General features: G+C 55.7%; 85 protein-coding genes. 40 read left to right on the forward strand and 45 right to left on the reverse strand.

The features are described from left to right. The first annotated feature begins 48 nt into the window (after positions 1-48). From G6R38_RS17850 to G6R38_RS17880, 7 genes are all read left to right on the forward strand, one after another. The gene (locus G6R38_RS17850; protein WP_390881431.1) at positions 49-7071 is read left to right on the forward strand and encodes a Calx-beta domain-containing protein; all 7023 of its coding nucleotides are present in this window, start codon (positions 49-51) and stop codon (positions 7069-7071) included. Positions 7072-7543: 472 nt separating this feature from the next. Continuing rightward, a complete protein-coding gene (locus G6R38_RS17855) occupies positions 7544-7879 on the forward strand; it encodes a hypothetical protein (RefSeq protein WP_240928261.1) in 336 nt (111 codons plus the stop codon). A gap of 261 nt (positions 7880-8140) precedes the next feature. Beyond that, positions 8141-8512, forward strand: a complete 372-nt coding sequence (locus G6R38_RS17860) for a hypothetical protein (protein WP_166829181.1) — start codon at positions 8141-8143, stop codon at positions 8510-8512. Between the two features lie 147 nt (positions 8513-8659). After that, complete coding sequence (cpaB, locus tag G6R38_RS17865; protein ID WP_166829184.1) at positions 8660-9802, forward strand: Flp pilus assembly protein CpaB; 1143 nt, start codon at positions 8660-8662, stop codon at positions 9800-9802. A gap of 122 nt (positions 9803-9924) precedes the next feature. Then, positions 9925-11265 (forward strand): CpaF family protein, encoded by a 1341-nt coding sequence (locus G6R38_RS17870; RefSeq protein WP_240928262.1) that lies wholly within the window; start codon positions 9925-9927, stop codon positions 11263-11265. 74 nt (positions 11266-11339) lie between these two features. Next, positions 11340-12278 carry a type II secretion system F family protein gene (locus tag G6R38_RS17875; protein WP_166829187.1) on the forward strand — a complete coding sequence of 313 codons (939 nt, stop codon included), beginning with the start codon at positions 11340-11342 and terminating at the stop codon, positions 12276-12278. A 33-nt stretch (positions 12279-12311) separates the two neighbouring features. Further along, positions 12312-13283, forward strand: a complete 972-nt coding sequence (locus G6R38_RS17880) for a type II secretion system F family protein (protein ID WP_166829190.1) — start codon at positions 12312-12314, stop codon at positions 13281-13283. 43 nt (positions 13284-13326) lie between these two features. On the opposite strand, the gene G6R38_RS17885 is transcribed toward G6R38_RS17880, so the two are convergent. The 4 genes from G6R38_RS17885 to G6R38_RS17900 form a co-directional block, all read right to left on the reverse strand. Continuing rightward, positions 13327-14292: a tetratricopeptide repeat protein gene (locus tag G6R38_RS17885; protein ID WP_166829193.1), complete on the reverse strand. Its 966-nt coding sequence runs from the start codon at positions 14290-14292 to the stop codon at positions 13327-13329. A 177-nt stretch (positions 14293-14469) separates the two neighbouring features. Then, on the reverse strand, positions 14470-15072 hold the full coding sequence (locus tag G6R38_RS27875) for a hypothetical protein (protein ID WP_206028627.1): 603 nt from the start codon (positions 15070-15072) through the stop codon (positions 14470-14472). 163 nt (positions 15073-15235) lie between these two features. Next, positions 15236-16816, reverse strand: coding sequence for a type II and III secretion system protein family protein (locus G6R38_RS17895; protein ID WP_166829196.1), 1581 nt, complete (start codon positions 16814-16816; stop codon positions 15236-15238). A gap of 245 nt (positions 16817-17061) precedes the next feature. Further along, positions 17062-17538, reverse strand: a complete 477-nt coding sequence (locus G6R38_RS17900; RefSeq protein WP_166829199.1) for a hypothetical protein — start codon at positions 17536-17538, stop codon at positions 17062-17064. 359 nt (positions 17539-17897) lie between these two features. Here G6R38_RS17900 and G6R38_RS17905 point away from each other — a divergent pair, with 359 nt between their 5' ends. After that, positions 17898-18077, forward strand: a complete 180-nt coding sequence (locus tag G6R38_RS17905; protein ID WP_166829202.1) for a hypothetical protein — start codon at positions 17898-17900, stop codon at positions 18075-18077. Positions 18078-18147: 70 nt separating this feature from the next. On the opposite strand, the gene G6R38_RS17910 is transcribed toward G6R38_RS17905, so the two are convergent. The 6 genes from G6R38_RS17910 to G6R38_RS17935 form a co-directional block, all read right to left on the reverse strand. Next, positions 18148-18729 (reverse strand): helix-turn-helix domain-containing protein, encoded by a 582-nt coding sequence (locus G6R38_RS17910; protein WP_166829205.1) that lies wholly within the window; start codon positions 18727-18729, stop codon positions 18148-18150. Positions 18730-18737: 8 nt separating this feature from the next. Beyond that, positions 18738-19934 (reverse strand): TlpA family protein disulfide reductase, encoded by a 1197-nt coding sequence (locus G6R38_RS17915; RefSeq protein WP_166829209.1) that lies wholly within the window; start codon positions 19932-19934, stop codon positions 18738-18740. A gap of 163 nt (positions 19935-20097) precedes the next feature. Further along, positions 20098-21144, reverse strand: coding sequence for a rhomboid family protein (locus G6R38_RS17920; protein ID WP_166829213.1), 1047 nt, complete (start codon positions 21142-21144; stop codon positions 20098-20100). A 96-nt stretch (positions 21145-21240) separates the two neighbouring features. After that, complete coding sequence (locus G6R38_RS17925) at positions 21241-22164, reverse strand: alpha/beta hydrolase (RefSeq protein ID WP_166829217.1); 924 nt, start codon at positions 22162-22164, stop codon at positions 21241-21243. A 120-nt stretch (positions 22165-22284) separates the two neighbouring features. Further along, positions 22285-24057 (reverse strand): FAD-dependent oxidoreductase, encoded by a 1773-nt coding sequence (locus G6R38_RS17930; protein ID WP_166829220.1) that lies wholly within the window; start codon positions 24055-24057, stop codon positions 22285-22287. A gap of 117 nt (positions 24058-24174) precedes the next feature. Then, complete coding sequence (locus G6R38_RS17935; protein WP_166829223.1) at positions 24175-24918, reverse strand: hypothetical protein; 744 nt, start codon at positions 24916-24918, stop codon at positions 24175-24177. Positions 24919-25225: 307 nt separating this feature from the next. Between G6R38_RS17935 and G6R38_RS17940 the strand changes: the two genes are divergently transcribed. The 3 genes from G6R38_RS17940 (at position 25226) to G6R38_RS17950 (ending at position 28629) form a co-directional block, all read left to right on the forward strand. Beyond that, positions 25226-26251: a DUF1559 domain-containing protein gene (locus tag G6R38_RS17940; RefSeq protein ID WP_166830635.1), complete on the forward strand. Its 1026-nt coding sequence runs from the start codon at positions 25226-25228 to the stop codon at positions 26249-26251. Between the two features lie 82 nt (positions 26252-26333). After that, positions 26334-26732, forward strand: coding sequence for a DUF3823 domain-containing protein (locus G6R38_RS17945; RefSeq protein WP_166829226.1), 399 nt, complete (start codon positions 26334-26336; stop codon positions 26730-26732). After that, positions 26719-28629: a TolB family protein gene (locus G6R38_RS17950; RefSeq protein ID WP_166829229.1), complete on the forward strand. Its 1911-nt coding sequence runs from the start codon at positions 26719-26721 to the stop codon at positions 28627-28629. The genes G6R38_RS17945 and G6R38_RS17950 overlap by 14 nt, the downstream gene beginning before the upstream one ends. Positions 28630-28712: 83 nt before the next feature. Here the strand turns inward: G6R38_RS17950 and G6R38_RS17955 are convergent, their stop codons facing one another. From G6R38_RS17955 to G6R38_RS17965, 3 genes are all read right to left on the reverse strand, one after another. Next, the gene (locus G6R38_RS17955; protein ID WP_166829232.1) at positions 28713-29732 is read right to left on the reverse strand and encodes a Kelch repeat-containing protein; all 1020 of its coding nucleotides are present in this window, start codon (positions 29730-29732) and stop codon (positions 28713-28715) included. A 221-nt stretch (positions 29733-29953) separates the two neighbouring features. Further along, positions 29954-30538, reverse strand: coding sequence for a glutathione peroxidase (locus tag G6R38_RS17960; protein WP_166829235.1), 585 nt, complete (start codon positions 30536-30538; stop codon positions 29954-29956). Positions 30539-30621: 83 nt separating this feature from the next. Then, entirely contained in the window at positions 30622-31167 is a 546-nt protein-coding gene (locus G6R38_RS17965; RefSeq protein ID WP_166829238.1) for a hypothetical protein, read from the reverse strand. Between the two features lie 217 nt (positions 31168-31384). Between G6R38_RS17965 and G6R38_RS17970 the strand changes: the two genes are divergently transcribed. Further along, positions 31385-32263 (forward strand): efflux RND transporter periplasmic adaptor subunit, encoded by an 879-nt coding sequence (locus G6R38_RS17970; RefSeq protein WP_166829241.1) that lies wholly within the window; start codon positions 31385-31387, stop codon positions 32261-32263. Positions 32264-32353: 90 nt separating this feature from the next. Here G6R38_RS17970 and G6R38_RS17975 read toward each other — a convergent pair whose 3' ends face one another. Together G6R38_RS17975 and G6R38_RS17980 are read right to left on the reverse strand one after the other, a co-directional pair. Continuing rightward, the gene (locus G6R38_RS17975) at positions 32354-32809 is read right to left on the reverse strand and encodes a hypothetical protein (protein WP_166829244.1); all 456 of its coding nucleotides are present in this window, start codon (positions 32807-32809) and stop codon (positions 32354-32356) included. Next, positions 32809-33744, reverse strand: a complete 936-nt coding sequence (locus tag G6R38_RS17980; protein ID WP_206028628.1) for a DUF1559 domain-containing protein — start codon at positions 33742-33744, stop codon at positions 32809-32811. Before G6R38_RS17980 ends, G6R38_RS17975 begins: the two co-directional genes overlap by 1 nt. A gap of 220 nt (positions 33745-33964) precedes the next feature. Here G6R38_RS17980 and G6R38_RS17985 point away from each other — a divergent pair, with 220 nt between their 5' ends. The 10 genes from G6R38_RS17985 (at position 33965) to G6R38_RS18030 (ending at position 44632) form a co-directional block, all read left to right on the forward strand. Beyond that, positions 33965-34246: a DUF427 domain-containing protein gene (locus G6R38_RS17985; protein WP_166829250.1), complete on the forward strand. Its 282-nt coding sequence runs from the start codon at positions 33965-33967 to the stop codon at positions 34244-34246. A 37-nt stretch (positions 34247-34283) separates the two neighbouring features. Beyond that, positions 34284-35204, forward strand: coding sequence for a sugar phosphate isomerase/epimerase family protein (locus tag G6R38_RS17990; RefSeq protein ID WP_166829253.1), 921 nt, complete (start codon positions 34284-34286; stop codon positions 35202-35204). Positions 35205-35377: 173 nt separating this feature from the next. Next, positions 35378-36016 (forward strand): 50S ribosomal protein L25, encoded by a 639-nt coding sequence (locus tag G6R38_RS17995; protein ID WP_166829256.1) that lies wholly within the window; start codon positions 35378-35380, stop codon positions 36014-36016. 25 nt (positions 36017-36041) lie between these two features. Beyond that, positions 36042-36608, forward strand: a complete 567-nt coding sequence (gene pth / locus G6R38_RS18000) for an aminoacyl-tRNA hydrolase (protein WP_166829260.1) — start codon at positions 36042-36044, stop codon at positions 36606-36608. 92 nt (positions 36609-36700) lie between these two features. After that, complete coding sequence (rpsF, locus tag G6R38_RS18005) at positions 36701-37153, forward strand: 30S ribosomal protein S6 (RefSeq protein ID WP_240928263.1); 453 nt, start codon at positions 36701-36703, stop codon at positions 37151-37153. Between the two features lie 49 nt (positions 37154-37202). Further along, positions 37203-37715 carry a single-stranded DNA-binding protein gene (locus G6R38_RS18010; protein WP_166829264.1) on the forward strand — a complete coding sequence of 171 codons (513 nt, stop codon included), beginning with the start codon at positions 37203-37205 and terminating at the stop codon, positions 37713-37715. A gap of 189 nt (positions 37716-37904) precedes the next feature. Next, the gene (gene rplI, locus G6R38_RS18015) at positions 37905-38408 is read left to right on the forward strand and encodes a 50S ribosomal protein L9 (protein WP_166829267.1); all 504 of its coding nucleotides are present in this window, start codon (positions 37905-37907) and stop codon (positions 38406-38408) included. A 200-nt stretch (positions 38409-38608) separates the two neighbouring features. Then, the gene (gene dnaB, locus G6R38_RS18020) at positions 38609-40054 is read left to right on the forward strand and encodes a replicative DNA helicase (protein WP_166829270.1); all 1446 of its coding nucleotides are present in this window, start codon (positions 38609-38611) and stop codon (positions 40052-40054) included. Positions 40055-40143: 89 nt separating this feature from the next. After that, entirely contained in the window at positions 40144-42171 is a 2028-nt protein-coding gene (locus G6R38_RS18025; RefSeq protein WP_206028629.1) for a COG1470 family protein, read from the forward strand. 19 nt (positions 42172-42190) lie between these two features. After that, positions 42191-44632 carry a DUF1549 domain-containing protein gene (locus G6R38_RS18030; protein ID WP_166829276.1) on the forward strand — a complete coding sequence of 814 codons (2442 nt, stop codon included), beginning with the start codon at positions 42191-42193 and terminating at the stop codon, positions 44630-44632. Between the two features lie 57 nt (positions 44633-44689). On the opposite strand, the gene G6R38_RS18035 is transcribed toward G6R38_RS18030, so the two are convergent. From G6R38_RS18035 to G6R38_RS18055, 5 genes are all read right to left on the reverse strand, one after another. Next, complete coding sequence (locus tag G6R38_RS18035) at positions 44690-47149, reverse strand: helicase HerA domain-containing protein (protein WP_240928264.1); 2460 nt, start codon at positions 47147-47149, stop codon at positions 44690-44692. Positions 47150-47287: 138 nt separating this feature from the next. Then, positions 47288-47704: a cyclic-phosphate processing receiver domain-containing protein gene (locus tag G6R38_RS18040; protein ID WP_166829279.1), complete on the reverse strand. Its 417-nt coding sequence runs from the start codon at positions 47702-47704 to the stop codon at positions 47288-47290. A gap of 67 nt (positions 47705-47771) precedes the next feature. Next, on the reverse strand, positions 47772-48698 hold the full coding sequence (argF, locus tag G6R38_RS18045; RefSeq protein ID WP_166829282.1) for an ornithine carbamoyltransferase: 927 nt from the start codon (positions 48696-48698) through the stop codon (positions 47772-47774). A gap of 134 nt (positions 48699-48832) precedes the next feature. Beyond that, positions 48833-50044 carry an aminotransferase class I/II-fold pyridoxal phosphate-dependent enzyme gene (locus tag G6R38_RS18050; protein WP_166829285.1) on the reverse strand — a complete coding sequence of 404 codons (1212 nt, stop codon included), beginning with the start codon at positions 50042-50044 and terminating at the stop codon, positions 48833-48835. A 63-nt stretch (positions 50045-50107) separates the two neighbouring features. Further along, positions 50108-51040, reverse strand: coding sequence for a carbohydrate kinase family protein (locus G6R38_RS18055; protein WP_166829294.1), 933 nt, complete (start codon positions 51038-51040; stop codon positions 50108-50110). A gap of 110 nt (positions 51041-51150) precedes the next feature. Between G6R38_RS18055 and G6R38_RS18060 the strand changes: the two genes are divergently transcribed. The 6 genes from G6R38_RS18060 to G6R38_RS18085 all read left to right on the forward strand — a co-directional run bounded on the left by G6R38_RS18060 (position 51151) and on the right by G6R38_RS18085 (position 59662). Beyond that, the gene (locus tag G6R38_RS18060; RefSeq protein WP_206028630.1) at positions 51151-52524 is read left to right on the forward strand and encodes a hypothetical protein; all 1374 of its coding nucleotides are present in this window, start codon (positions 51151-51153) and stop codon (positions 52522-52524) included. A gap of 225 nt (positions 52525-52749) precedes the next feature. Next, entirely contained in the window at positions 52750-54060 is a 1311-nt protein-coding gene (locus G6R38_RS18065) for an efflux RND transporter periplasmic adaptor subunit (RefSeq protein ID WP_206028631.1), read from the forward strand. Between the two features lie 75 nt (positions 54061-54135). Further along, positions 54136-57267, forward strand: a complete 3132-nt coding sequence (locus tag G6R38_RS18070; protein ID WP_166829299.1) for an efflux RND transporter permease subunit — start codon at positions 54136-54138, stop codon at positions 57265-57267. Positions 57268-57510: 243 nt separating this feature from the next. Then, positions 57511-57963: a four-helix bundle copper-binding protein gene (locus G6R38_RS18075; protein WP_166829305.1), complete on the forward strand. Its 453-nt coding sequence runs from the start codon at positions 57511-57513 to the stop codon at positions 57961-57963. Positions 57964-58055: 92 nt separating this feature from the next. Continuing rightward, entirely contained in the window at positions 58056-58571 is a 516-nt protein-coding gene (locus G6R38_RS18080; protein ID WP_166829314.1) for a carboxymuconolactone decarboxylase family protein, read from the forward strand. 254 nt (positions 58572-58825) lie between these two features. Further along, positions 58826-59662, forward strand: coding sequence for a phytanoyl-CoA dioxygenase family protein (locus G6R38_RS18085; RefSeq protein ID WP_166829319.1), 837 nt, complete (start codon positions 58826-58828; stop codon positions 59660-59662). Position 59663: 1 nt separating this feature from the next. On the opposite strand, the gene G6R38_RS18090 is transcribed toward G6R38_RS18085, so the two are convergent. The 3 genes from G6R38_RS18090 to G6R38_RS18100 form a co-directional block, all read right to left on the reverse strand. After that, positions 59664-60536 carry a homocysteine S-methyltransferase family protein gene (locus G6R38_RS18090; protein WP_166829324.1) on the reverse strand — a complete coding sequence of 291 codons (873 nt, stop codon included), beginning with the start codon at positions 60534-60536 and terminating at the stop codon, positions 59664-59666. A 37-nt stretch (positions 60537-60573) separates the two neighbouring features. After that, positions 60574-62298 carry a DNA polymerase/3'-5' exonuclease PolX gene (polX, locus tag G6R38_RS18095; protein WP_166829328.1) on the reverse strand — a complete coding sequence of 575 codons (1725 nt, stop codon included), beginning with the start codon at positions 62296-62298 and terminating at the stop codon, positions 60574-60576. An 86-nt stretch (positions 62299-62384) separates the two neighbouring features. Next, positions 62385-63302 (reverse strand): hypothetical protein, encoded by a 918-nt coding sequence (locus G6R38_RS18100; RefSeq protein ID WP_166829331.1) that lies wholly within the window; start codon positions 63300-63302, stop codon positions 62385-62387. 446 nt (positions 63303-63748) lie between these two features. Here G6R38_RS18100 and trxA point away from each other — a divergent pair, with 446 nt between their 5' ends. From trxA to murJ, 4 genes are all read left to right on the forward strand, one after another. Then, a complete protein-coding gene (trxA, locus tag G6R38_RS18105) occupies positions 63749-64084 on the forward strand; it encodes a thioredoxin (RefSeq protein WP_166829334.1) in 336 nt (111 codons plus the stop codon). Positions 64085-64169: 85 nt separating this feature from the next. Further along, on the forward strand, positions 64170-66002 hold the full coding sequence (locus tag G6R38_RS18110) for a coiled-coil domain-containing protein (protein WP_166829339.1): 1833 nt from the start codon (positions 64170-64172) through the stop codon (positions 66000-66002). A gap of 168 nt (positions 66003-66170) precedes the next feature. Then, on the forward strand, positions 66171-67415 hold the full coding sequence (locus tag G6R38_RS18115) for a hypothetical protein (protein WP_166829345.1): 1245 nt from the start codon (positions 66171-66173) through the stop codon (positions 67413-67415). 56 nt (positions 67416-67471) lie between these two features. Continuing rightward, positions 67472-69064 carry a murein biosynthesis integral membrane protein MurJ gene (gene murJ / locus G6R38_RS18120; protein WP_166829350.1) on the forward strand — a complete coding sequence of 531 codons (1593 nt, stop codon included), beginning with the start codon at positions 67472-67474 and terminating at the stop codon, positions 69062-69064. A gap of 96 nt (positions 69065-69160) precedes the next feature. Here the strand turns inward: murJ and G6R38_RS18125 are convergent, their stop codons facing one another. Both G6R38_RS18125 and G6R38_RS18130 read right to left on the reverse strand, forming a co-directional pair. Further along, entirely contained in the window at positions 69161-71266 is a 2106-nt protein-coding gene (locus tag G6R38_RS18125; protein WP_166829357.1) for an elongation factor G, read from the reverse strand. Positions 71267-71563: 297 nt separating this feature from the next. Next, the gene (locus G6R38_RS18130; protein WP_166829361.1) at positions 71564-72799 is read right to left on the reverse strand and encodes a DUF4013 domain-containing protein; all 1236 of its coding nucleotides are present in this window, start codon (positions 72797-72799) and stop codon (positions 71564-71566) included. Positions 72800-72971: 172 nt separating this feature from the next. On the opposite strand from G6R38_RS18130, the gene G6R38_RS18135 reads away from it, so the two are divergent. The 3 genes from G6R38_RS18135 to G6R38_RS18145 all read left to right on the forward strand — a co-directional run bounded on the left by G6R38_RS18135 (position 72972) and on the right by G6R38_RS18145 (position 78446). Then, positions 72972-74594 carry a DUF1549 domain-containing protein gene (locus G6R38_RS18135; RefSeq protein ID WP_240928265.1) on the forward strand — a complete coding sequence of 541 codons (1623 nt, stop codon included), beginning with the start codon at positions 72972-72974 and terminating at the stop codon, positions 74592-74594. Positions 74595-74613: 19 nt separating this feature from the next. Next, the gene (locus G6R38_RS18140; protein ID WP_166829365.1) at positions 74614-75876 is read left to right on the forward strand and encodes a DUF1501 domain-containing protein; all 1263 of its coding nucleotides are present in this window, start codon (positions 74614-74616) and stop codon (positions 75874-75876) included. Positions 75877-75971: 95 nt separating this feature from the next. Continuing rightward, complete coding sequence (locus G6R38_RS18145) at positions 75972-78446, forward strand: DNA internalization-related competence protein ComEC/Rec2 (RefSeq protein ID WP_166829368.1); 2475 nt, start codon at positions 75972-75974, stop codon at positions 78444-78446. 15 nt (positions 78447-78461) lie between these two features. On the opposite strand, the gene G6R38_RS18150 is transcribed toward G6R38_RS18145, so the two are convergent. Both G6R38_RS18150 and G6R38_RS18155 read right to left on the reverse strand, forming a co-directional pair. After that, entirely contained in the window at positions 78462-79400 is a 939-nt protein-coding gene (locus G6R38_RS18150) for a ribonuclease H family protein (RefSeq protein ID WP_166829371.1), read from the reverse strand. A 61-nt stretch (positions 79401-79461) separates the two neighbouring features. Then, positions 79462-82608 carry a PQQ-dependent sugar dehydrogenase gene (locus tag G6R38_RS18155; RefSeq protein ID WP_166829374.1) on the reverse strand — a complete coding sequence of 1049 codons (3147 nt, stop codon included), beginning with the start codon at positions 82606-82608 and terminating at the stop codon, positions 79462-79464. Between the two features lie 328 nt (positions 82609-82936). On the opposite strand from G6R38_RS18155, the gene G6R38_RS18160 reads away from it, so the two are divergent. After that, positions 82937-83692, forward strand: a complete 756-nt coding sequence (locus G6R38_RS18160; protein WP_166829377.1) for a hypothetical protein — start codon at positions 82937-82939, stop codon at positions 83690-83692. Positions 83693-83857: 165 nt separating this feature from the next. Next, entirely contained in the window at positions 83858-88636 is a 4779-nt protein-coding gene (locus tag G6R38_RS18165; protein WP_166829380.1) for a PVC-type heme-binding CxxCH protein, read from the forward strand. Positions 88637-88804: 168 nt separating this feature from the next. On the opposite strand, the gene G6R38_RS18170 is transcribed toward G6R38_RS18165, so the two are convergent. Together G6R38_RS18170 and G6R38_RS18175 are read right to left on the reverse strand one after the other, a co-directional pair. Continuing rightward, positions 88805-91282, reverse strand: coding sequence for a glycosyltransferase (locus tag G6R38_RS18170; protein WP_166829383.1), 2478 nt, complete (start codon positions 91280-91282; stop codon positions 88805-88807). 71 nt (positions 91283-91353) lie between these two features. Next, positions 91354-92715 (reverse strand): radical SAM protein, encoded by a 1362-nt coding sequence (locus G6R38_RS18175; RefSeq protein ID WP_166829387.1) that lies wholly within the window; start codon positions 92713-92715, stop codon positions 91354-91356. Positions 92716-92987: 272 nt separating this feature from the next. On the opposite strand from G6R38_RS18175, the gene G6R38_RS18180 reads away from it, so the two are divergent. From G6R38_RS18180 to G6R38_RS18190, 3 genes are read left to right on the forward strand one after another with little or no spacing between them, the layout of a single operon-like run. Further along, positions 92988-93941: an EboA domain-containing protein gene (locus G6R38_RS18180; protein ID WP_206028632.1), complete on the forward strand. Its 954-nt coding sequence runs from the start codon at positions 92988-92990 to the stop codon at positions 93939-93941. A 5-nt stretch (positions 93942-93946) separates the two neighbouring features. Next, positions 93947-94573 (forward strand): hypothetical protein, encoded by a 627-nt coding sequence (locus G6R38_RS18185; protein WP_166829390.1) that lies wholly within the window; start codon positions 93947-93949, stop codon positions 94571-94573. 50 nt (positions 94574-94623) lie between these two features. Then, entirely contained in the window at positions 94624-95538 is a 915-nt protein-coding gene (locus G6R38_RS18190) for a TatD family hydrolase (protein WP_166829393.1), read from the forward strand. 22 nt (positions 95539-95560) lie between these two features. On the opposite strand, the gene G6R38_RS18195 is transcribed toward G6R38_RS18190, so the two are convergent. The 16 genes from G6R38_RS18195 to G6R38_RS18270 form a co-directional block, all read right to left on the reverse strand. Next, positions 95561-96814 carry a beta-ketoacyl-[acyl-carrier-protein] synthase family protein gene (locus tag G6R38_RS18195; RefSeq protein WP_166829396.1) on the reverse strand — a complete coding sequence of 418 codons (1254 nt, stop codon included), beginning with the start codon at positions 96812-96814 and terminating at the stop codon, positions 95561-95563. Further along, positions 96807-97034, reverse strand: coding sequence for a hypothetical protein (locus G6R38_RS18200; protein ID WP_166829399.1), 228 nt, complete (start codon positions 97032-97034; stop codon positions 96807-96809). The genes G6R38_RS18195 and G6R38_RS18200 overlap by 8 nt, the downstream gene beginning before the upstream one ends. 26 nt (positions 97035-97060) lie before the next feature. Then, positions 97061-97567 (reverse strand): HYExAFE family protein, encoded by a 507-nt coding sequence (locus tag G6R38_RS18205; protein WP_166829402.1) that lies wholly within the window; start codon positions 97565-97567, stop codon positions 97061-97063. An 84-nt stretch (positions 97568-97651) separates the two neighbouring features. Next, positions 97652-99292: an arylsulfatase gene (locus G6R38_RS18210; protein ID WP_166829405.1), complete on the reverse strand. Its 1641-nt coding sequence runs from the start codon at positions 99290-99292 to the stop codon at positions 97652-97654. 125 nt (positions 99293-99417) lie between these two features. Continuing rightward, entirely contained in the window at positions 99418-99819 is a 402-nt protein-coding gene (locus tag G6R38_RS18215; protein ID WP_166829408.1) for a hypothetical protein, read from the reverse strand. Beyond that, positions 99812-100366, reverse strand: coding sequence for an RNA polymerase sigma factor (locus G6R38_RS18220; RefSeq protein ID WP_166829411.1), 555 nt, complete (start codon positions 100364-100366; stop codon positions 99812-99814). The genes G6R38_RS18215 and G6R38_RS18220 overlap by 8 nt, the downstream gene beginning before the upstream one ends. A 90-nt stretch (positions 100367-100456) precedes the next feature. Further along, a complete protein-coding gene (locus G6R38_RS18225) occupies positions 100457-101833 on the reverse strand; it encodes a 6-phosphofructokinase (RefSeq protein WP_166829414.1) in 1377 nt (458 codons plus the stop codon). 142 nt (positions 101834-101975) lie between these two features. Then, a complete protein-coding gene (locus G6R38_RS18230) occupies positions 101976-102848 on the reverse strand; it encodes a fumarylacetoacetate hydrolase family protein (RefSeq protein WP_166829417.1) in 873 nt (290 codons plus the stop codon). 132 nt (positions 102849-102980) lie between these two features. Next, a complete protein-coding gene (locus tag G6R38_RS18235) occupies positions 102981-103841 on the reverse strand; it encodes a pirin family protein (RefSeq protein WP_166829420.1) in 861 nt (286 codons plus the stop codon). A 160-nt stretch (positions 103842-104001) separates the two neighbouring features. Next, positions 104002-104559, reverse strand: coding sequence for a thioredoxin family protein (locus G6R38_RS18240; RefSeq protein WP_166829423.1), 558 nt, complete (start codon positions 104557-104559; stop codon positions 104002-104004). Between the two features lie 182 nt (positions 104560-104741). Next, positions 104742-106448, reverse strand: a complete 1707-nt coding sequence (locus G6R38_RS18245) for a DUF4340 domain-containing protein (RefSeq protein ID WP_166830642.1) — start codon at positions 106446-106448, stop codon at positions 104742-104744. Between the two features lie 129 nt (positions 106449-106577). After that, positions 106578-109790, reverse strand: coding sequence for a Gldg family protein (locus G6R38_RS18250; protein ID WP_166829426.1), 3213 nt, complete (start codon positions 109788-109790; stop codon positions 106578-106580). 85 nt (positions 109791-109875) lie between these two features. After that, complete coding sequence (locus G6R38_RS18255; RefSeq protein ID WP_166829429.1) at positions 109876-110604, reverse strand: ABC transporter ATP-binding protein; 729 nt, start codon at positions 110602-110604, stop codon at positions 109876-109878. A gap of 330 nt (positions 110605-110934) precedes the next feature. Continuing rightward, complete coding sequence (locus G6R38_RS18260; RefSeq protein WP_166829433.1) at positions 110935-113301, reverse strand: ZIP family metal transporter; 2367 nt, start codon at positions 113299-113301, stop codon at positions 110935-110937. A 194-nt stretch (positions 113302-113495) separates the two neighbouring features. Next, the gene (locus G6R38_RS18265; protein ID WP_166829437.1) at positions 113496-114362 is read right to left on the reverse strand and encodes an ABC transporter permease; all 867 of its coding nucleotides are present in this window, start codon (positions 114360-114362) and stop codon (positions 113496-113498) included. A 104-nt stretch (positions 114363-114466) separates the two neighbouring features. Continuing rightward, on the reverse strand, positions 114467-115183 hold the full coding sequence (locus tag G6R38_RS18270) for a hypothetical protein (protein WP_166829440.1): 717 nt from the start codon (positions 115181-115183) through the stop codon (positions 114467-114469). Positions 115184-115343: the final 160 nt, after the last annotated feature.

Consider the following 115343-nt stretch of genomic DNA (forward strand, 5'->3'; position numbering starts at 1 on the left):
GTTGCCGACGATACCGGAGAGGGCACAGTTGAAAACGATGACGCGGCCATAATCAGCATCGGCGATGCAACAATCACAGAAGGAGGAATCTTGTCCTTCGATGTGACGATCACCAATCCCGTCGATGTCGCCGTCACCCTTGACGCCGACACGCAAGACGGAGCCGCCACCCTCGCTGACTCCGACTACACGGCGTTAGTGGCTGACCCTGTCAATTTCGCGCCCGAGAGCACGACGACATTCACCGTCATGGTCCAATCCACCGCTGACGCCAAAGTTGAATTGGATGAAACCCTGTCCGTCATGCTCAGCAATTTAAATGCTGGTGGTAGGGACGTGTCGATCTCCGGAGATACCGGACAGGGCACAATTGAAAATGACGATTCTGCAACCATCAGCATCAATGATATCATGATGGCCGAAGGCGATGGCGGCGGGACAACGCCATTCGTCTTCACCGTCACCTTGGATGCCGCAGTTGATGCCAATGTTTCCGTCGACTTCAATACAACCAGCGGTTCCGCAGTGACTCCCGACGATTATGCGACCAATGCTGGCACGCTGACATTCCCCGCAAACAGTCCGCCCAACAGCACAATGATGATCACCGTGGACGTGGTCGCTGATGAACTGCTCGAACTGGATGAAACATTCCAGGTTGCCTTGAGCGGTTTGATCGCGAACGGTCGCACTGTGTCGATCGCCGATGGCATTGGCGTAGCCACCATCCAAAACGATGACAACGACATCATCCTTACCGGCACCGGCATGGATGATATTTTGGAAATCATCGCCACCGGACGCGATTCGGGGACGTACCAGCTCTTCACTGGCGGCACACCGAACCCGCAAACACCGAATCCCGTACCCTTCACCGGGATCGATTCAGTCGACTTCGACGGTTTGGGCGGCAGCGATATTCTACGCATCACCAACCCAGCGGGTGATTACTTCCACCCGACCGGCGGTATCATTTATGAAGGCGGCACTGGTGGAACGGCCGAGAACGACACGCTCGAAATCCTCGGCGGAACCGTTACCAGTTTGCAGTTCGATTACACCAACGACAATGACGGCTTCGTCTCCTACGACGGCACGCAGAGCATCACCTACACGGGGTTGGAGCCGATTACGTCGACGATTAATGCGACGAATGTCATTCTGAACTACAACAATGCGGCGGCGGAGAACATTACTGTCGTTGATAACGGCAACGGTACGCTCACGGTTGATTCAGGGGCGGCGGAAGTCACTACGTTCGATAAACCAAGCGGTTTATTGGACATCAACGCTGGCACGAACGACACCGTGACCTTCCAAGGTGGAAACACGATTGGTCTGGGTGCCGCCAATCTCAACGTGGATGCCGGGACCGTTGTCGTGACACAAAATGTCACGACCACCGGGAACGCCACACTCACAGCCCGTACTGGTGGCATCACCGACAATACCGACGATGGCAATGCCAACTTGACGGCCACGAATATCACGTTGGAAGTCTTGACGGCGGGGAGTGATATCGGCGGAAGTATGGGGGGGGATCGCTTTGAACTTGATGCCGACGTATTGGAGATCAACAGTGTCGGTAGTCAGGATTACTTCATCCTGGATACAGCGGGGGGCCTACAAGTCGTCGATAGCTCCGCCGGTGGCACCGGTGTGTTTGACCTACGTGTTGTAGACGGTGACCTGACCGGCGTTACCGGTGGCCCTGGCGATGTGCGAGGCAATGTCGTCATCGTTGAAGTCACCGGCGCTGGCCAGATCGGAACCAACTCCAGCAACGCATTGGAAATCAACGCCTTGACTCGCTTCGATGCCACCAGTGCTGGCGGCGATATCTACGCGCGAGACATCAATACGGACTTGCCAGTTGGCGTGGTCAATGCTGGAGCCGGACACGTTGAGCTCACGGTGCCTGGCGGCTCAATTACAGATGCTGATACAGACGCCAACGACATCACCGCAGCGTCCGCCATTCTGCTCGCCTCCAATAATGTCGGTAGTGGTAGCAACTTCTTGGACACCACCGTTGGCCAACTCGAAGGCCGCGCTGGCGGAGCCGGCGGGTTCTGGGTTGAGAACACTGGAGACCTGGAAGTTGGTGGCATTCTCAGCGGGCAGGGAACCACAACAAACGGCGTGACAACCGAAGGTGGAAACATCTCCATCTACGTGGAATCGGGCAATCTGACGATCAGCGAAATTGTCGATTCCAACCGCAACGGAACGATGAACGGTGGCAACATCGCCCTGGAAACCGGCGTGGCTCCGCCTATGGGTGGTGACATCACGATTGCGGCTCCGGTGCTGAGCGGTGGCGGCACGGTCACTGCGGAAGCCGAAGGGAACATCATCTTCACTGCGGTCGGCCTGATCGATGTCGAAACCGGCGGAGCAACAGTGACTCTGCTCGCCGACGCCGACACCACGGGCGGTGGTGGAATCACAATGGCCGATGGTTCTGTCGTGAACGCTCGCGGTGGGGATATCGATCTCGATGCGACTGACGATATTCTGCTCGCCAGTTTGATCAGCATTGGTGGGAACGTCACACTCGATTCGACGGGTGGTTCGATTCTGGACAATGGCGACGGCGTGGCACAAATCGCACCGATCGACGATGGCGACGCCGGTTACAGTGCACCAGGGTTTGCTTCGTCGACGGTCCCTGGCTTCAACGGTGATACGGAATTCAGCTTCGCCGGTTCCGGGAACACAGCGACATGGACCTTCAGCGGCCTCACTCCGGGACTGTACCAGGTCGCTGCGAGTTGGGGAGACAATGCGAATCGCGCATCCAACGCCCCGTATTCCATTTCGAGTGGTGGGGCCCCCATCAATGTGACCGCTAACCAGAAAGTTCCTGCGCAAGGCGATGTGGTTGTCTCAGGCACGAACTTCGAATTCCTCGGTGGCCCCATCAACGTGGGACCGGCGGGAACCTTGACGGTGCAACTCACCGATGTTGGGGCGAACGGAGTTGTCAGTGCTGATGCCGTGCTCCTCCAACAGTTCTTGGCAGACGTTACCGCCGACACGCTCATCGCCAGAGCAAACGGATCGGTTGGAACCAGCGGCAACGCCATCGACAGCGACGTCGGCAACTTGGAAGGCTCGGCTGCTGTCGACGGATTCTTCCTTGAGAACACCGGCAATCTCACGATTGGTGGTATCAACGGAGTCACCGGTGTCTCATCGGGCGGCTCATCCGTGGTGATCCAGAATGCAGGGTCAGTGGATGTCACGGAGAACGTGTCCGCGGACGCCGACATTGAAATTGTCTCGCTTGCACTCGCTGGGTCTCAGACAATCACAGTGATCCCAGGTGTCACAGTAGGTGCAGGAAACAATGTCACGCTGCAATCGAGTGACGATCTTGACCTGCAAGACTCCTCAACCGTGCAAGCCGGTGGCCAAATCTTCCTCTTCGGTGATTTTGGCGATGGCGATGCATCGGGAGCGAACATCAACCTCTTCGGCACGTTGGCTTCCGATGACAGTGTCGGTGGGGTGATGGTCACGGGTGGAGGTGACGATGACACCATCACACTGAACCCCAGTGTCATGCACTCCGCGGATTCCGCTTTGCTTGACGGCCAAGGCGGCGACGACACCTATCACATCTTCTTCGGCCGACTCAATGGCGTAGATAACGCCGTCAGCGTCGTCGAGGCCGGCCCCGCAATGGCCAACAACGATCAAGTCATTCTCGAAGGTCGCGATGTCGATGAAGTATTCGATGTCCTCGGGCAAAACGGCGGCACGGTGCGAGCGGTCGGTGAAACGCCAATGACCAATGAGACCGTAACGTACTCGCTCGGCGTCGAACAACTTTCGATCTTCGCCAATGGCGGCGAGGACGGGGACACGCTGAATGTCGAGCCTTCGCAGACGGCGACGATTTTCGTCGATGGCGGTTCGCCCGGGTTTGGTCCCGGTCCGGACGATGTGCCGGCTCGCAGCGGCGACACGCTCAACTTCGATTCGTTGGGCAACACGTTTGCGATTCAGGGCAAGACGATTCTGACCGATGGCGGCACGCCGATGCCGTTCAAAGGCGTGACGTTCTTCGGCATCGAGAATTTGCCGCTCGATCCGCTCGGCTCGGACGTCGGCAAGTTCGACTTCGACAAAACTAGCAACGGCGATGTCGCGATTACCCAGGCCGGTTACACCTCGGTGCCGCAGAACCAGATCTACGTCGAGACCGACCCGGTGGGCACCCGCTTCGGTTGGCTGGACATGCCGGGCGAGTTGAACGATTTCGATTTGGGAGCCGGGACCACGGCCAACTTCGACGACGTCTTCCGCGACGGTCACGGCGGCAACGGCCCGAACACCTTCCGAGCGGACGTGGCGACCAACGGTTGGTATCTCGTCTCCGCAAAGCTCGGTGACGGAACGGCTTTGGACGACATTCAAATTCGCAACGGCGACACCGGTCAAATTCTGATCGAGGAGATCGACAGCTTGGCCGGCGAGAGCGTGGCCGTCACGTTCGCCGTCCTCGTCGAAGACAACACGCTGGATATCACCTTCGACGACCTGGGCGGTTTGGCCTTCTTCTCGGTCAACGGGTTGGAGTTCCGGCCCGGTAACTTGCTGACGTTCGGCAGCCCCGATCCGGCGATTCAAGTCGTGCCGAATAGCCCGACCGATCCGATCGACGCGGTGGATGTCGGCGATGGCGACGAACCGTTCCTGTCCGACGGTCGTACCGTGCGGTACTTCAACGGCTACAACGCCACCGCCAATTCGGTCGTGACCGTCACGGCGATGCTCGATTCCGACGCCGACGGTTTGGACGGCCTGCCGGATCTGGATGTCACCGTGTTGGCGTCGCTGGATATCGATCCCGATGTCGCCGGTGTGCAGGTGCAAGCCGACGCCAACGGAGAGTTCCAATACGCAATCGTCAGCCCGTCCGGTCGCGGCACGGTGTTCATCAAGATGGAGGAACTCAGCGGCGACCAAACCGGTTGCATCGCGTTGGACTTCGTCTCACCGACCGATCGGCTATTCGACTTCAACGCCACGCTTGCCAGCCCGACGCAAATTCCGGCGGCCGATCCGACCGACGGCACCGCGGGCGATCCGGCTGACGACGCCTACCACGGCGTATTGCCGACGGAGATCTTCGAACCAGGAACCGGTTATGGGTGGGTCGGCGGCAGTGGCATCGGCGGTTACGATCGCGGTCCGCAAGCGGAAACCGTGCAAGGGGAACTGCGGCAAGACGCCCACCAAAGCAACGTCGATCAGGTTTTCCGCGTGGAGCTGGCACCGGGCACGTACACCGTCAACGTGACCGTCGGTGATTCCACGACCGCTCGTCCGAACGTCGAAGTCTCGGCCAACGGCGTGGTCGTGTTGCCCGACTTGGATGCGGCGGCGGGCGAGTTCGTGACCGGCACCTTCGAGGTCACCATCGGCCCCGCCGGTGTGTTGGACTTGAACTTTGGGTTGAGTGCACCGGCGTCGTTCTGGGTCGTCAACGGCTTGGAAATTCGCTCGATGCAGGAAGGCATCGTGAACACGAATGTCGTCCGCGGCAACGGGAACGATCAAGCCGATGGCTCCACGATCGATCAGATCACCGGCCAAACCGCGACTCCGCCGGCCGACGGAGAGATGTATCTCACCGTGACCACGGACGTCGGCGTGTTGGTCAATGATGCGTCGGCCGCGTACGCCGGTCATCAGGTCTTCGTCGATGCCGCCGGCAACTTCACGATCGACATTCGCCGACCGTCTTCGAATATGGACGTCACCGCCACGGTGGACGTGCTCGCCGTGGACGGCTCGGTGGCCGACTCGACCACCATCGACTTCACCGCGTTCGCCGGTGCTCCGCCGCGACGGTTCGACTTCAACCAAGGTGCCAGCGGTCTGACCGCCGCCGACTTCACGGCGGTGGCCCACAACAACTTGTTCAACGGGGACTTCGGCTGGCAAACCACAGTCGCGCCGTTCGACTTCTTCGCCGCGAACTCGGCCACGCCGTTGTTGCGGCGGGACGGAGCCCGCGGCAGTGCCCCCGGCACCTTCCAAGTCAGTGCCGACATCGGGACCGATTACGATCTCCGCGTGTATGTCGGGTCGCGGTTCGTGCCGACGCAAGTGCAAGTCTCGGTCGAAGGCGGTGCGTTCACCGCCACGTCGGCGGCGGTCGGTGGGAACACCTTCACCACCGTCACACTCTTGGGCGTCAGCGATCAAAACGCCGATGGCATCATCGATATTGCTCTCTCCGGTGTCGGAGGCAGTTGGTGGGTCAACGGGCTGGATATCGCGGAATCCGCCAGCGGTCTGCCGCCGGCCGCTCCGCTGACCTTCGCCGGAGAAGCCGGTGACGGAGCCGCCACGGTCTCGGCGTCCGCTTTGGAAACGATCGCCACCGCCGCCATCACCCGCCTCGCCGCCGCCGGGGAAGACGTCTCCGGCTTGGCCGGCGTCGAGTTCCAAATCACCGATCTCAATGACCAACACGCCCTGGGCCTGGCCGGTTCCCGAGTGATCTTGATCGATGACGACGGCTTCGGCCACGGTTGGTTCGTCGACCAAACTCCGCTCGTCGATGAAGAGTTCACGCTCGTCACTGGCTCCGAACTCTCCGCAACCCACGCCGCTGCCGCCGATCAAGTCGACCTGCTCACCGTCGTGATGCACGAACTCGGCCACATCCTCGGCTACGGCGATCTCGACGCGGCCACCAACCCCAATGAGCTAATGACCGGCGAACTCGGCCTCGGCACCCGCCGCCTGCCATCACCAACCGCGAACGCGGACGCGGACTCGTCCACCGAGTCCACCAGCGCAAGCGACAGCGGTGTGAACGCAAGCGAACCCGCCGCCGTCGGTTTCGAGGCGAACACCAATGATGGCATCGACGGAAGCGAAAGCGCCCCGGTCGACGACGAGTCCTGGACCACCAGCGATTCGCCCGAAAACACCCCGACCGACCCAGCGGAAAGCACCGAGGAACTGCGAGATACCGTCTTCGCAGCCCTCCTCGAAACCGCAAAAACCAAAACCCCCTGGGACCTCTTCGAAACCCCCACCCTCTAACAAACCCACCCCACCCCAACACCCGGGGTTAACCCCGGGGGCTAATCCCGCGGCCTCAATTACTTCGAGGCCGCGGTTTTCTTTTGCCACCACCCGTTCTCGTCAAAACCACCCAGAATCGCAATACCTCCGCTACGCGCTCACTGGCTGGGGTAGTTGTGTCCTATCGACAGAGAGTTGGCGCTTCAATGTTAACTGTGGGAAACAGAACAGACTGTCGAACCAACTCGATCAATACCAAAGTGACAGGAAGGTCTCGTTTTCCCTGGAAAACACGTGAGATTTACGCTGTATGGGAAGTTGAGCAAAGTGTTTCGCAAACTGAACATCGTTGGCACGCAAGGTGCATAAGTAGTCGTCGGCAACTGGCCAGTTGTTAAACAAAGAGCGGCACCTGACCTGGGTGTGCAACTTCAGTCAGGCACCGCCGCGTCAAAACACACATGTTTCTATCTTAACGGAAAACCATCAAATGAAAACTCTTGCTCAATTGTGGAACGACGAAGCTGGCTTCATCGTTTCCAGCGAACTTGTGCTGATCGCGACGATCGTCGTCATCGGCTTGATTGCCGGTCTGACTGCTGTCCGTGACGCTGTCGTTGGCGAACTCGCCGACGTTGGTGCCGCTGTCGGCGACGTCAACCAAAGCTTCTCCTTCGGTGCGATCACCGGTCACTGCTCCAGCACCGCTGGCTCGATCTTCTCCGACGAAGGCGACTTCTGCGAAATCGACGACGCCAACAACGACACCCCGGCAATCGCCGCTCAGTGTATCGACATCTGTATCGTCGCTGCGACTCCAGAATAATTCGGTCGAGCGTTGCAGTTGAATGCAGCGGTTCAGCGAGGCAACTTGTCCGGTTGCCTCGCTGACTTCCTTGATCGGTGAAATCAGTCAAAAACGATTCGTACGGGGCCATTTCTAAACACTACTTGGCGACAACCATCTCGCAACAATGATGGGTGGCTTCAGCTCTGGAATAGTTTTTGCGGAATCGAAGTTGGTTCTTCGAGGCTCTCGGAGAACCAACATTTTCTTGGGTTTGTAATTCGCAACAGGTAACAAACCGTGACAATTTCTCGTCGAACACATCTACTACGGCGTTTGTTAGACGACGAGCGGGGTGTGATTCAGCCGGTCATGTACGTGTTTCTGGTTGCAGTTGTGTCGATCGGTGTGATTGCCGGCTTGACTGCGGTTCGCGATTCCGTGGTGCAGGAATTCGGCGATCTGAGCTTGGCCCTGCAAAACATCGATCAGAGTTACACGGTCAACTGCACAATCAACGGGACTGTTTTCAGTTTCGGATTCGTCGATGGCGCACCGGTCGCGGACCCGGACGGTTCGGAACCGGCGGGAATTGACATTTGTCTGCCGGCGACTCAGGAAGCTTTTGGTGTTGGCGGCGGTGGCGGTCCGCTTGACGCAACGCCTGAATAGATTCACCGGTGTTCGGTACATCGATTGCACTGCAAATACAACGGCTGAATGATGCGGAAAATTCAGTCAGTCACTCTCTCTTTCGTACTCAATAAAACCTCAGTGTTCCCAAGGCGTGTGATCGCATTTGGGTAGGAGAATGAGCGGATGGCTCGAGTTAGTTCAGGTACATTGACCATTCTCGTGTTCGCCGTGATGGTCGGTCTCGGCGGAGCGTATGTCGTTCGGCAGAACATCGAAACCCGCCCGGCGTTGCCTCCGGTGCCGCAGGCTCCGGCAAGTAATTTCATCGTTCCTGTGGCCGCCTATGAGTTTGAGTCCGGACAGACGGTGACTCAAAATGGAATTGCCATGTTGCAATTTACGCCAGAGCAATTCACGAAAAGCAAATATGCGGGAATGCCTTATATGCGGTCGGTCACCCAGATCGAAGATCGAGTTCTGCGGACGGATATGAAGCAGGGGGAGGCGTTTTTGACATCGAACTTCTACCCTGATGGTTCGGGGCCGGGGATTGCGGATCGTTTGGAAGAAGGTTATCGAGCGGTCACCGTGCCGATTGAAGATGTGGGTGCCGTTGAGGGGTTCGCTCGTCCGGGTAGTTATGTGGATGTCTTGTTCCGCTCTGAAGTGACGGAAGATCGCCCGGAGGTAACAGTAACCCTTCTGGAGCGCATCCAAGTGTTATCAGTCAATCGCAACATCATCGCGGAAAAAAGTGTTGATGTCGAAAACGATGGCCGGGTGACGTTGGCGGTCACGCCGATGCAGGCAAAGGTGCTTAAGGTGGTTGAAGGTCGTGGCCAACTGTCGTTGACGCTGCGAAACCCGAACGACGAACTCGACACGATGCCAGTCGATGTTCGTGATCCCCGGCTCAACCCGAACGATCGTCTGCGAGCGATGGCACAAGCGATGGCCCGGAACCCGAACGTTGGTCCGGCTGGTGTCATGCCCGTTCAGAAACTTCAGCCCGCAGCCACACAAGCGAGCACTTGGCAGTACGGCACCGATCGTGTTCTCGCGGGTTCCGACCAAGTCAGTCTGGATGACTTGCTGGGCACGCCTCCGAAACCGAAGCCCGTGCAAATGGAAGTCTATCGCGGCGGACAAAAAGACGTGCTGACATTCGAGCAACCGGCGTCGGTCGCTGCTCCTGGTCGCATGATCAACCGCCCGACGATTTCGACACCACTCGTCGGGCCGAAACCGCAAAAGAAATACGGTCGCCAAATGCAAACCGTCTCGTCGGAAGATGAACCGGTCGGTTCCACGATGGCGGGTGGTTAAATCGGCGGGGCGGTGTGAAGTACGTTCCGGGAAGCGGGTATTGAAAACCCAACGGTTCTCGAATTTGTCGCGAGTTTCAGAGATCGAGCAACGGTCTAGGCAGGAGTGTTTCGGTGGCGTCCATGCAGTCGCGAACGGTCATGGTGGAGCCTTCGGATGATCACGAGTTGGTCGACGAAAGCGAACTCCGATTCCAGAAACTTAAGGTCCTTGTTCACGAGCGATTGGTCGATGCACTCGACTTGTCGATGCTCGCCCATATTCCGCAGGCCGAATTAGAAACGGAAGTTCGGGCCGTCGGTGCCGAAGTGGTAGCCGAGGAAGCTCCGAATATTTCCGCCGAGGACCGCACGCGGTTGCTCGACGAACTCTACGACGAAGTGTTCGGACTCGGGCCAATCGAAGCCCTGATGAAAGATGACCACATCAGCGATGTGTTGGTTAATCATCCGCATGAAGTCTACGTCGAACAGCAAGGGCGGTTGGAGCGGTCGGATGTCATTTTCGCCGACAACGATCACCTCATGCGAATCATTCAACGGATCGTTTCGAGAGTCGGCCGCCGGATTGACGAAGTCAGCCCGATGGTGGATGCACGGTTGCCCGATGGAAGCCGAATCAACGCGGTCGTGCCACCACTCGCACTCGATGGGCCGACGTTGTCGATTCGTCGCTTCGGTAAACGGCCGTTGCAAGTTGAAGATTTGATCGACAGCCACTCGATTCATGCCGACATGGTTGAGTTTTTGGCGGCCGCCATCGAAGCTCGGGTGAGTTTCCTGATCTCTGGTGGAACGGGTGCCGGAAAAACGACCTTGATGAACGCACTGACGCAATTCATCCCTGGCGACGAGCGGCTAATTACGGTGGAGGATTCGGCCGAGTTGCGGCTGCTGCACCGACACGTCATCCGAATGGAAACTCGTCCCGCAAACACCGAAGGCACTGGTGAGGTGTCGCAACGTTCGCTCGTTCGCAACAGTTTGCGGATGCGTCCGGACCGCATCATCATTGGGGAAGTTCGGGGAGCGGAAGCTCTCGACATGCTCCAGGCAATGAACACGGGGCATGAAGGCTCGTTGACAACAATTCATGCCAATGACACCCGTGATGCACTCGCCCGGCTGGAACTCATGGTGGCTATGGCTGGGTTTGAGTTGCCGATTCCGGTCGTGCGGCAATACATCGCATCGGGGATTGCGTTGGTGGTTCACTTGTCACGGCTGAAAGGTGGTGTGCGACGAGTGATGCGAATTTCGGAGATCACCGGTCTTCGTGACGGCGGGCTGCACATGGAAGACATCTTCGGATTCGAACAAACCGGGGTGGATGACACGGGAATCGCTCAGGGGGAATTCTTCGTGACTGGCTACCGGCCAATGTGTCTCTCGCGACTGCGAGCAGCCGGCATCCGGTTGCCGGATGAAATGTTCGACAAACGTCACATTCCCGTTCGCAGCTAGACCAAGCCTAGAACACGAACACGTTTGCCTGGCGGCAGCACGACGAAATCGAAAGTATTTCCGAGACGAGAATCATGGGTGCCAACCAAACCATTCTAATTGCCTTCGGATCGATCAGTTTTTTGGTCGTCGCGTTGGGTTTGGCGGTGCGGGATTTGTTGTCTCCACGACGCCCGTCAGATTCTTCATTGCCAGCCGGTCGACGAGGAAGCATCCGTCGTCAGAAGACCGTCTTCGATCAAAAACCCGCCACGACGTTTTTCGGCAAGGTCGACCAGGGTTTTGATCGACTCGTTCTCGAAGCCGACAGTGTCGACTCACCGCAAGCGGCGTTTCTGCTGATTCTGCTCAGTGGATTGTTGGTCGGTGGTGGCCTGTGGATGTATAGCAATGAAGTTCTCGCCGCCATCGCCGGTGGATTGCTGGGAATGATGTTGCCACTGATTACCTTTTCGATTCAACGAACGCGGCGGTTTCGCGAAATTCGGGAGCAGATGCCGCACGTGCTGGACATGCTCTCGCGAGCGTGTCGGGCAGGGCAGAACTCCGAACAGGCAATTCAATTGGTCGGCGACGAAATGGACGGAGCCATTGGTCGGGAGTTTCGCCGATGCGGTCGCGAGTTGGAACTCGGGCGTTCCTTCGGTGAAGTTATGCGATCGCTGGGTAACCGCGTCCGAACAATGGACATGCGAATTTTGACGACCACGCTGGTGGTTCAACGTCGAACCGGTGGAAGTTTGCCGGATACCCTGGAGCGAATGTCGGGCGTTGTTCGCGACCGCATTAATGCCCAGCGACAAATGCGGGCTAGCACAGGTGCCGGACGAGCATCAACCATGCTCGTCACGATGATCGCACCGTTGGCGTACTTGTTCATGTTTGTCTTCCACCGAGAACATCTGGCGAACTTGTATCAAGACCCGATCGGGCGCGTGATGCTCGTGATGGCGGTCATTTTGGAAATCATCGGTATTGTTTGGGTCATGACGTTGCTTCGGCAAGTTGATTGATCGCCTGAATGAAAGCGGAAGAAAGACCGTCGAATGACTTTGTTCAGAGATCCCACATTCTTGACATGGTTCCTAGGCATCACAGCCGTGATGTACTGGGTGGGGATGACGGCCCTTGCCGGGCGTCGACGGGTCCGGCACATTCAAGACATGTACGAACCGGGAATGCGGAAGACTCCCGGCAAACTGCGTCGCTCACTCGCAGGGTTGCTGCCAGTGTCGGAATCCGGAATGGATCGGCTTGAGCAAGAACTGAAACGAGCCGGTTACTACGCCTCGTTTGCGGCGATCGAATTCCTGGCGACTCGAAATACAATTGTGGTCGGCCTTGCCTTGATCGGCGGAACCGCGGCTGTGCTCTCCGATCCGACGACATCGGTTCCCGAACTCATCATGATCGCAACGGTGGTTTTCGCCGCACTCGCCTACCTGGTTCCTCGTTTGATTCTGAAAATCCAATCACGGGCACGTTTGGGACGGATCGAAACCGGTCTGCCCGATGCACTGGACATGGTGAGGATGTGCTTGACCGGCGGCCTTCCGTTACGCGGAGCGTTGGAACGGGTCGCACAGGAAGTGGAGTTCTTCCATCCCGATTTAGCCGTGGAGTTGGAAGTTGTCCGCCGACACGCCGAAGCCGACACGATGCCCAAAGCGTTGCGAGAATTCTCTCGCCGGCTGAACACACCGGATGTCAATGCCTTGGCGACATTGGTCAGCCAAACCGAGCGTTTAGGAACACACGTCGCAGTTGCAGTGACGGAGTTCGCGGACAGCGTCCGTCGGCAACAACGTCAACGAGCGGAAGAGCGAGCCAGCAAAACGAGTATTCGGATGCTGTTCCCCGTCATCTTCTGTCTGGCTCCGCCGGTGTTCATTCTACTTCTCGGCCCACCCGTGTTGCAGCTGAAGAACTTCTTGAAAGATGCCCACGGCGTCGACGGCGTCCTCAACCCCGAAACCTACAGCGAACTGCCAACTAACGACAGCTCCCCTGAGAACTGATCCGTCAGAATTCGACGCGAAATGGTTCGCGATTGATTCCGTCTCATTGACCGGGGGCCACCGCCGTGGGAAGCTGCCAGTTGCTTTCAGATGTTTGGCCCTGGGGTGGCGTTGGAACGAGTCTTGACGGCATGTCGACAACTGGCGGAGTCGCTTCGACAGTCACCGTGGCGCTTCCGAACCAAGGTTGTGACGGCCTTTCGGGAGTTGGTTCGGAATCTACCGGAGCAGGGGCCGATTGCGGCGGAGCGGTTGCCGATGCCAATTGCACTGGGGCAGCGGTTTGGTTGGTTGTCGGCGTGACGGAAGCCACGACGCGAGGCTTCGCGGATCGCTGCTTTTCTTCCCAATAAGCGATCTGCACTAAAGCGTTCTTCGCGGCATTCGATTTGGGATCGAGGTCCAAAGCGATCGAGTAATGCTTCTTCGCCAAGCCCAATTCACCACGTTGCATCAACACGAATCCGACATTCGCATGGGCCTCGGCGTCGTCGAGGACACGCCGGAATAGGCTCCAGCTTTCATCGACTCGGCCCATCGCACCGGTGACGGTCGCCAGATTAACCACGACTCGCTCATCTTGCGAATCCAGCTCGTACGCATGTTTGAGCAAGCTCTCGGCCTGCTCAAGGTCGCCCGCCAAATATAATGCGTATCCGCGATCGGCGTACAAGCTGGCGTTGTCTGGTTTCAATTGACGAGCCAACTCAAATTGCTGACTCGCCAAGTCGTGCTGATCAAGTCTCGTGTAGATGACCATCAACCGATGATGCAACTCCACTTTCTCCGGGTGCTCAAGAACCAATTGCTCGAACATCGTCCGAGCTTTCGCCAAGTCTCCCTGACGTTCATGAAGACGCGCCATGCTTGAGCGGACTTGGAACTCGTTGGCGGCTTGCTCGGTGGGAGTGGCCGTTGTTGCATTTCGGTCGGAAAGATTCGCACAACCGCACAAAGCCCCGCTAATCATCGCTGCTGTCAGAGAGTGTCGCATCCAAGAGAATCGCATGATGAATCACGTCCTATGAGAGTCCGAAGAACTTTGCGGCGTCCATCTCGTTTTTCAGATCCATCCCGCGAAAATACAGAGACGGTTCTGAAAGCATCAACCGAGACCAGAGGTGGACGTGGAATGCACAAAGGCCCGCCAATCGAAACTGGCGGGCGTATTGTGAGGTATTCGCGATTAGAAACCGAAGCCACCACCGCCAAATCCACCGAAGCCACCACCGCCGCCGAAGAATCCACCGAAGCCAAATCCGTTGCCTCGGCCGCCGCTGTATCCGCGACGATAGGCGTTTTCGGCTTCGTTGCCTTCAAATCCAGGAGCCAATGCCGGAGACACGTACACACGCTCTTCCGCATCGGTGATTCCCATGGAAGCCAAGGCTTCGACAACAGCGGCTCGTCGAGCCATGTCCAAGCCGTGGTTGCTGTTGACGGGGTATCCGTACTTGGAGTTCGGATCGACTCCCATACTGGATCGCTCGACAAGAATAGAGAACGGAACTTCCATTCCACGGGCGGCAATCTTCTTGAGGTGATCCATGCCCGCTCGGTTCAAGATCACACCTTCGGAAGTCCACTCGTGTTCGTGAATCACGAAGTCCGAGGCTTCCGCGTTCGCTTCTTGTTGCTGCCACACAGGATCGCTAATCGTCCCCTGTGGACTCGGGGTGAAATCCCCCATGTTGTAACACTTCGTTGCATACGAGCAGCCCACTGAACTTCCTGCGATCCAAGTGGCTGCCATGGCGGCCGCAATGCGGCGGACATGATCCATCGGCATGATTGGGAATCCTTTCTCAATGTCTCGGCATCGAATGTGAGATGATGCCGACGACTAATTTGACTTGGTCCAGCCGCCGGTCAATCCGACTACTTGCGGCTTCTTGGCTCGTCATTGACGAGCGGATTCGTGGCAAACTCCCGACCCCAGACATACCGAGTCGTTATGGTGAGAAACCAACCGGTCCCTCGATGTAGTATTCTTCCGTCGCCCGCACACCTTCCACACCGCCGCAGCGTCGAAGTCGGTTACGGTACAGCGGCCAAACCGTACTGCGATGATGATGGTTCGGACGACCTTCAATGTCCCCGTACCAATAGAAATCCAAGTCGTTTGGTTCCGTTACTTCCATCCCCGGCAGAATCACTGGAGCCTGTTCCGGTTCCAGTGGATGAACCAATTCCGGACTAACGAGAATCAACAATTCCGTTTCGTCCCTCGAAACCGAGCGGTTCGCGAACAGTGTGTTCAAGCCGGGAATGCTGCCGAGAATCGGAATCCGACTGATATCACCGCGTTGTTGTTCTTGCAGCAGTCCGGCAATTGCGAAGACTTGTCCTTCCCGCATGTCGACGACCGTGCTCACCGTTCGCGAATCCAAGCCGGGGATTCCGCCGACGGAGTTCTCTTGGTTAATCGAACTGAAAGTCGGTGCGACCTGCAACCGAATGCGGTCTTTGTCCGTCACGGTTGGTGTGAACGCGAGTTGTGTCCCGAAGCTCTTGAAGGAAGTCGTTGCCGCTCCGACACCGCCAATCCCGACAGTCGTCGGAACCGCAAATTCACCACCGGCCAGGAACGTCGCCGTTCGCCCACTGATCACCACCAAGTTCGGTTCGGCCAGAATTTGAGCCGACCCATTGGTTTCCAACGCCCGAAGCATCAACGAAAAACTATCGTTGTCGAACGTGCCGGACAAACTCAGGTTGCCACCGCCGGCCAATACTGAGTTGAACGCGAAATCGCCAACGTCGAAGTTGAAGTCCGAACCAAGTTGCCGCATCGCCGACCGCTTGAGTTCGGCAATCCGCACTTTGAGCATCACCTGCTTCTCACCAGGCACTTCGAGCATGTTGATCAAATTGGCCTGGGGAAGATCACCGGCGTCGGGAAACGCTTCTGCAACGGTTCCATCCGCCACGGGCGACAGATTTCCCAGTCCAGCACCATTTCCTCCGCCGGTGTTTTGGCGGAGCATCGAAAGGATTTGGGTGGCTTCTTCTTCATCACGGGCTTGGCCGCGAATGATGACTTTGTCCGCAACTGGAATCAGCTGAATTCGACTGTTCGGAAACAGTTCGTTGATCATTGCTTCCAATTCGGCATATTCCAGTTGCCGACGATCTGCGACCGCGTCGTCTTTGGTCACGCTGATCAGAATGGTCAACAGTTGTGGTTCTTGTTCGGTGCCGGTCCAAATCGTGACCGATGTGCTGCCGGTCTCTTTCCCGATGAACTCAACTTCCCGAGCCCCGAACGGAACAATCTCAACGATGGTCGGGTCAGCGACCGCGGTCCGGAAAATCGGCTTCTTCATTCGAAGAATCTTCGCACGTCGTTTTTGAACTTCGAGTTCAACTTCCGTCGTGAGGATTTCTTCGACCAGCGATTGCACCTTTTCTTCCACCTGCAGTGACGGCGGTGGAACAGGTTGCTGGGCAACAACATTGGTGGCTAGACCGGCGACCGACGCGGTGCAAGTGACACAACATGCAGTCAACCGTTTCCAGATCCTCGGCACCATTTCTTACCTCCCCTGAAGCGCTGACGCCTCCCGCGGCACCCAGTTTTTGGCGTTGATGCCGGTCGGTGAACAGTAAAGGATTGGACCCGGGATGAAAAAACGAACCCAATCTCCTGTTCACTTTTTTCGGTTCAGAGGTGGTTGAAAGTTTACGGAATTTGTGCGGGTTATCGGACTTTGAACAGTCATAACAATAACAACGCGAATAACTAACAGAGAATCACAATTCGTAAGTCATTATCCGTTCACGGGTTGTCACGACTTGCCGAGGCCAACGAGCGACGCTGCTCAAGTCGCATGCTTCTCTCGTCCTCCGGCGGGGCTTTCTTGAGAATGTACTTTGAACGCAAGGGATCGCGTTGAGAATTCGTGTGCACTTCGGTGACACTGAGACGTTGAGAGCCGATGTGAACGGCCTGCAAGTTCATTTGCCGATCCGCGAAATACAACTGAAGATTCGGTCGCAAATTCGTCGATGCCGCCGCGGATGCCGGAATTCGTTCGTAAACGTAAACTCCGCGAACCAGCCCCGTCACACGGGAATTCATGAGCACATGCCCATTCGGGAGAAAGCGGATCGACATTTCGCCGTTGAACCATCGCCCGTGCAAGTCGCTTTCCACTCCGCAGCCTGAAAGGCCGCCAATGGATACAACGAACAACAGGAGCATGAACGCACTTCGATGGGATTTCCCAACGAGGAATTGCAACGATATCTTCATCAGCCTCGATCCCGAATCGCGATCTTGTTGAGTGGTCACTCCACGCGAAAGCGATTGCTGCACACCTCATGCCTGGCAGTGAAATTTCGGAGAGTTGAACCTTCTCCCACGGTATTCTGCCAAACTCTTGGATGCGTTCTGTGTCCTTAAGGATTCGGCTGTTGCCGACCGTTAGCGCTCCACCGACGACATCAAAGGGCTTTCGCGAAGGAAAACCGTTGAAAGTCCCGTGTTCAAGCAGTCGGGAACGCGGATTGTGTCACTCTCGGAAGTGTTTCGGAAACGGTACGGCGATTGCATTGTCGTCCCGTTGTGACTCTCTCTCGACGGCACTTGTAGACTCAACTTGGATTTGAACGATGCAGATTCTTCGAAAGAAAACCGGTTCATCACGGCGACGCGGTTCGGTATTTGTCGAGTATCTGCTGCTGCTCACGATCGTGGGAATCGGTGTGATCGTGGGGTTGGTTGCCGTTCGCGAAGCCCTGGTTGCTGAGTTGATCGATCTGGCGGACGCAATTAGCGCGATTACGATCTAAGTCACGTGGTCGAACGCCTTCGCAATTCTCCCATGCATTCGATTGCGCTCTCGCGGTCCCGTTGGAAAATTCAGCCAGAGCGGTAGATATCGACGAGAAAGATCACCGCTTCGCTGCGGCCGGCGTTTTCGATGGCGTGCGGGACATCGGCTCGATAACTGGCCGAATCCCCCTTCGAAAGCTCGATCGTGTCACCCGCACTGATGACCCGCACCCGCCCCTTCTCGACGGTGAGAAACTCCCGCGTTCCCTCAAAATGAGCGGCACTCTTCAGCTCGCCGCCGCTTCGGAACGTGACCTGGTAGAACTCAACATCCTTCTCCAGGTGCAGCGGACTCAGTGTGCGGATCGTGCAGAATTCGTCCGACCGGTAGTGGTATTGCCGATCTTCCGCCCGAATGACGGAGATTTTTGAGGACGCTTCCGGCGTTTCGATCAGTTCACCGATCGACATTTCAAACGCGCGTGCGATGCGAGCGGTCACCGCGAGTGTGGGGTTTGCTTGGCCTCGCTCAATCTGACTGAGCATACTTCGCGAAACACCACACGCGGCTGAAAGCGCATCCAAACTCCACCCGCGATCCTTACGGAGTTCGCGAACTCGCTGGCACAGGTGGTTTTGGATGTCGTCTGGCGGTACCGGCTCGGTCATAGATTGCGTTATTCCGCCGCTTTGTCTTCGTCTTTTTCTTTAACTGGTGCCGGTTCCCCGAGCATTTCGCGGAGTTTCTCGCCGAGTTGCGGTCCTCGCAAGTTCAACGCCACCACTTTACCTTCCTTGTCAACCAAGATCATCTGCGGAATCGCATTGATGCCATAGAATTCGGCATTCGGTTGGCCTTCCGCCCAGACGGTTGTCCAAGGCAACTCTTGTTCGGTGAGAAACTTTTGGACGGCGAGTTGGTTGTCGTCCTGATTGATGCCAACGATATCGAAACCCTTTTCATGATAGGCTTCGTAGTTTTTCATCATGTTAGGAATTTCCGCCAGACAGGGCCCGCACCAAGTGGCCCAGAAATCAACGAGAACGACTTTCCCCCGATAGCTATCCCAGTCGAAGGGTTTGTCATCGACGGTTTTCCCGACGAGCTTCATGGTATCGCCCATCAAACCAAGACGACGAGCGGTGCCTTCCAAAGTCCCTGCGAAGCCAGCGATGTCTTCGTCATCACTGCTCTTGGCGATTTTCGCCAAGCGATTATACACGTCGATGGCAGCCTTCGTCGCGCCGCTTCGCTCCAACGTTTGAGCCAACGTGTAGGCAGGACGGAAGTTCTCCCGGGTGAGGCCGTCTTTCTCGGCGGATGCCAAAACGTCGTCGATGAGTTCGTCGCGTTCTTTTTCCGAAAGTTCACCCACAGATTGAATCCGAATCTGCAACAGATAATTGTTGGCAAGTTGAGCGATCAGCGGACGTTTGTCGGTTTTGTATTTCTCAGCAAGAGCCTGACGAGCTCCGAGAGCTTCCTTATCACCGAATCGACCTTTCCAAGTCAGTGCTTGCATTCTGACTTCGAAAGCCGCCCCAGCTTCCGCCACGGGCAAGTCTTTCGCGTTCAGCAGTTTCGTGGCCGCTTCATCCAACGCCGATTGCATTTCCACGAGTTCTTCGACCGTCGTGGGACGAGTTTGCTGAACCTCTTTGATGAACGCCTTCAGCTCTTCCAGATCGGAGCCATCCGGGACCACGAATTTCTTTTCGGACGATTCCGCCTTCTCTTCTTTGGCGGTGTCTTTCTTGGCAGTGTCCTTCTTGGCGGTGTCTTTGCTGTCCTGCTGAGCTTGACTGAGGGGCAGGGTCAACCAGAGGGCGAACGCAAATGCGATCGATGTGATGAGGGTGGGGCGAAGACGCATGAAAACTCCCAGGGTCAAAGTTCGAGGGATCCATCTGGGTACGAACCCAACAACGGATCAATGTCCGCCAATTTTAGGCAATCGACGTCACGGATGGAAGAAGGCGATTCAAAAGACCACGCCTCGTCGGTTCGCGAAAATTCCGTCGGACCAATGCTACGAACTACGGTTTCTTGTAGCGTTGGCTGGCTTCTTTGAGAATTTCCCGTTCGCGGTCGGTCAGGCTGGCTTCGCCTTCCCGGTGGATTTTGTCGAGAATCGCGTCGACCGACTCATCCAACTTTGAATCACGCGGTCCGGGTTTCGGGGCTGGTTCATCAACTGGGTTGTACAGTTTGACGCCCTTCGGTTTGCGTTTGGGCAATCGCATGCCCCGCCAATTTTGTGTTAAACCGGAGAGCCGAATGTGGAACTTCCCGTACGCCAATCCAAAAACCAATCCGCCCAGGTGAGCAATGTGGGCGATGTGATCGTTCGCCGGATTACCGCCGAGTTGTCGTAGCACCGGATACAGGTCGTAAATCACATAAATCACGACGAGAAAACGCGCTTGAACCGGGAAGAACCAAATCAGAATCGTGTGCGTCGGGAAGTTGTACGCGAACAAAGCGAGGACTCCGACGACCGCACCGGAAGCACCAATCGCCGGGGAAAGATCCCTCATGAACAACCCGAAGCACGCAAACGCGATCCCCGAGACGATGGCGGCCGTTGTGTAAAAGAATCCGAACTCGCGTGAGCCGAGCATCCGTTCCAATGTCGGTCCGAAGAAAAACAGCCCCATCATATTGAACACCAGGTGCCAAATATCGTGGGAGCTATGAAGGAACGCATAGGTCAGGAAACGCCAGACTTGAAGTCCTTCCGTGGCTTTGTCCGGCGCGAGTTCAAACCAGTTCTGGATCACCGAGACTTTGGTTTGCCCAGCACGGCGAGCGCGCTCCAGCTGTTGGAGTTCTCGCTCGACACGAATATCACCGGGGTTACGTTGAATCTCGCGTTGTAATTCTTGGACAACCTCTTCGACAATTGCTGGCTCTGCTCGCCAAAAGACCTGAAGTGCGAACACGATCACATTCGCGATGATGATCCATTTGACCACTGGCGGAAAACCGCTGCCGGAATAGCCACCGTATCCACCGCCGGAATTCAGCGAACCCGTGTAGGATTGCCGTCCTCCGCGAACGTAATCGCGATCTTCAAAACCCATCGGGGCCTCGTTTACAGAACACCTGGAAGTCAGTCAGTTATGTTACGAGATTTCGTTCGGTCACTGCTAGAGGTTTCAACTCTTTGACTACGGAAGTCACTTCGACTTCTTCAGCAGTCCACGAATTCGCATCCAATCTTCACATCGTCCCGGCCATGAGGAAACAGGGTTATCGGTCGTTCGGAGACCAAAACCGTGTCCGCCGCTGTTGTAGATGTGCAATTCCGCAGGCACACCGGCTTCCTTCAATGCGATGAACAACCGAGCGGTGTCCGCAGGCGTGATCCGGTCGTCATACGCATGAGCCATGAAGATCGGTGGTGTGTCCTTCGTCACTCGGATCTCTTCGGAAAGTTCTTTGCCGTACGTTTTTGCGTTCCGTTCCCCGGTGAGATATGCCGGGTAAATCAGCACGCCGAAGTCTGGTTTCGAGCTTTGCTCGTCGATTTCATCAATGCTTTTGTACGAGGACCGATCGCTGTTGGTGAGCGTGGTGGTCGAAAGATGCCCGCCAGCGGAGAACCCGAGAATGCCGATGCGGTCGGGGTTGATGCCCCATTCCTTCGCATGTGCCCGTGTGAAACGAACCGCTCGCTGGGCGTCTTGCAAGGGGGCTTCATGTTTGAGCCGGTCTTTCCGACGTGGCACGCGGTACTTCAGAACCACCCCGGTGACGCCAATAGAGTTCAGCCACTCGGCCACTTCGACACCTTCCAAGTCCCAGGCGAGAATGTTGTATCCGCCGCCGGGGCAGATCACCACAGACGTGCCGGTGTCTTTGTCCTTTGGTGCTTTGTAAACCGTCAGGGTCGGATTGGTGACGTTGTGAATTCGTGTCACGGGGCGTTTGGAATCGGCTGGCGGTTCGACGGCTTTCTCGGCAGGGATGTCGCCGGTTTCCCCCGGAGCACCGTCCGGCCAAATCTCGTAAACCGGATGATCGTCCGCCGCACTTACGGTTGCCGAACCAACCCCGATCAAACCAATCACTGCTACTACAACCGCACTCAAACGCACCATGGATTGTCTTTCTCTCAATATCTGTTCTGAGTTTTTCGTCGACTGGGACTCGTCCCAGAAATTTCGGTAATGTGGCGAAGTTGCCGAACCGGCGATGGGTCATGCCCATCCCACAATCCGCTACACGTCGCTGCTAGCGTTGGGTGAATCGGCTTCGGCGTCGGGGTCGGAATTTTCGCGGCTGCGGTCGTCCATGACGCGTTGGAAACTTTCCTTCATTTCCGGCAAGTTCGACACCAACGCTCGGAAATCGCCTTGGCGGAGGGCAAGCAAACTGAGCGGTTTGTGACACCGTACCGTCGCACTCCGCGTGCGATTGTTGAGCAGGGCCATCTCGCCAAAGTACTCGCCCGGCGTGAGTTTCGCGACGACCTCTTGCGTGGGCTCTCCGTTCGTACCGGGTTTCTCGACGAGAACTTCGGCTTCACCTTCTAGAATGATGTACAGCGAATCGCCCAAATCCCCCTGTCGAAATACGGTTTCCCCAGGTTCGAAGTGAACTTTCGAAATCGCGTTGCCACTTTCGAGTCGCAACTGCACCGTTTCGGGTTTGATGATCAAATCGAGGAACCAAGCGGCTCCGACTTTCAGTTTCCGTGTGAAGCCAGGAAGTTTCATCCAGTAGACGGTTCGCCACATCATCCATGCCAGCAAACCGGTGCCACGTCCGCCGAGGGGAATGCGATTGAGCAGCAACGCCACCGCTCGGTGATACCCCAGTGACCCCATCGTGCCAAGCCCCTTGAACGTGTAGCGTTTCTTTTCGCCACCGAACATCTGGGCCTTGATGTTGTGAGCCAAAACCTTCGCTTGACGTGTCGCGTGTTGGGCGGTTGGTGGGCAGAAACCCTCACCGGTCGGACTGGGCATCGCCATGCAATCGCCGATGGCCGACACGTCCGGGAACCCTTCGATTTGGAACATCTGATCAATCGCAATCTTGCCCCGTTCTTTGGGCAAATCGAGCGAATCAATGATCGGGTTCGGCATTGATGGAACGGTCGAGATCAGAGTTTTCGTCGGCACACGAGTTTCCTCGCCGCTCTCTTTATTCTTAATGATCGCCGCATCGGGCGTCGCGGTGCGGAGTCGGCTGCCGAGCACGAGTTCCATCCCGCGATCTTTCATCACGTTTTGAGCGTAGCTTCCCAATCGTTCGGGGATTTCGCGTTCCAGAATCCGCTTCCCAGAGTGAACGAGAATCACACGGATGTCTTCTGGTTCGACACCTTGGTATTCCTTCGCAATCGCCCGAAGGAAATCGTTGAGTTCGGCCGCCACTTCCACACCCGAATAACCACCCCCCGCGATTACGAACGTCAAGAGTTCCCGCCGGTGTTGGGGATCGGTCTCGACGACGGCTTCTTCGAGCACACGAATCACGTGATTCCGCAAGCTGACCGCGTCGGCCAAATTCTTGAACGGCAATGCATGTTCATAGATGCCGGGAATGCCTCGGAAGTCGGTCACGGTCCCCAACGCGAGCACGAGATGATCGTACTCCAATTGCAGCGGTCTCGGCCAAAAACCGGGGCTCAGTGTCACCGTGCGATTGGCCAAGTCAATCGATTCCACTTCGCGAATGTAGAGTTTTGTTTTCGGCAACAGGCGATGGATCGGGCTGACCGTATCCGTGATTCCAATACTCCCGGAAACAACTTCCGCGAGCATCGGTTGGAAGACGAAATAATTTTCCTTGTTGACGAGCGAAATCTCGACATCGTCTCGCCCACGGAACTGGCGTTCGAGTTCCATCGCGGTATACACACCGCCGAATCCGCCACCAAGGATGACGATTCGTTTTCGCCCCGAGTTGGGAACCGTTTCGGGCACGTCTCCGTTTGGTTTCGGTGTCACGGGAGTGTTTGGAGAAGAGGGCGTCGAATCCGACATGTCCATCGTCCTGAAGGGGCTGGGAAAGAATCATTCACTCACTGCGAATGGCATCCGACCGCAGGCAGAGAATAACCCACAACCCCTGTTCAGGGAAAGCGTAAGCCGATCAAGACTTTAGCGTGTGGCCGGTCGTCGCAAACGCGTGGAGCGTTCAAACAGCGAATCGCCGTCGAGATCTTCCCGTAAGGTGGCTCCGCGCCGGTCCCGATCAATTTTCAACTCCCGCACCCGACGACCAAATTCATCTTGCTGAATCCAAATCTCACCGGGTGGCAACGAAAGACGCTCCCACAAGGTTTCATCCAAGATGTTGCCACGCGGATTCGCCGCCGGGACTTTCTGCGGCTCTTGGAGTTTCTTCCATCCCCAAAACACCAACGATCCCGCAGCCAATGTCAATACGATCGGCAACCAATTCACCCCCGGTTCGCGATCCTCCAACCAAAATTCCGCTCCTTCGGTGTCTGGCTTGGCAAACCGAACCGGCCGACTCGACAGCGAAATCGGTTGATCCGCAGGGATGTTCCGAACGGGCGGCGTTCGCAAGGATGTTGGTTCGTCATCGGCAGACTGCTCGATGAGTTTCTGCAACGTTCGCGAAAGCTGACTGGCTTCCTTCGCCGGTCCGCACAGCAAAAAGCGAATCGACCAGTGACCGGAAACGGCGTCGTAGTCGTCTTCACAACGCACGTCGATTGGCACGTTGGTCGTGAGACTCAACTCGTGGGCGAAGAAACCGGCATCGGCGGCATTCGTAAAGCGGGCAATCGCCCGTTGATCCTCGCCAATCGGCTGATCCTTGGAAGATTCCGGCGGCTGGAAACCGCTCGGTTGCTGGCTGTCCTCGGGTCGTAACATCGGATCGCCTTGCTGAAAGCCACAAGAATGCCGAACCCCTCCATGCCTTGCCAAACACGCGAGGCTGGCACGGTTCACCCAATTTTATGCCTCAACCCACCCAAGAACCAGCCCATTCAGTTTTGAACCGACGAGTATGCAACCGCCAACCGAGCGAATTTGCCTTTTGGATTGTGATATCCGTGGCCGATATGGTACGCTGTCGAACTCTTTGATGCACTTCCATTCATTCGATCTCTCCGAAGATTCTTTTCGGGAGTACTTTGCGGAAGTCGGTTTCATCCTTTCCTATTTGGAGGTCTAGTCCATGACGCAAAATCGTTTACCATGCGCGCAGGTATCAAGCGGGAAACGCCGGGGTTTCACGTTGATCGAACTCTTGGTGGTGATCGCCATCATTGCCATTCTGATTGCGCTGTTGTTGCCCGCGGTGCAGCAAGCCCGGGAAGCGGCCCGGCGAACCGAGTGCAAAAACAACTTGAAACAAATTGCATTGGCCGCCCAGAACTTCCACGACACCTACAACAAATTCCCCGCTGGCCTGTACAACGACAGCGGAACCAATCCCGCCAATAACCAAGTTGAGCACATGGGCCCGAACTGGGTCATCATGATCCTGCCGTACACGGAACAATCCAATCTCTACGAATTGTTCAATGTGAACACTGAAAACGGCACGACGGCCACGATGTGGAACCGAGATGCAACGGTTCCCGGCGGCGGATTGGCTCGTTCGCAAGACCTCGGGTTCATGCTTTGCCCATCTGGTCAAGGCAACGGTGAATTGTACAACAGCTCGATTCTGGGAAATGACTGGGGACGTGGAAACTACGCTGGCAACGGCGGTCCGGCGACTTGGACCAACGGCAACCGGTCAGATGGTGGAAACGGTTGGGGTAGCACGTTGGCCCACGCCTTGTTCCGCATCAACAAAGAGTACCGAATGTCCGATGTCACCGATGGCACCTCGAACTCCATGTTGGTCGGTGAAATTCGCATCGGCGAAACGAACGCTGATCAACGCGGTGTATGGGCATTGGGTGTTCCCGGATCGAGCATTCTCAGCCGCTATGCCGCTGGCGACTGTCACGGTCCAAACGACAGAAATGCAAACTCGGACGATGTCTTCGACTGCGCGGACATGGCCGACGGAAAAGGCGGTTGCTGGGAAAATTGTGGCAACACTCAGGCGACATCTCGGTCTCGCCACCCTGGTATCGTTCAAGTGGCCTTGATCGATGGAAGCGTACGAGCCGTGAGTGACAACGTCACCCAGCCAGCATGGGCCTACCTCGGTGCCATCTCGGACGGGCAAACCTTCTCACTCGACTAACATGCCATCTTCCAAGCCGATAAGATCACGTTCTTATCGGCTTCCTTTATTGATTTAGCACTCATCCAAAAGGACAACCAACGTGACTACGCAACGTGGCCTGCTCCGTGTGTTCCTGCCACTTCTTCCCCTATTTCTCATCGGTTGTGGTGGTTCGGGAGAAGTTGAAGTCCAGGGAAAACTGACATCAAACGGTGAACCGCTTCAAGTGAGTGAAAACGGTGACGTTCAAGTCACCTTTGTTCAAGTCGAAGGCGGTTCGCAGACCGGTCATCAATTTTTGGCCAGCCCCGATGATTCGGGCCAATACAGCGTCACGCTTCCAACAGGTGAGTACAAAGTCGCCGTGGTTCAGTTGGATCCGTATCCAGACACCGACAAACTCGAAGGTCAATTCAGTCAAGACACAACACCCATCGAAAAGACCATTGATGGCAGTGAAACTTGGGACATCGAACTGAACGAGTATGCCGGGAACTAAGAAATCGCGGCGGGTAATCGCCGTTTGTATTGGCATCGCAGTGCTGATGGTGGGGGCGGGATATTGGTTTTTGTCTCGCCCCAATTGGCCTGCCACCGACCCCAAGTTGACGACGCATGTGCAATCGGCTCCCGATTGGCCCGTGGTCTTCACATCACGCACCGCCCCAGCCAGTCTCCAAGCGGCCGCGGATGAGGGTGAAGAGTTCACCTTCCCCGGCAAGCCGCTCTGGCAAGCGAGCGAAGGGCGATTGCGACTCCTCTTACCAAATGGCGAAGTCTCTGAACTGACCTGGGACCGACCACTCGATGATGGTCAGACCTTAATCGACGTGATGAGTCCGAGTGTTTCACCGGATGGGACGAAGATTGTTTTTGCTGGTCGAAAACCCGCCCCCAACCACGGTCATTTTCGACTATATGAAATCAACGTCGACGGCACTGGATTGAAACAACTTACCGGCGGCCCCAACGACTCCGGCGCTACCGCTGTTCCACCGATGCGTTACGCGGAGGATGGCGAAACGATGTTGTCGGATCGGAAACGTCGCCAGACGGATTACGACGACATCGATCCCATCTACGCACCCGGCGGGCATATTGTTTTCGTTTCGAGTCGCACACCGGACCTCGGTCGAGATCATGCTCGCCGCAGCACGACTCTCTGGATCATGCGAGACGACGGGACGGAAAAAAGACCACTCTCCGCAAATCGCAACAACGACCGTTGGCCGTGGCTAACCGACAATGGCTACGTCATCTTCAGCTTGTGGAGTCGAAATCGCGAGGTTGTTTCAGCTGACCGCACAACGATCACGCCCTACGAACCTGGCCAGGAGTTCGCAACCGCCCCGACGGACAACTGGATGGCAGCCCACATTGAACCGAACGCGGATTTTTTCGGCGGCTTGATCAAGGTGTCTGAACCTGTATGGCGACCGCGTCCGTTGCACAACGGTCGGTATGCCTTCATGACAAATCTTGATGGTGCCACCGACGAAGTCACCGTCGTACAGGCCGTTGGCGGCACGATCACATCGGCTCCGAGTTCGATCGCGGCGGGGTCCACACTTCCACCGTCTGCGGAAGCTCAACTCATTCGCGGACCAAACGTCGACGCGTCGGGAAAGCCGTTGCAGTTGACCTGCCCCAGTCCCGCACCACCCGACAAGATTCTGCTTGCCGGTTCAACACCCGAGGAAAATGGCGAATGGAACACGTCACGATATGGGTTGTATGTCGCCAAGGACGACTGGCCGCAAGCTGAAAACACCGCTCAGGACGTTGAACTCACGTTGCTCTTCGACGACCCGAAATTCGTCGACGCCGAACCGGTAGCCGTGGTTCCTCGTGTGATTCACTACGATTATCAACCGCTCGAATACGGCGATGGAACAGCGGACGTGGAGTTCGCAGATGGCACAACCTATCACGGTCCAACCGGCGAGACGCATAATTCGATGGTCTACATGCAGAACAACAAAGACGTGCCCGGTCAAAAATCGGATGCCGATGAATGGCCGATCTTCTCCGCGCCACCGACCGGGTCCATTGATTCCATCCGCATCTTTGCTTCGCATCGCGATCGGTTCGACGATCCCGATCAACCACGAACTCCCGGCGGTTGGAACATGCTGTTAGATGTCCCGATGGAAGACACGGCTTTCCGATTCCGACTTCCACCGGGCACTCCGACCGTCCTCGCCGGTTTCGATGCAGATGGCCGGGTGACGCAATGGACAAGCCCCGCACATGACGAGTCTGGCAAGCCCATCAAGTTCTACGCTTTTGCCGGTGACCATTACAGCGGCACGCGAATGGGTTTCCCCCATTTTTGCACCGGTTGTCACGCCGGTCACAGTGGCACACCAAAATTGCAAAACCGACCGCAACGGTGAAGCCAATCTAGACCGCATGAAGCTCTCACGGGTCTGCGGTGCGTTCCAGAGACCGTGGCCGATACGGGCAAAAGTCGCGTGCTCTAATCGCCGTCCCAATTCTTTGGGAGTTTCAACGACCAGACTTCATCGCTGAGCGGTTGGGCATGTCCGCCGGCGAGCCAGAGTTGGTCTTGAAAGACGAACAGGGAATGCTCGTGACGTTCCTTCCATGAGGGTTTCGCGGTTTCGAGTTTTTTCCAATCGCGACCGTTCTTCGAATACCACACGTCGCCCCAATTTTGTGACGGGTCCTTTGACCAACCGCCGACCACCCACATGTGCCCGCGATAAACTGCTGACGAAAACCACAGTCGCTCATGCCATGGTGCCGCTGCCGTTTCCCGACGCCATTCAACGCCGTCGGCGGAACTCCAAACATCATTGAACGCTTGGTATTCCGGCACGTAGTTCCCGCCACCAAAGACGTAAATCCGATCATTCAACACCGCAGCTTGGTGATACGCTCGGGGTGCCCAACCGGCATCCTTCGTGACCTGAGTCCACGTTTTCCCGTCTTCGCTAGACCACACATCGTTCTTCAAACTGGATTGGTCGCCGAAATAGTAGTTCTCGGTTCCGCCGAGTATCCACATCTTGCCTCGGAACTCGACAATGGCCGCCGCCAAGCGAGGCGACCATCCTGCGTGTTCGGTTTCACGAACCCAATTCTTGCCGTCCGTCGACGACCAAACGGTATCGCCAGCGGAATGCCCGGGAAGACGGCCATTGTACCAACCGCCCATGAACCACATGCGATCCTTGAAGGTCAGCGACATCGACAAATCGGAGTGCTTCCACGGGGCGTCCTTCGTGATGAGTTGCCAATCTTTTCCGTTGGCGGAACTCCACACATCGCGGGGCGGGGCTTCATAGGAGTTGAACCAACCGCCGAAGATCCAAAGACGATCGTTAAACACCAACTCGCCTTGAGAGTCACGGGGCTGCCAATCGGCGTGGTCTGCAACACGCGTCCAACGCCACGGCGGATCCGCCGTAACCGAATTGATATTCCACAGCAGCGTCGTCGCCCAAACGCATCCACAAACAAACGGAAACTTCATTCGTTCTCAACCCCACCTATGACCGATCGGTCGCGTTGCCACGCCAGAGACGTCTTCCGGTCAACACGCTGCACGTGAACAGACTTTGAACTCGACGGGAACTCACGTCCGATGACGACAACCATCCGCCCCTGGGCATCGCGAAACGATGACACAACTTGAGTGCGTTGGTTGTCGTCTGAAATCGGAATTCCCGTTTCGTTCGAATTTCAGCCCGTCGATTACGGCTTCTTAGCCAACTCGGCTTCGATGGCCTTGATCACAGGTTGCGAGTCGGGTTGCACGGGGGTACGGAAACGATCGACGACCTTACCATCCCGGCTGACCAAAAACTTCTCGAAGTTCCATCGAACCCGACCGGAGTCTTTCGGAAACGCTTGCTTGCTGGTGAGGTACTGGTACAGGTCGGCTGCGTTGTCGTCGTTCACGTCGATCTTAGCGAACATGGGAAATGTTACGCCGTAGTTGGATTTGCAGAACTCTTGGATTTCATCGGCACTGCCCGGTTCTTGACTACCGAACTGATTGCACGGAAAGCCCAGCACGACCAAGCCTTCGTCTTTGTACTTGCTATAGAGTTCTTGCAGTGGTTCATATTGCGGTGTCGCTCCGCATTGGCTGGCGACATTGACAATCAAGAGCACTTTGCCCTCGTATTTGGACAGGTCGACTTTCTTGCCATCCAAAGATTTCATCGTGTGTTTCAGCACAGGGGAGGTGTCCTTGGAAGACTTGGTATCGGCGGCGGAAGCGGTCATTGCTCCCATCACAATGGCCACACTCGCAGCCAAACAAGCAAACTTCATGGGGTGTCCTTTCAGAACCGGAATGAATGACTGGCGATTCAACATCAACAATATGCTTCGCCAGTCATGAAAGACCATGCGTCTTATTTCTTCATCAATGCCTTGAGCACGCTTTTTGCCAGTGTTTCATTGGCGGAAACGAACCCAAAGGACTGAACCACTTTGCCGCCACGCGTGGCGACGACGGTGACATCCGCATCAGGATGAATTGCCCAGTCGGCGGGCCCGAGTGGGTCTTTCTCGTAGACGGTGAAGGTGGTGTGATCAAGCTTCAATGCCCGATCAGCCACCGGCATGTACTCCTTGGCTTTGGGAAGATCGTCCGACATCCAAACGGCGATGATTTCCCCATCCTCCTCCACGTCCGAGAACTTGTCGTCCAAGGCTCGCAAGAGCCGAGCCGTCGGCCGATTCCACTTGTCTGCGGGAACAAAGAACCACAGTGTCGCTTTGCCGTCTCGATGCTTGACCAAATTCTTTGTTTGACCTTTGAACTCACCCGTCGCGACAAAAACCGGCAACGCTTCGACTTTGGCTCCCTTCTCCGGACCGGATTCCAAATCCGCACGAACATCGGAGTTTACTGCCAACACAAGCCAGGTCATCAAGGCAAAATTGAGTGGTCGCATCGATTACCTCCTACATTCGACTTCGGAATGGTTCGCGGATTCTGCATCAAATGCCACATCAGTATTGTGGGCCCGTAAGACCAGAAATTCCAGCAACCCATCGGAGACGACTCGTATAATCGGACGAATCGACTTGTTTTTGGTGACTTCGCGTCCGAAAGCCGATGGGAACTGTGAACTCCTACCGTTCAACCGCGTTCGATGAGGACCTCTTCCGATGACGACTCTGATGAATCTCAAGCATTTTCTATACGGACTCGGTTTGGCCTGCGTCTGCCTCACTCCCGAGTTGTCCTCAGCAACTCTTCAAGCTGAGGAAATCCGCATCGAGGAAGCCTGGATTCGCTTGCAGACGAAGTTCGAAGCATCCTTGGCCGCCGACCAACCGGGCGTCCTCGCGGTTGTTGTTCCGGAAGAAGGCCAACTTGTCGAGAAAGGCGAATTGCTGGTCGAGTTGCGAGCCGAAATTCTGAAAGCCGCACTGGCCGTTGCTCAGGAAGAAGCCTCCAGCGATGTCAACTTGAGATTTGCCCAAGCCCAACTCAAGGTTTCCCAGGCCGAGTTGGACAAGGCCGAAGACGCTAACCGTCGGGTGATCGGCACGGTCCCGCTGGTCGAGTTGGACCGACTACGGTTCACGCGAGACCGAGCGATGCTGCAGATCGAGCAAGCCGAGCACGAGCAAGTGCTGAACAATTTGCGGGTCAAGGAAGCCAAAGCCCGTGTGGAAGCGTTGCAAATCCGAGCCCCGTTTACCGGGGTGGTTACCGAAGTCACCAAAAGTGTTGGCGAAGCCGTTGCTCAGGGTGATCCGATTCTGCAGCTGGTCAATACAAAAGCGGTTCAGGTCGGTGGCACCGTTTCATTGGCGGAATCTCGGCGAATCAAGCCGGGCTATGAAGTTCTCGTGCGGTTGCAATCGAATCAGTCCGACGAGGAAGCCGAATGGCACAAAGGGGAACTCAAATTCGTGGATGAAAAAGCCGGAAACATCCGCGGTCGCGTTCGAGTCTGGGCGGAAGTCCCCAACCCCGACAAAGACCTGCTCCCCGGCTTGATGGGCACGATGAAAATTACCATCCCGGAAGAGAAGTAGGCCCACTTGCAATCAACAAAAGCCGAGGGACAGACCAAGTGTCCTTCGGCTTTTGTCGTTAGGAATCGTAGAATTTCTGAAATGACGGATTTACTCCGCGTCGAACTTCTCGACGAATGGCTTTCCGCCGTCCCAGGATAAATTGATTTCCAGGGAGTCCGTTGGTTCGGTGATCTCAACCGTCAGACCAGATTGAGTGGGATCAATGTACTTTTTAGGAGCGTGCCACTTCTGACCGGTGCCGCCCATCGCTTCACTGGCGACAACCACAACACGATGCGTTCCCGGCACAACACCGTCGCCGGGTTCGAAAGTCGTCATCTCAAACCGGCCTTCAGAGTCAATCTTTCCGTTGGCCGCTCGTGCGTTCTCGGGCAGAATTTGAACACTCCCCACCGTGAGTGGTTCTCCATCAATGAGTACTTGTCCGGAGACGGGCACACGTTCGGGACGGTCCGGTCCGCCGCAACCGAGCATCCCGCACAGACACACGGCGAGCGTTGCCGGAATGAGGCGGACGTTGCGAATTTCAATGAATCGGATCATTATGGTGTTTCGACCACCTCTCCATTGGACCGAGTCGAAAGTGCCCGGTAGGTTGCCAGGTCGATATTCTCGGAAATGAACGAGACGTGCCCGTCGGCGAAAGCAAATTGAGCACCACCAGGATGGCGACTACCAAATGCACCGTTTAAAGCCGTCCCGTAGGGGGAAGTCGTGATTCCGGTGCCGGGCGGTGTGTTGACGGGGTTTTCGGTGTTCCGCAAGCAACTCAGCAACCGGGACCCCTGCGTCCAAATGTTCTGCGATTCCCCAGTATGAGCATCGAGGACTTCACCAGCCAGGAACGTGCTGCTAGTTCCGTCGGTGATTTCCTGACGTCCGATGGCTGTCTTGTAGACAAACAACCCGTTGTTATCGGTCTTTACCTGAACTCCAATCCCGGAGGATGGCCCGAACGAACCGGAGTTGAATGCGTAAGTCGCCGTGGCCGCTGGCCCGGTTTCACTCCCCACGGTAATAGAGATTGTTGGCTCACTGGTATCCGAGGGACACACATACGGTTCCGGTCGTGTGGCTACGGCTGCCCGATTCGGTGTGAGCCACGTAGTGGAATAGGCTCCCCAAACCGGATCAGCAAGACTGAAGGAATCGTAGAGATTCTGTTTCTCCATGAACGGCAGCAACAACACAAATCCGCTCGTTCCAACACGTTGTGCGTTGGTATCGCCGTTACACGGGCCGTGGTTGATGCCGTCACACCCCAGCCGTCCCGGTGGGTACACGCTGAAAGTCGACTCGTAATTCTCGATCGCCAAGGCAATCTGCTTGAGATTGTTCTTACACTGCGTTCGGCGAGCCGCCTCACGGGCTTGCTGAACCGCTGGCAGCAGCAGGGCGATCAAAATTGCGATAATCGCGATCACCACCAGCAGTTCGATCAACGTAAAACCGTACGAACTTGTTCTTTTGGGCTTCAAAACAACGATCTCCCAGCAAGTGACAACGAGAAAACCAGGACAAACAAGAATCAATACTCACACATATCAACACCTTGCGACGGCAATCAGACTGAACATTCTGTCAAAAATCTCATATCGAAGTTGTCGAATCGGAAAGAAAATTCGCGCGACTGTGGAACTCCATTCATGATCCCTGTTAAGATCAATACGTTCCGATATCAAAGAACGGAGTTTAGTTATGAAAGCGATTTGGAACAACTGTATCCTAGCAGACAGTAACGACACCGTTGTTGTCGACGGGAACCACTATTTCACGCAAGATTCCGTCAAAACAGAGCACCTGCAACCCAGCGATCATTCGAGTACGTGCCCTTGGAAAGGTACTGCGAAGTACTGGAATGTCGTCGTTGATGGCGAAGTCAACGAGAATGCGGCTTGGTCGTACCCCAAAACCAAAGAAGCTGCACTGCATATTCAAGGACGAGTCGCCTTTTGGAAGGGCGTCGAAGTCGTTGAATAAGTCACCATCGAACATAAAGACCTGTGAGAACCCCAACATGACCGAGCAACCCTCCCGCCGAGATTTCCTCCGTGACGCTAGTGTCGGTGCTGTGACATTGGCAGCGACCTCCGCATTATCTGCCTCCAACACGCAAGCCGCGGACAGTGCTCCGCCGCGAATCCGCAAGGCGGTCAAACTGGGAATGGTACGGACAGACGGCACATTGGCTGAGAAGTTTCAGCTGCTCAAGGATCTCGGTTACGATGGCGTCGAGGTCAGTGCCCCCAACTCGATGGACACCAAAGAGTTACTTAAGGCCCGTGACGCAGCGGACCTGCCCATTCACGGAGTGGTCAATTCCGTTCACTGGCGACAGACCCTTTCACACCCCGATCCAAACGTGCGTGCCGCCGGTTTAGACGGATTCAAGAAAGCGATTCAGGCCGCCAAGGATTACGAAGCGTCTTCGGTGCTGTTGGTGCCGGCCGTCGTTACGGAAGACGTCAGCTACAAAGACGCCTACAAACGCAGCCAAGCCGAAATTCGGAAGGCGTTGCCGTTGGCCGAAAAGCTAGATATTCGCATCCTCTTCGAGAACGTTTGGAACAATTTTCTTCTCTCTCCACTGGAGATGGCGTATTACATCGACTCGTTCGATTCTCCCTTGGTGGGAGCGTACTTCGATGTCGGGAACATCGTTCGCTACGGTTGGCCGACACATTGGGTCGAGGCACTCGGTGAGCGAATCGGGAAACTGGACATCAAAGAATACAGCCGAAAACTTCAGAACAGCAAAGGTCCGCGATCCGGTTTCGGAGTGGAAATCGGGGAAGGTGACTGCGACTGGCCCGGTGTGATGAAGGCTCTCGACAAGATCGGTTACTCCGGTTGGGCGACAGCCGAAGTCCGTGGGGGCGACAAAGAACGGTTGGCGGACATCAAATCCCGTATGGATCGTGTCCTTACGTTCGCATAGGGCCCCTTTTTCATAACGATTCGCGCGATTATAACCGCTGGGTCTCCGGAATTCGGATTCCGTGAGTGTTGCACGCTTGCAGACTCGCAACTGGTTGGTTATCCTGACGCGCTTCACTCATTTCGAGTCATTACGCCATCATAGGTTTGCAGGGCAACAAAGGCTGACGTGTCATGTCCGAAGCAGTTCGTCTCACTGCCGAAAAACGCGAGAAACTTGGAACCGCTGAATCACGGCGACTGCGGTCTCGTGGCCAGATCCCCGGGAATATTTACGGGCACAAAGAGGGAGCCGTTGCCATTACGGTGTCCGGCGATCAGCTATCGCCGATCATCAATGAAGGGCATAAGGTTGTCGATTTAGAGCTCGGCAACAACACGCAAACCACGATCTTCCGTGAGGTCCAATGGGACACGTTCGGTCGTGAGATTCTTCACTTCGACCTGCTGCGGGTCGATCCCGAAGAACGTCGTTGGAGCGAAGTCCCCATCGAGTTCCGTGGAATTGCTCCCGGAGTCGTCGCGGGGGGTGTTCTCGATCAGCATCTGCACTCAATCGCGATGCGTGTGAAAACCCTCGAGTTGCCCGACGTCGTTCGTGTTCGACTCACCGACTTGCAGATCGGTGATTCGGTTCTCGTCAAAGATCTCGAGCTGCCCAGCAGTGCGGAACTCGACATCGACGAAGACACGGTCGTTGTGCAGATTCTCGAAGAAATGGCGACCGATGAACCAGCGGCAGAAGGTGATGCCGCCGGAGCCGAACCTGAGGTTGTTGGCGAAGAATCGTCCAGCGACGACGGCGATAACTGATCAACAAGACGCGGCGTGATTGACTATGAAAGTTGTCGTGGGGTTGGGAAACCCCGGCGCAAAGTACCGGCAAACACGCCATAACGTCGGTTTTGACGTCCTTGCGGAGCTGGCGAACCGACACGGGGGCACCACCCCCACCATCAAACATGAGTCGGAAATTGTCGAGATTTTCCTTGCGAACGAAAAGGTCATTCTCGCGGCTCCTCAAACATTTATGAACCTCAGCGGTCGGGCGGTCCGGTCGCTGATGGATTTTTATAGGCTATCGCTGGAAGACATGATCGTCATCTGCGATGATCTCAATCTCGAACGAGGCCGATTGCGACTTAAGCCATCAGGCTCGGCGGGAGGACAAAAAGGGCTGGCCAATATCATTCAGCTGCTGAAAACCGAGGAGTTCGCTCGATTGCGAGTTGGAATCGGTCGCCCTCCCGGACGTATGGACGCAGCGGCATTTGTGTTGGGGAAATTCACGGAGGCCGAATCTCCGGAAATCCAACTGGCCGTTGCCAAGGCAGCGGACGGAGTTGAAACGTGGATTCAAGAAGATTTCCAAACTTCGATGAATCGAGTCAATGCCCCCAACTAGCCGATTATTCACGGACTTCCCGCCAATCCTTGGTTGCGAAGTCTGTTTTCAATAACGCGATTTTTACGGGTTCACACTGAAGGAAAATCAAAGTGGCTGAAAACACCGCGACGGCAACCGCGCCGTCGGTCAACTATGAGGGCATGTTCCTCATTGATAGCTCCAAGTACGCTGCCGATCCCGAAGGCGTTGTGAAAACCGTTCTCGAAATGATCGAGAAGGCCGGCGGGGAAGTTGTCGCACATCGCGCATGGCAGGAAGGCCGATTGGCTTACGAGATCGAAGGCCAACGCAAGGGGTTGCATTACCTCATTCTCTTCCGCATGCCAGGCGAAGGAATGAAGAGCCTCACCCGAGCTTGCAAGCTCAGCGATGTGATTCTTCGCCAACTGGTGATCAAGCACAGCGAAATCCTGTTTGAAGCGATGGTCAACTCCGTCGCTCCCGGCGCGATGCCAGATGCGGTGTCGGAAGATGATGAGAGCAGCGACGACGACAGTAATGACGATGATGACGACGACGATTTCGATGACGACGACGAATAAGTAGTCGTCACGCCAGTCAATCGTTGAGTTTGATGAAAGGACCAATCGGATGGCGAGCTTCAACAAAGTGATCCTTATGGGAAACCTCACCCGGGATCCGCAAGTTCGTTACCTCTCAAGCGGGACCGCCGTGACCGAACTTGGTTTGGCGGTGAATCGCAGTTGGTACGACAAACAATCTCAACAACGCAAGGAAGAAGTCACCTTCGTCGATGTCACCCTATGGGGTCGCCAGGCTGAAGTAGCCGGCGAATACTTGTCCAAAGGGCGAGGCGTGTTGATCGAAGGCCGCTTGCAACTTGATACCTGGCAAGACAAGGAATCCGGTCAAAACCGCAGTAAACTGAAGGTCGTCGGTGAAAACATGACGATGGTCGGCGGTCGTAACGAAGGCGGTGGCGGTGGGGGCGGCTTCTCCGGCGGAGGCGGTTATTCCGGCGGCGGTGGTGGATACGATGACAGTCAATCCAGCGGTCCCCCGCGAAACCAACGCCAGTCCGCTCCCCAACCAGACTATGACAGTGGTGCCGGCGACATCCCCGACGACGAAGTGCCATTCTAAGACTGCCCACTAGGCGCTGTCCCAGGATGCCAGTCGACACAACCTGCTCCGTTGTCGCTATTTGAAACTTTATCAGCTCGATTCCTTAGACGGCGATTCACACGAACGCTGCTGAGAACACTCGAGCGAGATTAACTCGATCAATTCAGCCGACAGAACGCCGGCGGACCAGATAAGGACTCGAATTTCATGGCTTTGCGAAACTCCAATACGAAAACCGTCGGCGGTTCCAAGCGGTCGGCTGTCGAAATTCTTCTCGCTGAAAACGTTGATAACCTTGGTCAACGTGGCGAAATCGTGCGTGTGAAACCCGGATACGCTCGAAACTATCTGTTGCCATACGGCTTGGCGACAGTCGCAACCGAGGAGAACAAGAAGAATGTGGAACTCCACAAGCAACGGCTGAAAGAAGTTGAGAAGAAGCAAGTCCAGCTCTTCAAAGAACGAGCCGACGCCATCAGCAAGTACAGCGTTACGCTCGAAGCCAATGCCAACGACGATGGTCACCTGTACGGTTCGATCGTTGCTCCCGACATCGCCAAAGCTCTGACTTCCGCAGGTTTCGATGTGACCGCAGATCACGTGAAACTGGAAGGGCCGTTGAAAGAACTCGGGATGTACACCGTCAAAATCGAGTTGCACTCCCAGGTTAATACCGAAGTCAAAGTCTGGGTGGTTCCAGCCGCGTCGTAACGAAACTGCATACCGCTTCCGAGGCCGACCAAGAGGATATTGGTCGGCCTTTGTCGTCTCGACCGGATGACGGTTGACTGTTCTCCGTGGCGAAAGCGAAAACTCGATTGTTCCCTCGCTCCCACGAGACAAAACCCGCTACGATCAAGAGTCGAACACTCGGAAATTGGTGACCTGCGTCATTCAGGAGGCGTTTTCGCATGGTTGACCGCTCGGAACGGGATTCGTCGCCGGCACCCTTCGATCGGCTGCCGCCGCAGAATTTGGACGCCGAACGTGCGTTGCTCGGGAGTATGCTGCTCTCCTATGAGGCGATTGACGAAGTCGCCGAGTTGGTGCAGGCGCGGCACTTCTACCTTGATGCTCATGTGCGAATCGCCGAGGCCATCTTTCGGCTGTCCGAAACCACAATTGGCGGGATCGATGCCGTCACCGTCGCGGAGGAATTGGAGAAACGCGGCGAACTCGACCGGATCGGCGGTCCCGCTTATTTGGCTCGGGTGTTGGAAACCGTTCCGCACGCCGCTCACGCTCGCTATTACGCTGAGATCGTCCGCGACAAATTCGTTCGTCGCATGCTCCGTGAAGCCAGCACGGCCATTCTCAAAGAAATCGACGAGGACGACTCCGAAACCGAAGCCTTGCTCGGCAACGCAGAAGCTCGCATCTTTCAGATTCTTGACCGTGAAGGCGAAGACGAGAAATTCGCTCTCCGAGACATCCTCGAAGATGCGATGTCCGGGATTCACACTCGAATTGCGGACGACGGCACGGTCAGTGGAATCAGTTCCGGTTTCGAAAAACTCGACGACCTCACCAGTGGTCTTCAACCCGCCGCTTTGGTGATTGTCGCTGCTCGACCGAGTATGGGAAAGACGGCGTTTGTCTGTAACATCGCCAAGTCGGTCGCCTTGAACGCCTACGAAGCGTATCAGCAAGAACTCAGTCCCTCGGAAAAAGGGCCGGGCGGGGGCGTGATTGTTTTCAGCTTGGAACAATCGCGGGTCGAGTTGGCCGAGCGTCTCTTGTGCATCTTCGGCAAGTTCGATGGTTTGAAGGTCAAGAAGGGTGAACTCGATGCCGAGGAAACCGAGCAACTTCTTCAGATCGCCACGCGACTGAGCGAACTACCGATCTTCATCGACGATATCCCCGGGCGAAATATGGCCCAGATCAGTGCGATCTGCCGCCGAATCAAAAACCGCTACGGCCTGGGGATGGTCGTGATCGACTACTTGCAGTTGATCGAACCTGACGATCCCAAAATGCCCCGTGAGCAACAAGTCGCTCAGATCGCCCGACGGTTGAAGTTCCTGGCGAAGGAAATGAGTGTGCCCGTGATCGCTTTGGCACAGCTCAACCGGGGGGTCGATTTGCGAACCGACAAACGCCCGAAACTGGCCGACTTGCGGGAGTCTGGCGCGATCGAACAAGATGCCGACTTGGTGATGTTTCTGCACCGTGAAGACGCCTACGATCCAGGCGAGCGTCCCGGCGAAGCGGATCTCATCGTGGCGAAGAACCGAAACGGCCCAACCGGGAATGTGCCGTTAACTTGGATCAAGGAATCCATGCGGTTTGAATCTCGTAGCGACTTCGACGAACCGCCCGGTGGGTGGGTCGATAGTGAACCATCGAGTTTCTAACTTTCCCGACGACGGTGCTTTGACCTGGCATTGCGGGATGCGGTAGAATTCAACATCAACAAATCGGCATATATCCGTGTTGTGTTGATTTGAGACTCTCCTCCAAATCCGCATCCGCCATGCTCGCCACGAAGTCTATTGCCCGATGTGTCTGCGTGTTCCTGGGACTCGTCCCGTTGGCGACTGCCGCGTCTCCGGTGATCACCAGTTCGGCACCAATTTCCCTGCAACCGGGGGCGACCGTTGAGCAAGTTTTCATCGGTAGCGGCTTCACGAATGCGGCTCGGCTTTGGACAAGTTTTCCAGCCGTGACCGAACGACTCGCCGACACCAATGGCAAATCACTTCGGTTTCGAATTGGCATTCCGGAAACGACACCGGTCGGTTTAGGAACCCTGCGAATCGTTGACGCCCATGGTGTCACCCCGCTCCAACTGGTTGTGTTGGACGACTTGCCGAGCATCCCGCGAGATGCCAAGAATACAAGTCCCGAAACCGCTCAACTCGTGACCCTGCCGACGGCAATCACGGGAACCGTTGGCAAGACTCAGCAGCAGTATTTCCGGTTTTCCGCGGAGGCCGGTCAACGAATTGCGGTTGACGTTCTGGCGCGACGGATTGGCTCGGCAATGGATCCAATGATTCGAATTTTGGAACCGTCCGGTCAAGAAGTCGCCTTCAGCGATGACGAACCTGGCCTGATTGGCGACGCTCGACTGAGTCACATTTTCTCCAAACCAGGCGAATACCTGCTCGAACTTCGTGACATTCGCTACGCGGGTGGCAGCACATATTGGTATCACATGCGGCTTGGCGATTTCCCGCAGGTCACAGTGCCATACCCGTTGGCAGTTCCGCGTGGTCAAGCGACGGCGGTCTGGTTTGAATCGCTGGACGGCACCAACATTGAACCACAAACGATCACGCCCCCCAACGATCGTGATTGGTTGACTCTGGGAGTCCGTGGTGCCGATGGACCGAGCACGCTTGTCACACTCCAAGTTAGCAACGATCCCGAATACCAAGAATCGGAACCGAACAACACCCGTGAGCAAGCCAACGCCGTGGACTTGGGCGATCAAATCAATGGTCGATTCGAAACCCCTGGCGACGTCGATCATTTTCAATTCTCGGCTCAAAAGGGGCAGAAGTTTCAGTTCGAGGCGGTGACACACAAGGTTGGTTCGCCGGTGGATTTAGTCCTCTCTCTCTGGAATTCCAAGGGAAAAAAACTTGCGAGTGTGGATGACGTGGGAACGAGCGACGCCATCCTCAAGCACACATTCGCTGCCGACGGCGAATACGTGTTGCATGCGGTTGACCTGAATCAGCGGGGTGGCCCCGGTTATGTCTACCGCATCACCGTGAAACAGAATCCGCCGGCATTCGCCGTCTCCGCAGACAGCGACCATCTCAATGTGCCCGCTGGTGGCACCGCCGTCCTGAATATCACACGAACAGGCGATAAGAAGCCGGTCACAATCTCCGCCGAGAATGTTCCCGAAGGTTGGTCGGTTCGCCCGACGGTTCTAGGTTCTGGACAAATGCAAGCCGCGATGACGATCACACACACCGGCGATTCGGCAAGCACTTCGTTTGTGCCATCGTTGTCGCTCCGGGCATCGCAACTTGATACTCCCAACTCGAACCACGCAGTCTCGGTTCTGTCAGCTGTGCAGAAACGCTATGCGAGTTGGACGACCCTTCCCGAGTCGCTGCCGACTTCATTTTCGCTCGCGACGGCAGAAGCTCCATTGTTTCAACTCACCGCCACGCCAGACGTCATCGAGGTGGCTCAGAAATCGCAAACCAAGGTTGAGATCACCGCGACGTGGGCAGACGGAACAACCGAACCAATCACATTGAGTCTGCAACCGGTTACAGTGAACAAGAAGAGTGTTCCCTTTTTGCCCGCAAACGTGACCACGAAGATCGTTTCCATTCCCAAAGACGGTTCTGCCGGAACGATCACATTCTCAGCGACCGACAAAGCCGTTCCCGGAGAGTACACGGTTGTCGTTCGCGGAACCTTGAAACGCGGCAAGCAAACGTTTGTGGTTCCTGCGGCGTCAATTCCGTTGCACGTCAAACCGGCCCAGCCCGATCCCGCCAAGTAAACGAATTTCGAGGAAGCTCATGACTCGACACTTACAATTCTACGTCGGACTTTTGTGCTGGATGGTTGTCGTAGGATGGGGTAGTCCGCGTGTCGTCCAAGCCGCGGAACCGGTGATCGTCGCCGAGCCGACGGAATTCGAGCTTTCCGGTCATCGTGCGCGACAGCAACTCACAGTCACAGCATGGCCAAACGAAAGCCGTGTTCAGGACCAATCGGATCGGGCATCGTGGACGACTTCGGACGAGACCATCGTCACGGTGGTTGATGGCGTCGCGATTCCACATCGCAACGGCGAAGCGGTCTTGACCGCGAAAGTGGGGGAATCAACTTCGTCGGTGCGTGTTGTCGTCAAGGATTTCACGGACCCCGATCCCGTCAGTTTCAAGAACGACACCCTGGCGGCTCTCACGAAAGCCGGTTGCAACATGGGTGCGTGTCATGGATCGCCATCGGGGAAGGGCGGATTCCGGCTGTCGTTGCGCGCCTTCGATCCCGAATTGGATCGCGTGACGCTCCGGCAGGAGGTGTTCGGCCGACGCGTCAACCGGATGCAACCGGCTGCGAGTTTGCTGCTCCGTAAACCACTGATGAAAGTCGCGCATGGCGGTGGACAGCGAATTCACGAAGGCGATGCGGTTTACACTGTGCTGCATGATTGGATCGCGGAAGGACTGCAAACCGAGGACGCCAACGAACCAAATTTGCTCCGCATTGAACTGTTGCCATCGACCCGCACATTCCAAGCGGCAGGGAATCGTCAGCAGCTACGAGTGAAGGGCTACTTCTCCGATGGTCGGACACGCGATCTCACCGCACTCACCAGTTTCAGTTCATCGAATGAAGCGGTTGCCAATGTCTCTGAAAGTGGAGTGGTTAAGAAAGTCGGACGCGGGGAAACCACGATCCTGGCCCGTTACCTCGGACGCATGGCGACAAGTTCGATGACCTTCCTCGAAGACGTGCCAGGCTTCGCGTGGACCGATCCGCCGACCAATAATTTCGTCGATGAATTAGTTTTCGCCAAGCTCAAACGCCTCAAGATCATGCCATCAGACGTGTGCAGCGATGCCGAGTTTTTGCGTCGGGCGTATCTCGATCTAACGGGACGTTTGCCTCAAATCTCCGAGACGCGAGCGTTTCTAGCGGACCCATCACCGGACAAACGGAAGCGACTGGTCGACGATCTGCTCGAGACCAACGATTTCGCCGAATTCTGGACGCTCAAATGGGCAGACATTCTGCGAGCCAACCCGAAGAAATTACAGACCACAGGCGTGCATAAATTTCATCGGTGGTTGTTCAAGAACATTCGGGACGATCGCCCGTTGGACGAATTTGCAAACGAACTGCTCACCGCTCGGGGAAGTGTTTTCGAGAATCCTCCCGCAAACTTCTGGCGAGCCAGTCGTGATGCGTTAGATGCCACCGAAACCACCGCTCAACTGTTTCTCGGTGTGCGAATTCAATGTGCGAAGTGTCATAACCATCCGTTCGAGCGTTGGTCTCAGGACAACTATTACGGCATCGCGGCGGCGTTCACACGCGTCGGGCGGAAAAGTGGTCCACGAGTTGACGAGGAAATTATCTATGTGCAACCCACTGGCGAGGTTAAACAACCTCGCACCGGCGAAACGATGAAAGTTCATTTGCTTCTCAAAGGTGATGTCGATGTGCCGGCCGATCAAGATCGACGGAAAGTCTTTGCCGATTGGCTCACCGATCACGAAAATCCATTCTTCGCCAAAGCGTCGGTCAATCGGATTTGGGGGCATCTCATGGGACGGGGAATCGTGGAACCGGTCGACGACTTCCGTGATTCCAACCCGCCGTCCAATGCCGAGTTGCTCGCGGAACTCACCGAGCAATTCATCGAGCACGGTTACAGCCGAAAATGGGCGATCCGCACAATCATGAACAGCCAGGTGTACCAGCTTTCCGCTCGCAAGAACGAGTTCAACGCTGATGATGAAATTTACCATTCGCACGCCAACACACGGTTGCTCGCCGCCGAACAGTTGCTCGATGCGATCTGCCAGGTCACCGCGATGCCGGAATCATTCAGTGGGCAACCGGCTGGCACACGTGCGGTCGCGTTGCCGGTTCCGCCGGAAAATCACGACTTCCTCAAAATCTTCGGGCAACCGCAACGCGAGATGGCCTGCCAATGTGAACGCTCGACGGACTCGAACCTCTCGCAAGCTCTGCAAATGATCAACGGACCGCTGGTGCATGGCAAACTTCGCAGCGATTCCAGCCGGATCAAAAAGATGATCGACGCGAAGAAATCCGACGAGGAAATCATCAACACATTGTATTTGGCCGCAGTCTCGCGTGAGCCGGTTGCCGCCGAACTGGAAGCCGCGAAAGCCCACATCGCCGCCAGCGATAACCGCCGGTTGGCTCTCGAAGATGTCGGCTGGGCGATTCTCAATACCAAAGAGTTTCTGTTCCAACACTAATGGCGGAATTTGAGAGTCGAGCGATTCACTCTGTCTCGACTCTCTACAATCCTTTCTCTACATCTTCGGCTGCGGAGCCAACAGCGGTCGCGCTCGGTTGTTGTCGTCGATGGCCCAGGGCACCCAGGCAAACGCGACTTGCTCGATTTCAATTTCCGACTTGCGAGGTTTGACTTCCTTGCGTTCCAGTTCCAACCGGTGAATGTCGTATTCCTGTTGCAGCTTGTGAATTGCGTCGTCGGACTCCGCTTGCAACGCTTTCAGTTCAGTCTGCAATTCCTCAACTTTCGCCTCGGCTTCGGCGATATCACTACGCTGATCAGCGGCCCGACCAACAGAACGGATGCTGCTCGTTGTTTTGGTCACGTTCGATCGGCTCTTCAGTTTCCGACCGAACAACGCGCCGAGAATCGTGGAGCCGATGGACAGCACGCTGCTACTGCGAGCACGTTCGTACTGTTCCGTTTCCCGTTTGACAGCACGCTCGGCAGTGTCGATGCGTTTTTCGATGGTCGCCAGTTTTGAAGAATACTTTTGTCGAAGTTTCTCGACTTCCAAATCGCGTTTCTCTCGCGCGGCTTGCGTGAGTCGAATTCGGAAATCCCGTTCGGACTCTCCCGCTTCGGAATAGGTTTTCAGCTCCGAACACTTCCAGACGATTTCGCGGACGGAATCGTAAGCGAAGTCCTTTAGGTCTTTCGTCCACGATTTGTAGTTGTCGGCTTTGAGCAATTCCGCCGGGATGGTTTCGAATTCGGCTTCCGGTTCCGGTTCGCGGCGTTCTTGGATAGCCGCCGGGGAGTAACTCTCAGCGGACTCCCAAGGAGGATTCGTCATGTCTTCATCGGCCAACGCCATCCACACATCGTCACGCCATTCGTCCACGCCGTAAGTTTTGTAGACGAAGTGAAGTCTCAACCGCCCAATCACCGCAGGGCGATAAAGGCGTGTTTCGTGAGTCGCAGGATTCTTCTCGGCTTCCAGTACCACCTCTTTGACGGTCGGCGGTATGAGCGGTCGCGTGGTGGAATCGTCGCTGGCGGGGGATTCGGGCTGTGCGGTGCGGGGGTGAATTTCACGTGATTGCGACGGCGATGGTTCCGATTCGTCAACCGGTGTTAACTTGCGAATTTGATCGCGAGTCAGCGGTCCTCGCAGATACGATAGCACCCAGCGAGTTTGAAACAGCACGGGGGCATCGTCATGCACGTTGTTCATCAGAAAGACACGTTGATTCAGCCCCGACAGAAGCGAATCCATTTCGCTGCGATCGAACGCTTTTCCCGCCTGCGTGCTGGCCCCTTCCAAACCATCGAGCACACGTTGCTTGTCGCGATCGGTTTGCAATCGCCCCAGAAACCACGTCCCGGTATTTGAGAGCCCTTTGTAATCCAAGTCGGCCGGATTCTGCGTGGAGAGCACAATTCCTAGTCCGTACGCTCGCGCCTGTTTCAAGAGCGTCAACATAGGCCCTTTGCTGGGCGGCTTGGCGACCGGTGGGAAGTAGCCGAAAATTTCGTCCATGTAGAACATTGCCCGCAGACTCGACGTTCCTGGTTGCGTTCGAACCCACGCAAGCAATTGGTTGAGCAGAATCGTCACGAAGAACATTCGCTCCGAATCGCCCATGTGCGAGATGGAAATGATCGATAGTTTCGGTCGACCGTCAGCAGTGTAGAGCAAACTTTTGATATCGAGTGGTTCCCCCTGCATCCAACCGGCGAATGTGGGCGACGCGAGCAAGTTGTTCAATCGCATCGCCAGTGCCGTGCGATCCTTTGCTGGGAAGAACGTGTCCAAATCGAACACGCCGACGGTCTCAAACGGGGGAGCTTGAATTCCTCGAATCAAATCCGGAATGTCGAGACCTTTGCCAGCTCGCCACGCGTGATCGATCAAGTTCGCGATGAGGATGTGTTCGCGACTTTGGATCGGATCGGCTTTGATTCCCAACAATGCGAGCAAACCGGACGTGGTGGCGGAGATTTGTTCGCGGAAGGTTTCTTGGTCCTCGCGGACTTCCGGCGGCGGTGGCTCCAACGATTGCAACACCGTCAGCGGCCGCCCCGAATCGCTGCCGGGGGTATAGATGACACGCTCGGCGGAATCCTCGTACAACCCGATTCGTTCCGGTGGCTGATGCCAACTGGCGAGCCCCTCTTTCCAGGTCTTCGCCACCTTGGCGGCGTACTGGTCGGGGTTCATGCCTTTCCGGGTGGCTTCGCCTTCGTCGATCCACGGACGAAATTCCGCGGCGGACAAGTCTGGAAAAGTCAGCAGCAAATTGCCCAAGTCGCCCTTGGGATCAATCGCGATCGCAGGAATGCCATCAATCGCGGCTTCTTCTAAGAGAGCCACTCCCAACCCGGTCTTGCCGCTGCCAGTCATGCCGACAATGACACCATGAGTGGTCAGATCTTTGGAATCATACAGCAACAATTCGTCGCGGGTCTGGCGAGATTCCTGATCGTACAAGCGTCCCATGTAGAACGCCCCGAGCTTTTCATAATCTTGCACGTATCCACTCTCCCGGTTTCGTCATGGTTCGCGAACAATGTACGCGAACATGCCACCCAGGTCGACCGTTCGTAACAATCGAATACGAAGTTCCCGCGGAATCTCAGAGCAATCCGATCTGTAGAATTGCGAGCCGTTTTAGCCCGCCCTCAGAATCTCTTGAACGGTGGGCAGCCACCAATCAAAGACCCAATTTTGATCCAACGGCAAGACCCGATGATAGGCCCAGCCATTCAAGTCGAACTCACCAGTCATCCATGCGGCGCGTTCCGCATTGCTGGTGTGAATGATGACGGGGCGGATGTGAGGCTGAGAAGTCAACCATTGGACCACAGAATATCCATCTCCCGGATCAGGCATTCCGTCTGCAGGAATAAGATCGTGATCCAAAGAAATCAGCTTCGCGTTCTGCACCAATTCCGAGGCTTCGGCAATCATTCGATGAGCATCTGCCCAAACTTGCAACGCGGGTGGATTCCGTAATGTTGTTAGGGCCGCCTCGAATTGGGCGATTCGCTCTGGATCGTCTTCAAGCATGAGCAACATGGAAGTCATGCATTCGTTTCGACCATGTAGCCATGTCCGAATTGCTGGGCAGTCCCGACATGGCTCGCAGTGCCATTTACTTCTGATCCGCCTTTGTCAGCAACCACACCAACAAACCTTTCGCCAGGTGCATGCGGTTTTCGGCTTGCGTGAATGCGAGGCTTTGCGGGCCGTCGATCACTTCATCAGTGACTTCCTCGCCACGGTGGGCGGGCAGGTCGTGCATGAACTTTGCATCCGACGGTGCAAGCGCCATCAGTTGCTGATTGACCTGGAACGGTCGGAAGACTTCCTGGCGAGCCTTCGACTCTTCTTCTTGCCCCATGCTTGCCCAAACGTCCGTGTAGACAACACTCGCCGTCTTGACGGCTTCAGCGACGTCGTTGGTAACGGTCAAATCGGCTTTGGGGTGTTGATCCCGAAGGTGATTCAGGAACGCCGGATCAAGCTCGTAGTCCGCAGGTGACGCAAACGTCATCGGCATCCCGAGCATCGAAGTGGCAATCGCCAGCGATGCCGCGATGTTATTGCCATCGCCGACATACACAATTCGCACGCCGTCGAGTGTGCCAAACGATTCCTGAATCGTCAGCAAATCGGTCAGCGCTTGGCATGGGTGGCGATCATCGGAAAGAGCGTTGATCACCGGACACTTCGACCAATCCGCAAATTCCTCAATCAAGGTTTGCGAAAATGTCCGCAGGGCGATGGCGTCGGAATAGGAACTGAGAACGCGAGCCACGTCCGCCAAGCTTTCGCGACCGTTCAAGCCGGCTTCTTTCGCGGACAGAAAAATTCCGCGTCCGCCAAGTTGCGTCATGCCAGCTTCGAAACTCACGCGGGTTCGCAATGAGGGTTTCTCAAAAACCAACGACAACACGCGACCGGCCAAGCGGTCGGAGCGTTTACCGTTTTTCACTTCGGATTTGATTTCACCAGAGAGGGTGAGAATGTCTCGAATGTCGTCAGCACTCAGGTCGTGCAAGCTGCGAAGGTGTTGCATATTTGAATCGTCTGAAGTCTGCGGCGAATGCCGGGTTGAATTCACCAAACCTCTATTCTAAAGGGACAACCATCCGAACGCACGTCCCCGGTGATGAAGATTTCTTCCAATTTTGGAGACTCTTTGGAACCAAATCACGGTGTTTTTGAGGGTTCACGAATTTGTTTCTGAACGATTTTCGCCATCTGGTCGCAAGCGGACTCCGTCAAAGCGGGATAAAGTGGCAGATAGACAAGGCGTTCGAGTAACTGACGCGAAACGGCAGGATCGAGTTCGGGTCGATCTTTCGGAGTATTGACGACACACAAACTCTCTCCTTGAGTAGTATCAAACCCTGCGTCTCGAAGACTCTCAATCAAACTTTGGGGATCGGACGGACTCAATGGAAACACCCAGAAACAGTGCTCGGGAACGGCACCGCCGGGGCAGGGGACATCGGTCGCAAGTTGCTGATAAATCCGCCGCCCCAATGATGCCTGACGTTCGATGCGATCGACCGGCGGCCGCTGAATCCGTCGTTTCAGCAATCCCAGCAGGGGTGCCGACGGTTGGGAGCGAAAGCGTTCGATCGGGGCGGCCGTGCCGAATCCTTTGACGGATTTGTTAAGGATGGCGTTGTAGTCTCGTCCGATCATTCGGCAACCCTGCACGAACAATCCGTAACACGGACGCAAGGAGATGAACTTCAATGCCGCGTACTTCACAAGACGCTGGGCGAACTTTGCACGCGATTGCACGGCGTATTCCGCTTGCCGTTTCCGCATGGCATTGCGAATTGTTTCGTCGGCAATTTGCACCACAGCACCGCCGAGCGCGGTCGCGGTTTTGATCGTTCCAAAACTGAATAGCACGGCGTCGCTGTCGGCATGCCCACGAAAACTGGGGCCGATGTAGGCTTGGGCACAGTCTTCGACGAACATCAAGTTATGAGCGTGTGCAGCGGCGATGAGGTCACTCAAATCGTTCCGAGTGCCGAACAGGTGTGCGACCAGCACGATCCGTGTTCGCTCGGAAAGTCCACGTTCAAACGATTCGACCGTCGGCACGAGAGTATTCGGATCAAGATCGAGCGGCACCGGCACCAGCCCGTGTGCTTCGACGATCCGAGCCATATCCGGAATCGTCAACGCCGACATTAAGACTTCGCTGCCCGGCGGTAAATTCAACGTTGAGAGAAACAAATCCCAACCGCTACGCACCGACAAGCACACGAGCGATTCTCGATCCGTCGACCACGCCTGTTCGATGGCTTGGTGTTGATGCTCTCGGTTCCAACGCAAGCCGCTCCCGAGCAAACCGGCGGCGAAATCGGTCCAACCAATGTCGAGGCGTTTACGAGACCACACGGGCGAACTCTTGATGTCAATTCGAAGGGGAATGGAAGGCGACGGCTGAAAGCGGGCGACAGATCAGCCGGAATGAAATTGCGATTTCAAAGCGGCATATTCTTCGCGGAGTGACGGCATCGCACCTTGGTGTGTCGCAACGAGTCCACCGACCGCATTCGCGAACCCGGCGGATTCTTCCAATGTCCAGCCGGCCAACTGCGTTGTGATCAACGCCGCGGTGAAGGAATCGCCCGCCCCAACGGAGTCCGACACGTTCACCGGTTGCCCCGACACAATGGCGGTTTGTTCGCCCGAAACCACAACACATCCGCGTTCGCCTCGCGTGATGCACGCCAACCGTAGACGATGAATTTCACAGACCCGTTTGGCGAATTCGGCGAGTCGGTTTCCGTCCTCGGTGTCAGGCGAACCGATCTCGAGAATCGCTCCCAGTACGGCGGCTTCGTGCTCGTTGAGTTTCACCGCACTGGCCAAGTCCAACGATTGGCGAATCCATTCGTGTCGGTAGTAATCTTGTCGCAAGTTGACGTCGTATACTCGCAGACAATCCCACTTCGTTGCGGCGAGGGAATCATAAATTGTTTGTCGCGTTACTTCCGATCGCTGCGCGAGTGTTCCAAAGCAGACGGCATCAGCGGTCCGCATTAATTCGCGGAGTTGAACGGTCGGTTCCAGAAAATCCCACGCGACATTTTCGTGGATGATGAAATCCGGATGGCCGGGCAAACTTTCGTCAACGGTGGCCCAACCGGTGGCATGGTTTTCATCACGCTGCAGCCAATCGGTCGTCAGACCTTGTTCGCTCAAATACGTGGCGAACTCATTGCCGAGTTCATCGGCGCCGATTCTCGAAGCAACCACGCCTCGGGCACCAAGTTGGTCGGCATGAAACGCCATGTTCGCGGGCGCTCCGCCCGGTCGCCGGAAATCGTTGAAACAGTCCCAGAGAACTTCTCCCAACCCAACCACAACCGATTTATTATCCGATGACATAACTACACATCCTGATCATCATTCAGTTCACGATGCTGTAGGATATCAAGAGTCGCTCGCCCGCGATACACTTGCGACCGATCGACATGGGATAACGAAAGGAGTTCGACGTGAAACGAGTTTGGTTCTTAGGATTGCTGGTTGTTTCGTTCCTGTTGACCGATGACGTGGCTGCGGTTGAGCCGTGTGAGATTCAGGTCATCGACGCCGAGACCAATTGGCCGGTGCCGCTGGTGGAATTACGAACGAACCACAACGTGCGATTCGTTTCCGACAACGCCGGACGGATCGCGTTCGACTTGCCGGAATTGATGGGCGTACCAACGTGGTTCACCATTGAAGGGCACGGCTACGGTGTTCCGAAAGACGGCTTCGGTTATCGGGGTGTGCGACTCGTTCCCGAACCGGGTGAGAAACGGACCGTCAAAGTTCATCGCGAGTTGCCCGCCAAGCGATTGGGACGCATCACCGGTGCCGGTTTGTTCGCGGAGAGCCAAAAACTTGGTCTAGAACCAAACTGGACCGAACAGAAAATCCTTGGCTGCGACAGCGTTCAAAACGCGGTTCACGACGGGAAACTCTTTTGGGCCTGGGGCGATACCATTTTGCCTGGTTATCCGCTCGGTCGTTTTCACATGATTGGTGCGACGACGGCATTGCAGCCACTCCCGAAATTCGAACCACCGATTCGGCTGCGTTTCGATTACGTCACCGACGCCACAGACACACCTCGCAACATTGCGGAGATGCCCGGCAGCGGTCCGACGTGGCTTTGGGGATTCGTCAGTTTGCCGGATCAAAATGGGCGTCACCGACTTGTGGCGGCTTACGAAAAAATCCGTCCGCCGCTCACGGCTTATGAAAAAGGTTTGTGCGTCTGGAATGAGGATTCAAAACGGTTCGAGAAACTCAAAACCATCTGGACGAAATCCGAAGACTCTCCCGATTCGCCAACCTTGCCGACGGGCCATCCGGTGTTTTGGACGGATGAGAACGGCCAACGATGGGTTCTGTTTGGCGATCCGTTTCCATCGCTCCGATGTCCTGCCACCTTTGAAGCCTGGACGGACTCGAAAACATGGCAAACACTCACACCGCAAAGCGACGTTCCGGCTCGGCACGGGAGCCATTCCGTGAAACCACATCGCGGGGCGATCGCCTGGAGCGAATACCGGCAAAAGTGGGTTACGGTTTTCACGCAGTATGGCGGTAAGAAATCGTTCCTAGGAGAAATTTGGTATGCCGAGGCCGACGCACCGACCGGTCCTTGGGGCGATGCCATTCAAGTCGTCACGCATCACAATTACACGTTTTACAACCCACAACTCCATGCGGGCATGACAGCCGACGCCTCGCCGATTTTGTTGTTCGAAGCGACCTACACAAAAGAATTCTCGAAAACGTCATCCCCAACGCCGCGACACAATTACAATCAAATTCTGTACCGGTTGGACTTGGATGAACTCGATGCGACCGCCGAATGAGTGTATGTGCCAAGCTCGACTTGTGGAAATTCGGGGAGTCGCCGCCTATGATACCACTCCAGTCTCAACCGCATTTCCGTCGAATCTGTTGCAAGTGGAGCCGTCATGGTTCGTTGCTGTGTTTCTCAGATGTGTGGGCGGTTCACCTTCACATCCACCAGTTTCCTGACGATCACCATTCTCCTGACGGCATGTGGATGTGAGTCCCCCGATGGACCCCCAAAAATGCCGGCACCGAAAGTCACGGTGGCGACGCCCTTGGTGCAGCAGGTTGTGGAGTGGGACCGCTACACAGGCCGGTTAGCGGCTATTGATGAAGTGGAAGTTCGCGCCCGCGTCACGGGATATCTTAAGAGCGTCAACTTCGATGAGGGTGCGGATGTCGAACGCGGCCAATTGCTGTTCGTGATTGATCCGCGACCGTTTGAGGCGGAACTCACGCAGGCCGAAGCGGCTCTGAAAGAAGCGGAAGCGAAAGTCGAGGAAAGCCAGTCCAAAATCAAGGCGGCCAATGCCGGTGTTGCCGACGCGGAAGCCCGGTTGGAGTTGGCCAATCGGCAGTACCGTCGCATCTCCGAATTGAAAGCCCGCAACGCAGCCACGCAGAACGAAGCAGAAATCAGCGAAGCGGAACAACTTCAAGCCACCGCGAGCGTGGAGTCAGCGAAAGCGGAGGTGTCCGCGGCCAACGCTGGACTCGCCACCAGTGAAGCGGCCGTCAAAACCGCACAGGCGGCGGTCGAAGCGGCGAAACTCAACCTGAGCTACACCAAGATTGTGGCACCGATCGCCGGACGAACGAGCCGACACTTTGTGACCGAGGGGAACCTCATTGACGGCGGCACGGGGCAAGCGACGTTGTTGACGACGATTGTCTCGCTCGATCCGATTCACTGTTATTTCGATGCCAACGAGCAAGCCTTCTTGAAGTACGTTCGCCTGACGGACGAACGGCGTCGGCAAAGTTCTCGGCAGGTTAAGAACCCGGTCTATTTGCAGTTGGCCGATGAGAAAGGCTATCCGCATGTGGGGCACACGGATTTTGTCGACAACCGGATCGACAAGAATACGGGCACGATTCGCGCTCGAGCAATCTTTCCCAACGATTCGGCCGACCTCACGCCCGGATTGTTCGCCCGTCTGCGAGTGCCGGGCAGAGCCCCGTTCGAAGCCGTTCTGATTCCCGACCGCGCCATCGGCACAGATCAATCGGATCGGTTCGTGAATGTGTTGCAAAAGGACAACACAGTCAAACGGCACCCCATTGAAATCGGTTCGTATATCCACGGACTGCGGGTAGTCTCCGATGGTCTTGAGGGTGATGAGCGAATCGTGATCGACGGATTACAGCTTCTTCGTCCCGGCGTTCCGGTCGATCCTCAACCTGGGAAAATCGAAATCACCGAAGATGACGGTCTTCCCAACACCTACGAACCCGTCCCGGAAGAAAAATGGCTGACCAAAAAGAGCAAGGAAGCGTTCCTCACCGACGATGATCCGCCGCCCTCTTCGGACGACTCCGCGACCAATGAATGATGCAATGAGATGGTCTTGAGTGATGTTGTGAGATGACGCTCGCCACGGACACCGGAAAACTCCCGACGGCCCAACATGAAATTCCCGCACTTTTTCATCGACCGACCGATCTTCGCCACCGTGCTGAGTGTGGTGATTGTTCTTGTGGGTGGGTTGGCATATTTCGTTTTGCCGGTTTCCCAATACCCGGACGTCGCTTTGCCGACCGTGCAAGTGACAGCCGTGTACGCCGGAGCGAATCCGGAAACGATCGCCGAAACCGTCGCCACACCGTTGGAGCAGGAAATCAACGGTGTCGAGAACATGCTCTATATGCAATCGCAGTCGTCAACGGACGGCACGATGCAACTCACTATCACATTCGCCCAAGGCACCGACGTTGACCAAGCTCAGGTCCTGGTGCAAAACCGAGTCTCCGTCGCACTACCACGTCTGCCGGAAGAAGTTCGGCAAGTCGGTGTGACGACGAAGAAATCCTCGCCGGATTTGCTGCTCGTCGCTCACTTGATCTCTCCCGACAACAGCCGAGATTTGCTCTACGTCAGCAATTTTGCATACCTGCGTGTGCGGGATATGTTGGCTCGGATCGACGGCGTGGGTGATGTCATCGTGTTCGGTGCCCGTGAATATTCCATGCGAATTTGGCTCGACATGGAGAAGATCGCTTCGCTCGATCTGACGGCAGACGAAGTCGTGCAAGCCCTTCGTGAGCAGAACGTGCAGGTGGCGGCCGGTGTCATCGGCCAACCTCCGCTACCGAACGACCGGGCGTTCCAACTCAGTGTGAGTACGCAAGGCCGACTCAAAACACCCGACGAGTTCGCCGACATCGTCGTCAAGAGTGGCGACGACGGACGACTGGTTCGCGTTCGTGACTTGGCCCGAGTCGAGTTGGGAGCGAAGGAATACGCACTCAACAGCTACCTCAACGGTGAAGACGCCGTCGCGATTGCGATCTCACAGCGTCCCGGTTCAAACGCTCTCGAAACCGCTCAAGGTGTACTCGCCGCGTTGGAAGACATCGCCGAAGATATGCCCAGTGGGCTGGATTACAAAGTCGTCTATAACCCGACAAATTTCATTCAAGACTCGATCGACGAAGTCTTCGTGACACTCTTTCAGGCGGCGGCTTTGGTCGTGCTCACCGTCTTTTTGTTTCTGCAAAGTTGGCGAACGACGATCATTCCCGCCGTCGCGATCCCGGTTGCCCTCATCGGCACGTTTGCGGTGATGCTCGCGCTCGGGTTTTCGTTGAACAGTCTTTCCCTGTTCGGGTTGGTGCTGGCGATTGGTGTGGTGGTGGACGATGCCATTGTCGTTGTTGAAACAGTCGAACGTCTCATCAGCGAAGGACGCCCGCCACGCGAAGCCACTCGTGAAGCCATGGACGAAGTCGGCAGCGCTTTGATCGCCACCACGGTCGTCTTGATTGCCGTCTTTGTGCCGACCGCTTTCATCGCCGGGATCAGCGGCCAGTTCTACCGTCAATTTGCGGTGACCATCGCCGTCGCCACGGGCATTTCCACATTCGTCTCGCTCACACTCAGCCCCGCATTGTGCGCGTTGATCTTGAAGCCCAAACAAGAAGCAACCGGTTGGGCGGCGAAAGTTCAAGGGGTGTTATTCGGTTGGTTTTTCAATCTGTTTAACAAGGCGTTTGATTGGAGCAGCAACATCTACGCGGGGACCGTCAAACGCATTGTGCGAATGACGGCCATCGTCCTCGTTGTGTATGTCGGGTTGATGGGATTGACGTACTTCGGCTTCACTCGAGTCCCGACGGGTTTCATTCCGGCTCAGGATCAAGGATATCTGATTGTCGCGGTGCAACTGCCCGACTCCGCTTCGCTCTCTCGAACGGATGCCGTCACGAAACGTATTGGCGAAATCGCTTTGGAGACCCCCGGTATCGCCAACGCAGTGCAGTTCGCGGGGTTCTCGGGAGCCACCCGCTCGAACAACCCAAATACGGCGGCGGTGTTTGTGACGCTCGAAGACTTTGAAAACCGCATTCCCGATGGTCTCACCGACAATGTCATTCTCAAAGACTTTCGCGGCCGACTAACAGCGATCCAAGATGCCCAAGTTGTTGTTATTCCTCCGCCACCGGTGCAGGGGATCGGAACCGGTGGCGGATTCAAACTGCAAATCGAAGATCGTAGCAGCATGGGATTTGAAGCCCTGCAAAATGCCGCGAACATCATCGCCACACGTGCCAACCAAACGCCCGGTTTGGTGCAGGTCTTTACCACTTTCCGTGCGAACACCCCGCAAATTTACGCCGACATCGACCGCACTAAAGTTCGCATGCTCGATGTCCCGGTGAACAACGTGTTCAACGCTCTGCAAATCTACTTGGGGTCAGTTTACGTCAACGACTTCAACTACCTTGGGCGAACGTATCGTGTTTCCGCCCAAGCCGAAGCGGAGTTTCGCGACGAGATTTCGGATATCGATCGTCTCCGCACACGCAGTAACAACGGCGCCATTGTGCCGTTGGGTTCGCTGGTGAATGTGCAGTCTATCACCGGCCCCGACCGCGTGGTGCGATACAACTTGTTCCCCGCGGCCGACATCAGTGGCAGCACACTTCCGGGATTTAGTTCGGGGGAAGCGATCACGGCTCTTGAACAAATTTGCGACGAATCTCTACCGCCCGGTTTCGCGTATGAATGGACCGACCTCTCCTACCAAGAGAAAGCCGCCGGCAACACGGCGATTTTCATCTTCCCGTTGTGTGTCTTGTTCGTGTTTCTCGCATTGTCGGCACAGTATGAAAGTTGGACCCTGCCGTTGGCGGTGATTCTCATTGTCCCGATGTGCCTACTCTGTGCGATCACCGGTGTCGCGATTCGGGGCATGGACAACAACATCCTCACGCAAATCGGTTTCGTCGTTCTCGTCGGTTTGGCGTGCAAAAACGCGATCCTCATCGTTGAATTCGCCAAAGCCGAGGAAGACAAAGGCAAAGACCGATTCGAAGCCGCAGTCGAGGCGTGTCGTCTCCGACTCCGCGCGATTCTGATGACCGCGTTCTCGTTCATCCTCGGCGTGATTCCCCTGCTGATCGCCACCGGAGCGGGAGCGGAAATGCGTCGTGCTCTCGGAACTGCCGTCTTCAGCGGTATGCTCGGCGTGACCATCTTCGGATTGTTCCTCACGCCGGTGTTTTATGTCGTATTGCGACGCTTCGCGAAAAAAACGTAGGGCAGGCTGTGAGTGACAAGTGAGATGTAGTGAGTCCGCGTCCTTCGGTCGGCATGACAATTGCGGCCTCGCGGCATGTGGTTAACAAAGCCACACAAGACCGCTAGGAAACGCAACCGTCGATTCGTGTCGACTGCTCCAAACCTGACCTTCGGTCATCGAACACTCAACTTGGCAGTCTGGCTGCCAGTTTGGTGGTACTCCACAGGTATTCACACGGGTTGATCTCACATTAAGGAGTTGATGATGTTAGAACGAAGACAATTCGTCGCTGCCGGACTCGCCGGGATGGCTGCCGCAACGTTGCCGAATCCCCTGAAAGCCGATGAGCATGAACACCATGCCAGCCACGATCATGACCGTAGTGTGTTCGAAAAATGCGCGGCCGCTTGTTCGGAGTGCCAGCGCGAATGCAATTCATGCGCGAATCACTGCGCGATGATGCTAAAGCAAGGCCATTCGAAACATGCGACTACCCTCGCCACTTGTCAGGACTGTGCCGACATGTGCGTGGCGGCCGCGCAGATCGTGTCGCGCAGAGGCCCGTTCGCCGAACTGATCTGTAAAGCCTGTGCGGATGCCTGTGCGAAATGCGCAGAGGCCTGTAAGAAGTTTCCCGACGACAAGCATATGGCGGAGTGTGCGAAGGTTTGCCTCGAATGTGAAAAAGCGTGTCGCGAAATGCTGTCCGCATAGGACGATTGGACTTCGGTAGCCGTAGGCGGAAGCCATCAAGACTTTCCGTCCACGGCTTTCAACGAAACGCACAGCATAAAGAAAGATGACACATGCCACACGTACAACCGCTTGATGCTGGCAACGCTCCCCAAAAGTCTCAGCCGATCCTGAAGGCGATCGAGGAAAAGTTCGGTCAGTCGTTGAACATCTTCAGCACGGCCGCCCATCAACCAGATATTCTGGGAGGAATGACGCAGATCAATGAGGGAATTCGCAATGATTTGCCAGGCACGTTGCGGGAGTTGGCTTACCTCAAATCGTCGCAGATCAATCAGTGCGATTACTGCGCTCACTATCACAAGCAAGCTGCGAAGCAAGCCGGAGTGACGGATCAACAACTCGCCGACATCGACAACTATCGCGACAGTGCCGCTTTCAGCGACGAAGAAAAAACCGTACTGGCCTACGCTGAGCAACTGACTAAGGCGGCTCAGGTCGATGACGCCACTGTGAAGAACCTGAAAAACTTCCTCAACGAGAAACAACTGGTTTCACTGGCGGGCACCGTGGCGTTGGCCAACTTCACCAACCGGTTCAACCATGGTTTGGATATCCAGTTGCCCTGAGCAACCAGATTGTCGATCTGCTCGTTGGCATGATCATGCCGTGCTTCGATATTTGTGAAATGCCACTCTCTTTAAAACCACGATGCTTCTCCGTGCAATCTCGGTGACTCCATGTTAAAAATGAGTAAGCCGATTGGAGTCCTCAGAGCCGTTCACATTGGAACTTAGCGGGTTAGACGGTCTGTTGCCCCGGCATTCCGAGTAGTTTGCCCGCTACACATGTGTGCGATACGCACTAACGAGCCGACAAAGCCATGAGTACCGAACCGAAATTCGCGATCACCCCCACGCAAGCCGAGTTGGATCAGCTGGAGCGGAACCTCAAATTCCACCCCGCCAATGCATCACAGGCGGACACACTTTCCGCCGAGCAAATTGAGCAATTCAACAAGAACGGTTATTTGCGACCGCTCCCACTATTCAACGACACCGAAGCCGCCGAATTGCGGGGGTACTTCGATCAGCTGTTAGAAGACGCGATCGCTGCGGGTGGGGATAGTTATTCAATCAGCACCGCCCATCTCAAGCACGGTCGAGTGTATGACTTGCTCACGCATCCGAAGATCATCAGCGTCGTGAAGGATCTTCTCGGCGAAAACGTGGTCGCGTGGGGATCGCACTTCTTTTGCAAGATGCCGCACGATGGCAAGCAAGTCGCATGGCATCAGGACGCCAGTTATTGGCCGCTGAGTCCGTCGAAAGCCGTCACCGTGTGGCTCGCCATCGACGATGCCGACACCGAAAACGCGTGCATGCGGTTCATCAGCGGTAGCCATCATTATGGTCACATGACCTATCGTCCCGCGGATTCTTCGGAACACAGTGTCCTCGATCAAGTCATCGAAAACGTCGAGCAGTACGGCACGCCGGTCGATGACGAACTCAAAGCCGGTGAGTTTTCTGTCCATTCGGATTTGCTGCTGCACGGTTCCGAAGCGAATGAGTCTGACCGCCGCCGCTGCGGTCTCACACTTCGCTATTGTGCGGCCGATGTGCGAGCGGGAATGGACTGGAACAAGAAAGGTGTTGTCGTCAACGGCGAAGACCCCAGCGGTCACTGGGCCAACCCACCACGACCGGGAACCCCGTAATTCACTCATCGAGCAATTGACGGAGCCGTCGAATGTGTGCGGGCGTCGTGCCACAACATCCGCCGATGATCGTGGCACCGCTCGTCAACCAATCACGAGCGAACTCCGCATAGGCGTTGGCATTGACGGCGATCGTGTCGCTCCAACCAGTCTCTTCGTCGTATCGCCCTGTGTTCGCATACGCGCCGAGCGGAACATCCGGAGCGGTCTGGTGTATCACGCTGAGCAAGTCGGCGACCACATCCGCTGGCACACAATTCACGAGTAACGCGGCCGGTGCAAATTCCATCACGGCACTCGCCGCATCGGACAACGCCTCGCCCGATAGCAATTTGCCATCCATCCTGCACACAAAACTCACGAGCGTTGGCAGTTGCGTTTCAGTCGCGGCCCGAGTTGCAGCGACGGCCTCACGGATGGTAAGTTGCGTTTCGACGAGAATTCCGTCCACGCCCGCATCCACCAAATTGACCGCCATCTGACGATGTTCGTCAAGCAGCACGTCCTCCGGCAGCGTGAGTTCGGGACGGTAACAATCTTGCAACGGTGCGATCGAACCCAGAACATATGCGCGATCTCCGGCAGCTTCACGACCAATCGCAACCGCCAACCGAGTCATCTTCCGTCCATTCAAAAATTCGTCGCGCACGTTGCGGTTATGCGTGCGAAACGTGTTCGCGGTGATGACGTCCGCACCGGCGTCAACGTAACTCCGATGAATCTCCTTCACAACCTCCGGATGTGAAAGCAACGACCGAGCCGACCACAACGGCGCACTCAAATCCAACCCCCGCCGATCCAACTCCGTCCCGGTGGCACCGTCAAGAAGCAACGGTTGAGCCCAACGAAGTCGGTCGCGAAAAGTAGTCTCCATTCCGACATCTCCCGCTTTGCCTGCCCGCTATTGAAACCTACGAAGTCCGTAGCAGTTTGCGGAATTGCTTCGGTGTTCGGGTGTTGGCGATGTGTTTCTTTTCCAGGCCGGCGCGGCGGGCTTGATAGACGCCATATTTCATGGTGTGGAAACCGGTAGTGCTGTGGGCGTCGGTGTCGATGACGATGGGAATGCCCATGTCGGCGGCGGCTTGGGCGTGGACGTCGCTGAGATCCAAGCGTTCGGGGCTGGCGTTAATTTCCATCAGCACCCCATGATCGGCGGCGGCTTTCAGAATGTCGTGAAAGTCCATCTCCGCCCCCGGTCGCCGCAGCAGCAATCGTCCCGTCGGATGGCCGATGCAATGCACATGAGGATTCTGAATCGCCGCCATCATCCGCTTGTTGATTTGATCCTTCGGTTGCTTGAGTCCGTAATGCAACACCGCAATCACCCAGTCCGCCTCGGCGAGCACATCGTCGGGCAAATCGAGCGTGGCGTCTTCGAGAATGTCGCACTCGATGCCCTTCCAAATCTCGATGCCTTTGATTTCGTCGTTGGCTTTGTCGATGTCCTTCCAGTGCTCGCGAAGCCGTTTCGCATCGAGACCGTTGGCCATCGAGACGCGTTTGGAGTGATCGGTGATGGCGATGTATTTGCGGCCGAGTTTCTTGGCGGCTTCGGCCATTTCGAGGATGGAGTTCTTGCCGTCACTGGCGGTCGTATGCATGTGCAGATCGCCACGGATGTCGTCGACATCGACCAACTCGGGAAGTTTGTCACTCTCGGCGGCGTCAAATTCGCCCCGGTCTTCGCGAAGTTCCGGCGGAATCCAGGGCAGATCGAGCAACTTGTAAACGTCTTCCTCAGTGCGAACTGGTTTCGATTTGTCTTTCCCCTCAGGAGACACACCGTACTCATTGAGTTTCAGCTTGCGTTCCTGGGCCCGTTTGCGGAGCACAATATTGTGTTCCTTCGAGCCGGTGAAGTAGACCATCGCCGCTCCGTAGGATTCCTCGGGCACCACACGAAGATCGAGTTCGATCCCCAAATGCAGGCGGACTCGCATTTTCGTTGGTCCACGTTGCAGGACTTGCGCGACGAGTTCATGTTCGGCGAGATGGTCCATCGGTTCCTCGGAGTCCTCGGCGATTGCGAGAACGTCGAGATCCCCCGTGGTTTCTTTGCGACGACGCGAACTGCCCGCCAAGTCGGCTTGCGTGACGCTTTCCAATTCCCGCAACGACGCGACGATCGCCTCGCCCGCATGAATTGCATCGCTCAAGTAAAACCGTTGTTCGGCGGCGGCGACGGAGTCGATGTTTTCGAGGATCGTCTGTTCGGTCTTCTTACCAAACCCTTTGAGCGCACTGATCTGGCCATTCTCACCGGCGGCTCGTAGGTCTTCCAGTGTGTTTACCTTGAGTTCGCGAAACATCACCGCGACTTTCTTCGGTCCGATGCCGGGCAGGTTCAACATCTGCACCACGCCGGGCGGAATTTTGGATTTCAATTCCTCGAGTTGCGGCAGTGTGTTGGTTTCCAGAATCGTTTTGATCTTCTCTGCCAAGTCTTTGCCGATACCGGGAAGATCGCTCAGGGTGCGGTCGGGGTCTTCGATGATAGAGGACAGAGATTCGGTCAGCCCTTCCACAGTCCGCGAAGCATTGCGGTAGGCACGCACACGGAAGGGGTTGGCTTCCTGAATTTCCAGCAGGTCCGCGAGGGTGTCAAAGATGCGGGCGACGTCGGCGTTTTGCATGGTCGGTTGGTCTGGGAAAAAGCAATGAGAAAAGCCGTCGGCGACAACCGACGGCTTTCGATTCTATTCGATGTGGCAGGGAATGTTTACTTCTGTACCAATTGAGTTCGCGATGGAGCCGAAACCCACCCCTCATTGGTCGGTTGCTGAAGAACGACCGGCTTCCAAGCATCTCGATTTCCTGCGATGAATCGAGCTGGTTGCAGAATCGGTCGGCGAGCGATTTTGTCGTCCAGATCCAGTGCGGGAGCTGGCTTGGGGTCCCAACTGTTCTGGTCTGGCATCTCGAACCGCGGAGTGGCTTGGTGCCGGATCAAGTTTCGTGGGTCCGGCCGATTGGAATTGTTAAATGTCGGGGTCGGTCCCGCATCGCGTGGACCAAAACCATCAGGTTGCATCGGCGAGCCGGAACCCGTTCCGTCGTATCCCCGATCGAGATCACGATCCCGCTCCCGGTCTCGATAGAAACCTGGATCGTCGCGTGGGCGGGGTTCTTCGTCAGCTTGTTCTTCGATGAACGTTCGCGGTCGATCGCCGTCCGCCGGTGTTGGGCTGCGATCGTATGGACGATCACTTGGGCCGTCACTCGGAATGGCGGGGCTGCTGCCGGAAACTCCGCAATCGCCGGTCGAGCAGTTTCCATTGCTGCAACCACTCACGCAGTTTCCGCTGGCACAGTCACCGTATCCACAACTGCCGCAAGGAGATGCACTGCATCCACTTACACAGCTGTTGCACGGGCTGCAACTTCCACAGGAGTCGCAAGCCGATGGCATCGCATAGCTCGTTGTTCCGCAGCACGAGCTCCCGCCATAATAGGCAGAATAAGTCGGATACGATGCGTAAGACGGCGCGTAGTAGGAACTGTAACCATATCCAACGGCATAGGTTGGGGTGTAGTTCGAGTAGTAACTGGGGAACAGGCATGCCTGGATGGACGTGGGACCGGCAACACTCGCCAATAGTCCGCACACCAGCACAATCGGGCCGGACAACGATTTCATGTCATATCCTTCGGGTTAATGTAGCCAAGGAAGTGAAAGAGGAGGGCCGAGTCCAGAATCATTCACGAACTTACCTCCGTTGTACCGACCTTTTGGAAGCAGTGTCAATGACCCTTTCACCTTTCCGGTTACGAAAACGTCGCAAGTCGTTACTCAAGTTACAGCAACGACTTGAAAATTGTTTCGGTCGACTTTGCGGGTTATATCGGTTAGGAAAACTAGCGGCCAAAATCGCGATAGCGAGGGGCCCGGTCGTGCACGAATGCAACGACAATAAACTGCCAGGAACATGAACACAATGTCACCAACACTAACTAGCTCGCGTTGACACGGTTTGGGCGCCCCCTATAATTGCGGCGATTTGGAAAAACAGGTACTTGGAAATCAATTGACAGCGATTGATCGCTTTTCCAGTCCGATCACCTTTTCAACGAGAATGACGACCTATGTCCGATGCCACAATGACCTTCACAGACGACAACTTCGAATCGGAAGTTTTGCAGTCCGATCAACCAGTCTTGGTCGACTTCTGGGCTCCATGGTGCGGACCGTGCAAACGTCTGGGTCCGACCATCGACGAATTGGCTGCTGACTACCAAGGCAAAGTCAAAGTCGGCAAAATGAACACCGACGAAAACATGCAGGTTCCTCAGTCGCTGGGTATCAGTGCGATCCCAACCGTATTGCTGTTCAAGAATGGCGAAATCGCCGACAACGGCCGCTTCGTCGGTCTGACTCCCAAAGAGCAATTCGTGCAAGTTCTTGACGCTTCGGCTGGTTGATCCCAGCCCCTCCCGGATGCTTGTGGATGGATGAAGCAAGTGTCCGTGGTTCGTTTCCAACAACAATCGGGAAAGGATTCCCACCATGAGCGCAGCTCGCCCCACGTCGGTACCGAATCAGCCGGGGGCTGATGCTGCGCCCGAACCGCATCTCAAGCTTGCCCCGCCATCTCGTCTCTCGCCTGCTGTCAAACCGAAAGCTGGCAGTCCTTTGTCGGCCTTGGCGGATGAACGCGACGCCCTCCACGAAGCGTCCCAAGCGGCGGAGAATCTTCAAAACCGGTTGGCCCAGGTCGAAGCCGCCGAGCAAGCCCTTCGCGAGCAAATTGAAGCCTTCGAACGCGATCGTTCTGCGTGGATCGAGGAGAAGTCCCAAGCAGATCAGGCTATTCGCGAACGTGTCCAGCTAGCGGACCAGCGAGATCGGGAACTCGATTCGCGATTTGCGGAGTCCGAGCAACTCAATCAGGAAATTGCGTCGCGTGCGGATGAATTAGACCAGGCTCGCAGGGCACTGTTGAGTGAACGCGAGACGCTTCGCGAAAGTGTCTTGGCGGAATTGGCCACCGAACGCGAGGAGTTGGAAGAATCCCGTGCGGAGTTGGCCACCGAACGCGGACGATTCGCTCAGGAAGTCGACCAGCACCGTCGCGATCACGAAGCGGCTCTCGAAGCGGTCGATCAACTTCTCGAGCAAGAGCGAAAACAGCTCGTGGAAGCGGTGCGGGTGGAACTCGATGCCGAACGGGCAAAGTTCCAAGAAGAGAAGGACACCTGGAAACAGGAGTGCGATGCCGAACGCAATGAGTTGCAAAAGCTCCGCGAACAAGGCGAACAAGAACTCACGGAGTTGCGAACCCAACTCGAAACCGAGATGGCCGAACGGCAAGCCGAACGAGACGCCGAGTTCCAACAACGCCAAGACGAATGGAACACCAAATTCCAATCGCAGTCGGAGTCTCTGGCCGCCGAGCAGCAGGATTTCGAGACGCATCGTCGGGAAATCGAAGAACGTCATACAACGGCCGTTGAACACTTCCGCCAAGAACAAGCCAACTTCGATAACCGTCGCCATTTCCAAGAAGAACACCTGAAGAAAAGTCGTGAGGAACTCAAAGCCGAAAAGCTAGAAGCCCGACGCGAACGCCAGAAGCAACGTCAGCATTTGCTTTGGCAGGAAGACTTAACTCGTCGCGGTCGGGAGCAATTGCGGCAACACCGCAAACGGTTGGCGGAAACGGAAGCCTCGATCGAACGAGAGCGAGACGCTCTGGCCGAGCAACGGGAACTCATTCAAGCGGAACTCCAGGCGGATCGGGAACAGGTGGCTGAGGAACGTCAAAAGTGGATGGAGGAGCGTTCCGTCCAACAAGCGACTCTCGATCAGCAGTATGCCACCTTCGGTGAGTACGCGGCTGAGTTGGATCGGCGACGGGAGCGACTCGATCAATTCCGAACGGAGTTGGAAGAGACGCATCGGCAGTCGCTCGAAACTCGATTGGCCGTCGAAGAAGCGTGGGCGAACTTCGCCGATACCGCCGGAACCGAGGAAGCAAACCAGCGATTGGAAGCGGCCCGTCAGGCGGTTGTCGCATTTTACGAACAGCTTCGCACCGGCATCCGAGCCGAACGCGAGTCGCTTGCTCAGACGGAAACCGTGGTGCGGAATCAACAAGTCGAACTGGCCCGCGAGCGGGAGACGCTCACCGAATGGTTCGGCGAACGCGAGTCGCTGCTTGATCAACGGGACGTCGAACTCACTCGGCAAACCAGTGACTTGGAAACCCGCGAAGCCGAATGGCGAACGCTACGGGATCGCTGGCAGGCCGAGAAACTCGAAGCCGAACAGATCATCCGAGAACTACTCGATCAAGTTCAACACACGACTCCCCCGCAGTCTGACCGACAAGCCGCTTAGACAAAGTCGCGAACTAATCTTGGAATTCGCCCGACATTTTCGCTGCAGAAAAGTGGGGTGGGAACGCGAGTCGTCATCGAAACGGGCTCCCGCGAATAAAATCGCTCTGGACGATTTGGCTTTCAATCGGAATGATTTATGAACGCTCACTTCGTCGGAGACAGAATCATGGTGCGAAATCCGAATGCAACGGTGTCCCTTTGGCTCGGGCTTATTGTCTGTGTGGTCACGGTGCTTGGTCACCTCAATACGGGGTTAACACAAGACCCAACGCCCCCAAATCCCACGGCGCCATCCACGACTGTGCGATCCGATTACGACGACACCGCGAAACCGACTGTTGTCACGCCGATGCCGACCAGTCAACCACAACCGGAACGCCTGCGGCCACTCTCGAAAACTGAACACAAACAGTTGCGGCAGGCGAGTGATGCCGCGATGGCGTTGGTTCGAGAAAGCGAACAAGCGTTCGATCGGGGTTTGATGTCGCTACAAGATCATCTGTTGCAATTGCAAACCGCCGATGATGTCGTCCTTTCCGCCGCGGGGTTGCTGCAAAACGACAACACTGCATTACGGCAAGTGCTGCGGCATCGGGTAGAGCGATTGCAAACCCTTCGGTTGGGGTATCAGGGTTTGAACAATTATTGGCCGGTTGCTCCTGGTGATCAGGCGTTGGTGGAAACGTTGCTCGCCCAAGCCGAGGCGGAGTTGATTGGGTTGGAAGACGAACGCGAAATTGATCGACATGCCGCTGCAAGTGCTCGCGTTGTGGATTGGTCCGACCGCCTGGTCCATGCCACGGAATTGGAAGTCTTCACGGGATCGGGTACGCCCGAAGAGAAGCTACAAGCTCGAAGAATTCGCGACGGATTGGATATCCCCCCTGAAGATGTCGCCGCCCTGCAAACCGCAATTCGTGATCAACGGGATGAGCAAGCCGCCTTCGTTCGGCAGCTGGAACGGTGGTCTCAAGTCGGGTCCCCATTGGGGCGGGCGGACCGGTTGGCCGCGGCGAAATTCGAATTGGCAAGACTCGATTACGATCTCGCCAACCTCACAGACAGCCCTTCCGCTCGCTCAACCGCATTCCGAGATGGCATGCAATCGTCCGCCGAGTTGCACGCGGCACTCGCGGAGTATTACCAAGTCGGCACGGCGTCGCTGTTCGATTTGGCAACCGCTTGGCAACAACGTCGCGGTATGGCTGCCCGCTTCGCGTCGGACACTGAAACAGTCGATCCCAGATTGCAACGACGGTTATCGCAAGACTTCCAAGAGATCCAACAGTTGGCAACAAACACGCGAGACCGTCGTGGACGAATCGCTGCGGACACCCAATTCATCAACGTGCTTGGCAACCGGGATGTCATTGATCGAATCGCCAACGCCCGCACAAACACACGCCGATAGACATTGCACACGGATCGCAGTTTGACGTATCGATCCGCTCTGGGAACGAATCAAGCATGGATGCGGAATCGTCCGGCAACTCGGTTGCTGGAAACGTGCGGTTGATCAGCGGATGCACGTTTCTGAGTCGCATTCTGGGCCTGGTCCGCGACGCGGGTATGGCCATGACCTTCGGCAACGGTCTGCTGATGGATGCCTTCACCATTGCGTTCCGTCTGCCGAATCTAGCCAGACGACTTTTTGGTGAAGGTGCTTTGACAGCTGCCTTCTTACCGGCATTCGTCGCCGAAGAGGAACAGTCTGGCCCCGCATCTGCTGCTCGGTTGGCACGCGGCGTGTTGTTCACACTTTCGCTTGTATTGCTTGCGGTCATTCTGCTGGCGGAAGTTGGAATCGTCGCGTTCGCGGTCCTTTCCGATCCCACACCCGGCAACGAACTTCTGCTGCAACTCACGGCGATCTTGCTGCCGTACTTGGGTTTCATTTGCTTGTCGGCTCAGTTCAGTGCCATTCTGCATGGACGGAACGACTTCCTTGCCCCGGCTTTGGTGCCGATCGTTCTGAACATCGTGTGGATCGCCGGCCTGATCGGTGTCACGACAGGAATAACCGATCCCAAAACGCGAATGATCATTTTGGCAGCGTGTGTAGTGTTCGCCGGTTTCTTGCAGTTTGCGTTGCCAGCCAGTGTGCTCTGGCAGCGAGGGTTTCCACTGCTGGGCGACTGGCGGGAGTCAAAATCTCAGGTCATTCACGTTTGGCAGGGAGTGTTGCCGATCTTGTGCGGATTGGCGGTCACGCAACTCAACCCGCTAATCGACAGCCTGATTGCGTGGTCATTTTCCGCGGAAGGTGATGCAACATCCGCGAACTCGCTGGCCAGCGGAACCGCGTCGGCGTTGTACTTAGGACAACGGCTATTTCAATTTCCGATCGGCGTGTTTGGGGTGGCATTGGGAACGGTGTTGTTTCCGCGATTGGCCCGATCAGCCAGCCAAAACGACTTCATTGCCATTCGACGTGAACTCGCGTTTGGACTACGGTTGGTAACTTACGTGACGATCCCCGCAACTGCCGGATTGATGCTTCTTGCCGGACCGCTGACCGATCTCCTCTTTCGACATGGTGCGTTTGATTCGCAAGACGCCCAACAAACGTCCGCGATGATCCTCGCGTACGGAGCCGGGGTGTGGTCGGTCTGTGGGTTACTGATCGTCAATCGCACCTTCTACGCACTCGGCAATCGAGAAACGCCGTTACGTCTCGGGTTATTCGCGTTGGTTGCGAATGTCGTGTTGGACTTCCTGCTACTACCGATCTTCAAAGGATCGGGTTTGGCGTGGGCAACTTCGATCAGCTTGACAATTCAATTAGTCGCTTCCCTCGTGTGCTTGCGACATACTCTAGGTGAGTTTCTCGATCGCGACGTATGGCGGACGATCGCGAAGTCTGTGCTTGCGACGACGGTAATGACGTTGGCTGTCGTTTCGTTGTTACGGACGCTCCCCGCCACCGAAACGCTACTCCACCGATTCCTACGGGTCGGTGTTCCAGTTGCGGCAGCGGTCGCGATTTACGCCGTCGTCAGTTGGCGACTTCGCATGCCGGAATTCCACGAACTACTCGGCCGTAGCGATTCGAAAACGTAGATGGAAAACGTATGTCACGCACCGTAAGCCGAACCGAGCGATCAACCCAGGAATGTACGGCTCACAGTACGGTGACACACATGATGCAATGCCCGATCAATCCTCCTCTTCTTCATGCTTGGCGGCGGCGATGACTTTTTGCTGCTCGTGAGCGGGCACGGTTTCGTAGTGACTCGGTTCCAGTGAATACGAACCTTGACCACCGGTGAGGCTGGAGAGATCGCGTGCATACGTCATCACTTCGACCAATGGCACTTTTGCTTTGATCGTGGTGAAACCGCCATCGGAGTCCATGCCCTCGGGACGGCCTCGGCGGGTGGAAAGATCGCCGGAGATGTCGCCGACTTTCTCGTCCGGCACGGTCACTTCGATATTCACGATCGGTTCCAAGAGCACCGGATGGGCTTGCATTGCGATGTCGCGGAAACCCCGGTCAGCGGCGGTTTTGAATGCGGTTTCGTTGGAATCGACGGGGTGATCTTTCCCGAAGAACAATTCACAAACCACGTCTTGCATTTGGTAACCGGCGAGCACGCCTTTGGTCATCCGCTCTTTCACGCCTTTCTCGACGGCGGGAATGAACTGATTCGGCACGCTCCCGCCGCTAATGCGGTCAACGAAAGCGAAATTCAAGGTCGGATCGTAATGGTAGGTCCGCAAATTCGGGAAGTTGTCCTTCACGAAGTATTCTTCAGGATTGACGTCACGCGGGCAGGCGGAGACACGCAAGTGAACCTCGGCGAACTGACCGGACCCACCGCTTTGTTTTTTGTGTCGATAACTTCCCTCGGCGGCACCGGTGACGGCCTCGCGATACGGAATCTTCGGTTGGTGCGTGATGATGCTCACCTTGTCGCGGTGGGCAAGCCGTTCTTCCATCGTCTTCAGGTGCAACTCGCTCATGCCGTGCATGACCATCTCATGCGTTTGCTCGTCCCGCGTGACGGTGAATGTGGGGTCCTCTTCCTCAAGTTTGTGCAGTGCCCCGGAAATTTTTTGTTGGTCGGCCCGACTTTTCGGCTCGACGGCCAACCCGATCATGGGAATCGGGAATGGAATCGCGGGCATACGATACGCACCAGCAGGGCTGAGGGTGTGGTTGACGTGTAAGTCTTCCATTTTTACCGTCGCCACGATGTCACCCGGCCCCGCCGATTCCACGTTTTCATGGCCGGAGCCCTGAAGTTCCATCAACTGATGAATCTTCATCGGCTTGGTCGTGCCGTCGCCGGTTTGAATCGTCATGTCTTTGGACAGCGTCCCTTGGAAGATGCGAATCATGCTCATTTTGCCAAGGAACGGGTCGATTCGCGTTTGAAAGACTTGGCCGATGAAGTCTTTATTCGGGTCGGCAACGATCGGTGTTTGCTGATCGCCCTGACTGGCGACGCGTTCGAGTTGTGTCGGGTTGAGTGCATACGCGGCCAGAGCGTCCATCAGTTCCGATACACCCACGTCTTTCTTGGCGCTGCAACAGAAAATTGGAATCAACGTCCCGGCGGCGATGGCTTTGGAAACACCTGCCGCAATCTCGTCTGCGGGAATTTCCTCACCATCGAAATACCGCATCATCAATTCTTCATCGGCCTCGACGATGGCATCCATCAACGGACCGGCGTATTCGTTCGGATCGACTACGACACCGTCCGGCACGGAATCGGGGACATTCAACGTGCTGACGACGCCGCTGAAATCCGCACCGGCTCCCACCGGAACTTGCATGGGAATACAAATGACGCCGAACGCTTCTTGAATCCGGCCGACGAGCCCGGTGAAGTCGATGTTATCGGCATCCATCCGGTTCAAGACGATCATGCGACCGAGACCGCTGGTGCTCGCTTTGCGGAACATCCGGCGAGTGTTGACTTCCAACCCGTGAGCGGCGTTGACTACGATGACGGCCGTCTCAACGGCTTGCAACGCCTCGATGGCTTGGCCGATGAAGTCGGGATAACCAGGCGTGTCGAGAACGTGAATTTCTTGATCGTTGTGCTCGAAATGAGCGATGGCGGAGTTGATGGAGTATTTGTGGAGTTTTTCGTCTTCATCAAAGTCGAATAGGCTTGATCCATCATCTACCGACCCGGCCCGCGAACTCGCACCGGCCTTGAACAACATGAGATCGGCCAGCGTCGTCTTGCCGCTGGCCCCGTGTCCAACCAGGGCCGTGTTCCTCACATGATCGACGGAAAATCCACACATCGGAGCGCCTTTCTGAAGAGAGACCGTGATCGCTCGCGCCGAACGGCGCGAACGCGCCACTAAAAAATCCCGAATGGAATTGGATGTTAAGATCCTACGAAGAAAATTCGCGGATTGCCACCAAATTCACGTTCGTTGATGTGTTGAGTCGGTGATAACGTGATGAGGTCTCGTGTGATGATGCGAAAAACAGGTGTCACTGGGCGGGGGTTCGTCCGTGTGACGTGGCCATGATCCTCGATTGAAGACCGGTGGCATCTTCCTAGCATCACACGCGACCTTATCGCCGCATCATCTTCAAAACGGCGATGGCAACAGCAACGCGTGATGTTGGAACAACACCTGACGGCCCTCGGCTCCGACGTACTGAGTGAAGAAGAGCAAAAACACATACGCCGCCAACAAGGGTCCGATGACCAATCGCCCAAGCCATCGCCAACCGAACCAGGCGGGGGTTTCGCGACGTTCCGCCCGAGCCACGGCCCATCCGGTGAGAATGCGAGCGGGATACACACCAACGATAAACAACGGCGTGAGCAACCAAACGGCATCACGGGGAGGCAACGCAACTTTCGCCAAATACAACGGCAACGCGAGCACATAAGTGATGACAATCGCGAACATCCACGCCAGTGGTGCGTTGCCAAACAGTCGTCGCGTTTCCTTCCACCGGAACAACGTGCGAAATTCATTGGTCGCCGCAAATCGAGCTTGTAACATCGGTAACCAACCGAATACGAGCATCAGCAGCATGCCACCGAGAACTGTGATCAGCAGTGTCGCCGGTTTATGGGAATCGGCGGCAGCGAACACCACAGTTGGCGGCACAAGCCAAATCAATCCGCCGATCAATCCTCGCAGTCCCAGCCAAAACATCTGGCCCGGTTGTGTCGCGCGTAATCCGTTGGCAAGCGTTTCGTCGGCTTTCAACCAGGCGTTGCGAACCCCGTGTTCACGGAGCCGGCCGATCAACCACGTCAAATTCTTCAAAGGACGCACGAAACATCCAAACGTACCGCCCCGCGCGAGTGCCAATGCGAGATGCACCCCCACCGTGACGCTGGCAATGTTCAACACCACGGTCCAACGGTTTGCGACGATGCCATCTGGATCGATCAAACGGGCATCGGTGGCAACACTATTGATGAACAGCAACGGTCCCAGAAAGAGTAGAAACCCAATCGCGATGCTTCCCAACCGGGGTGCGAATCCAAGCAGCGGAAAACCGTCCCGAAACCGTCCGCTCCGTACAACACGCCCTTCCGCTTCCAGGAAGTACCCTAAGACCAACAGATTCAAAACCGGAACGGCCGCCACGATGGCGAGCAATCCGATGAGGGTTCCCACGCCAAAGGTCATCCGTAGAATCCAACCGACACAACGCAGGGGATGACGCCACGGAACCGGAAACGGAGGGACTTGCGGCAATCCAGGGAGTGGCTCCGATGTCGATTCCGCTGTGGACTCCGGCAGTACATCGGTGCCCCAGACGGTTTCGGATTCGACCTGCGATGGCGAAGTGAGAGATGTCACAACACGTCCCCTTATTGACCTTCAGGAATCGTCACGCATTGTTCATTGACGAAGTACACACATTACCCACCCGCTCGCGAAATCGTTTCAGAAAATGAAACCACATCGGACTCGGCGAGGTAAAATGTGTCGCAGCCCTTCGAAATCTCACTCGCAAGCCGAGTCGATGGAAATGAATCGTTTTCGACTTCCCATATTACCACTTCTTGTCCTCACCGGCGTGATTGTCGCGGTGAGTTGGGCGGCCCGATCGTCGGTCAGCCGAGCAATTCCCACGAATCTGCCACGCGAGATGTCGCTAGGCAACGCCATCGCGGAAGTCGACCGAAAATTCGATGAGGAATGGTCGAAGTTCGATCTCGAACCGAGTGCGTTGGCCGATGACTTAACCGTCTTCCGGCGATTGTCGTTGGCCTTGCACGGTACGATTCCATCGTTGGAAGAAATCCGGCGTTTTGAGTCCGACGACAAACCCGACCGTCTCACCCGCTGGACTTTGAATCGCTTGCGGGACCGTCGGTTTGCCGACTACTTCGCGGAACGGTTGGCACGAAGTTTCGTCGGAACGGAAGACGGTCAGTTCGTGCTGTATCGACGCGATCGGTTCGTCAACTGGCTGAGTCAACGTTTGCGGGAAAACGAACCGTACAACGAAATTGTAAAACGATTGATCGCAACCGATGGCCTGTGGACCGGCGATCCGGCAACGAACTTTCTCACCGCTGCATTCAGCAATGACGAGTTCGACGAGGAAAAACTCGCCAGCCGCACCGTGCGGGCATTCCTCGGGCAATCCATGGACTGCGCCCAATGCCACGATCACCCCTTCGACAAATGGACGCAACCGCAATTTCAAGGATTGGCATCGTTCTACGGGCACACACAACTTCAGTTCGATGGCGTTCGTGATTTCGGTTTTGTCGACGGCGAGCCACTGGAGTACATGATCGAAGATCGCGAAACGCTGGAACAAAAAACGATCTCGCCTGCTGTCCCATTCGGTGAGGAATGGTTGCCTGCGAAGGGCAGTCGTCGCGATCGGTTAGCGGCTTGGATCACGCACGCTGAGAACCGGCGTTTCGAGCGAGCCATTGTCAATCGTGTGTGGGGACTGTTGTTCGGGCGACCACTCGTGCAACCCGTGGATGACATGCCGGACCCATCCGACGAGCCGGATTTGCTTGACATTCTCGGCCGAGATTTTCGGGAACACAACTACGATCTACGACGGCTGATTTTGACGATCACATCTTCAAAACCGTTCCGACTAGCGTCAACGCACTCGGAGACAGAAGCCCGTCGGTTTTGGACCCACGAAGAACACAGCGCGGTCTTTCCCGTCACTCGGTTGCGACCGGAACAGGTCATCGGATCGATGTTGCAAGCGGCCTCGGTGAAGACGATTGATCAGCAATCGAATCTGCTGGTGCGAACAGTTCGCTTCTTCCGCGAACAAGATTTTGTTCGTGACTTCGGCGATGCAGAGGGCGATGAACTCGCGGAGCGGGCGGGAACCGTCTCGCAAACTCTGTTGCGGATGAACGGCAATTTACCGCATGAACTCACAAAAGCAACGCCGTTGTCATCGGTTGGCCGAATCGCCCATTCCGCCGGCACGAACGAGGAGTGTTTGGACGTGCTGTTTCTCGTCTGCCTAACGCGTCGGCCCACGGAAGCGGAACGAACCGCGATGCTTGCTCAACTCGAAGGTCAATACGGTAACAATCGGGCTCGGGCCGTCGAAGACTTAGCGTGGGCCTTGCTCAACTGCGAAGAATTTTCCTGGAATCACTGATCAATCGAAAGCCTTTCGCATGACTTCCTTTCCTGACATGATACGTCGCGATGCGTTGAAACTGGCCGCCGGACTCGGGCTGAGTTTCTCACTGCCAGCCATGGATTCGCGGGCGGCGAACAGTCGCGGAGCGGAACGACCGAAATCGCTGATCCTCTTGTGGATGGCAGGCGGGCCGAGTCAGTTGGAAACGTGGGACCCGCATCCCGGCACGAAAATCGGCGGGGATACGCAAGCGATCGCGACATCTCAACGGGGGTTGCAGATCAGCAGTTTGTATCCGCGAATGGCCGAGCAAATGCGACATCTCAACGTGATTCGCTCGTTGGTTTCCGAGGAGGGCGATCACGAACGTGGCACGTACCTGCTCAAGACCGGCTATCGGCCAGATGTCAAACTGACGCATCCATCGATGGGGGCGGTGTTGGCTCACGAATTGCCCACGTCGAAGTTGGAAATCCCGGATCACATTTCGCTCGGCAGTAGTCCCGCTCCTGGTCGGGGTGGATACTTGGGTGATCAATTCGATGCGTTCAAGGTTTACGATCCCGGTCGAAGTTTGCCCAACTTGCGAGCACGAGTCCGGGATGAACGTCAGCAACGCCGCCTCGCTGCACTCGATGTGCTATCGCAAACGTTCGCATCGCGACGACCGCAGGTGAGTAGTCGCACGTTGCATCAGCACACCACGAAGCAAGCCCTCACGATGATGCAATCCGAGCAACTCAGTGCGTTCTCGATTGAAGATGAACCGGAAGCCGTTCGAGATGCCTACGGAGATTCGCAGTTCGGTCGCGGTTGTCTCGTTGCGCGGCGACTGGTCGAGCAGGGCGTGCGGGCGATCGAAGTCAACTTGGACGGTTTCGACAGTCATGCCAACAACCATGAAATTCACGAATCGCGAGCCAGCGAGTTGGACCCGGCGTTTGCGGCGTTGGTGAACGATCTCGTCGAACGTGACCTGCTCGATTCCACGCTTGTGCTGTGCATCGGTGAATTCGGACGCACGCCGAAAATCAATCCGCTCGCGGGTCGCGATCACTGGCCGACGGGGTTTTCGTGTGTGCTCGGTGGCGGCGGGCTTGGATCGGGTGTAGTCATCGGTGCGACCGACCCGACCGGGAAAAAGAAAGACCCGACCGATCCCGTCAGCGTGGCCGATCTCTTCGCCACCGTCTTTCAGACGCTCGGTCTTGATCCCGCGGAAGAATTCCTCACACCGATCGGCCGCCCCATGGCCATCAGTTCCGGCACCCCCTTGGAACGATTGCAAAAGGCGTAGCGAAACGATGAACCGACGCTGACGTTGCTTTCATTGCACGGCTGGGAATTGTCCGTCGATTGGGGTTTTCGAGGTAATCCGCCTACACTTGGTGCATGGATTCTCATTCGTCGCCATCTTCGTCGTTGCTTTCCGGTCGCGCACCGGCGATGTCGGTGGCTCTCGCGTTAATCGCGGGAATCCTGATCGATCGCATCGCTTCACCACTGATAACATCTTGGCTACTTCTCGGAACGGCTGTGGTTGTCGTCACGATTGGCCTCGTCCGGTTGCGGTATTGGCCGGTGGCGGGCGTCGGTGTGCTGGTGGGATTCGGTTGCGTTGGCGGAGCGATCCACCACCGCGATTGGTCCACCCAAGCCGCGAACGATTTGGCTCGGTTCGCCACCGAGGAACCGCAATTGGTGCGGGTGGAAGGCGTGTTGGCGACGCGTCCGGTGATCCGCCCGCGTGAAACCAGCCCGATGCCGGCCGCATATCCGCAGGTCGAAGAAACGTTGACCGTCCTGAGTTGTCAAACGCTCCATACTGTCAACGGACCGGAAACGATTGCGGGACGAGTTCAACTGCGAGTTTCCGGGCACCTCACGCACGGCATGGTCGGTGACAACGTTTGTGTGCTGGGTTGGTTATCCGTGCCGACACCGCCACGCAATCCCGGTGAGTTCGACTATGCAACCTACCTGCGACGACAGGGCATCGGTGCCATCTTACGGACCGGTCATCCCGATGCCGTGCAGACGCTCGACACCGCCGATGGCTTCGGTTTCCGACGATTCTTGAATCGAGTTCAATCGGAGGCCGAGACATTTCTCATTCATCGACTCGGTCCGGAACACGGTGCGGTGGCGTCGGCGTTGTTGATCGGGCAGCGGACACGGTTGCCGAAATCACTGCGGGATCAATTTGCGCTTACCGGCATGATGCACTTGCTTGCCATCTCCGGATTACACGTGGCGATTTTCGCGGGATTTGTGTGGGCGGGGTGTCGGTTGATGATGCTCACACCGCGAACCACTGGTGGCATCATGCTGCTGGCCGTCTGGGCTTTGGCAGTCGTCTCCGGATTGCGACCGCCGATTTTGCGAGCGAGTGTTTTTCTCACCATCTTCATTTTGGGCCAACTCTCGGCCCGTCCGACGCGATTGCTGAACATGTTGGGAGTGACAATGACCGTCCTCTTGCTACACGATCCACTGATGCTGTTCGATGTCGGTGCTCAGCTGTCGTTGCTTTCGGTCATGGGGATTTTCTGGTCGCAAACTTGGCCACGATCGCAAACGGAACCGGAGTTCGCCGATGAAAGTCGGTTGCCGACACCTTGGCAAGACGCCATCGCTGCCGTTCGAAATTTCGTGATCGACAGTGCGCAAGTGATGCTCGGAATTTGGCTGTTGGCAGCCCCTCTGATTGCGTCCACGTTCCAGATTGTTTCTCCCATTGGGCTTCTGCTGAATCTGATTCTCGTTCCCCTCGCGACTCCGCTATTGGGGTTTGGATACGCGTTGTTGCTATTCGGACCGGCGTGGTCTTGGCTGGGATGGATTTTGGGATTCTTGTTCGATTGGTTGCTGTCGCTGTTGTTGTTCATCGTGGAGAACGCCGCTGCGTGGTCGGCGGGGCATCTCGCGATTTCATCGGTTCCGATGTGGTGGCTGGTTGGTTATTACCTGGGATTGGCCGGCTGTTTGTGGCGATGGCGAAACACGTCCCAAACCCTTCGGCCGATTGTGTTCGGTGGGCTGGGATGGTTGGCGTTTGGTTTGATGGCGACATCGTTTCCCTCGCACGCCAAGGAACTGCGGTGCACGTTTTTGGCAGTTGGGCATGGTGTAGCCGTGCTGATCGAAACGCCCGACGGCGGAACCATGCTCTACGATGCCGGTGCGATTGACGATCCATCGCGTCCGGCTCGTGTCGTGACCACGGCACTTGCAACCACTAACCGCCCCCGACTGAACGGACTGATCGTGTCTCATGCGGACATCGACCACTTCAACGGTGTGCCGGAACTGCTCGACGATCTGCCAGTCGCGGGTGTGTTCGTCGCACAAAGTTTGTTGGATTTTCAGCAATCCGGCGTGGAAGTTCTTTGTGAATCGGCCAGCCAACACGACATCCCGATCCGACTCATTGGAGCCGGTGACACGTTGCAGCTCGATCCCGATGTCACGCTGACGGTCTTGGCTCCTGAACCATCTGTTCGTCATGCGACGGACAATGCGAACAGTGTGGTTTTGCTCGTCGAGTATGCTGGTCGTTCGATTCTGCTCACCGGTGATTTGGAAGCAGCGGGACTGGTGGAACTCACGCAGTTCGATCGCAAAGTCGATGTGCTGATGATTCCCCACCACGGCAGTCTGCAGACCGATCATGCAACTCTCGGGCGATGGGCCAACGCGATCGCCGCCATCGCCAGCAGCGGCCAACATGGTCTGGCTGACAAACTTCGCCCAATGTATCCGGCTTCCACACAGATTTTTTCCACAGCCGATCACGGTGCTGTCACGGTGACAATTTCCGAATCCGGAAGCCTCACGTTGACTCCCACGTTACCAACGCATCGCTAGACCAAGCGAACGGCTCTAGCGGTTTCGCCACAGCGTGTTCATGTCGATGCCAAGTTCCGCCTGCATTTCCGCGATTTCGCCGCGAAAACGTTTGGCGTCTTGCGGATACCCCTTGGTCGGTTTCAAGTCGGGCAGGTGTCGCAGCCAGAAGCGATTGAACAACACCATCGCTGTCTCTCGCAAATACTTTGACACCAACGACGCCACCGCAACCGGGAAAGCGGCTTCCGCTTTGGTACGAAATTGCAGTTCCGTTTGCCCCACACGATACCGGCTGAGATGCCGACCTTCTTCCTGTCGCATGACCATCTCACCATCGAGAATCTCCGCGAGCAGCTCATCGTACCGATTCCGTCCGCCGTGTTTGTCGATCACGATGAGACACTCGCCGTCGTCACAGGACCAAGTCTCGCCAAGCAATGCCAAGCAGTTTCGCGAATGAGCCAACGCCTTGTTGTTGACGGTTTCGACCAACTGATTCCACCGTGCCGTCAATACGACATCGCTACGTATCGACCGACAATGAATGCCATGACTTTCGCAGCATGCTCGCCAACGTTCGACGTGTTCCGTCAACGCTTGCGGGTCGACCAGAATCGGCAACGGCAAGTCATCCGCGTACCACGGTTCATTGGTGGTGAAATCGTTCCAGTCGCCGCCGATGATTTCCACCAACTCGGCAAGCGACTTGGGAAACCGACCGTACGCCAACCCCAACACTGCAAACACCGAGCGTTCCAGTTCGGTCATTCCCTTGGCAGGAGAATAGACTTCTTTCGAGTCGCCAATGTGCAACCGTTGTCCGTCGAACTGATTCGAGGCAACTTCCGCAAAGCACTCCCACAAGTCACACGCCCGCGGATCGCCTGGCGAATCCCAGACCGTTGCCGTCACCACCAACGGCCCCAAGTTCGGACCGTAACCGGCCTCGTCCATGCCAATCTGAATGCCCATGCAACAGCCCTATGGAATCAACGAATTTGTCACACCATGGTATGGCATGGGATCGTCACATTCACACCGTCGTCGCGAGACGGTTTGTTCCCAATTCGGGAATCCAGAAGAACAAATCATCGGCTTGGGTGGGTGACGGTGCTTCGATCGTGACAAACCTTCCGTTTCCTGCACCATTGATTGCTGCTGGTGAAGCGGGATTGTCGAGGAGTTCGAACAAACCGTTGTCCGCATCGTCGTTCCGGAGAAACAATCGATTGCGGCCTTGGAGCGGGTCGCCGAAGAATAAATCGTCGAACCCGTTGCCATCAAAATCGCCGACGAGAATCTGCGGATAGACACCGCCATTGATTGCCGTCGGTGCAATCACATTGGACACAATATCGATCAACTGAGCTTCGTCGACTGTCATCGACTCCGAAACATCAATCCGCCGATTCGCCCCGTTTTGCAAGTTGAAGAACAACAAACTCGTACCGACGCCAGCGAAATTGCCGACCCGCACCGTTTGATAATCGTTCCCATTCACGGCTGGTGGAGGAATGACATTGGTTTGAATATTGCTAATGCCGGCTGGGGCATTGCTGGTCGTCGAACGCACATGAACAATTCGGTTCCGCCCCGTCGCCGGGTTCCAAAAAAACAGCGAATCGTACTCGTTCCGTCCCAAACGACCGGAAACCGCCTGAGTAAAATCGTTGTTGATCGCTGACGGATCAATCACATTTGTGGTGACGATGCCTCGGGAAAGTTCCAACTGAAACAGGTGGCCGAAGCGATTTCGCCCCGTTGTCGGATTCCAGAAGAACAACATGTCTTGGTCGACGCGATCATACCGACCACTCACCAAAACGGTAAAATCGTTGCCGTTCAGACTTGTGGGAACGAAGTAATTGGTGAGAACCGTCCCATCCCCGAGCACAAACCGATTCTGCCCACTCACTGGGTCCCAGAAGAATTGATCTTCCAAACCAATACCATCGAAGTTCCCGGTGGCGATGTGAGTGTATTGTCCGTTGATCGTCGCCGGGTCGATGACGGCATCTGTAGTTTCCGCCAGAGGGTTGGCATCGCCGGTTGCGAGAAAAGTGGCAGTCAGATTCAGCCCCTCAGGGCGTGGGGTCACGGTGTGTGTTCGCTCTCCATCGTCCGACCATTCGTCAAAAGTCAGCGACATCCCACCGGCCACCTGGTTCTGCGGTGTGGAGAGTTCGTACTCAAAACCGTCGATCGCCACGAAATCCGCCGGCGTGGTGAGCGTTTGGCCGTTGAAAATCACGTCTAGACCCTCGGGCACGGTCGTGAGCATGACGGAACGCAAATTCGGTTCGATCACCATTTGCTCGACATCACGTAACCCCGCCGAATCCTCGACCGTCAAAGTGATTACGTAGGCGACATCGTTGAGTGTGTATGGGCTGATGGTGGCGGGTGTGAATTGACTCGAAGCCACGCCACCGATTTCGGACGAACTCAGAAACGGACGTGTAATCCCCGGCAACCCGTCGTTGTCGGCGTCGCCGCCATCGATGGTGGTCAGGTAATCGACACGCCACTCGAAACCTTCGGGGTTCAAATCGCCATCGGCTGAGTCGGTGGCTTCCCCACGAAACGAGATCTCGACGCCCGCGGTAAACCGCCGATTCTGAAAACCGGATTCGATGATAATCGTGGCGGTCGGCGGTTCGTTTTCGGTGACGCTGAGCGTCGCGGCTTCACTGATCACGGTGCGGTCCAAATCATCCGTGACGACAACTCGGAACAGGTCGCCGTCGTCATCGTTTTGAATGTCCATCAGTGTGATGGTTGGATTGGTCTCGCCGGGAATGTTTTGCCAGTTCGTCGTTCCGCTCTCCGCACGTTGCCATTGAAACGACAGTGGGGAACCGCCCGTCGCCGACACGGTGAACGTGGCATCGAATCCGATCGTCACGGTTTGGGAGTCCGGTTGATTGGTGATCGACGGTGGTGCATTCCCAAAGGAAAATCGCCGCACCTGACCGCGACTTCGGGACAGAACGTATAAGTTTCCGTCATCATCGATTTTCAAATCGACGGGGTTGCCGAGGTCGGACGCGAACTGATCGACTTCGCGAGTCGTCAGATCGATCCGCCACATGGTGCTTTCGCAAAAATCGGCGAAAAAGTAATCACCTTCGTACTCGCCGGGGAACTGCAACGTTTCCGGATTGTAGAAAACACCGCCGGTGATGGCGCACCCGTTGGGTGATGTTCCGCCGTGATCGTAGGCATAAAACGGATTGGCGAAGTCCGGAAACTGAGTGGAAGAAAAGTTGCCCTCGGTTGCGGGCCAACCGTAGTTCAAACCGGCTCCGCCTTCGTTGATTTCCTCGAACGTGTTCTGACCGACATCATTGATAAAAATCCGCCCAGTTTCCGGTTGAACCGCGAACGTAAACGGGTTCCGCAACCCCACCGCCCAGATCGCTCGGTTCACGCCGCTGGTGGTACCGTCGATGCCATCGAACGTGGTTGGGTTGTCGGCTGGCACACGGAAATTTTGGCCGTCATCGTCAGGAAAATCGTCTCCGCGAACATCGACACGCAAGAGTTTCCCGTGCCGGTTGGTCAAACTCTGAGCGTTCGCGGGCTGGGCGTTGTCGCCGGTGGCGATGTACAACATTCCGTCACTTCCGAAATGCAACGCTCCGCCATTGTGATTGCCCGCCGAGTGCGGATCGAGTTCCGTGATGACCTGCTCGCTTCCCGCTAACGCCAAATCGCCAGTGGCGTTTGCGGTGAATCGACTGACGCGATTGTGATTATCCGCATCGGTGGTAGTGTAATAGAGGTAGACAAACCGATTCGTCTCGTAATCCGGATCGAACGTGATTCCCAGCAAGCCCCGTTCGCTGAAGACTTGCGTGTCGATCGGTGAATTCTGCAAGAAATCCGCCTGCACACGGGTGTCGCCGTCCCACACTTCGATTGTGCCCGCGTCTTCCAAGATGAACAGCTTCCCATCCGGCGCGAATTGCATGGCCGTGGGGGACGACAAACCATCCACCACGACGGTTTCACTGAACCCGCTTGGCGACACATCATTCGCAACCGGGAAAGAGCCGTCCTGTTCCGGCGTGCTTTCCAACCCTGTGCCGGAGAGCAAGCAACGGACTTCCAAGGCTTCGATCGACCGACTCATCGAAGATCGCCGAGAGTTCCGACGCTGAGGAACACGATCACGCATACGTCGAATTCTCGTGGGCAGATCAACTGTGAAGTGGCCAAGCATCAGAAATCCTGTTCTCAATCTCGGTTGATGGTCGTTAGTCGAACGAATTGGCCCACACCTACCATGATGGCTTTCGCATGAAAGTAAAACCCGAAAAACGTGTTTTCCAAACACAAATGACGTTTCATGCGGCTGGGTTGGCGACGTCTCGGTGAAAAATCAACGCAACAGTCGATTCAAACCTATCCAGATGCATCCGCAGCGAGTAGCATAAAACATGAGGTTGGCCGCATCAGGCTGACTTTCTACCTGCCCACTTTCGTCCCTCAGGGGAGAACCTGCCATGACTCTGTCCGCTCGTTACTTGACTTGCCTCGTTTTGATCGGTGTTGCATCAACGGCATTGGCCGCCGACAAACCCGAGAAAAAAGGCCCCAACAAAGGCAGCCTGGAAATCACCGTCACGGTCGATGACCGGGAAAAGTCCTTCGATTCTCAAATTCGAGCGATCACGGAACTTCGTCGAGCCGAATCCAAATACCAACGGCTCAAGTCGGGCGAAACCATGATGTTCTCCTGCGTGATCGATCTAAATGAAACGAAGTACGAATTCACGGAACCGGCCGCCGCTCGCGAGGCGTGCCAGGCGTTGACGATGGCCACTCGTCGATTGTCCGCTATCCGTAAGGGACTGGGCGATATCGGTTCGATTCCGGAATACGACGAGGAAGCCGCGAAAAATGCCGCCGATGCCGACGCCCCCAAAGTCAGCCCAGCTCAGGCAATGGCGATTGTCCGCCAACGAATCAATGCGGCGTTGTACCAGCAAATGGTTCCGCGTGGCAGCGGTAGTGGCGGTCGCCCGTCGCAACCATCGCCGCCAAGTCCGCAAGCGATTCAACGACTCATCGCCCAGGAAGTGCAGAAAGCTCGCGATGAAGGTTTGTTGCCGTCAAACGCTGCCGGCCTCAATCCATTACAAGCTGGCGATCCCGTGGAAAACGAAATGGAAGCGATCACGCAGATGCTTTCATACGTCTTCAGCAAAGCGGAAACGCCCAGTGAAGAATCGGCAGAAGAAAAAGAAACCGACGAGTAATCGCGAATACACGCTCGCTTGCCTGGATTGAGACTCTGCACCTCACACCACCGTCGCAGAAAATCGGTGCATCTTTGCGGTGGATTTGGAACGTCGCGTCCTTTGCGTTTACAATGTGTGACCGCAAAGGGATTTTCCGACGTTTATCCAAATCGAGACCGCCAAATGCAGACTTCCATCGCGCCGCTACTGCTATTGCTAACATTCTTAACGAGTCCGGCGAACGCCGAGCCATTGGTTTATGAAGGAACCACCGGGCCTGGCGTGGGCAAACACATTGTGTTCTTGGCGGGCGACCACGAGTATCGGTCCGAAGAAACGTTGCCGGCTCTCGCGAGAATTCTGGCGAAGCGTCATGGATTCAAATGCACGGTGCTGTTTACGGTCGACCCGAAAACTGGCGAGATCGTTCCTGGTTCCAACTTCATGCCAGGACTGGAAGCCTTGAAGACCGCCGATCTCATGGTGATCTTCCTTCGCTTTCAGAACTTCCCCGACGAGCAAATGCAGCACGTCGTCGATTATCTCGACCGAGCCGGTCCGGTGGTCGGTCTGCGAACCGCGACGCACGCGTTCAAAATTCCTAAAAATCGAAAGTTCGCTCGCTTCGATACTTACTACCCTGGTCAAGAATATGAAAAGGGCTTCGGTCGTCAGGTGCTCGGTGAAACATGGGTCCGGCATTATGGCAAAAATCATGTGATGAGCACCCGACTGGACATTGTGCCGGATCAGAAATCTCATCCGATTCTTCGTGGCGTCGAGAAGCCATGGGTGCAGGCCGGTGGATACTGGACCGACCCGAAACCCGACAGTACCGTGCTTGCGTTGGCTCAGCCGTTGCAAGGCATGACGCCAGATTCTCCGCCCGTCGAAGACAAGGAACCTTGTCCCGGTGCGTGGGTTCGCAACTACCAAAATGGCGATGGGAAGTCGGGGCGAGTTTTCACCAGCACTTACGGTGCATCCGAAGACATCCTCAACGATGACTACCGCCGAATGCTGATCAACGCGTGCTTCTGGGCTGCCGGCATGGAAAGCAAGATCGAAGCCGATGCCCCGATTGATTTCGTCGGCCCGTATCAGCCGGTGACTTACCGATTCGGTGGCTACCGCAAAGGGGTGAAGCCAAGTGATCTCAGCGGTTGGGACTCGCCCATCCTGCCGATCGTCGAAGGCAAAGACACTCCGAAGGCTTCGTCGAAACCCGAGAAGAAGCCGAATCGAAAAAAAAAAGACAAGACCGCTAAGAATTCAGCCCCGAAAGACGCCCGAAACGTAATGCTCAACAATCCTCCGCCCGTGGTGACGGAGGATTTTGAGCCGTTCGGCATCTACGCCAAGTCCGCGCCGCGAGCCAAACCCGCGAAGCCCATCGCCACCACCTTGCCACTCAAATTGAACGAGGGCGACCGCATTGCGTTTATTGGCAACACGCTCCTCGAGCGTTCACAAGAGTTCGGGCATTTCGAGGCCATGCTGCATCAGGCGTTTCCGAAGCACCAACTCGTCACGCGAACGCTGGCATGGTCGGCGGACGAAATCAACAACCAACCCCGGCCAGACAACTTCGCCGACACCGAACAGCATCTGACGCACGAACAGGCTGACGTTATCTTCGCTGCGTACGGTTTCAACGAGTCGTTTGCGGGTGACGATGGACTTCCCGAGTTCCGCAAGAATCTCACCGAGTACATCAAGAACTTGAAGTCCAAAGCCTTCAACGGGAAATCCGCCCCGCGAATCGTGCTGATCTCGCCGATTGCCAACGAAGACATCAAGAACGTCAACGCCGCCACCCGCAACAACAAGCGTATCCAACAATACGCCGCCGTCATGAAAGAGGTAGCCCGCGAGCAGGAAGTTGGTTTCGCGGATGTGTTCCAGGCCACCCAGCAGGAGATGCAAAGCCTCGGTTCCGATCTCACGATCAATGGCATTCATCTCAACGAAGTGGGCAACCAGGTTTTCTCCGCGGCGTTGTTCGAAGAAGTTTTCAAAGCCGACGCTCCCGTTGTCAAAGACGCCGTTCGCACGGCCGTCATCGACAAGAACCGCGAATACTTCCGTCGGTTTCGTCCCGTCAACACCTTCTACTACACCGGCGGACGAAACAAAACGTATGGCTATCTCGACTTTCTTCCGGCGATGAAGAACTTCGATATCATGGCTCAAAACCGGGATGAGTACATCTGGGACTTGGCCCAAGGAAAGGCCACGAAAAATGGCCCAGATGATTCCAACGTGCCACCGCTTCCGAACACGCTTCAAAGTCGTGGAGCGAACGAATGGATGTCCGCAGCGGATGAGAAAACCGCCTTCCGTATGGACCCGCGTTTTGAAGTGAACCTGTTCGCCGGGGAAGAAGAGTTCCCCGACATCGCGAATCCCATTCAGATGCGTTGGGACTCTCGCGGCCGATTGTGGGTGAGTTGCTCCACGACGTACCCACACGTCTATCCTGGCAACCAACCGAACGACAAACTCGTGATTCTGGAGGACACCGATGGAGACGGCAAAGCCGACAAATCCACGGTGTTTGCCGACGATCTCCACATTCCGTTGTCCTTCGAATTTGGCGATGGCGGTGTGTATGTCTCCGAGCAACCAAACCTCAGTTTCCTCAAAGATACCGACGGAGATGATCGCGCGGACATCCATCGGGTTGTTCTATCCGGCTTTGGAACAGAAGACTCACACCACGCGTTGCACGACTTCGCTTGGACACCCGATGGCGACTTGATTTTTCGAGAGTCGATTTTTCATCACTCGCAAGTTGAAACCCCATACGGCCCGGTCCGCCAACAGAATAGCGGCTGGTTTCGTTTCGAGCCGAAAACTCATCGACTCACAAGTTTCGGAACGTACCGCAGTACGAATCCATGGGGTGTAACGTTTGATGATTGGGGACAGCACGTTGCGAGTCATCCCGTCTATGCAGCGGCGTTTCACTCGCTTGATCCGCCTTACCCACAGCAACACCCCGCACCGAAGGGTTTGCAAGCATACTCCGGTGTGTGCGGTCACGAATTCGTAGACTTTTCCACATTCCCGAAAGAGCTACAAGGCGGCTTCATTAAAGTCCGCTACAAACCTACCAACCGAGTCGAAATTCACAAATGGCATGAGACACCGTTCGGCTATCAGGAAGAATATGTTAGCGACATTCTGTTCTCGACGAACTTAAGTTTCATCCCAGTTGACCTTCGTTTCGGACCACGCGGCGGACTTTATGTCTGTGACTGGTACAATCCCGTCAAAGGACATATGCAGTATTCATTGCGAGACGAGCGACGTGATCGCCATTCGGGACGCATCTGGCGGATCACTGCCAAAGACAAGCCAACACAAGACCCCGTCGATATCGCAGGGGCTTCAACCCCAGAACTCGTCAAACTACTCGAACGATCCGAATATCGAATTCGCTATTGGGCAAAGCGTGAACTTCGTGAACGGAACCCAGCTGAGGTCGCGACAGCATTAGACCAATGGGTCATGAACCTCGATCCTAACGACCCTCGTTATCGACATCATCAAATGGAAGCCGTCTGGACGTATCGAGGCATTGATACACCCAGACCGAAACTACTCGCGGAATTGCTAGACTGCGAAGACCATCATGCTCGGGCTGCTGCAACCGAGCAACTACGGTATTGGCATCTTTATCTTCCGAATGCTATTCGACGACTCAACCGAGCTGCGAATGACTCGAATGCAATTGTCCGTATGCAAGCGGCCATCGCTGCCAGCTATATCGGTTCACATGACGCCTTCGAAGCGATGCTAGACGTCTTTAAGTATCCGCGTGAAGGTCATGTGGCCTATGCAATCACATGTGCCCTTGGCTCACACACTCTCAGACCTCATTGGGAGAACAATCCCAAGTACGGAATCGCTGAGTTACTAAAGAAGGCGGCTAAGAAACAAGTCATCAAAGAACCCACGCCAACGGCCTCGCAAGCGCAGTTTGATAGTCAACCGGATCTCAAAAAGGTTGCCATTGCCTGCGTGCCCGAACGGATGTTGTTTACTGTCAAAGACTTCTCAGCCAAGCCAGGTCAACCGGTCAAAGTTGTGTTCACCAACGGCGACGCAACCGATCACAACCTCGTCTTTGTGAAACCGAATGCACTCGCGGAAGTGGGCATGGCGGCGAACGAAATGGCTAAAGATCCTCGCAATGCGAGTTCTGACTTTATCCCTCCGCAAAAACGCAACTTGATTTTACACGCTTCCCCGATGATTGGCCCAACCCGCCCAACTCAAGTGCATGTCTTGCGTTTTAAGGCGCCGACCGAGCCCGGCATTTACCCGTATGTTTGTACGTTTCCCGGACACTGGGTTGTGATGAATGGCGTGATGGTGGTGGCGAAGAATGAATCAGCCGCGAAGGAGCTACTTGCTGAGAGTCGACCGCAAGTCATTAAAAAGTGGACGATGGCTGACTTTGAAGAATTCGCCAAACTAGCACGTCCACACAACGAAACCACAGCCGCTCGTGGAATGACTGCGTTCGTGAAAGCCCGCTGCAATCAATGTCATGTGATTGCCGGTCATGGAGTCAATTTAGGACCGGATCTCACAGAATCAGTCAAGAAGCTCAAAGGACGGGAATTGCTCCAACAGATGATCGAGCCATCATCCCAGATCCATGCAAAATTTCAGAACTATCAGTTTGTGACTAGTGAAGGGCGTGTGGTGACTGGGGTAATTGTCAAAGAAGATGACACTAGTTATCAAGTGGCCACAAACTTACTCACACCGAACACACTGACCACGATTCGCAAGCAGGATGTCGATCTCAAGATCGAATCCAAGACCTCACCGATGCCCACTGGCTTACTCGATGTGCTAACAAAGGATGAGATTCTGGATTTGCATGCGTTCGTGGAATCCGGCGGTTTCAAACTCCCCAAACACTTGCAGCATCACCACAAACACTAGACCAAGTCTAGTTTTGATGTAGCGGGTGACGCTCTATGTTCTGTGGCCCCCCCTCAGACGCGATACACAGTAAACGCACTTGAGTTGACGTTTGAAACACGCGAACGCCGACAGCCAGGGCATCTGATCTTGATCAGATGCCCCTAGCGTTTCTGAATCGAATTCGGTCTACGAAGGAATCACATCATTGGAGCGAGATTCCGGAACGGCTTTGCTCGGCGTGGTGTTCCAGAGGATATCGAAAATCGCGTCCCAACTGCGTCGACTCACTTGCTCACGAGCGTAGTCACCCATCAGCCGTGTCATCTGGGGATCGGCGGCGAGTTTCTGCATCGCCTCCGCCAACGGTTCGGTTTGCTCGACGGACACGACGTAACCGGAACGGCCATCGGAAACAATTTCACTAGGCCCCCCCTTGTCGGAAACAATCGCCGGCAACCCGGAGGCATGGGCTTCCAAAATGACGTTGCCAAAAGTGTCCGTCGTGCTGGGGAAGACAAAGGCGTTGGCACTCGCATAGGCGGTGCTAAGTTCTTCGCCATGCAGATAGCCGGTGAACGCGATCCGTGGATGGCGAAATTCTTCTTCCAAATGTTCGCGACCCGGGCCGTCACCGACGATCGCAAGTTGAACGTTCGGATTCTTCTCCGCGAGAACCGTAAACGCCTCGAGCAGACGACGCACGTTTTTCTCTCGGGAAATCCGCCCGACGTAAAGAAACTGAAAACCTTCATCCAGACCATATTTCTGGAAAAAGCCAGCTTCCCGATGTTCGGGTGAGAACCGATCCATCTCGATTCCGCGAGGCATATGCTTGAGCTTGCTAGAATTGAATCCGTTTTCGGTCAAAGCCCGCATGTAGAATTGGCTTGGCACGTAAACGGTTTCGAGCGGTCCGAAGAACCACCGCATGTACTGCCAGGTCCAGTTTTCTAGATTCACATGGCCCGTGAGCAATCGCACATAGCGGGGGAAGTCGGTGTGATAAATGCCGCTAACTTTCAAACCCAGCCATTGTCCTGCCATTCGAGCCGCCAAACCGAGCGGTCCCGGAGTGGAGATAATCACCTCGGAGAATTCTTCGCGCTCAATGTACTCCAACATTTCCAACAGACATGGCACGCTGAGGATGATCTCCGGATACTCTGGCAGCGGACACTGCGAGACCGGCACAAAATTCTTGACGTTGACATCCAAGTCCGGCGTTTCGGGCAAGCATGTCGCGAGCGTGAGATGTTCGCCGCGTTTGCGGGCCACGGCGGCCACGGCTTGCACCGTTCGGGCGACACCGTTGACATCTGCGACCGTGTCGGAGACCCACAGCTTTTTGCTGCTGCGGTGCTTCATTTTGCGAGCCGCGGGGAAATGGTCGGCAACGGCTTGCAGGAACCGTTCATCTTTATGTTGCGTCTTGAAGGACGCCAAATAGGGCCAATGGGCAATCGCGGTGGCGGCGGCGAGAGGCAAACTTCGCAGACATTCCAAAAATTGCCCGCCCGAAACCGATTTGGCCAAGTCCGTCAGGAACAGAGCGGAAATTCGCCGATTGACACGACGAGCCGTGGCGAAGGTTTGTTGTTCGCGGGCTTCGCGACTATTCAACTCCGCGTCATCCGGATGCGGTCCGTCCCACACACCGGAACCGCTCGACGCCGGTTCTTCATCAATTGCCGACGCCATTCGATTGATCAACCGTGTTTCCAACGCTTCGAAGGCCCGTTTACTGCTCACCTGTAGAACCGGGGTGATCAGCAATTTGGCTTTCGTAAACCAGTCATAATCACGGTTGGTGTTCTCTCCCAGCAGTCGACGGAAGAGCCAATCCATCATGTCGTCGCGAGTAGAATCGTCGGAACGGAATCGTTCGCGATAGCTTTCCCGAGCGATGGCAACGAAACTATGAGCCAACTGAAGACTGGATCCGTGTTCGCCACACGCCGTATGGTTGCCGTTCCGAAGGTGATCGAGAAACTCGTCGACCGTGGCTGCATCTGGTGTTTCGGTCCAGGCACTTGCGATGAAGGAACCGCCGTGGTCGTCGCTGCCGGCGGTGAAGATCTTCTTCCAAGGTGTTTTCGACCAGGCTTGCATGCCCTGTCGGTTTTCCATTTCGGTAATGTGTTCCGGCGTGAGTGTTGTCCAAATGGCGTGGACCATTTCCGCCGCTCGCGGATGACGTGCCCCGTTGATGGCTTCGAAACGGTCGAACAACAACAGCAACTTTTCGACATGGTCGACCGTCATCTGGTCGTTGACTTGATACAACGGATGAGCCACCGAATAGATGATGTCTTCATCCGCGAGAAACTGGCGGAAGTCGTAGATATTCTCGCGAATGCGGTCGATTTCCGCGAATTGAGCTTCCGTGATGCCGGTGACCAGACAGTGCAATCGGCAGCCGTCTTCGGGGAACGTCGTGGTGACTTCCGTCGAGAGAAACGTTCCCGGCAAATGGGCAATCTCCAGTGCCCCGTCAATGCAGTCGTGATCGGACAGAGTGACAAAGTCCATCCCCGCGGCTTTCGCACGCTTGTAGACTTCGAGTGGTTCGGTGTAGCTCTCCGCAGAACCAAGGAGCTTGATGTAAAAATCGGTGGGTTTGTTCGAATGTTTGCTGTGAACGTGCAGGTCGGCTCGGCTGGCCATGACGGAAAGTTTCCTTGGAGATGTGCGGTTTTCTGGGGGAGGATTGAATTTGAGACGCAGTGGTCTGGTTGTTAGTGCGATACCAAACTTGTCGTCGTTTCGGATTCAAAATCAGATGGGGTGGTCGAGTCGTGATCGGTTGAAGTCGCAGACGAGCTTGCAAACCGAGCCATTTTTTTCATGCTGGGTGCCATGCGACCACAGAAGTAATCGCAAGCCCGATAGTACTTCAAGTCGTTCCGCCAAAGTCGCGTCCATTCCTTGTCGCCGAGCAATCGGGCGGACGTGCGGAGCGGTTGACTAAACAAATCGAGGAATGGACCAGTCAATTCCGATGGGTCGCGGAAGCATTCCCAATCGCAATCGGTACAGTTCGCGGTCTTGTTGATCTTGCTGGTATCGAGTTCCCAGAACTTTCCGAGATCCTCAGTGCCACGATATCCACAAGGGTAGGTGTTCCCGTTCGTGGAGTCCATGAAAAAGAAGTCAATTCCCCCTCGGCAGCCGTAACGTGATTTCTCACCATCGGAATATTGCTTAATCAATGCTTGTAATGAGACCAGCGGCGTGAAAATCCGAATTCGCGAACGATGTTCGGGCACCGTGTCGTAGACAGCTTGAAAGAGCGGAATCTTTTCATCCGGCCGGAATCGGACAATTCGATCCGACGCGGTCGCGGAGTACACGGCGTCCAGCGAATCGCCTTGGTCGGGATCGACACTCATCGGATAACACATATTGACGATTGTAAATCCGAGATTGGCCGCCTTGCGGTAGAAGCGATCGAATCCGTCACGGAAGTAATCGTAGATTCGCCGAGGGTCTTCCTCGTCAACAGGAACTTCTGGCAGCAACTTGTGGTAATCTCCGCCGGCATTCCGATTGATCCCCAAATTCGCCGAGGGATAGATACCGTACTCGTGGAAAATTGGTATGGCCTTCTCGATGCCTTTGATCACCCCCGGTAGCCCACGCATTTGCTCGTGGACTTCGGTATCGGCGGAATCAATGCTGATCCAGAACGTGTACAGATTCGTCTCGGCCAAACGTTCGGCGAACCGGCGGACCTTGGTCTCAAAGTTCGGTTTGTCCGAACCGCAGAACATAAACCCGTTGGTGCCGGTGCGAATATACGGGATTCCGGCTTTCGACGCATAACCAATCAGATGGACAATTTCGTCCTGATGCAAGAACGGCTCACCACCGGTGAAGGAAACGGATTGCACATTCTTTTTCGCAGCGGAGTCGATGGCTTTCTCGACAGACGCAACGTCGAGGGTCGTTCGATCGTACTTGTTCTGAACTCGCATCTCGCATTGGGGACAACGGGCGTTGCAACGATCACTGAACTGTATGATCAACTGTCCCGGTATTCTTCCGCGAATAAGACTTTTGATGTTTTGCCAAGAAAACGGACCAGATGCATGGGGCATGCTAGAATCCCCGCCTTAAAGAGTATGTCGATCGAGTCGTACTTTGCTCCTGCGTCGCTGTGGCGATCTTAGTATCGCATAACAATTTGGATTTGTTAAGAAAAAGATGAATCCTTCGGGAAGACGTCCGATTTCTTACAGGAAGATACCAAGGAACTCGCGAGGATAACCGCCGATCTGTTGGTTGGATTCTTTCTGTCGGCCCCGATACACTCGAAGTAGTTCCGCGCTCACAACCGCCATCCGGTTGGTCGGTTGTTTTCGATGACGGCGTGACTGTTCCGAATCTGCTTCGTGACGGCAAGCTGAGAATGAGTGAAACGACTTTGAATCCTCCTGATTTTGATCCCAAAGACTGTGCCGACTTGCTGCTGAAATGGCTCAATCGGCAAGCCTCGGATGACGCGATCGCTTGGATTGAGGACCGAATCCAAAAGATCCCCGGTGGTGAGCAACGAGCATTGTTCCTGGCGTTTGGAATGGCTCCGCGAAAGGTCGGGAAGGCCGATCTTCAACTCACCGAAGATGATCTGAAACAAGCCGAGACTGCCCGGCCGGGTTGGCAGCCGAACGGTTGGACGCTCGACCAAACCGCACGCACATTGCTATTGCTTTCGTATCCCTCGACGGATCAGGAACGCTATATCGAAACGTTGGACCAGTTGTTCGCTGCCGGCGAAGTTGGCGAGTTGGTCGCGTTGTATCAAGCGATTCCCGTGCTGCCTCATCCGAATGTGCATGTGCTGCGGGCTGCCGAAGGCATGCGAACGAACATTCCCGCCGTCTTCCGGTCGATCGCTCATCAGAACCCATACCCTGCCGAACATTTGGAGGAGGGGCGATGGAATCAGATGGTACTCAAGGCGTTGTTCATTGAATTGCAGCTCGATCCGATCGTCGGTCTCGACCAACGCGCTAACACAACCTTGATGCGAATGCTCATCGACTACGCCCATGAACGCTGGGCCGCCGGTCGGGAAGTGAGCCCTGAACTCTGGCGTTGCGTCGGACCATTCGCAAACGACACAGCCATCAAAGATTTGACGCGAGTTCTGGAGAAAGGCCAACCGCTCGAACAACAAGCCGCCGCGTTGGCACTCTCGCAATCTTCCAAACCCGCCGCCACCGAAGCCCTCCGCAAACACCCCGAACTCGAACGCCAACTCCGTAACGGTAAAATCACCTGGAGTGACATCGCCTCTCAGTTGTCATCAGCTGGAGGATAATTCCGGTGTTGATCAAAGACCCGTATCGCGACGTTTGTGAATCGATCCTTCCGTATTTGAAGAAGGATGACAACGAACATGAATTGCCCGACGATACTGTGCTCTACCGTGTCGCCGATCAGTTCGACGTTTACTTCGTCGTCATGCTACATGAGCCGGGTTGGCCCGATCCCCACGCAGAAACAACCGAAGTTGTGTTGACGGAACGACAGCGAAAACGCTGGCGGGTGAAACTTGATACAATCGTGGATCGAGCGGGATGGAATGGCGGCGACATCGCCATCTGGGATTGGCCGCGAGTGATGGAAGGTCTGGACTTATACGAATATCCCGATCACAACGATCATTGGGTGTCTCACATCATCCACCCGGGATGCTTACTGGAACACACCGATGCTCCCGATCCGAAGACCGTGATGATCCCCACTACCAGAACCGTTTTCATCGCCGGGCTGTCCGACCTACGGGCTCAAAAACAGATGTTTCTGCGATCGGTCGAAATCGCGGCGGGAAAGACGCCTCTCACAAAACGTCCACTGATCATCGACGACAAGTGGAAACGGTGGAATGTCCTTCCGGATGAAGAGAATCCATTCGTGGACGAATACCGGCAACAATTTGGGCCGCTGTAAGGCATACTCGACAACTGACAACCCACAACGAACAACCGACAAGAAAAACCATGCGAATTATCGATCCTCATATCCACGTGACATCCCGCACCACCGACGATTACGAAGCGATGGCCGCCGCCGGAATTGTGGCGATTATCGAACCGGCGTTTTGGCTCGGTCAGCCGCGAACGAAGGTCGGAAGTTTCCTCGATTACTATTCGAGCTTGGTCGGGTTCGAACGCTTTCGTGCCGGGCAGTTCGGCATTCGGCATTACTGCTGTATCGGGCTGAACTCCAAGGAAGCCAACAATGTGCCTTTGGCTGAAGAAGTCATGGAGGCGTTGCCATTGTTCTTGGCGAAGGAAGGTGTGGTCGCGGTTGGTGAAATCGGTTTCGACGACCAAACCGCCGCCGAAGAACGTTTCTTTCATGAGCAAGTCGAACTCGCCAACGAAGTCGATTTGCCGATCATGATTCACACCCCACACCGCAACAAGAAAGAGGGCACGAGCCGCAGTATGGATGTGCTCGAAGAACACGGAGTGGAACCGCACCGGGCAGTGATTGATCACAACAACGAAGAAACCGTGAAAGAGGTGCTCGACCGCGGTTTTTGGGCAGCGTTCACGATCTATCCCAAAACCAAGATGGGCAACGAACGGATGGTCGAGGTCGTCAAGAAGTACGGCTCGGAACGGATCATCGTCGATTCCGCTGCCGATTGGGGCGTGTCCGATCCGCTTGCGGTACCGAAGACGGCCAAGCTCATGGCTGAGCGGGGGATTTCTCAATCGCAAATCGAGGACGTTGTCTACAACAACGCTCTCGCTGCATACGGTCAAAGCGGACAAATGAACGAAGAGGACTGGCTCAAACCGCAAGCCATTGACCAACGAAATCTCTTCGCCGGCAACAGTGTCCTGCGTGGGGGACAAGAACCCCGCGTCGAGACACCGAAAGATGATTCTTCCATCATTGAGTAAGAGTCCGTGACCTCATCCTGGACTAAACCGCGGACGTGGGCGGGGCTTGCTTCCACCGTTCCAACAAGACGGCTCCCAAATGCCCGCCGAAGCCGAGCGACAACTTGAGCAACCGATGCAGTCCCGACTGTTGGATCGGTTGATTCGAGAGGTTCAGCGAGCACGCCGGATCGAGGTTGTCACAATTGACGGTGCCGGGGAGAACTCCATCGCGGAGTGCGAGCAAACTGACAGCGATCTCCACACTCCCCGCCGCCCCGAGCAAATGCCCAAGACCTCCCTTGATGCCGAAGCAGGGCACTTGTGATGACGAACCAAACACGTTGCGAATCGCAAGGGATTCGTGCAAATCGTTGATCAGCGTGGCTGTCCCGTGGACATTGATGGCATCGATTTCCATTGGGGATATGTTGGCCCGTTGGCAGACGGTGTGAATCAGATTGGTCGTCGATGCCGCTGACGGGTCGAGCGTGGTGAGACCACTGGCATCCGCCGCCATTCCGCCAGTTCGCCAAACCGCCCACGGAGTCAATCCCCGAGTGATGGCCGACCGTGCCCGTTCCATCACCACCACCGCCGCACCTTCGCCGAGTGCGAAGCCGGACCGGGCGCGGTCAAACGGACGACACACCGCAGCGGGTTCGATGTCGGGACTCGTCTTCGCCAGCACTCCCATTTTCTGATAAGCGGCGTACAACATCGGCACGAGCGACGCATCTCCGCTGCCAGCGAGGACCACATCGCAGTGGCCATCGCGAACCAATTCGTACCCGCGTTGCAAGCACGCCAGACCCGTCGTGCAAGCGGCCACCGGACACAATGCGGCTCCCCGAAGATCGAACGATTTGGCAATCTCCGAAGCTGGCGTTGAAGGCAAAAGTTGTTGCCAGACGGTTGCGGGGTCGTTCGACGATCGCGATAGCACCGCCAGCGAACCTTTGCTGGTGCCGATCACACAACCGAGCCGATGACGGGGACGATCGATTTCGGAAAACCGAGCCTCCTCCGTGGCTTCATACGCGGCTTGCTCGATCAATCGCGTCAACGGATTCGATTCGGCCATTCCCGCGTCGGACAAAAGTCGAGCCGGAGCAGCTAACACGTTCACCGGCCAATGACCACGACGATCGCGATGTTCCAGCTCCGTTGGTTCGACGCATCGCACACCGGAATGACCGGCGAGAAGGTTCCGCCATGTGGTTTCTCGATCGATTCCGAGTGAAGTCGTCAGCCCAACACCGCTGATGACTACCGGATTGTCATCCAAATCAGACACGACGACTCGACTTGCATACCGCGAACAACGCCAGTCCCGCCAATCCCCCCACAATGATGTACTCGACGACAAAGCTCTGGGTCTGAACGATTTGCGTCGGTGGAGTTGGTGCGTTCTGTGGCGGTGTGGTGTTGGGATCGGCTTCTGTTTGCGCAGCGACCGGCCACGTAACCAAGCTTCCCAAGACGAACGTCAATCCCCAACAAACCCGACGGATCATAGTCGATTCCCACAAACGTGACGGCTTCATAGCATGTCCGAGATCGGTGAGCGTAATTCTCGAAACACTCCGCGCGGCAATGTGACCGTGCCCCAACGTGAGGAACGAACTCGCATCGCGGCGGCGAATTCGTCCACACTCACGCCGTAAAAAGCATAGGTTTCTTCACGATAACGCACAACCGACGCGGTGTCGAACTCCGTTTCCCACTGGTCATCGAGAATTTGGTACGCGAAGATCAACCATGCCCGAAAACCTTCGCCAAATACCGTCTGCCAATGTTGGAGACTCTCAATGTCATCCTCAGTGGCCCAGTTCTCCCATTTCGATTGACCAGCCGTTGGGAACTTCCGTCCTTTGACATCGACCAGCAGATTGGGCCCCTCTTTCGCCGATACGATGAAGTCGAACGACTTCAATGATGCGTCGTCGATGAGGGCTCGCCGTTTTTCGTCAATCGCCACATACGGCACGTACCCGGCACGCAGAAATTCCTCGAAGGCTGCATCATAATGGTTGCACCGTCGGACCACGTGCCGTCTCCATTCCGATCCGATTGATCCAAACAGATGTTAACCGATCCAGCACAGGTTAACAAGCGTATCGTGAATCGGAGATCACTTCTTACGTTTCGGCTTCAATTGATTTCTTGTGCTCTTGCGGAAGTTCAACGGTGTGAGTTCGTCGCGAACCGGTGCCAGTTGCCGACCTTTGAGGCGATCCAGGTTTTCCGCCATCTCGAACCATTGAGCAGACATCTGCTGAACCCGTTCGGGATGCTGATCGGCCAGGTCATGGAGTTCGGTGCGGTCATCGGCGAGATTGTAAAGTTCCCAGCGGCCGCGTTTGGCGGAGACAAGTTTCCAATCGCCTTGACGCAACGCCCGATCGGTGCCGAAATGGAAGTACAAGTTTTCGTGTGGTTGGCGGGTCTGGCCGTGGAAGATCGGTAACAACGATCGCCCCTGAAGCGGATCAATCTTCCGATCGCCAATTTGCGTCGGGTACTTTGCATCCGCGACGTCGATAAACGTCGCCATAAAGTCGATGAGATGCCCCGGCTGACGGACAATCGATCCGGGTTCGGTTTTCAGTCCGTCCGGCCAGTGAGCGATGAGCGGTGAAGAGATCCCACCTTCGTGCTGATTCTGTTTGTACAACCGGAATGGTGTGTTCCCCGCGTGGGCCCAGCTGGCATCGTAGGTCCAATACGATTTTGGGTTCCACGGCTTGAGATTGCGTCCCCGCGTCCGTTCGAAAGGACATGCGCCGTTATCGGAGCAGAACAAGAAGAGTGTGTTATCGAGGGCGTCTTTTTGCTTCAGATCATCCACAATGCGGCCGACGTTCTGATCGAGGACATCGACCATCGCTGCGAACACTTCCATCCGGTCGGCTTCCCATTGTTGTTCGTCGTCGGCGAGTTCCTCCCAAGCGGGGATATGGTCCGGACGCGGACTCAGCTTCCATTTCGCGGGTAGCAAACCACTTTCGATCTGTCGCTGGTGACGCTCCCGCCGGATTTCGTCCCAACCGGCATCGTAGACGCCGTCGTACTTTTTCACGGCTTCCTTCGGTGCTTGCAGCGGATAGTGCGGAGCGTTGAAAGCCACATACAGCAAGAATGGTTTCTCGCTTTCACTGGCTTCATCCAGGAACTGCAACGCGAAATCGCCGATCGCATTTGTGGTGTAGAACGGTCGCCCGTTCAGCGTCTCGGGGACTTCCCATTGCTCGCCGTTCAATCGGAAAGTGTTGTCGCCGGTGAAAAAATTCGTGGCTCCGGAAAGATGTCCCCAATACCGATCGAAACCGAAGTCTGTCGGCTGTTTGCTCAGATGCCATTTTCCGACCATCGCGGTCAAGTAACCTGCCTTCGAGAGCACTTCGGCAATCGTCGCCCCACGACTGAGCGACGCGCTACCGGCTTGGTCGCAGTACACACCCGTCAGCAACGAAACTCGCGATGAGTGACATTTCGCCGTGTTGTAAAATTGCGATAACCGCAAACCGTTCGCCGCAAGACGGTCCAGATTCGGCGTTTGAATTTCCGAGCCGTAACACCCAAGATCCGCGAACCCTAGGTCATCGGCCATGATGAGCACAATGTTCGGCTTACGAGAACTTTCCGCCGCTTCGCTTCGCTCGATCACCAGGACCGACAGAATCGCACCAGTGGTGAGTAGAACGAGCGATAACCACTTGTGTCGCGACGGACTTGTTGATTCCGTTGGCTGGGGTTGGCAGCAGCGTGTCATCGTGTGATCTCCAATCGAGCATCATTGTGGATCATGCGGGATATGTGTTTTGAGTATCCCGGCATCATCGGCACAGTTCAACTTCGACAGCATTTTGCACGACGACACCACACCGGCCGACAGCTCTACAGCGAGTGTGGCGGAAACGGTTTGGTGAGTGGTTGCCAACGCAATTGACGCTCGCGGAGAGTTTGAACGTCTTGCTCGAACATCAGTTCGGCGTCCAACTCAATCACGGCGGGGGAAGTTGTGTGGAACCCGTCTTCAAAGAGAATTTGCGTCATACTCCGAAGCGACAACACATGACTGATCGATGGAAGCGGGCGGATCGACAGGCACAAACCGCACACAACCGCCAACAGCGATACCGCCCCCAAGATGCGTTCACGCCATCGGTCGACTTGGCACGTTCGCTCCACTTGCTGCATCGTGCGACGACGCAACGACGAAGGCAATGTCGGTTCATCCGCACCCAAGCGAATCAGTTGCTCGAACTCTGCAAATTCAGCGTCGTGATGATCAGTCATGCGTCACCTCGTTGGCCAGGGATTCCAACATCGGCTGCAATTTCTGTAAGGCGTACCGGTAACGGCTGGCAATTGTGTTCGGTGATTCGTCCATCACCGCCGCAATTTCCGCGAACGTCATTTCCTCCCAAACCTTCAAAACGACAACTTCCGATTGAGTGATCGGCAATTTCTCCAATGCCACTTGGATATGCCGACGCAGTTCTTCCTGATCGAGTTCGATCCCAACCTCCACATGCGATTCCAACACGATGGATGGCAGAGGGACCGGTTTTCGGCGACTGAGCAATCGAAACGCTTCGTTTCGGACGATTCTCAGCAAATAAGCCCACGGGTAATCCGCCCGAACCAAACCGTGCGGACGTCGGGCGACGCGGACGAATGCCGCCTGAAAGACGTCTTCCGCATCATCCCGATGCCGGGTCAGAGCGTACGCGTACCGCACCAACCGACTCGCGGTAAGATCGTAGAGCGCATCGAGAGCTTCTGACGATCCTTGCGAGAGTCGCAGTAGGCAGTCGTGAACCTGATCGGAAATGTTGGGCATTGGATCATTCACAATAACCCATTGACCCGCCCGCTCACAAAGTTTGTCTAAAAAACTTTCGAAAAAATGCCCGTCAGTATTCGGTTGGCGTTAATCCAAGAACTGCATCCGTTTGTGGACATCGACATTCATACTTTGATAGCGATTGTTCAAATTGCTAGGACTGAAAGCCGTGTTCAGAATGTGTTCCACATCGTCGGAGCCAATCGCGTTGTCGAAAATGGTCTTGAGAAACGCGCGACCGAGTTTCGAGGGTTGCATGCGATGAGAGTCGTAGAACGATGGGTGCAAGCGACGAGCGTGAATGTGGTTCCAACGGTCGCACATTTTGTTCGCATGGATCGAATCGACATAGAACCCACGTGAGTCAGACCACTGCAAGGTTGCGATTTCGTTATTCCGACCTTCATTGATGAGATCGACGGCCTTCCCACCAAGTTGCGAGGCATAAAACCGGTCAAATTGAATCGGACGACCACCACGTTGCGTGTGCCCCACTTTCCGGGTGAAGATCGCGCTGGTCGCTTTCATGTCGCGTCGGCGGGAGATAAAGAACTCATCGCCAAGACGCTCGCAAAGCATGGCTTTCAGTGCTTCGGCGGCACCGCTGAGTCGGACATTCCCTGCGGGGTCCACTGAGAACGATTCCGCCCCCAGCATGTTGCCTTGATCGTCTTCCACGCCTTCACCGATGGCGATGACGACGTGTTTCTGCATGTCGTACAACTCGCGAACCCGTGCTTCGACGTGATCGAGATCCATGCGAGACTCAGGCAACAAGATGATATCGGGCTGTCCGTACGCCGATCCAAGAGCGATATATCCGGAGTGCCGCCCCATCACCTCGACAATGGCAATTCGTCGATGGCTTTCTGCCGTGGTGCGGATTCGCGAAATCGACTGAGCCACCACGAAAACCGCCGTTGCGTATCCAGGGACGGCGAAATTGATAATTTCCCCGAGTTCGAGTTCCTCCCGGTCACATTCGTAGACGTAGTCGGTTCGACCATCCGGCGTGGTCACACGTCGCCAGGCGTTGCACTCATCGAGATAGTTCAACCCAAGGTCGTTGTCGATCGTCTTGGGAGCCAACACGCATGGGAAGTACTCGGTTAGCGGCTGCATCCCACTGATTGTGCCGTCACCGCCGATACAAATGAGCCCCTCCAGTTCCAACTTGGAGAGCCGCTGCATGACCTGCTTGAGTTCATCCGTCTTGGCAGGGTCGATGTAGGTTCGCGATGCGCCCAACAACGTCCCCCCCAAGCGGGGGTCAAGTTCGGGAATGGTGGAATACAGCGGATTCAAACGGACGTGCGGAACGCGGCTGTCGATCATGCCGCCGAAACCTTTGACGATTCCGTAGACTTCAATTTCCAGTTGGTTGGCCCGTTCGACCGCTCCGTGAATGGTCGCGTTTAATGCTGGTGTGTCTCCACCGGCGGTCAAAATCGCGATTCGTCGCATGCTGTCACTCTCGTAACTTTGGGTCTGAAAACGAGCGCTCGCTCTTGATAACGGACTTCGCACAGCATATCGAATTCGAGCCATCCGCGCAGGAGCGAGCAGCGAAATTTTGATGAAAAGCCCGAATCCGTCTCGGATAGCCTCAGCTATCTTTCACCACGGGATTGGTCAACGTGCCGATTCCGGTGATCTCGATGGAGACCGAATCACCGTTCTCCAGCGTGAATTCGTCCGGCGGAATGATGCCGGTGCCCGTCAAAAGAATGACGCCATCGGGGAAGCTGTGATCGCGGCCGAGCCAATCGACAAGACCATCCAAACTCCGTGCCAACTCACCCAGATTGGTGTTGCCCTGGAACACTTCGTTCTGATTTCGTGAAATCCGCAGCGTGATTTCGGTTTCGGTCAGACTCAGCGGTTGATCGGGGTCGGCCACCTGCACGCACGGCCCAAGACCACAACATTGGTCATAGACTTTCGCCTGCGGCAAATACAATGGGTTTTCGCCTTCGATGTCTCGCGCGGACATATCATTTCCCACGGTGTGTCCGACGATTCGCATATCCGGACTGATGACCAAAGCGAATTCCGGTTCCGGGACCGACCAATTGCTGTCGGCTCGTACGCGGACCGGTTCGCCAGGGCCGGAAACCCGTCGTGGCATGCCCTTGAAGAACAACTCTGGACGGTCGGCAGTGTAAACCCGATCGTAATGAGACGCGGCCGATTCGGACTCTTCCATCCGAGCTTTCTGACTCCGCTGGTAGGTCACACCGGCTGCCCAAACTTCCTGACGGTCAATCGGTGCCAGCCACTGAACGTCATCCCAACCGAGCGGGTCTTCGGTTTGATCCACCAGGAACTTGGATAAGCCGATGGGATCGGGCGCATGAAGTACGTCGCTAAATGTTCGCACGTGGTCAACTTGCGTGAGATCGAGCAAACGCAGATGGTCGTCTTCCACCATCGCCATTCGCAATTCATTGCTCGAAAGCAGGACCTTGGCCAATCGCATGTCATGTTCCCCGGACTGGGATCGGAAGCTTGATCAATCGTGCACGGAGCATACGACATGCTGAGCCGGTCCTCAACACAACCAACGAGTCCACTCACTGGCGGCTTCCAAAGACTCGGCCACAAAACTCACTCAACCACCAATAACACCCATTTTACCAGCCTGGTAATCCTGAATGGCTTCGTGAATTTCGTCGCGAGTGTTCATTACGAAAGGACCTTGGCCGACGATCGGTTCATTCAGCGGCTCCCCCGTTAGCACCAACACTCGTGCTTCAGAATTGGCTCGCAGGCGGACCAAGTCCCCCTCACGCTCGAAGACCGCCAGTTCCACCGCTGTCAGTTCTTGATCGTTGGCCACCAGTGCCCCTTGTTGCACGATCAGCAAGCATGTGTGGCCGGTTGGCGTGGACAGTTCTGTTTCGATATCGGGGTTGAGTTGAATATCCCACACATTGATCGGTGTAAACGTACTGGCGGGACCGGTCGCATTCAGCAGTTCCCCCGCAACCACACGCACCTCCCCTGCTTCGTTCGGCAGGGCGACTCGCGGGAACTCTTCGTTTCGCAAGTCTTGATACTTCGGGGGCGTCGGTTTGTGTTCAGCGGGTAAGTTCACCCAAAGTTGCACCATTTCGAGCATGCCGCCCCGCCGCGTGAACTCCTCACTGTGGAATTCCTCATGGACGATGCCGTTGCCGGCGGTCATCCATTGCACATCGCCCGGCCCCAGATTCCCGCTGCCGCCACTCGAATCCCGATGGGCCAACTCGCCTTGATACAAAATCGTGACGGTTTCAAACCCTTTGTGCGGGTGAACATCCACGCCGCGTTTTTGAGCCGATGGGGCAAACTCGTGAGGACCGGCATAGTCCAGCAACAAGAACGGATCAAACTCGGCACCGTCGCGGTACGAAAATAGACTTCGCACAGGAAAACCATCGCCGACCCAATGTTGCGGCACGTTCTTGATCACACGTTGAATCTGTTTCATGTCGAATCCACGGTTTGGCTGACGAAAATCACCGTGGGATTCTATGCCTCATGTTCGCTACTGGACCAGTCGAGAGCACCAACGGCACCGGCGTTTCACGACCAGATATCTGCAACAACCCGAATCAGGCCAAGAAGTTGCAGACCGAAGCCGAACTCAGCTACGGCGTGGGATCAACATGCGAGACTTGTTGAATTTTCTCTTGGCTGGCCAGAAATGTCTGCCGGGAGTGTTCCAGTTTTTGGGCAAACGGGACGACCTTCGCGAAGCCGTCGTGTCGGCCGACAAGTTCGGCTTGCGGGCTCAAGACGATGGTCGCCGGAACCGCTGACACACCGAGAATTTTCGCTACTCGCTGGTCTTTGTCCAAGTCGAGATGCACGGGCACGAACATTGAATTCACGTAGGCTGCCATCCGTGGATCGCCGAGAGTCTCGTCTTCCAACTTGTGACAGAAGTGACACCAGGACGCCCCGAACACCAGCAACATTGGTCGTCCGGTTTGCTGCGATAACCGATGAGCCGCTTGGAGATTCGGTTGCCACTGCACGGTCTGTGGCACGGCGGCCATTGTCTGGGCAACCGGTTTCGCCACCGTCGTTGCCCCGGTCACCGGTTGAGCGGTGGAGGCCATTTGAGCGAAGCCAATTTGAGTCCAAGAAAGCAGACCGACCGTCAGCACGGCCAACAACATAGCGCGAACGGTTCGCCGATCCATGGCGAATTCCTTCCTGGGCGAAATGATTTTTTTTGAGGTGAGAGAGAGGCCGGAAGTCTACCCGCGAACCGTCCAATCTGGCAACATCGATTTCTGGACCAAAATCGAATGCTCAGCCAACGAAAAAAGCCCGCCGGTGATGACCAGCGAGCTTCTCGACAAGCTTTTTAAATTTGTTGGTCTTAGTTTCCACTGGGACCAAAGTTCAAACCACCAGGTAGTCCGCCGCCCGGAAATCCGCCACCGGGGAACCCGCCCTGTGGCATTCCCGCAGGTGGGCTGGCCGGTTTATCGGATTTGAGCTGCACGATCTCATCGCGAGTGAATTTGAGTTTGTCGTAGCTCTCATTGGAAACCAAGTAGTACCAATCCGCGAATCGCTGATTCATCTCGGCGGCTTCCTCACGCAAGCCATCCAACTTTGTTTCGAACGTTTTCAAGTCTTCCTCGTAGCGTTCGAGGTCCGCTTGGTACTGATCCATTTGCTGTTTCGTCGGTTTCGCATTCGGACGCTGTGCAATCGCCGGTTCGCCGGGATCTTGCGACGGTGGCAATGCTTTGGGTTCGGTCGGTTTGGTGGGTCGCCCTGGAACCAACGACGGATCGAACGCAACTCGGACCATCAGATAGCGACTCAGCGACGTCGGGTTCTGCGGGTCTTCTTTTTCGGACGATTCGTCTTCGTCGGCCTCGCCTGTTTCATCGGGGGCGTCCGTCAAGCTGGCGTCTTCATCCTCGGTCGCTGTGCCGGTATCGCCAACTTGGATTTGCCGACGTGTCCCGCGAAACGTCTTCCCGAAGTGTAAATAGTACTTCAGCCCGTCACGGGTGCCGACAACCATCTCACCGCCTTCGCCGTGAATTTCGAACTGTAAGTCTTCCACTTTCTGCGGATTGCCTTGGGAATCGAGCAGAACTGTGTAGCCTTTGTCCTGAAGTTGCGGCAGCAATCCGCCAGACAAGAACCGAATGACTTCCTGAAGACTCACCCCCGGTGGCAGAAGTTCCTGGTCGATCTTCAAATCCCCCGTCAGCCCGCCCGGTTTCCGACGCACGCCTTCGTACTCAAGACCGGCCAACGCCGTGGTGATGGTGTTGACGGCGGTCGACTTGAGTTCTTTCTTGTCGTCGGTGAGTCCTTCCAATTTCCACTGGCTGTTCTCTTTGTCCAGTGTGATGACTTCTTCCGCAACCTTCTCCGGCATCACGCGGCCCGCACCGACCGGGACCATTTTGATTTTCGCATCTTGCTGGGAAAGCAACGTCAGGTCACTGGAATTCAATTGCAGCAGATCGGGGTCGATCCAGTCTGCGAACTTGGTCGAAATGTTGTCGAGCTTAAGTTCAACGAGGTACGTTTCCTCTTCGTCCGGACGACGGAGGTAATACAGCCGATCGTTTTCCTGCGGATGCTTTCCGATGATGTAATCGACAAGCAGGTTGCCATCAGCGTCGGTCAACTTGATTCGTTGGCCGCGTCCCTTGAGAACCGTCATGTCTTCGGTCAACGGGTCCACCACGCCATATCGCCGATGGGAATTCGCCAACCGTCCCGCCAGTGCCTCTCGCTTCACACCAACCAACGAAGCGGCCACTTTGTATAACTCTTCTTTGGCTTCAGCGGGATAATTGTGGTGGGAAGGAATTCGCCACACGCCGTCTTCGTATTCAATCTTGAAGCGACTGATGGTTGCGAGATTCTCGTCATACTCGAAAATCTCCAGTGACTTGGCGGCGGTGGGGTTGTCGAAATCGGGATAAAACTCTTCCCCGACTTTGACAAAATCGGAGAGCGTATTCGGTTGAGACTGTGTATACGCCCCATACGCAAACGCCGCACAAACCACTGCGACGACCACGTAAATCAGTGTTTGAACGCTTTCTTTCATTGCCTAGGTTCCTCGAAAGCTGCGTTTTTGATTTCTTTGACGAGGGGCAAGTCGCGTTGCGAACTGCACCACATAATGTTTGCCGATTCTGTGGGTGCGATCTGTGTGATCGTTCGCACCCAATGGAAATTACAGTCGCCGTCCGCTAGGGATGTCCTGTCGTTCGCCGATCACACGGAGACCGAGGAAAATCATCCCCACAAGAATCGGTGGCACCACAGACATCGCAATGGCGTACGCCCGGAAAATGTTCTCCGTTTCACGGATACGCCGCTGATAGTACGCGGTGATCCGACGTTGCTTAGCTTGCATCTCCTGATCGGCTTGCGCACTTGCGACCTGGACTTCCCGATTCGCGAAGGCTTCAATCCGAGCCAGCTCGTCTTCTTGTTCCAACTGCGAAAGATCGGCGTTGTTCTTGATCGATTCGCGTTGCTCCTCGAATTGCTTTTCGATGCGATCGATGGTTTTCTCGCGATCCTTCTGAGCTTTCGCTTCAGCGTCTTGCTCGGCCTTGCGAAGTTTCGCAACTTCCTTTTCGATCCGTGTCAGCGTCGGCTGTTTTGGCTTGCGACGGCGAATCGGAATCAACTCCTCGACGCCCGCCAACTCATCAACGGCGTTCAGCACGAACGTCACGTTATCGAACTGATACTCGGAATTCTCTCGGCGGAGTTGGAACAACCAATCGCCGATGATGTCGGTATCCGCCACGAAGATCGCGTTGATTTTGGAACCGACTTTCTTCGTGTCATCGTCTTTGGCTTTGCCTTTCACGCGGACCGCCAAACCATGCCAATGACCGTCGTCGAGAACGTAGTTCACCGAAGGCAATCCGCGTGACAAAATCGGATCGCGCGGATTCCGGAGAACCGTCATCGGACCCCGTTGCGACGGTGAAGCCACCTTCATGGTGTAGTCGTCCCACTTCAACACGCCGGACTGACCGCTCGTGGCGATGAGGTAATCCACCTCCACGTCTGTCCGTCCTTCCAACGGCACGACCGTTCCGGAATACGCCAGGAAGACTTGCTCCAAACCTTTCGTGATCTCGTTTTCCGAATTGAGTGAGTACTTGTGAGCGCGAGCATCGGCGAAAATGAATTCGGTCGGCAGGACCGCTTCCAAATTTCGCAGCGGATTATGTTGGTCCCAAACGAGCTCTCCCGACTTCCAACTGATGCCCAGCAAATCGAGCATCGGTTCGATTCGTCCGTACTGTGTCGGTGGTTGACCTTGTTGTGGCGGAGGCGGGGGGATGTTGGGAGACATTTGAATCACTGCCCGCTGACGCATGGCCAACCGTTCGCCGTCCGGACCCGATTCCATCTGGAAGATGGCTCGCGGTTGCACGAACATCGCCGGAACAGGGTCATCGAAAATTAACGTTGGTCCGCCGTTTTGCACCCATTCAGTCAGGTGATTCAACTCCGTCTGTTCCAGCATTGACGGCATGACAGCGATGATGACATCGTAACGTTTGCCATACACATTCAACACGGGTTCCGGTTTCGTGTCCTCTGGTTTGTCATCGGACTCTTCGTCCTCAGCCGCGTTTTCTTCTTCCGACTCGACTTCTTCAACATCCTTCTCAATGGTGTACTCACGATTGGTGGCCTCGTCGAGAATCACCCATTGTTCTCCGGCTTTTGTGACCGTTATTGTCGGCGAATCGGAAAACAGAATGTCGTTCTTGTCGAATTCCTGACGGATCGTTTCGTTGAGTTCTTTCTTGTCGAGCGACTTTGCCGCCTCGACTTCCAGAGTGAACAACTTCTTTCGATTGTCGATTTCCTGCGTCGTATCGACGGCTTCCACGTTGTATTGCTGACGAAGTTCTTCGATGATTCTCCAAGGGGGTGCGGAGCGTCCACCGGGGGCATTCGCCCCCATCAACTGAAGTTGGCTATCGACAATACCCACCGTCAGCCGCGTGGCGTTCGAGACGGTCGCCAAAGACCGGGTAATTTCGTATTCCAACGGCGTCGCACCATCACCCACAAATGGCAGGATGACGGTGTCGTAGCTGCTCTCAAAGACCAAGCCGAGGTACACATCACTTTCGCTGATGCGACCGTCTTTCATGGTTTGCACGTTGCGTGGCGTGATGCCAAATCGCTCGGCTTGCTCAACTTCCTCGCTGAACGGTTCGACGTCGATGAATTGCACGTCGATCTTGCTGCCACCTTCCTTGTCGATTTGACGAAGCAACCCGACAAGCTGTTTCTTGGCGGGTAGGTAGTCGCCGGGCACTTCCGGTGAGAGAAACGCCTGCACGATCACCGGGCGTTCGGCCTCGATATTCTCGATCACGTTCTCAGTGCCCTGACTGAGCGTGTAATACTTCTGCGGTGTGAGGTCCGCTCGCACGGCGGCCTGATAGCCGATGATGTTCAAACTGATGATCGCCACCGTGACGGCCACCGCTCGAACCGCGTATTGCAGTCCCATGCCCATCGATTGCCCACGACTCCACAGACGTTTGCGGATCACGATGTAATTCAGATACAGCATGATCGTGGCAAACGAGATGAAGTACAGCACCGATGAGAGCGGAATCATTCCGAGACTGAAGTCGCGAAGTTGTTCGCCCACGCTCAACGATTCCGCCAAATTCGGATCGGGGAAGAGGTAATTCGAACTGAGGTGGTACTCCAGATCACCGGAAATGCCAGGGATAAAGCGGTTCCAATCCCAGACGGCGAGCAAGCTGGTGTAAATCTCCGGCAGGTACACGGGGATCGCACAAACTGCCGCCCCGAGTAGGAACGCCACCGGCGTGCTACGAGTTAGCGAGGAGGCAAACAACCCCGCCGCCAACATCGCCAATCCCGCAAGCCAATACCCCAAATAGGTGGTGAAGAACAAACCAACCGACGGCGAACCAATCCACGCCAACATCACCCAAATCATCTTCGAGAACCCAAGCACCACGGTATAAACCGCGACGACGGCAAGATACTTGCCAATCAGGATTTCCCGGTCGGTTGAGGGAATTGTGAATAGCAGTTCGTCGGTGCCGAGTTTGCGTTCTTCGGACCACGCCGTCATCGTGATAGCGGGCACGATGAACAGAAGCAGTTGGGGAAACTGCGCGGAAAGTTGATCCAACGATGCCAAGTTATTCGCAAAGAATGTGGGATCAAATGCCAGCTGTGCGGCGACAAAACAGAAGGCAACAATGAAGAGATAGCCAATCACGCTCAGGAAATAACTCATCGTGTTTCGGAGAAACACGGCTCGCGTGACATGGCTTTTGACTAACAACATCAGCACAAAAACCACTGGCACCACAATCGCGGCGATCACCAGGGTTGAACTTAGGGTATAGAGCACGTTCATCGCAAACAAAACTCCGTCGGCGTATAACTTGGTCGGCGAAGAAAAGCAAAGAGAGCTTCCAACGGTGAGCAATCACAATCCGCGATCATGAAACAGTCAATTCGCGGAAGCGGGTTTCCATCGCGGCGGGAGCATCTCCCAAGTCCGCGGTCGGGCCGTCGAAAATGACTCGGCCATCATTGACCAACAGCACCCGAGAACACATCGCCTGAACTTCACTCAGAATGTGAGTCGACAACAATACAGTTTTCGACTCCGCCAAGCTGCGAATCAGTTCTCGCGCATCGTGGGTCTGATTCGGGTCGAGACCGCTGGTCGGTTCGTCGAGAATGAGAACCTGCGGGTCGTGCAACAAAGCCTGAGCCATCCCGACTCGTTGTCGGTACCCTTTGGAGAGCTTCGAGATCGGCTTCGACCACACAGACCGCAAACTGCACTTCTCGGTGACGAATTCTGTCCGGTCCCTCAATCGGCTGCCCGACATTCCCCGCACGAGTCCCATGTACTTCAAGAACGATTTTGGCGTCATCTCGGGGTAGAGTGGCCCATTCTCCGGAAGATAGCCAATCAGCTCGCTCGCTTGCGATCGTTGACGACCGACATCGAAACCACCAATGCGGGCGGTGCCCTCGGTGGGAGCAAGAAACCCCGTGATGAGTTTCATCGTCGTGGACTTGCCGGCTCCGTTCGGCCCCAGAAACGCGGCGATTTCCCCTTGGGGAACCTCGAAAGAGACATTCCGAACCGCGACAAAGGGACCGTAAAATTTCGAAAGCCCTTCCGCGGAGATCATCGCTGTCGATTCGCTCGTCATGGACATCCTCGATAAGCACTTAAGATCGTTGTGTCGTGATGTTCGGGCACCAAGGGCATTGCCAGTGCAATACTGTGTGTCGTTCGTTCGCGGTACCCAATCCCATAAAGGAGATGGCGAAGTTGGGAGATGCAAAAATCCCAAACCCGCACTCTTCTCTCAAGAACGTTTCCATCAATCTTTTCTTATTACGCCTTTCTTTACTGGGCGCGTTGGCGGAAGTCCAGGGACTACGAAAAAAAACCGGACGTTGTTCACGTCCGGTTGATTCGATTCAAAGGCAGGAAGAACGGGGTTTGCAGTCCTCGTTCTCCCGCACGTGATCATGAACTATTCGACCTCTTCTTCAACTGGCACGAGCACCTCAAGACCGTATTGCTCATCGAAACCACGAAGCCAAGTGGCGAGCAGGTCTCCCGCTTCGCTCGACGCCACCTGCTGCATGCCCTGAAGCCGAACACGTTCTTGCGGTTCGTCGGCTCGGAAGTTGATGAAGGCTTGCTGCAACGCTTCTCGTTCGGTGGGTCGCGTGTAATCTCGGGAATCGATCTTGGCGACATAAAACGCAGTCGCATCGGCATTTCGGGCCACCCCGACTTCGCCGGCTTCCAGGTCTTGGAAGACGGTCTCCATAAACGCCGGACCGGCTTTGGGAACCGCATCGAGTTGGCTAATTTGCGGGGGAGAGCCTTGCGGATTCCGCATGTTGAACGGGGCCGGTTCCATCCAAGCAAACGATCCGGTCGCCGTCACTTTGATCGGTTCTCCACCGAGCTTCACCTCAGCGAGAACGTCTTGCATGGCTTCGTCTTTGGCTTCGCGGACCTGCTTTGCCAGCGTTTCGGCTCGTTTCTCGGCAGGTTCCCGAGCTTCGATCGTTTTGAAGGCTTGAACAACTTGTTCCCGGATTTCCGTGAATTCCGGGATGCGTCCTTCGGAATCTTCGACTTTCCAGTAGACATATCGATTCCCGGTTTCGTTCCACTCGCGGGAAACCAACGGGCCAGGCAGACCGGGGAAACTTTGCGTGCGTTTCGTCGAATCAACCCCTTGATGTGGCATATACAACGTCGTTGGCGGGTCGCGGAAGATGCGTGCAATCACGACCGGACCTTCACGCCGAGTGATGCGAAGCTCTTTGTCGATGCCCTCGACGAACGAATCCACCTCTTCGACTTTGGGTTCAATCGCAAGCGAGAGGTTCTCGTATTGCGATTGCAACTGCCATGGCTGCAACAAAGGGGTTTCTTGATAGGTCAGTTGGTTCTTTTTCGCGAAGTCGCGAAGTTTAGTGGCGATGCCGTCGTGATCCGGTTCTTTGCCGGCGTCGATGGCCCGCGTGTACTCCTCTTGCAGGTCTTCCATGAAGTCGTCCGCCGCTTCCATGGCGGCATCCATTTCCCGTCGAGCCGCGATTGCTGCCTTCCGCTCGTTGATATCCGTCAGCGTGGCGTCGATTTGATCACGAACTTCCGACAGCGGCAGGAACGGTGGAACTTCCGCCATCGCGGGACCACCCGGACTTCCCTTGCCGGCACCACGTTCAGCAACGGCTGGACCGTTGAACGGCGTGGCACTTTCGGCCTGCTTGCTGGCACTTCGCGGGTTTCGGTAATTCGCCCGGTTCTCTTGGTAATACTCTTCGATTTGTTCGTCAGTGACAGGGTCCGCTTTGCCAACGAACTCGTCGTATTTGGCTTCCAGATAGGCCAATTTCACACTTCGCAGCCGACCGAATTTTGGTTCGGGCGTCATCAATTCAACGGGCTCGACCCAACCAAGATCGTCATCGAAATAGCCTCGTCGGAATTGATTTTTGTACTGCTCGTACAGCGTCATCAACCGTTCGTCTGTCGGTGCATCTACCGATTTCGTGAACGCGGAGACCGGAACTTCAGCCACCGTCATTGTTTGCATGACGGCCATTCGTTTGTAGTAATCCCACAACTGAGCGGGGGTGATTTGTGGTTCCGGTTGAATCAAACTGGCGTACAATTTCGCCTTGATTTGGTATCGCAAAATGTCGAATAGGTCTTCATCGCTGATTTTGAGCTGTTTTCTCGCAGCGATAAAATCCTCGCGAATCTTCTTGCCAAAGTTGCGGGAAAGATACTCTGCGACCGCAGAATCCGAGATCCGAATGCCCACCTCGTCGGCTTCCTGAGCCATCACGAATTGGCGACCGACTTCGCGTCGTTCCTCGATGGGTGTCAAACCGTTGATCGGGCCGAACCCGAGGCTGCGAACCATTTGCTCCCATTGCTGAGCTGGAATTTGCTCACCGGGACGGCCATAAACCTCCTCGGCCATAATCATCATGAATTGATTGGCAATTCGGCGGTTTGCAATTCGTTCTTGGAGTTCGATCTCGTCGAGCGTCCCGACGGATGAAGACACCGCATACTGTTTGCCCAGCAGGGTCGGCAGGAAGAATGCAAACAACAAACCGACACCGGCCCCGACGGCCGCAAAAGTCGATCCCTTGCCTTGAGACGATCCGAACACCCAGAAAATCAACGCTCCCGCCGCCATTGCGAGGGCGAATGGCAAGTAGGTGAGCAGCGAACCGCCACCACCCTGGCCGTTCGGCAACGCATCGGCAATGATAAACGCGAACATGGCCAAGGCGGTGAGCCCTGCCATCATGATTTTGTTGGTTCGACTGCCACTGCGAAAGAAGCGGAAGGGTGAACTCATCCTGTGTTCCCTCTCGACGAACCGGACGAACCGGATTCCGTGGATAAAGTGAGATCGACAACGGGCAATCATCCACAGATCATGCGAATTGCGTGGACGAACCGCCCCATTCTCCAAAACGTGATTGTAGCTGCGTTTGCAGATGAAACAAGGGACACGCAGAGCCTAGAAACGGCTAGCCCGATGTGAGGAATTTAACTGCTCGCACTGCGATAGCTTTTGAGTGCCCGATGAAACACCCAACGCGAGACAATCAAGCCAAAGATCGAAGCCCCGAACGCAAGTGCCGTCAGCCAGCTCGGCGTAATTGCTTTCGAGAGCAGCACACGAGCGGGAATGGTGACAACAAGCAAAATCGGAACCACATACGTGAACGAGGTTTGCAGCACATCGCCGGCTGTCCAGTTGGCGGTATTGGAGGGGGTGTCACCGTTCGGCCCGCTGCCGTAGATGCTGCGAGGATACCGGGCGAACACGGTCAGGTAGAACCAGAAATCGTACAGACTTTGGTTGCGTCCCAACCAAATGCTCGTGCTGGCGAGGATGATCATCAAGCTGTAAAAGAACGCGACACCGTTCGCAATTAGCAACACATACAACACGATTTCCGTCACACCGATCGGTTGCGGCAAGTCACCTTTTTGGTCCATCAGAATGATGGAATACACGAGCAGGGCAATCGCGAGACCAATCTGCCCGAGCATGGCGATGTTGATTTTCTCAAAACTGATCAGAAATTGCGTATCGATCGGTTTGAGGAGCGCGAAATCCAGATTGCCGGTGCGGATGAGTTCGCTGAAGTTCGCACAATTCGGCATGAAGAAGGTTTCAACGATCGCGTTGATCAGCATCCCCGTCGCCATGAAGGCGTAGTATTGCTCACGGGTCCAATCGTTGATCGTCGTGACTTGGCCATAGATGATTTCGAAGAGCGCCAATTGAGCCACGAACCAAAACGCCCGCGTGATCAGTGTGATCACAAAGTTCCCACGGAAGGACATCTCCCGCAGTAACGAATTCTTGAAGAACGTCCAATAGACGGAACCGTAGTGTGGATGCATGCGGGGATTATCGCGGGCGGGCTTGGGAGCGTCAAGAATGTGAGGGGTGAGGCGTGGAGCGTGAGGCGACGCAAGCGGAATTCCCTGCCAACTCCAAAAACATCTTACTCCTCACGCCTCATCCGCCAAAATCTCGGTGCTCCACGGCGTTCACGGACGAGTGAAAGATACGGTTCCAACCGTTCTAACTGTTCCTCGTCGTCGGCTCGTGGTTGGTTCGATTGTAGTCGCCGCAAACTGCGGTTGTAGTCTTCGATGGCAGTCGCTTGCTGTTCCGGATTCCAGCGGTGCCAGGGAATTTCCTCAGTATGAGCGGCGAACCAATCGTAAGCGGCATTCCGACTGCCGGTGGTTCGCCAACCGTGATACTGCGACCACAGACTCCCCGGAATGTACGCCAATCCGCCGTTTTGATACTGCCAGACGTGCCCGATTTCGTGAATCAACACGTACAGTCCGTTTTCGCTGAGATCCAAAGAATCGTCGACGAAATGGCCCCAGTCCGATTTCAAATGAACCGTATGCCGCACGCCCTTCGGTGCTCCGACGGAGATCAAACCGTCTCGCGTGACTCGAACTTTGGCGAGGTCTACGCTGTCATGGAAGATCTCGCGGGCGTATTCGGTTTCGAAGTCGGTCAGTTTGCGACGGGCGGTGATAAGACGATCACCAACCGCCGTGCCGCCGACCAATCCGACCGCCCCCGCCGTCACACTTCCCGCGATACCCGCCAGCATTCCCCCCGCGATCGTGGCTCCGGTTCCCAGACCGGCACCCGATGTGAGACCGAAGAACACCGAACGGCGTGTGGGGCTGGGCATTGATTTTGTAAGGGGTCAGGAGTGAGGTGTGAGGCGACGCAAACGGAAATCGTTCTCGGGGATTGTCATTCGAAAAACTTCGGGTTGGGTACCACTGACTTTACCAGTGAAAACCACCATTGGACATCAACTCGTGAAGCACTGGCAGACCCAGTGGCAC

Source organism: Thalassoroseus pseudoceratinae (assembly GCF_011634775.1).
GTDB classification, from domain to species: domain Bacteria; phylum Planctomycetota; class Planctomycetia; order Planctomycetales; family Planctomycetaceae; genus Thalassoroseus; species Thalassoroseus pseudoceratinae.

Coding starts and splice junctions, on each gene's coding strand:
- G6R38_RS17855 (WP_240928261.1), top strand. CDS start 7,544: ATGAAAACTCTTGCTCAATTGTGGAACGACGAAGCTGGCTTCATCGTT.
- cpaB (WP_166829184.1), top strand. CDS start 8,660: ATGGCTCGAGTTAGTTCAGGTACATTGACCATTCTCGTGTTCGCCGTG.
- G6R38_RS17870 (WP_240928262.1), top strand. CDS start 9,925: ATGCAGTCGCGAACGGTCATGGTGGAGCCTTCGGATGATCACGAGTTG.
- G6R38_RS17875 (WP_166829187.1), top strand. CDS start 11,340: ATGGGTGCCAACCAAACCATTCTAATTGCCTTCGGATCGATCAGTTTT.
- G6R38_RS17880 (WP_166829190.1), top strand. CDS start 12,312: ATGACTTTGTTCAGAGATCCCACATTCTTGACATGGTTCCTAGGCATC.
- G6R38_RS17885 (WP_166829193.1), bottom strand. CDS start 14,292: ATGCGATTCTCTTGGATGCGACACTCTCTGACAGCAGCGATGATTAGC.
- G6R38_RS27875 (WP_206028627.1), bottom strand. CDS start 15,072: ATGCCGATGGATCATGTCCGCCGCATTGCGGCCGCCATGGCAGCCACT.
- G6R38_RS17895 (WP_166829196.1), bottom strand. CDS start 16,816: ATGGTGCCGAGGATCTGGAAACGGTTGACTGCATGTTGTGTCACTTGC.
- G6R38_RS17900 (WP_166829199.1), bottom strand. CDS start 17,538: ATGAAGATATCGTTGCAATTCCTCGTTGGGAAATCCCATCGAAGTGCG.
- G6R38_RS17905 (WP_166829202.1), top strand. CDS start 17,898: ATGCAGATTCTTCGAAAGAAAACCGGTTCATCACGGCGACGCGGTTCG.
- G6R38_RS17910 (WP_166829205.1), bottom strand. CDS start 18,729: ATGACCGAGCCGGTACCGCCAGACGACATCCAAAACCACCTGTGCCAG.
- G6R38_RS17915 (WP_166829209.1), bottom strand. CDS start 19,934: ATGCGTCTTCGCCCCACCCTCATCACATCGATCGCATTTGCGTTCGCC.
- G6R38_RS17920 (WP_166829213.1), bottom strand. CDS start 21,144: ATGGGTTTTGAAGATCGCGATTACGTTCGCGGAGGACGGCAATCCTAC.
- G6R38_RS17925 (WP_166829217.1), bottom strand. CDS start 22,164: ATGGTGCGTTTGAGTGCGGTTGTAGTAGCAGTGATTGGTTTGATCGGG.
- G6R38_RS17930 (WP_166829220.1), bottom strand. CDS start 24,057: ATGTCGGATTCGACGCCCTCTTCTCCAAACACTCCCGTGACACCGAAA.
- G6R38_RS17935 (WP_166829223.1), bottom strand. CDS start 24,918: ATGTTACGACCCGAGGACAGCCAGCAACCGAGCGGTTTCCAGCCGCCG.
- G6R38_RS17940 (WP_166830635.1), top strand. CDS start 25,226: ATGACGCAAAATCGTTTACCATGCGCGCAGGTATCAAGCGGGAAACGC.
- G6R38_RS17950 (WP_166829229.1), top strand. CDS start 26,719: ATGCCGGGAACTAAGAAATCGCGGCGGGTAATCGCCGTTTGTATTGGC.
- G6R38_RS17955 (WP_166829232.1), bottom strand. CDS start 29,732: ATGAAGTTTCCGTTTGTTTGTGGATGCGTTTGGGCGACGACGCTGCTG.
- G6R38_RS17960 (WP_166829235.1), bottom strand. CDS start 30,538: ATGAAGTTTGCTTGTTTGGCTGCGAGTGTGGCCATTGTGATGGGAGCA.
- G6R38_RS17965 (WP_166829238.1), bottom strand. CDS start 31,167: ATGCGACCACTCAATTTTGCCTTGATGACCTGGCTTGTGTTGGCAGTA.
- G6R38_RS17970 (WP_166829241.1), top strand. CDS start 31,385: ATGACGACTCTGATGAATCTCAAGCATTTTCTATACGGACTCGGTTTG.
- G6R38_RS17975 (WP_166829244.1), bottom strand. CDS start 32,809: ATGATCCGATTCATTGAAATTCGCAACGTCCGCCTCATTCCGGCAACG.
- G6R38_RS17985 (WP_166829250.1), top strand. CDS start 33,965: ATGAAAGCGATTTGGAACAACTGTATCCTAGCAGACAGTAACGACACC.
- G6R38_RS17990 (WP_166829253.1), top strand. CDS start 34,284: ATGACCGAGCAACCCTCCCGCCGAGATTTCCTCCGTGACGCTAGTGTC.
- G6R38_RS17995 (WP_166829256.1), top strand. CDS start 35,378: ATGTCCGAAGCAGTTCGTCTCACTGCCGAAAAACGCGAGAAACTTGGA.
- pth (WP_166829260.1), top strand. CDS start 36,042: ATGAAAGTTGTCGTGGGGTTGGGAAACCCCGGCGCAAAGTACCGGCAA.
- G6R38_RS18010 (WP_166829264.1), top strand. CDS start 37,203: ATGGCGAGCTTCAACAAAGTGATCCTTATGGGAAACCTCACCCGGGAT.
- rplI (WP_166829267.1), top strand. CDS start 37,905: ATGGCTTTGCGAAACTCCAATACGAAAACCGTCGGCGGTTCCAAGCGG.
- dnaB (WP_166829270.1), top strand. CDS start 38,609: ATGGTTGACCGCTCGGAACGGGATTCGTCGCCGGCACCCTTCGATCGG.
- G6R38_RS18030 (WP_166829276.1), top strand. CDS start 42,191: ATGACTCGACACTTACAATTCTACGTCGGACTTTTGTGCTGGATGGTT.
- G6R38_RS18040 (WP_166829279.1), bottom strand. CDS start 47,704: ATGACTTCCATGTTGCTCATGCTTGAAGACGATCCAGAGCGAATCGCC.
- argF (WP_166829282.1), bottom strand. CDS start 48,698: ATGCAACACCTTCGCAGCTTGCACGACCTGAGTGCTGACGACATTCGA.
- G6R38_RS18055 (WP_166829294.1), bottom strand. CDS start 51,040: ATGTCATCGGATAATAAATCGGTTGTGGTTGGGTTGGGAGAAGTTCTC.
- G6R38_RS18065 (WP_206028631.1), top strand. CDS start 52,750: ATGCCGGCACCGAAAGTCACGGTGGCGACGCCCTTGGTGCAGCAGGTT.
- G6R38_RS18070 (WP_166829299.1), top strand. CDS start 54,136: ATGAAATTCCCGCACTTTTTCATCGACCGACCGATCTTCGCCACCGTG.
- G6R38_RS18075 (WP_166829305.1), top strand. CDS start 57,511: ATGATGTTAGAACGAAGACAATTCGTCGCTGCCGGACTCGCCGGGATG.
- G6R38_RS18080 (WP_166829314.1), top strand. CDS start 58,056: ATGCCACACGTACAACCGCTTGATGCTGGCAACGCTCCCCAAAAGTCT.
- G6R38_RS18085 (WP_166829319.1), top strand. CDS start 58,826: ATGAGTACCGAACCGAAATTCGCGATCACCCCCACGCAAGCCGAGTTG.
- G6R38_RS18090 (WP_166829324.1), bottom strand. CDS start 60,536: ATGGAGACTACTTTTCGCGACCGACTTCGTTGGGCTCAACCGTTGCTT.
- polX (WP_166829328.1), bottom strand. CDS start 62,298: ATGCAAAACGCCGACGTCGCCCGCATCTTTGACACCCTCGCGGACCTG.
- G6R38_RS18100 (WP_166829331.1), bottom strand. CDS start 63,302: ATGAAATCGTTGTCCGGCCCGATTGTGCTGGTGTGCGGACTATTGGCG.
- trxA (WP_166829334.1), top strand. CDS start 63,749: ATGTCCGATGCCACAATGACCTTCACAGACGACAACTTCGAATCGGAA.
- G6R38_RS18110 (WP_166829339.1), top strand. CDS start 64,170: ATGAGCGCAGCTCGCCCCACGTCGGTACCGAATCAGCCGGGGGCTGAT.
- G6R38_RS18115 (WP_166829345.1), top strand. CDS start 66,171: ATGGTGCGAAATCCGAATGCAACGGTGTCCCTTTGGCTCGGGCTTATT.
- murJ (WP_166829350.1), top strand. CDS start 67,472: ATGGATGCGGAATCGTCCGGCAACTCGGTTGCTGGAAACGTGCGGTTG.
- G6R38_RS18125 (WP_166829357.1), bottom strand. CDS start 71,266: ATGTGTGGATTTTCCGTCGATCATGTGAGGAACACGGCCCTGGTTGGA.
- G6R38_RS18135 (WP_240928265.1), top strand. CDS start 72,972: ATGAATCGTTTTCGACTTCCCATATTACCACTTCTTGTCCTCACCGGC.
- G6R38_RS18140 (WP_166829365.1), top strand. CDS start 74,614: ATGACTTCCTTTCCTGACATGATACGTCGCGATGCGTTGAAACTGGCC.
- G6R38_RS18145 (WP_166829368.1), top strand. CDS start 75,972: ATGGATTCTCATTCGTCGCCATCTTCGTCGTTGCTTTCCGGTCGCGCA.
- G6R38_RS18150 (WP_166829371.1), bottom strand. CDS start 79,400: ATGGGCATTCAGATTGGCATGGACGAGGCCGGTTACGGTCCGAACTTG.
- G6R38_RS18155 (WP_166829374.1), bottom strand. CDS start 82,608: ATGCGTGATCGTGTTCCTCAGCGTCGGAACTCTCGGCGATCTTCGATG.
- G6R38_RS18160 (WP_166829377.1), top strand. CDS start 82,937: ATGACTCTGTCCGCTCGTTACTTGACTTGCCTCGTTTTGATCGGTGTT.
- G6R38_RS18165 (WP_166829380.1), top strand. CDS start 83,858: ATGCAGACTTCCATCGCGCCGCTACTGCTATTGCTAACATTCTTAACG.
- G6R38_RS18170 (WP_166829383.1), bottom strand. CDS start 91,282: ATGGCCAGCCGAGCCGACCTGCACGTTCACAGCAAACATTCGAACAAA.
- G6R38_RS18175 (WP_166829387.1), bottom strand. CDS start 92,715: ATGCCCCATGCATCTGGTCCGTTTTCTTGGCAAAACATCAAAAGTCTT.
- G6R38_RS18190 (WP_166829393.1), top strand. CDS start 94,624: ATGCGAATTATCGATCCTCATATCCACGTGACATCCCGCACCACCGAC.
- G6R38_RS18200 (WP_166829399.1), bottom strand. CDS start 97,034: ATGATCCGTCGGGTTTGTTGGGGATTGACGTTCGTCTTGGGAAGCTTG.
- G6R38_RS18210 (WP_166829405.1), bottom strand. CDS start 99,292: ATGACACGCTGCTGCCAACCCCAGCCAACGGAATCAACAAGTCCGTCG.
- G6R38_RS18215 (WP_166829408.1), bottom strand. CDS start 99,819: ATGACTGATCATCACGACGCTGAATTTGCAGAGTTCGAGCAACTGATT.
- G6R38_RS18220 (WP_166829411.1), bottom strand. CDS start 100,366: ATGCCCAACATTTCCGATCAGGTTCACGACTGCCTACTGCGACTCTCG.
- G6R38_RS18225 (WP_166829414.1), bottom strand. CDS start 101,833: ATGCGACGAATCGCGATTTTGACCGCCGGTGGAGACACACCAGCATTA.
- G6R38_RS18230 (WP_166829417.1), bottom strand. CDS start 102,848: ATGCGATTGGCCAAGGTCCTGCTTTCGAGCAATGAATTGCGAATGGCG.
- G6R38_RS18235 (WP_166829420.1), bottom strand. CDS start 103,841: ATGAAACAGATTCAACGTGTGATCAAGAACGTGCCGCAACATTGGGTC.
- G6R38_RS18240 (WP_166829423.1), bottom strand. CDS start 104,559: ATGGATCGGCGAACCGTTCGCGCTATGTTGTTGGCCGTGCTGACGGTC.
- G6R38_RS18245 (WP_166830642.1), bottom strand. CDS start 106,448: ATGAAAGAAAGCGTTCAAACACTGATTTACGTGGTCGTCGCAGTGGTT.
- G6R38_RS18250 (WP_166829426.1), bottom strand. CDS start 109,790: ATGAACGTGCTCTATACCCTAAGTTCAACCCTGGTGATCGCCGCGATT.
- G6R38_RS18255 (WP_166829429.1), bottom strand. CDS start 110,604: ATGACGAGCGAATCGACAGCGATGATCTCCGCGGAAGGGCTTTCGAAA.
- G6R38_RS18260 (WP_166829433.1), bottom strand. CDS start 113,301: ATGAGTTCACCCTTCCGCTTCTTTCGCAGTGGCAGTCGAACCAACAAA.
- G6R38_RS18265 (WP_166829437.1), bottom strand. CDS start 114,362: ATGCATCCACACTACGGTTCCGTCTATTGGACGTTCTTCAAGAATTCG.
- G6R38_RS18270 (WP_166829440.1), bottom strand. CDS start 115,183: ATGCCCAGCCCCACACGCCGTTCGGTGTTCTTCGGTCTCACATCGGGT.